The sequence below is a fragment of the Pseudonocardia ailaonensis genome (assembly GCF_039531635.1).
Classification (GTDB): Bacteria; Actinomycetota; Actinomycetes; order Mycobacteriales; family Pseudonocardiaceae; genus Pseudonocardia; species Pseudonocardia ailaonensis.
On record NZ_BAAAQK010000032.1, the window covers coordinates 1 to 85,179 of the forward strand.

Consider the following 85,179-nt stretch of genomic DNA (forward strand, 5'->3'; position numbering starts at 1 on the left):
CACCCGCGCCGCGGTCGGCGGGACCGGGACCGCGAAGTGCGGCGGGAACTACGCGGCGTCGCTGCTGCCGCAGGCCCAGGCGGCCGAGCACGGGTGCGCGCAGGTCGCCTATCTCGACGCGGCGGAGAAGAAGTGGATCGAGGAGATGGGGGGCATGAACATGTTCTTCGTCCTCGGTGGGACCGAGCTGCTCACCCCTGAGCTGTCCGGGAGCATCCTCGAGGGTGTCACCCGGCACTCGCTGCTGGTGCTGGGCAAGGAGATCGGCTGCCAGGTCAGTGAGCGCCGGATCTCCGCCGAGGAGTGGATCACCGGCTGCGCGGACGGCAGTATCACCGAGGTGTTCGCCTGCGGCACCGCGGCGGTGATCACCCCGATCGGCAGCGTGAAGTACGCCCACGGCGACACGGTCGAGCAGGTCCGGGTCGCCGACGGTGAGCCCGGCCCCATCACCACCCGCCTGCGTGAGCTGCTCACCGATATCCAACGCGGCACCGGCCACGACTCCCACGGCTGGATGACCACCCTCTGAGCACCGCCCGCCGGGCGGGCGTCAGGCCGCTGCCGCGAGCACCAGGAGCACCGCGGCCGTTCCCAGCTCGGACGCGGCGCCCAGGACGTCCCCGGACATCCCGCCGAACCGGCGGGCGGTGTGGGCGGACAGCCCGATCGTCAGCAGCGCGGCGAGGGCGACGGCGCCCGGACCCCACCAGCCGGCGAGTGCGTAGCCCGCGGCCGCCAGTACCACCCACCACAGCACCGGCACCCACGGCGGCTGCGACCCGGCGACCTGCGCGCCCAGCCCTCCCGGCCGGGCGGCGGGCACTCCGTGCCGGGCGACCCAGGTGAACCCCGCGCGCCCGGTGGCCGCCGCGACCGCCGCGGCGGCGACGGCGTGCCAGCCGCCCAGCGCTCCCAGCGAACCGGCCTGGACGCCGAGCACGACCAGCAGCGTCACCACCGCGAACGGCCCGGCGCCACCGTCCTTCATCACGGCGAGCGCCCGCTCCGGCGGGCCGTAGCAGCCCAGCCCGTCGGCCGTGTCGGCCAGCCCGTCGACGTGCATCCCGCGGGTTGCGAGGGCCAGGAACCCGACGGCGAGCAGGCCCGCGACCAGCGCCGGGACGCCCACCGTGCTCAGCCCCCACACCAGGAGCCCGGCGCCCGCCCCGAGGCCGGCGCCGACCGGCGGGGCCCAGCGCAGCGCCCCGGCGGCCTGCCCCTCGGCCGGGGCCCCGGCCCGGACCGGCAGCACGGTCAGCCAGCTCAGGGCCAGCGCCAGCGACCTCACCGACGGCCCCGCATCCCGACTGCCGCACACGTGCGGAACGGGGGTTCCCGACTCGCGGCGGACCCCACCCCGGCTCGCGACCCACACCGCGACTCGCGGGGAACCACGCCCCGACTCGCGGCGGGTCGGCTCCCGACTCGCGCGGGGCCACGCCCCGACTCGGGCGGCGGCTGGTTCGGGGGCCCGGCGCGGCGGGGCCTGCTCATCCCGTGACGGCGCGGATCGGGAGGATCCCGCTCGCCTCCGCGGTGGCGGTGTCCCCGAGCAGCCGGGCGGCGGACTGCAGCAGCGGCAGGACGGCGACGGCGCCGGTCCCGTCCCCGTGCCGGACCTGCAGGTCCAGCACCGGGACCAGCTGCAGGTGCTGCAGCACGAGGGTCATCGCGGGCTCGGGGGAGTGCTGCGCCGCGAGCCACCACTGGTGCGCGCCGGGGACCAGCTCGTCGGCGAGCAGCGCGGCGGCGCCGACCACCAGGCCGTCGAGCAGCACGGGGGTGCGGCGCAGCGCGGCCTGCAGCAGGAAGCCGGTGAGCACGGCGAGATCCGCGCCGCCGACGATCCGCAGCAGCGCCCGCGGGTCACGGCGGTCGTCGCGGGTCCGCCGCAGCGCGTCCCGGATCGCGGCGGCCTTGCGCATCCACGCGTCGTCCCCGATGCCCGATCCGCGGCCCACGACGGCGACCGGCTCGGCCCCCGTCACGGCCGCGACCAGCGTCGACGCCACCGTCGTCGCCCCGACCCCGAGCGAGGACGGCACCAGCAGGTCCGCGCCCGAGTCGACCTCCTCGTCCGCCAGCGCGCGCCCGATCCGCAGCCCGGCCTCGACCTCGGCCTCGGTGAGGGCGTCCTCGCGGTCGATCCGGCCGCTCCCGCGGCGCACCCGGAACCGTTCCTGACCGGGCAGGACGGACTCCCGGTCGAGCCCGGCGTCGACCACCCGGACCGAGGCCCCCGCGACGGTGGCCACGATCGCGACCGGCGCGGACTGCTCGAGCGTGGCGGCGACCTGCTTCGCCGTGACCTCCGCCGGGTAGGCGGAGACGCGGGCCGCGGCGATCCCGTGGTCGGCCGCGACCACGACGACCCGGGCCCGCGCGGGCGGGCGCGGCGGGCAGGCGCCCTGCACGGAGGCCAGCCAGAGCCCCAGGTCGGCCAGCACGCCGAGGCCGCCCGCGGGGACGGCGAGCGCGGCGTACCGGGCCACGGCCTCGCGCCGCGCCTCCAGGTCGGGCACGGGGACGGCGGGGAAGGCGGGGGTCTCGCTCACCCGCTCTTCCTACCGTCCGGCTGCTTCAGTACCAGCGGCAGGCCCGCCACCACCAGGACCACCTCGTCGCACACCGCGGCGAGGGCCGCGTTGAGGGCGCCGAGCTCGTCGCGGAACAGCCGGCCCGACCGCGACTCCGGGACGATCCCCAGCCCCACCTCGGCGGACACCAGCACGCACGACTCCGCGGCCGCGACCGCCGCGACCAGGGCGGCGACCGACGCGCCGACCGCGGGCGACGGCCCCTCCCACGCCCCGGCGTCGTCCATCACGCCGGTGAGCCAGGTGGCGAGGTCGTCGACCAGCAGCGGGCCGGGGCGGGCGAGCTCGGCGACCAGGTCGGGCTCCTCGACCGTCACCCAGGCCGGCGGGCGGCGGGCGACGTGCCGGGCGATCCGCGCGTCCCACTCGGTGTCACCCGGGTACCGACGGGCGGTGGCCGCGTACCGGACCGGCGCGGCGGCGGGCAGCAGGTCCTCCGCGTACGCGGACTTGCCGGAGCGGGTCCCGCCGAGGACCAGCCGTCTCGGGCCGTTCGGCGTGCTCAGACAGGGGCCCCGATCTGCACCTTCGGCTTGGGCACGCGCAGCTTCCGGATCTGGCTGGCCCGCGTGAACGTGTACCAGCCGAGGCCCAGCCCGCTGATCCGCTCCTCGGGGAACTTGGCGCGCGCCGCCCGGGTGGTCCGCATCCCGAGCAGCACACCCTCGCCGACCATCACCGCCAGCACGACGAGGCTGAACAGGCTCAGGTACTGCTGGATCGACGGGATCGGCAGCAGCACCGAGATCAGCACGATCACCGCGAGCGGCATGAACAGGCCCATGAGGTGCCGCTTGGAGTCCACGACGTCCCGCACGTAGGCCTTGACCGGCCCGCGGTCGCGGGGCAGCAGCACCCGGTCGTCGCCGGCGTCCATCCGGGCGCGGCGGTCGGCGGCCTGGGCGCGCCGCACGTCCTTGCTCGGCCGGTTCTCCTTGGCCAGGCGGGAGGCCTCGCGCTGGGTCTTCGGCGGGGGCGGCGCCGGGCCGCGGCGGACGGTCTGCGCGTCCCGCCGCTTGGGCGTCGGCTTGCCCTTGCCCTGCGTCCAGCGCGGATCGAGCGGCTTGCGCTCGTCCTGCTCCGACACAGCGGTGTCCTCTGGCGTGTTGTCGGCGCGGCGCAGGAACCTCACAGGTCGACAGCCTACGGGCGTTACCGTGCGCGGTGTGCGCGTGGTCATCGCTCCGGACTCCTTCGGCGGAACACTGAGTGCGACGGCGGCGGCCGACGCCATCGCGGAGGGCTGGCTGCGGGCCCGTCCGGACGCCGTGATCAGCCGCCTCCCGCTGGCCGACGGCGGCACCGGCTTCGTCGACGTCCTGCACGCCGGGCTGGGCGGGATCCTGCACGAACCGCAGGTCACGGGCCCGTTCGGCGAGCCGGTGCGGGCGCCGTGGCTGCAGGTGGGGGAGCGCGCCTACCTCGAGTCCGCCGCCGCGTGCGGGCTGCACCATGTGCCCCGCGCCCGGCGCACGCCGGACACCGCGCGCACCGTCACGACCCGCGGCGTCGGTGAACTGCTGCGCGCCGCCCGCGAGGCCGGCTGCACGGAGGCCGTGATCGGCCTCGGCGGCTCCGCGACCACGGACGGCGGCGCGGGCCTGCTCGCCGCGCTCGGCGCCGTCCCCGTCGACGCCACCGGCACCCCGTTGCCCGACGGCGGCGCGGCACTGGCCGGGTGCGCCCGGTTCGAGGGCGTCCCCGACGTGGGGATGGCGCTGGTCGCGGCCTCGGACGTCGACAACCCGCTGCTGGGCCCGCACGGGGCCGCCGCCGTCTTCGGGCCGCAGAAGGGCGCCGACCCGGCCACGGTCGAGGAGTTGGACGCCGCGCTGGCCGTGTTCGCGGACGTCCTCGCGACCCTCGGCCGCGACGTCCGCGACGAGGCCGCCGCGGGGGCCGCCGGGGGGCTCGGTGCGGCGCTGCTGGCGCTCGGTGCGCGGGTCGAGTCCGGTGCGGGGCTGGTCCGCGGCCTGCTCGGGCTCGACGCCGCGCTCGACGCGGCCGACGTCGCCGTCACCGGGGAGGGCAGCTTCGACTGGCAGTCCCTGCGCGGGAAGCTGATCACGGCGGTGGCGTCGGGGGCGGCCGAGCGGGGCGTCCCGTGCGTCGTGCTCGCCGGGCAGGTGACGGTCGGGCGGCGCGAGGCCGCGGCCGCCGGGGTCGACGCCGCCTACTCGGTCTCCGAGCACGCCGGGGGCGTCGAGGCCTCGATGGCCGATCCGGCGGGCACCCTCGCGGCGCTCGCCGCGGAGGTCGCGGGCCGGTGGGGTCGCTGATCGGTGGCGGGTGATCCGCCTCACCCGACCCGGCCACACCCGACCCGGACGCGGGAAGGGCCTACTATGGGTCGCGGAACCGGGAACAGTTCCGTCTCGTGCGCTGTTGGAGGAGTTCATGACCGTCGAGAACACCGTCGAGGCCGGCGTCTCCCAGGAGACCCACGGCGTCGAGCTGACCGACACCGCCGCCGTCAAGGCCCGCACCCTGCTCGAGCAGGAGGGTCGGGACGACATGCACCTGCGCATCGCCGTCCAGCCCGGTGGCTGCGCGGGCCTGCGCTACCAGCTCTTCTTCGACGACCGCTCGCTCGACGGCGACCTCTTCCGGGACTTCTCCGGCCTCAAGGTCGGCGTGGACCGGATGAGCGCGCCGTACCTGCAGGGCGCGGTGATCGACTTCGTCGACACCATCGAGAAGCAGGGGTTCACGATCGACAACCCCAACGCGGGCGGCTCCTGCGCCTGTGGTGACAGCTTCAACTGAGTCACACGCTGCGTCGTACGTCACGGAGGCCCTCGTTCACGCGAACGGGGGCTTTCGTCGTTCCTGACGTAAGGTCTCCCGACGTGCGCATCGCCGTGACCGGATCCATCGCCACCGACCACCTCATGCACTTCCCGGGGAAGTTCGCGGACCAGCTGGTCGCGGACCAGCTCGACCGGATCTCGCTGAGCTTCCTGGTCGACGAGCTGACCATCAAGCGCGGCGGGGTCGCGGGCAACGTGGCCTATGCGCTGGGCATGCTCGGCCAGGCCCCCGTGCTGGTGGGCGCGGTGGGCGCGGACTTCGCCGACTACCGCTCCTGGCTCGACCGCCACGGCGTGGACACCTCGGGCGTGCACGTCTGCGAGGACGTCCACACCGCCCGCTTCGTGTGCACCACGGACGACGACATGCGCCAGATCGCGTCGTTCTACACCGGCGCCATGGCCCGCGCCCGGGAGATCGAGCTGTCCCCGGTCGCCGAGCGCGTCGGCGGGCTGGACCTCGTGCTGATCGGTGCCAACGACCCCGAGGGCATGGTCCGCCACACCGAGGAGTGCCGGGCGCGGGGCTACGCCTTCGCTGCGGACCCGTCGCAGCAGCTGGCCCGCATGGAGGGCCCGGAGATCCGTTCGCTCGTCGAGGGCGCGGCGTACCTGTTCACGAACGACTACGAGTGGGAGCTGCTGCTCCGCAAGACCGGCTGGACGGCCGAGCAGGTCTCCGAGAAGGTCGAGATCCGGATCACCACCCTGGGCGAGAAGGGCGTGCAGATCGTCGGGCGGGACGGCATCGCGCTCGAGGTCGGCGTGGTGCCGGAGACCGCGAAGGTCGACCCGACGGGCGTCGGCGACGCCTTCCGCGCGGGCTTCCTCGCCGGCACCGCCCAGGGCCTGTCCCTGGAGCGCGCCGCACAGCTCGGCTCGCTCGTCGCGGTCCTCGTCCTGGAGACCGACGGCCCGCAGGAGTGGCGCTGGGACCGCGACACCGCCCTGACCCGCCTCGCGGGCGCCTACGGCCCCGAGGCCGCCGCGGAGATCGCCCCCGCCCTCCCCGCCTGACCCGACCTCGCCCCGCGAGTCGGCGCGCGGGCGGAGCCCGCCATCGGACAGAGCCGGTAGGCCGAGACACACGCTGACGACGCGTCGTCAGCGTGTGTCTCAGGCTCCCGAAAGTGCCGACTCGCGGGCGCCCGGGCGGACGCGCTCGCGAGCGTTGCTACAGGCGGACGGGGTAGGCCGGCTCGGGGATCTCCGGGGTGATCCGGCGCTCCACGAAGATGCCGTACCAGATCAGGAAGACCAGCAGCGTCCAGATCCGGCGGCTGTGGTCGACCGGACCGGAGCGGTGCGCGTCGAGCATCCGCTGGACGGCGGGCAGGTCGACCAGGTGCCCCGCGCCGGAGTCCCGGATGATCGCGCGCGCCCAGTCGTACATCTCGTCGCGCAGCCAGTGCCGGATCGGCACCGGGAAGCCGAGCTTGCGGCGGTTGAGCACGTGGGCCGGGACGATGTCGCGCAGCGCGCCGCGCAGCGCGTACTTCGTGGTCCCGTTCGAGCCGCTGGTGATCTTCTGGGCGAGCGGCAGCGCCGAGGCGATCCGGAAGACCTCCGGGTCGAGGAACGGCACCCGCAGCTCCAGCGAGTTGGCCATGGTCATCTTGTCGGCCTTGACCAGGATGTCGCCGCGCAGCCACGTGAACAGGTCCACGTGCTGCATCCGCGCCACCGGGTCCCACTTCTCGGACTCCGCGTAGTGCCCGGAGGTGACGTCCGTGTGCGAGACGCGGGGATCGTACTGCCGCAGGATCTCGTGCAGCTGGTCGTCCCGGAAGATGCGGGCGTTGCCGTAGTAGCGCTGCTCGAGCCCGAGCGAGCCGCGGCGCAGCAGGTCCTTGCCCCGCATGCCCTCGGGGAGCCGGCGGGAGGCCCGGCCGAGGAGCGGGCGCAGCGAGCCCGGCACCTTCTCGAACGGCGCCAGCGACAGCGGCTCGCGGTAGATCGTGTAGCCGCCGAACAGCTCGTCGGCCCCCTCGCCGGACAGCACGACCTTGACGTGCTGGCGGGCCTCGCGGGCGATGAACCACAGCGGGACGAGTGCGGGATCGGCCACCGGGTCGTCGAGGTACCAGACGATCAGGGGCAGGGCCTCCATCATCTCGTCCGGCTTCACCGTGCGGACGACGTGCCGCACGCCGATCGCCGCGGCGGACTCGGCCGCGACGTCGACCTCGGAGTAGCCCTCGCGCTCGAACCCGGTGGTGAAGGTGATCAGGTCCGGGTTGTGCTCCTTGGCCAGCGCCGCGATCGCCGTGGAGTCGATGCCGCCGGAGAGGAACGCGCCGACGGTGACGTCCGCGCGCATGTGCTTGGCCACGGAGTCCCGCAGCACCTCGGTGATCTCGCCGTGCACGATCCGCTCGGCCTCGGCGCTGGCCGGGGCGTGGCTGGGCAGCGACAGGAACTGCGGGGTGAAGTAGCGGTACGCGATCGGCTTCTCGCCCGGGCGGACCGTGACGTAGGTCCCCGACTCGATGCGCCCGATCGCGCGGTGCAGCGTCTGGGGCTCCGGGACGTACTGCAGGATCAGGTAGTGCTGCAGGGCGGCCGGGTCGAGCTCGTCCGAACCGGCGATGCCCAGCTCGGGGGCCAGCTCCAGCAGGCTCTTCTTCTCGCTGGCGAACGCCACGCCGGTCGGCCCGGTCGCGAGGAACATCGGCTTGATGCCGAACGGGTCCCGCGCGACGAAGAGCAGCCTCTCCTCGGCGTCCCAGATCGCGAAGGCGAACATGCCGCGCAGCCGGGAGACGGCGTCGGCGCCCCAGTGGTGGTACGCCGCGACGACGGCCTCGGTGTCGCCCTCGGTGGCGAACTCCGCGCCCAGCTCCGCGAGCTCCTCGCGCAGCTCGAGGTAGTTGTAGATCTCGCCGTTGAAGACGATCGTGTACCGCTCGCCCTGGTAGTGCAGCGGCTGGTGCGAGTTGTCGACGTCGATGATCGACAGCCGGTTGAAGCCCAGCACCACGTCGTCGTCGTTCCAGGTGCCGCTCTCGTCCGGCCCGCGGTGCCGCTGGCAGCGCAGGGCGGCCGCGATCGGCCCGGTCCGGTCGGCCGCGTCGGCCCCGGCGGTCAGCAGTCCCAGGAGTCCGCACACAGCGAGTCAGTATGCCGAGGCCGTGCGGGCAACCCCCGGACGGGTACGGGGAGTGTTCCGCGCGACCCCGGGGGCGCGACGGGCCGATCTGCTCGGCTAGTCTCTACACGTGGTCGAAGGTCCGTCCCGTCCCGAACGTGTGGACCGGGCACCCGAACCCGGGTCTTTCCCAGGAAAGACGCAGGTCAGAACGTGTGAACGGCGTGGCGACACCACCACGCGGACGAGGGGAAGGCGGCGGGCAGTGGGCCGATCGGAGCGCGCCGAAGGCGGAGCTCGCGTAGCCGACCGTGGAGACGGGGGCGGAGCTCGCGCGGCCGGCGCCGGACACGGCAGGACCGTGCAGGGCCGGTCCCGTCGCACCGGATACGTCCGGGCGGCCAAGGTCGCCGCGCTCGGGCTGCTGGCGATGCCGCTGCTCGCGGGTTGCTCGGTGCAGGAGGTCATCCGGTTCGGCTGGCCCGAGGGCGTCACGCCCGAGGCCACCCAGATGCGCCACCTGTGGACCTGGTCGGCCATCGCCGCCCTCGTCGTGGGCGTGATCACATGGGGCGCGATGTTCTGGGCGGTGGCCTTCCACCGCAAGAAGAAGGGCGACGACGAGTCCGTCCCGCGCCAGACGCAGTACAACCTGCCCGTCGAGATCGTCTTCACCGTGGTGCCGACGATCATCGTCGCGGTCCTCTTCGGCTTCACGGTCGCGGTGCAGCAGTACGTCGACAAGGACGTGCCGGCCGCGATGAAGGTCGACGTCACGGGCTTCCAGTGGAACTGGAAGTTCCAGTACCCGGACGACGTCGCGGCCAACGGCAAGCCCGTCGAGACGATCGGCACGTCCAACACGATCCCGCTGCTCGTGCTCCCCACGAACACGTCGATCCAGTTCACGATCTCGTCCAACGACGTGATCCACAGCTTCTACGTGCCGGAGTTCCTCTTCAAGCGGGACGTCTTCCCGATGCCGGAGAAGAACGACACGGACAACGTCTTCGTCATCGACCGCATCGAGTCCGAAGGCGCGTTCGTCGGGCGCTGCGCGGAGCTCTGCGGCACCTACCACGCGTCGATGAACTTCGAGGTCAGGGCCCTGAACCCGGACCTGTACAACCGGTACATGGCGCTGCGCAAGCAGAACAACCCCGCGACGGGTGTGCCGTACAGCGCCCAGGAGGCGCTGACCCAGCTCAACTGCGGTCAGTGGTGCGCCCCCGAGGCGGTCACGACGTACCCGTTCACCGACCGAGGCCAGCGCGCCGAGGCCGCCCAGACCGTCGACGCGGGCAATCCCGCCGTCGGGAACTGAGGGAGGAGCACCGATGAAGGTCGAGTCCCGGATCTTCGAGATCCTCACGGCGTTCTTCTTCGTCGCGGCGATCGCCTACACGTTCCTCACCCACGAGTCGGTGGGCATCGCCGCACTGTTCCTGGTCGGCGGCCTCTCGCTGATCATCGGCACGTACTTCCGGTTCGTGTCGCGGCGGCTCGAGGAGCGGCCCGAGGACAACCCGGACGCCGAGGTGTCCGACGGCGCGGGCGAGGTCGGCTTCTTCTCGCCCGGCTCCTACTGGCCGCTGGGCGTGGCGTTCTGCGCCGCGATCCTGGGCGTCGCCCTGGCCTTCTTCTTCTGGTGGCTGATCGTGATCGGCGGCGTGCTGCTGATCATCGCGATCGGCGGGCTGGTCTTCGAGTACCACATCCGCCCGGCCAGCCACTGACCCATGCGTTCCCGGAAGCCCGCGCCCTCAGGGCGCGGGCTTCCGCGCGTTTGGGCACGCTTTCGCCCTCGAACAGTGCGTTATGGCTCCATAACGCAGGTTCTGCACCCCGGAAATGTGCGTTATGGCTCCATAACGCAGGTTCTGCACCCCGGAAATGTGCGTTATGGCTCCATAACGCAGGTTCTGCACGCCGAAACGTGCGTTATGGCTCCATAGCGCACGTTTCGGGGTTCAGTCGCGGGCGGCCGGGCCCAGGGCGTCCCGGGCGACGATGACCTGCTGGATCTGGCTGGTGCCCTCGTAGATCCGGAAGAGCCGGACGTCCCGGTACAGCCGCTCGACGGTGACGCCGCGCATGTAGCCCGCGCCGCCGTGCACCTGGACCGCCCGGTCCGCCACCCGCCCGACCATCTCGGAGCAGAAGTACTTCGCGGCCGACGGCCCGGCGATCCGGTCGCTGCCGTCGTCGAACGACCGGGCGGCGTCGAGCACCATCGCCCGCCCGGCCCGGTACTCGGTGACGGAGTCCGCGACCAGGCCCTGGATCAGCTGGAACCGGGCGATCGGCCGCCCGCCCTGCTCCCGGGTCTTCGCGAACTCCACGGTCTCGTGCACGAGCCGGGCCGCGATCCCGACGCACAGCGCCGCGATGTGCAGCCGACCGTGCGCCAGGCACTTGGCCGCGATCCGGAAGCCCTGGTCCACGCCCTCCTCGCCGCCGATGACCGCATCCGCCGGGACCCGCACGCCGTCGAGCACCACGTCCGCGGTCCACGCGCCGTGCTGGCCCATCTTCTTGTCCTTCGGCCCGACCGACAGCCCGGGGGTGTCGCGGGGGACGAGGAAGGCGGAGATCCCACGGGAACCCGTCGCCGCCGGATCGGACCGGGCGAAGACCATGATCACGTCCGCGACCGGGGAGTTGGTGATGTAGCGCTTGGCGCCGTCGAGGACCCAGCCGTCGCCGTCCCGCCGCGCCGCGGTGCGCAGCGACGACGGGTCCGATCCCGCGTCCGCCTCGGTGAGCCCGAACGACGCCGTGACCTCCCCGGACGCCAGCCGCGGCAGCCAGGCCTTCTTCTGCTCCTCGGTGCCGCCCTCGAGCAGCACGTGCCCGGCGATCCCGTTGTTGGTGCCGAACAGCGAGCGCAGCGCCGGGCTGGTCCAGCCCAGCTCGATGGCCAGCTGCACCTCCTCGACCATGTCCAGGCCGAGGCCGCCGTACTGCTCGGGGATGGCGAAGCCGTAGAGCCCCATCGCCTTGCACTGCGCGACGACAGACTCCGGGATGGCGTCCTGCTCCTCGATCTGCTCCTCGAGCGGGACCACCTCGGCGCGCAGGAACTCCCGGACGGACTCCAGCACGTGCCTCAGGTCGTCGGCCTCCACCGCAGCTCCTCTCACCGTCCCGGGCCCGGACGCTAGCCGATCACCGGGCCGGACGCCCTCGCACCGCACCGACCCGTGCAGCCCGAACCCGTGCAGCCCGAACAGCGGGGCCACGCCGCTCGTCAGGCCACCCCCTCACCGCACCACCCCGATCAGGAACCCGTCGTACCCCTTGTGGCCCACCGTCTGCAGGGCCGTGGCGTCGAGCCGGTCCTCCTTCTCCAGCGCGGCGAACATCCGCCGGGTCCCCTCCACCCGCGGATCGTCCGAGGGCCGGGCCACCCGGCCGTCGCGGACCACGTTGTCCACCACGACGACCGTGCCGGGCCGCCCGAGCCGGATCGCGTGCTCGACGTAGGCCGCGTTGTTCTCCTTGTCCGCGTCGACGAAGACCAGGTCGAACGGGCCCTCCAGGGAGGGCAGCGTGTCCAGCGCGGCGCCGACCCGGATCTCGACGAGCCCCCCGACGCCCGCCCGGTCCACGTTCGCCCGCGCGACCTCGGCGTGCTTCGGCGAGTACTCGCAGGTCACCACACCGCTGTCCGCCACGCCGTCGTTCACACGGCCGCCGTTCACGCCGCCGTCGTCCACACTGCCGCCGGCCGGCAGCGCCCGGGCGAGGCAGATCGTGGAGTACCCGCCGAGGGTCCCGATCTCGAGGATCCGGCGGGCACCCGCGATCCGGGCGAGCAGCGTCAGGTAGCGGCCCAGGGTGGGGGAGACGTCGATCGGGGGCAGGCCGGCCTCCGCGTTCGCCGCCAGCACGGCGTCGAGCACGGGATCGGTGGGCAGCAGGGAGGCGGCCAGGTAGTCGTCGACCTCGGCCCAGGTGCTCTCGCTCATGCACCCAGCCTGCTCCCCGCCGGCCCCCGCCGCCACGGGGATGGTCAGCTGATGAGCGCCAACGGTTCCTGGGCCGGCCCGCGCCGCGGCGCCCGCCCCGGCGGTCCCGCGTCGGGAAGATCCGCCAGCTCGGGAAGCCGCCGCCCCGCCGCCCGGACCAGCACCGCCGTCCACGTCCGGTACGGCCGCCAGGCCTCCGCGATCTCCGCGAGCTGCCGGGGAGCGGCCGGCCCGCCCAGCCCGTAGGCGGCCCCGACCAGCGCCGCGAGCCGCGGTTCGCCGTCGACCAGCACGTCCTGCACCCCCGACGCCCGCAGGTGCACCAACCCCGCCGCGAACGCGCCGATCCCCGGGACCGTCCGCAGCCGCGCCTCGACCTCGGCGGGCTCGCCCTCCCGGATCGCGACGGGATCGAAGACCCCCTCGGTGGCCGCGCGGGCCACGGCCCGCAGCCGCTCCTGCTTGACCTCGGGCAGCCCCGACAGCCGCTCCGCGGCCAGCAACGCCTCCGGTGTGGGCGCCGCGGCGACCGGCTCGCCGTCCACCTCGATCACCCGGCCGAGCTCCCGCGCCAGGCGCTCCCGCGCGCGCAGGGCCTGCCCGCGCCCCCAGCGCTGGGAGATCACGCACCACAGCGCGCCCTCGTACGGGCTGTGGAAGAGCACGGGACGGAGCCCCGGTGCGGCCGCCTGCAGGCGGCCGACCAGCGGATCCCGCTCCCCGACGGCGGCGAACCCCTCGCCGTCGCCGTCGAGGGACAGGATCCGGGCCACCTGGTCGCGGACGGGGCCCACATCGGCCCCCGGATCGAGCCCGCTCACCTCGCCGTGGACCACCCCCCGGGCGTCCTGGGTGACGGCCACACCGGCCTGGCCCCGCAGGTCGTCGGTGCAGAACGCCAGCCGCAGCACCCCGCCGGTGAAGGCGTGGGCGCCCGGCCAGTCGCCCGAGGGCTCGGCCCCGTGCCCGAAGGACCCGGCCTCGGCCAGGGAGAAGGCGCCCGTCGGCGTGATCGAGAAGGAGGAGGTCGTGCGCTGATCGGTGGTCATGGGCGCAGCATGCCTTCCCCCACCGACAGTTTCCGGGCTATGAAGAGGGATGCCCGAATTCGACCTGGTCATCCGTGGCGGCACCGTCCACGACGGAACCGGCGCCCCACCCCGTACCGCGGACGTCGCCGTCATCGGGGACACGATCGCCGAGGTCGGGCGCGTGTCCGGCCGTGGCCGCCGGGAGATCACCGCGGACGGTGCGGTCGTCGCGCCCGGTTTCGTCGACATCCACACCCACTACGACGGCCAGGCGACCTGGACGTCCCGGCTGCAGCCGTCCTCCTGGCACGGGGTCACCACGGTGGTCGCGGGGAACTGCGGGGTGGGCTTCGCGCCGGCGCTCCCCGAGCACCGTGACCGGCTGATCGACCTGATGGAGGGGGTCGAGGACATTCCCGGCGTCGCCCTGCACGAGGGCCTTCCGTGGACCTGGCGGACGTTCCCCGAGTACCTCGACGTGCTCGACGCCCGGCCCTACGACGTCGACCTCGCGGTCCAGGTCCCGCACGCCGCGCTGCGCGTGCACGCGATGGGGGAGCGTGCCGCCGCCCACGAGGAGGCGACGGCCGACGAGATCGCCCAGATGGCGAAGCTCGTCGCGGAGGCGGTCCGGGCGGGTGCGCTGGGCTTCTCGACCTCCCGCACGCTGAACCACAAGTCGATCGACGGCGAGCTCACCCCGTCCTACGGCCTTGCGGCGGACGAGCTCGTGGCCATCGCCCGGGCCGTCGGGGAGACCGGGACCGGGGTGCTGCAGCTGGTCAGCGACTTCTCCGATCCCGAGCAGGAGTTCGGGCTGCTCCGCGAGATGGCGATCGCCTCGGGCCGTCCGCTCTCGTTCTCGCTCCTGCAGTTCCCGCCCTTCCCCGACCGGCACCGCACGCTGCTGCGGCTCCTCGAGCAGGCGTGTGCGGACGGTCTGGAGATCCGCGGCCAGGTCGCGGCCCGGGCCGTCGGGCTCATCCTGGGGCTGGGGAACACCCTCCACCCGTTCATGCGCAACCCCGTCTGGCGTCGCCTCGCGGACCTGACGCCGGCCGAGAAGGCGGCGCGGATGCGCGAGCCGGGGCTGCGCGCCGAGATCCTGGCCGCGCAGACCGAGGAGGCCGAGCTCGGCCGGCTCGGCGGCAAGCTGATCCACATGTACCACCTGATGTACGAGCTCACCGACCCCCCGCAGTACGAGCCGGCGCCCGAGACGTCGATCGTGAACCGCGCTGCCGCCGAGGGACGCGAGGCGGTGGAGCTCGCCTACGACATCCTCGCGGGGGGCGGGATGCTCTACGCCATCGTGACCAACTACACCGACGGCAACCTCGACGCGGTCGGCGAGATGCTGCGCCACCCGCACACGATCCCGGGCCTGTCGGACGGGGGCGCGCACGTCGGCTCGATCTGCGACGTCAGCTTCCCGACCACCCTGCTCGAGTACTGGACGCGTGACCGCGCGGGGGAGCGCCTCGACCTGGAGTACGTGATCCAGCAGCAGGCCAGGGACACCGCGCGGGCGGTCGGGCTGGGGGACCGGGGCGTCCTCGAACCGGGCTACCGGGCCGATCTCAACGTGATCGACATGGCCGCCTTGCGCCTGCGCCGCCCGGAGAACCACGCCGACCTGCCCGCCGGCGGCAGTCGGCTGCTGCAGCGGGCCGAGGGCTACCGGCACACGATCGTGGCCGGTCAGGAGACCTACGCCGACGGCGAGGCGACCGACGCCCTGCCCGGCCGCCTGGTCCGCGGCGCCCGGAAGGGCCCGGGTCGCCACGGTTCGTGAGGACGGTCGCCCTCGCGATGACCGACCCCCGGCGGTCGGGGTCGGCGTGACGGGGACGGAGGGTGTCGGGGACCGGTCGTGACGGTCGGCTCCGCCGAGGGGGCGGAGCCGACCCTCATCGAGCCAGGTCGCGGGCGACCTCGAGGGCGGCGGTGCGGCGTTCCTCGGGGGTGGCGACGAGCGGGTCCCCGTGGCTGCCGGCGAAGGCGCCCATGTGCAGGGCGACCAGGGCGAGGCGGCTGCGCAGCTGTTCGGCGACCGTCGCGTCCGGCGGGGTGAGCAGCCGGGACAGGGCGCCGAAGCGCTCCCGCATCTGCGCGCCCGCGGCCAGGTCCTTGAGCGAGGCCTGCCCCTCCTGCACGAACCGGATCAGGTTGTCCGCGGAACCCCCGGTGAGGAGCTCCTGGTAGCGGCCCAGGATCCGGGCCCGCAGGTCGGGGCCGGGATCCTGCGTGCCCGCCCACTCGATCAGCTCGTCGAGCCCCGCGACCAGCTCGTCGAAGAGCGTCGCGAGGATCTCTTCCTTGGTCTTGAAGTGGTAGTAGACCGCGGCCTTCGTGATGCCGAGGCGCTCGGCGATCTCCCGCAGCGAGGTCTTGTCGTACCCCTGCTCGGCGAACAGCTCGAGCGCGACCTGCCTGATCTGCCCGCGCGTGTCGGTGCGCCGCTCGTCGGTCCGGACATCACCTGCCGTCATGGCGTCACCTTCTCATCTCCCGGCCGGGACCCCCGGCGATCGTGACCCATCTTACTTGTCGACCGGCTAGCGAGTCGTGCTAGCCTGTCGGCAAGTAACTTACCAGCCGCCCGACTAGTGCGGGGGAAACGGAGACGGGGATGACGGAGACGACCGGACGGCACCGCGCAGCGGTGTCGACCACGACACCGATCACGCAGGGGGAGCAGGCGGTGCTCGACACGCTCGAGGAGCCGCGCCAGCGCACCCCCCGCGAGATCTACACGATCATGGGCGGGCTGATGCTCGCCATGCTGCTCGCGATGCTGGACAACCTGATCGTCGGCACCGCGATGCCGACGATCGTCGGCGAGCTCGGCGGCCTGGCCCATCTGTCCTGGGTGGTCACGGCCTACGCGCTGGCCACGGCGGTCGCCACGCCGATCTGGGCCAAGCTCGGTGACCTGTGGGGCCGCAAGGGCGTGTTCATGGCGTCCATCGTGATCTTCCTGATCGGCTCGGCGATGTCGGGGCTCGCGCAGAACATGGGTGAGCTGATCGGCTTCCGGGCCATCCAGGGCATCGGCGCCGGCGGCCTGATGGTCGGCGCCATGGCGATCATCGGCGACATCGTCCCGCCGCGCGACCGGGGCCGCTACCAGGGCCTCATGGCCGCGGTCATGCCGATCGCGTTCATCGGCGGCCCGCTGCTCGGCGGCTTCCTCACCGACAACCTGAGCTGGCGCTGGGCCTTCTACATCAACATCCCGCTGGGCATCCTGGCGCTCGTCGTCATCTGGTTCACGATGAAGCTCCCGGCCGTGCGCCGGCAGGCGAAGATCGACTGGCGGGGCGCGGGCCTGCTGGCCGTCGCGATCTCCTCGCTCACCCTGTTCACGAGCTGGGGCGGCACCGAGTACGCGTGGGCCTCGTGGCAGATCGTCGGGCTGGGCGTGCTGGCCGTCGTCGCGACCGTCCTGTTCATCCGGTCGCAGCGCACGGTGGCCGAGCCGATCCTCCCGCTGGGGCTGTTCCGCTCGCGGAACTTCACCGCGGCGATCGCGCTGACCTTCCTCACCGGCTTCGCGTTGTTCGGCGCCGTCACGTTCCTGCCGCAGTACCAGCAGATCGTGCAGGGCGCCTCGGCCACCAGCTCGGGCCTGCTGCTGCTCCCGCTGATGGGCGGCATGCTGGTCACCTCGTTGCTCGGCGGCCAGCTGGTGACGCGCACGGGCCGGTTCCGCGTGCTGCTGATCGTCGGCTCGTTCTTCATGGCGGCCGGGCTCGGCCTGCTCTCGACGATGGGCCTGGGCACCACCCAGCTGACCAGCGGCCTGTTCATGGTGGTCCTGGGCATCGGCATGGGCTTCCTGATGCAGACGACGATGCTGGTGGTCCAGAACAGCGTCGGGCGCAAGGACATGGGCGCGGCCAGCGGTGCCGCCACCCTGTTCCGGACGATCGGTGGCTCGCTCGGCGTCTCGCTGCTCGGCACGCTCTACACCGCCCGGCTGACCTCCTCGCTCACCGACCGGCTCGGTGCCACGGGCGGCGGCCAGGTGACCGGCGGTCAGCTCACCCCGGCCATGCTGTCGCAGCTGCCGGCGCCGGTCCGGGAGGCCTTCCAGGCCGCCGTGACGAGCGGTGTGCAGACCGCCTTCCTCTGGGCGGCCGTGGTCGCGGTGGTCGCGATCGTCGCGGCCTTCGTGATCCAGCAGGTCGCGCTGCGCAGCGCGGCCGACACCCCCAAGGAGCCCGTCGCCGCGTGATCTCCTGACCCCCCCGTCAGCGAGGGCGGAACCCGTTCGGGTTCCGCCCTCGTGGCGTCCGGGGGGTGGGGTGCGCCCTACCCTGAGGACGGGAGTGCGCAGGCTGGGGGGCCGCGCCGCGAGGGGCGAGGGTGGGGGACATGAGCGAGCAGACCGTCCCCGGGCCCGTCACCGTCCCCCGGGCGCGTGGAGTCCTGGGGGGCCTGCGCTACCTCGTCCTCGGCCTGCCGCTGTGCATCGTGGCCTTCGTGGTGGCGATCGCCGGGTTCGCCGCGGGCGTCTCCACCTTCGTCGTGTGGGTCGGGCTGCCGATCCTCACCTTCACGTTCGTGCTCTGCCGCAGGCTCGCCGACGTCGAGCGCCGCGCCACCGAGCGGGTCCTCGGCCGCCCGCTGCCGCCGCACCACTACCGCCCCCGGCGCGGGCGTGGCGCGATCGGGCTGCTCGGCCGGGTCGTCGACCCGCAGAGCTGGCGGGACCTGCTGCACGCCGTGATCGGGTTCCCGGTCCGGCTGACGGCCTTCATCGTCGGCGTCGTGTGGTCGGTCGGCGGACTCGGGGCCGCCCTGTACCCCCTGTGGGAGTGGTCGCTCCCGCACGACCAGGACTACAACGGCCTGTTCGACCTGATCACGGGCAGTGCGTCGCGGGTGGGCGACGTCGCGCTCAACACCGCGCTCGGCGTCGGGATGCTGCTGTCGCTGCCGTTCGTCGTCCGGACGTTGGTGGCGGTCCGCGCCGGCGTCGCCCGCGGGTTGCTGACGAACCGCAACGCGGCCCTGCGCGCCCGTGCCGAACAGCTCGCCGCCGGTCGCCGCGCCGCCGTCGCCGCCGAGGCCGCCACGCTGCGCCGGCTCGAACGCGACATCCACGACGGACCCCAGCAGCGGCTCGTCCGGCTCACGATGGACCTCGAAGCCGCAGGCCGGCGCCTCGACGACGATCCCGAACGGGCCCGCCCGCTGATCGCCGAGGCGCTCGCCCAGACCCACGAGGCCCTCGCCGAGCTGCGCGCGCTCTCCCGCGGGATCGCCCCGCCGATCCTTGCCGACCGGGGCCTCGGCGCCGCCCTGGCCGCGGCCGCCGCCCGCTCGACCGTGCCGGTGAGCGTCGACGTGACGCTGAGGGACCGGCCTGCCGCCGCCGTCGAGAACACGGCGTACTTCGTGGTCACCGAGGCGCTGACCAACGTGGCCAAGCACTCGGGCGCCACCCACGCGTCGGTCGAGGTCGGCCCGGAGCGCGACGAGCTCGTGGTCAGCGTGACGGACGACGGCGTCGGCGGCGCGCACCTCGGCAAGGGCCACGGACTGTCGGGGCTGTCGGAGAGACTGTCCGCCGTGGAGGGGCGGCTGGACGTGACGAGCCCCGAGGGCGGCCCGACGGTGGTCCGCGCGTGGATCCCGCTGGCCGGGTTGGAGGAGCTGTCGTGAGGGTGGTCGTGCTGTGAGGGTGGTCGTGCTGTGAGGGTGGTTGTGCTGTGCGGGCGGGCGCTGTGCGGCCGGGCGCTGTGAGTGCGGGCGCGGTACGGCCGGGTGCGGTGGGCCGGGGGACGGGGCCGTCGTGAGGGTGGTCCTGGCCGAGGACTCGCTGCTGCTCCGGGAGGGGCTGATCCGCCTGCTCGACGAGGCCGGGGCCGAGGTCGTCGCCGCGGTGGGGGACGGGGAGGCGCTGGTCGAGGCCGTGTCGGCGCACCGCCCGGAGGTCGCGGTGGTCGACGTACGGATGCCGCCGTCGTTCACCGACGAGGGGCTGCGGGCGGCGCTGGCGATCCGCGCGTCCTGGCCGGACACGGCGATCCTGGTGCTGTCCCAGTACGTCGAGGAGTCCTACGCGGCGGACCTGCTCGCGGCCGGCGGGGGCGTGGGCTACCTGCTCAAGGACCGGGTCTCGCGGCTCGACGAGCTGTCCGACGCGCTGTCGCGGGTGGTCGCGGGCGGCACCGTCCTGGATCCGGAGGTCGTGTCCGCCCTGCTCACCCACCGGCGCCGGCGGGACCCGGTCGAGGCGTTGACACCGCGGGAGCGCGAGGTGCTCGGCCTGATGGCGGAGGGGCGGACGAACACGGCGATCGGCCGCGAGCTGGTGATCACCCAGGGGGCGGTGGAGAAGCACATCTCGTCGATCTTCACCAAGCTCGGCCTGGCGCCGTCGGGGGACGACCACCGGCGCGTGATGGCGGTGCTGGCCTGGCTCCGAGCGTGATGCTCCTGGTGCCGGTGGGGCGCGTGTTCCCTCTTTCGTGACGCAGTGGTGCCCGGCTGTGTGATACCGGTAGCGGCGCGTGTCGGCGAGGCTCTTCCCCGGGAAGTCGTACGGCTGTTCGGGGGAGTACGTGATGGCGCTACGTGAGCGGGGATCGCGGACCGTGAGCGCGCGGGGGCGGCATCGCGCGGGGCACGGGGGAGCGGTCCCGGAGGTGCTCGTCCCGGCACAGCGGGGTGCGCACCGCTGGTCGGAAGCGCGCCCCGCCCGCCACGCCGATCCCTGTCCTCTCGACACCGCGCTCCTCGACACCGCGTTCCCCGACACCGCGCCCCCCGGCGGGGATCCGGCCGGCCCGCGGGACGGGGGTGGTGGCGCTGCGGAGCGCGGTGCCGGCACCGAGCACGGTGGCGCTGCGCCGGGCGTGGTCACCATGGGGTCCGGTGCGGGGGACGGCTCCCGGACCGGGGACGGTGGGTCGCCCGCCCTCGCCGTCGGGCCGGTTCGCCCGCGGCTGGGCGAGCCGGCTCGCCGGCGGCCTGCGGTCTCGCTGATCGAACGCGTCGAGAAGGTCCTGTCGGCGGAGGGAGGGTTCTGTGCACGGGCCGCCGGATGGCGTGCCCGTCGCCCGGAAGGCCTTGTCGACGTGGGCCGGCGCGTGTTCGCGGGCATCCGGCCGACCGCTCGTCCGCGGACGCACCCCGGTGTCGTCGACCAGCAGGCGCGTTCCGGACACACTGCCGTGCTCCCGGTCCGCTACCGCGGCATCCAGCGCTCCCGGCGGCCCCGACTGCTGGTGATCGCGGTGTGGCTCCTCTTCGTGGCCATGCTGGCGACGGCGGCTGCCCTCGTCCCGGTGATGCGGACCGTCGCGCCCACGGCGGAGTCGGTGCTGCCCTGGACGATCGAGAACATCGGCGGGCCCACCGATCCCGCGCCCCCGGTCGCACCCGCCCCGGCGGAGTTCACGACCGCCCTGCCGGACGCCCGCGCCCAGGCCGCCGTCGACGCCGCGCTGTCCCAGGTCGGCGTCCCCTATGAGTGGGGCGGCAACGGCCCCGCCGCCGGTGACCAGGGCTTCGACTGCTCCGGCCTCACCACCTACGCCTACGGCGCCGCCGGGATCACCCTCCCGCGCACGGCGCACGCCCAGTACGTCGCGGGCCCGCACGTCCCGGCCGACGCGCCGCTGCAGCCCGGTGACCTGGTCTTCTACGGCACCTCCGCCGCCGTGCACCACGTCGGCCTCTACCTGGGCGACGCCACCATGGTCAACGCACCCACCTTCGGCCAACCCGTCCAGACCTCCTACTACCGCTGGCGGGGCGACGACTACCTCGGCGCCACCCGCCCCGCCGCCTCCGGCCCCACGACCAGCGGTCTGCTGGAGTACCTCCCGACCCCGCTCACCACGAGCTCCGCCCCGCGGATCTTCGAGGCCCCGAAGGCGCCGCTGGGCCCGCGCACCAGGCCCGCCTCGACCCTCCCGGCGGAGCGGGTCACCGCCGCCGCGGCGATGGCGGCAGCCGACCACCAGGCCTCGACGACGTCCGGCACCCCGGCCGCCGCCCCGGCCCGGTCCGGCTCCTTCGGCTCCACCCTCCTCGCCGCCTGGTCGGCCGGCTCCGGCCAGGCCGCCGCCTCGCCCGCCCGGGCGTCGCTCACCCTGCCCGACCAGTACCCGACCGCCCTGCCCGCCACGGCCGCCCTGCCCGCCACGGAAGACCCGGCCGCGACCGCCCCCACGGCCATCGCCTCGCCCGCTCCCGCCCCCGCTGCCGCAGGTCTGCCCGCCACCCCGCCCGCCGCAGTTCTGCCCGCCACCCCGCCCGCCGCAGTTCTGCCCGCCGCCCCGCCCGCCGCAGGTCCGCAGGCCGCCCCGCCCGCCGTCCCCGCCGCCGCACTTCCGGCCGGTCTCGACGGGCCCGCCCCAGCCCCCGCAGGTCAGGCCGGCGGCGACCGACCCGAGGTCGCCCCCGCACCTGCGGCCCTCGCCGGTGCCGTCGCTCTGCCCGCACCTGCCGGGTCGGTCGCCGCGCAGGCGCCGTCCGGGGCCGTCCCGGCAGGCTCGGACCCGGCCGACCCGAGTGTCCAGGTCGGCACCCTCACCACACCGACCGGCACGATTCCCGTCGTCGCGGCCCGCCTCGACGCCTCCGGCCGCCCGGTCCTTCCCGCCCGGGGCACCGCGGCCCTGCTCGACGAGGGCGGCATCCAGCTCCTCGTCCTCGCCGACGGCACGATCCCCCAGGACCTCACCCTCACCCTCGACGGCGCCACCCCGAGGACCGTCCACCCGGCCACGACCACGACCGTCCCGGGCGACGCCCTCGCCGCCCGCGTCGCCACCCTGGACCCCGACACCCTGACCCTCGCCACCCCATCCCCCGACGGCGCCTGGACCCTCACCACCCTCACCTGACCGGTGATCACCGTCGTGGACCCCATCGGCGCCGAATAGGGCGTCGATGGGTCCGAAACGGCGATCACTGCCGAGCCGAGGCCCCCCGACCCAGCTGAGCCCCGGGCGGCGGGACGCCGGCGGCCCGGTCGCGGCGCGCCTCACCATGATCATCAACTTCTGTCTGGAAGGCGCCACATGTGGCGGTCCAGCGGACACAGGCCTCGATCACCGGATTCGAACTCGCCCTCCCGGCGAGGGGTGCAGCCTCAGGCTGCGAATCCCTGTCGCGAGTCGGTCACAGTGCCTCGGCGACGATCAGCAGTATCGGCACGGAGCGGAACCCTTGTCCCACAGCACCTCCGCCTCTCCATGATCAGCACTTGTGACCGAACCACGCCAGTTCTGGCGGCTCCTCGGTCACTGCGGCCGATCAGGCGCCACGACGATCACCGCCCGGGACCCATCGGCGCCGAATACGGCGTGGACGGGTCCGAAGCGGTGATCACCGGGCTCAGGAGTCGACGGCCCGCAGGTCCAGGACCAGCTCCGACGGCGCCCCCTCCACCACCCGCACGGGCACACCCCAGTCCTGCTGGTAGCGGTGGCAGGCCGCGAAGACCGCGTCGCCGAGGTCGCAGGCGGCCGCCGCGACGCTCACCGACAGCACCCCCTCGCCCGGCGCCAACGACAGTGATCGGGCCAGGCCGGGGGCGGTGCCGGAACCCGAGAGCAGCAGCGACGAGGGGGAGGCCTCGACGGTAAGGACGGTCGGGTCGCCGAAGCGGGTGTCGAGGTGCTGGCCCGTCGGCGGTGTGAAGTCGATCCGCAGGGACACCGGGCCGGGCGCGAGGTCCACAGGGGAGCGACGCACCGTGTGGGCGCCCGCGTCGACCTGCGCTCCCGCCGGGATCGGCAGCCGGACCAGCCGGTGCGCGGCCGACTCGACCACCACGAGGGTGTCGCCGTCGACCAGCACGTCGCTCGGCTCGGCGAGGTCGCGGGCCAGCGTCGTCACCCGGCCGTGGGCGATGCGGCGGATCGCGCCGTTGTACGTGTCCGCCACCGCGATCGAGCCGTCCGGCAGCACCGCGACGCCCAGCGGATGCTGCAGCAGTGCCGAGTCGGCAGGACCGTCGCGGAAGCCGAAGTCGAACAGTCCGAGCCCGACCGCTGTGCTGACCTGCGGCGTCGACGACAGCGACAGCGACCGCACGGCGGAGGTCTCGGAGTCCGCGATCCACAGTGTCCCGTCCGAGACCGCGAGCCCGGACGGCTGCGCGAAGAACGCATCGGAGACGGGTCCGTCGCGCAGCCCCTCGTTGGTGGTCCCGGCCAGCACCTCGACCTCCCCGGTCAGCGGGTCGAACGTCCAGATCTGGTGTGTCCCGGCCATCGCCACCGCGACCACCCCACGCAAACCCGCCCCCGCAGCGCCCGGCCCGGTAGCGCCGCTCGGCCCGGCAGCGCCGCTCGGCCCGGCAGTGCCGCTCGATCCGGCAGCGCCGCTCGGCCCGGCAGCGTCGTCCACCCCGCCCTCCCCGACAGCGGCGGCGGGCTCACCCCGCTCCCACCACACCACGTCCCACGGCGTGGAGAGCTCGACGGCGGCCGCCCCCGGCAGCACCCGTTCCCGCAGCGGCGTGCCCGTGCCGGCCACCCGTGTCACCATCCCGTCGGCGAGCCGCAGCCCCGCGAGCGAGTGGTTCACCGAGTCCGCGACGACCACGTCGTACCCGACCACCGAGGCGACCGACGGCGGCAGCACCGCCAGCCCCTGCGGCTCCGAGAACGGCTCCCCGCGTACCCCGCTCCCGTACCGCCGCAGCTCGGCGAAGGACGCATCGACGAGCACCACCTGGTGGTGCGCCGTGTCCGACACCAGGAACCCGCCGGGCGTGACGACGGACCCGGCTCCGCCGGGGAGGGCCACGACCTTCCCCGGGAACCGCAGCGAGGTCGACGGCGGAGGCGGTGGGACGTACGGCGAGTCCCCGCGGCGAAGGACGGTCGAGAAACGCGAGACCAGCGAGGACAGGAGCACCCGCAGCCCGTGCGCATGCCCCTCGCCCGCCATCTGCGCGACCACGTACCCCTCGGGGTCGATCACGGTCAGCGTCGGCCATGCCCTCGCCGCGAACGCGTCCCAGGTCGTCAGGGAGGGATCGTCGAGCACGGGATGGGTGACCCCGTACCGCTCCACCGCGGCCTCGACGGCGGCCGGATCGCCCTCGTGCGCGAACTTCGGTGAGTGCACCCCGACGACCACAAGGACGTCGCCGAACTCCTCCTCGAGGGGTCGCAGCTCGTCGAGGACGTGGAGGCAGTTCACGCAGCAGAAGGTCCAGAAGTCCAGCAGGACGATCTTGCCCCGCAGGTCCGGCGCGACCCCGCCGGTGTTGAGCCATCGACGTCCGCGCAGCTCAGGCGCCCGTACCCGCATCACGAACGGGATCAACGCGCGGTGCCCGCGCCCGTGTTCCAGACTGGACGCCGTGCCCGAGCTCCCCGAGGTCGAGACCGCCCGGAAGGTCCTGGAACTGGCCACCGACCGCGAGATCCGCTCCGTCGACGACAACGACGAGTGGGTGTGCCGTCCCCACCCGCCCGGCCAGATCGCGCGGGCCCTGGTCGGCGGGAAACTCACCGCCGCGCACCGGCGCGGGAAGACCATGTGGTGCGACACCGACACCGGCCACACCCTGGGCGTCCACCTCGGCATGGGCGGACGGGTGATCGTCACCGACTCCGACGGCGAGCGGATCGGCGGCGTGGGTGGGCGGGACGTGACACGGTCCGATCGCGCACCGCGCAAGCCCGAGTGGGACCGCTTCACGATCGTGTTCGCCGACGGCGGCCGGTTCCGTCTCTTCGACAAGCGCCGCCTCGGCCGCGTCCGGCTCGATCCCGGGATCGACCACCTGGGCCCCGACGCCGAGGACATCACGCTCGCCGAGTTCCGCACGCGGATCGCGAGGAGCCGTACGGCCGTCAAGGCGAGGCTGCTGGACCAGACCGTGCTCGCCGGCGTCGGCAACCTGCTCGCCGACGAGACCCTCTGGCGCGCGAAGATCAACCCCGCCACCCCGGCCGACGAGCTGGAACGCAAGGACCTCGACCGTCTCTACCGCAACCTCGAGAAGTCCCTGCAGGCGGCGATCGAGAACGGCGGCGTCCACACCGGCGAGGTCATCGAGCACCGCCATCCCGGCGGCCACTGCCCCCGCTGCGGCGCCGAGATGCGCCACGGCACCGTCGGCGGCCGTTCCACCTGGTGGTGCAGCAGCGAACAGCGCTAGCGACGGGTGCTCCGCGGTGTTCGACGAGGCACTAGCCGAGCGGAACTCCCCGCCCCAACCACGACTCGTGCTCCGACACCGACAGCTCCCCGGGCCGCACCGAATGTCCCAGTCGCTCGAGAGCGGCGCCCCACGCGTCGACCAGCTCGGCCGCCAGCCGCTCGGTGCCGCGCCGCCCCGGGTACAGCCGCTCGACCACGTTCTTCGACACCGCCAGCTTGCCCTTCCCGCGCAGCTGCGAGACCCCGCGTTCCCGGCTCACCAGGTACTCGACGGCCGGGTCCCCCTCCCCGAGCCGCACCGCGTGGAGCGCTTCGTGCAGCGCGCGGACCGGCAGCCGCACCCCGGTCGGGACGTCCTGCAGCTGCCAGGACACCCAGATCGGCACCCGCCGCACGGTGTTGTCCGCGACGACGGGCAGCGCCGGCCCGACCGCGATCTGGTAGTCCGTGGCCCGCCCGACCAGGTGTTCCTGCGGCTCGGGGGCCTCGTCGCGGTGGAGCAGCGGGACGAGGCGGCGCAGCACGTCCTCGGCCGCCGCCGACGTCCGGGACGCGTCGAGCTGCCCGTTCAGCGCGAACAGCCGCTGCCGCGAGGCCCCGTTCACCGCGAGCTGCAGCGTCAGGAACGCGAGCCCGCCCAGCGGCACCATCGTGCAGCCGACCACCCCGAGCTCGGGGAACTGCGCCAGGTACGACAGGACGGCGTGGGTGGAGCCGGAGCGCGCGGGCCCGACCAGGGTGACCGGCACGCAGCCCTCCGCGGCGTTGCCCGTCGACCGCTGCCGGTCCGCGGCCCGCCGGTAGCCGCGCCGGGCGCGCGGCCGGTCGTGGCGCAGCACCGAGAACCAGTTGCCCGCGCGGTACCCGGACCGCGTGTCGCGCAGCCAGAGCCCCAGCCCGCGGTCCGCACACCAGGAGGCGATCCGGTCCGCGACGTCGAGCCGCGCCTCCACCCCGGGCGAGGGCAGCGCCATCTCGAACCGCACCGCGAGCGACGACGACCGGGCCGCGTCCCCGGCGCGCCCTCCGGTCTCCCCGCCGTCGGCGTAGGTGTTGGTGGGCGGCAGCTGCGCCGGGCACTGCAGCACGAGCAGCGGCGCACCGCCCGCGCGCACCGCCGTACCCGCGACGTGCACCAGGGTGTCCAGCACCGCGAGCCCGTGCCGGAGCAGCATCTTCTTCGGCTCGTCCTCGACGACGATGATCCCCTCGACCCGGTCCGCGAACTCCTGGCGGAAGGCGAGATTGGGCCGGTCGGCACCCCGGAACGACGAGAGCGTCTGCCCGTCGTGCGCGGTCCGCTCCAGCCACGGGCCGTGGTGCGGGTCCCCGGCCCGATCGGCACTGCCGCCCGTGCGGGTCCCGGCGATCAACCCGATCCCGTGGCTGCCCGCGCACAGCAGCTCCGAGAACGTCACGCCCTCGGGCAGCCCGGCGAGGACCGCCGCGAGCCCGCCGGGCCGGTCCGCCCGATGGTGGATCTCCAGGTCGACCTGCATGGACGGCTCGTCGAGCACCCGGTACCCGGCCCGCGCGAGGTCCGCCAGCGTCCCCGATCCGATGGGCACACTTGCCGCTCTCGCTCGCTGCGCGAGCTCCGCGCTGCGCGTGGGCGCTGTGCCGGATCCTTCGCTCACCGCTCACCCCCCAACGGTGTGTAGAACCGGGCGTCGGCCGGAGAACGGTCCACCGCGCCCGCGTGCAGCCAGCGCGGCGCGCCGATCCGCACCAGCTCCCCGGTCTCGGGCAGCGGCGAGCGTCGGTAGAGCAGCAGCCCGGCCCCGGCGAGCGGCAGCACGATCATCGCCACGAACGCGATCTGGATCAGGACGCCCGGCAGCCCGGCGGCGATGGCGAGCGCCACCACCGCCACGATCCCGATGCACCCCGCCGCCACCAGCCGCGGCAGCGTCCGGAGATGCCCCGCGACCGTGTGCCGGTGCGCGATCGGCAGCCGCGTGTAGAGGAAACCGGGCACGAGCAGCAGCACCGAGACGACGGCGTCCGCGTCCTGGATCCGGGAGAGCGCGGCGGTCGAGCCCGGCCCGAAGGGCCACACGGAGTCCGCCAGGAAGGCGGCGAGCAGGTATCCCGCGGCGGCCACCGCGAGGGCGTAGCTCCGCACGCTGCGCGGGCCCGCGGAGGTGGTGTCCCGCATCTGCATCGAGGCCATGACCTGCACGGGAGCCCCGGCGGTCGGCCCGGCCGTGGTCGTCGGGCCCCGCCAGTGCGCGTGGGCGCGGCTGGTGCTCGGGTCGTTCTCCAGGGTGACGTCGTGCGCCATCTCCTCGGCGACGAGCTCGTCCGCGGCCTGGTCGAGCACCGCCGGCGTGAGCATCGGGTGCAGCAGGATCGAGCTGTCCACGGTGCCGCCGCGCGTGCGCACCCCCTCGCCCGCCACGGCCAGCCGGCCGAGCGTGGTGCACGCGATCATGCGCTCGTCCGGCGCGGGCAGCCCGGCCTGCGCGCACTCCCAGCGCCGCCGCCGGACCAGGTCGGCGAGGGTGCGCAGGGTGGTCTGGGTCTGCAGCTCGAGGATCTTGTTCTGGCCGCGGCCGCCGGGGGAGCGTCGCTCGTCGGCCAGCCGGCGGGCGAGCATCTGCAGGTCCGGGCGCAGCGTGGCGACGGTCCGGGCGTCCGCGTCCGTCGACAGGAACATCCGGGCGATGTCGACGCCCGGCTCGGTGTCGACGACCAGGTGGTACGCCGGGATGCCCGGCGAGATGTGGCTGCGGTACTCCAGCGAGTAGCCCTCCGAGGCCGAGCGCAGCAGCCGCCCCGCGCGCCGCCGCGGCGTCGCCTCCTCCGTGACGTGCAGCGGTGTCTCGTAGGTGAGCAGGTGCTCGTCCACCCCGCCGTCGAGCGCGACGATCAGCAGGTCGTTGTCCAGGGCGACGTCGAACAGCTCGAAGTAGTCCGCGAGCACGTCGGCGTACTTGTCGAGGACGCGCTGCGCGAGCGCGCGGTTCTGGGCACCGTGCCCCTCGACCACCCCCTCGGGTGCGGACCGCCGCCCGGGCAGGAGCGGCGTCCGTCGCTCGGTGAGCAGCCGCTGGATGGCCAGCTGCACCAGCCACTCCGCCTCGTGCGCCCGGGTCAGCAGGCGGCGCAGGTCCGTGTCGCCGGTCGCGTCCGGCAGGGTGTCGAGGATGCCCCTGAGCAGCCGGAACAGGCCCGCGGCCACCAGCTCGCCGGACTCGTGGCCGGTCAGTCGCGGCACCTTGGCGCCGGTGGCGTCCCGGATGTCGATCGGTGCGGCGGTCGACCGGGGGAGCAGCGCGACGGGGACCCAGATGGCGCCGTCGCCGTTCGCGCTCCGCCCTCGCAGCTGGCGGGAGAGGTCGGTGGCGCGCAGCTGCCCGTCGTCGAGCATCCGGAGGCTGACGTCGACCTGCGTGGCCCGGTGCGCCACCCGGTGGTCGACGACGGTCAGCCGCTCGGTGAGCCGGCGGACGTGGTTGAGGCGCAGGGCGGAGTCGAGAAAGGACAGCCCGACGGCCGCGCCGGCCTCGGTCATCCGCGGGGGAGCGCCGGGGACGGGGATGCTCACCAGGGCGTGCTGGAGCGCCGTCCTGCCGTCCACCAGGCCTCCCCGCGGTTGCGCTCCGTGGTGAGATTAGCCCGACAGCGTCACGATCGTGAAGATCGTGCCCGCAGCAGGAGCCCGGTGCACACGGCGAGCCACGCCGCACCCGTCGCCCAGCCGGCCAGCACGTCGCTCCACCAGTGCACCCCGAGATAGACCCGGGTGAGCCCGACGAGCACGACCCACACCACGGCGGCGACGGCCACGAGCACCCGCGAGCCGCCGGCGAGATGCGGCCAGGCCAGCACCACCAGGGCCCCGATCACCGCCACGGCCATGGTCGCGTGCCCCGAGGGCAGCGACTCGTTCCCGACGTCGAGCAGCCGCACGGCCGCCGGGGGCCGCGGCCGGTCCAGGAACCGCTTGACCAGCGTGAACACCGCGCTCGCGGTCAGCGCCGTCCCGACGAGCCAGATCCCCTCGAACCGCCGCCCCCGCCACACCAGCAACGCCCCGGCGACGAGCGCCACGACCCCCATCGACAGGGTGCTGCCCAGGTTCGTGACCACGACGGCCGCGGTGGTGAGCCCCCCGGACCGCACGTCGATCGCGGCCGACAGCGCGGCCGCGTCCTCGTCAGCCGGCCCGACCCCCGCAAAGGCCGCCCACACCAGTCCCGCCGCGGCCGCCACGAGCACGACGGCCAGCGCACTGGTGACCAGAACCGCCCGCCGCACCCCGCCACTCTGCCCGACGGATGAGCGAACGGCGCGTTCGCTCATACCTACTGAGCGAAAGTGCCGCTCGCTCAACCGGCTCCGCGGGGCGAGCCCTGCGCCCCGCTGCCCCGCCCCACCGCCGCCGATGAGCGAACGGCGCCCTCGTTCACACCTAGTGAGCGAGAGCGCCGTTCGCTCACTCAGGCTCAGCGGCCGCGGAGCTCCCGGTAGCGGGTGATCAGGGCCGTGGTGGAGGAGTCGAGCGCGCTCAGGTCGGGGTCCTTCTCGTACAGCGCCGGGCCGAACTGCCTCGCCATGACCTTCCCCAGCTCCACGCCCCACTGGTCGAAGCTGTCGATGCCCCAGATCGTGCCCTCGACGAAGGTCTGGTGCTCGTAGAACGCGATCAGCTGCCCCAGCACCGACGGCGTGAGCTTCGGCGCGAGGATCGTCGAGGTCGGGCGGTTGCCCGGCATCACCTTGTGCGGCACCACGTCCGCCGGGGTGCCCTCCGCGGAGATCTCGTCGGCCGTCTTCCCGAACGCCAGCGCCGCCGTCTGCGCGAACAGGTTGGACATGAACAGGTCGTGCATGTCCGCCCCACCCTCGCCGGGGAGCGAGTGGTTCGGCTCGGCGAACCCGATGAAGTCCGCCGGCACGAGCCGGGTCCCCTGGTGCAGCAGCTGGTAGAAGGCGTGCTGGCCGTTGGTGCCCGGCTCACCCCAGAAGATCTCGCCCGTCACCGTCGTCACCGGGGTGCCGTCGCCGCGCACGGACTTGCCGTTGGACTCCATGGTCAGCTGCTGCAGGTAGGCGGGCAGCCGGTGCAGGTACTGCGAGTAGGGCAGCACCGCGTGGGTCTCGACGCCGAAGAAGTTCGTGTACCAGACGTTGAGCAGCCCGGAGATCACCGGCAGGTTCTCCGCGAGCGGAGCGGAACGGAAGTGCTCGTCGACGGCGTGCATGCCCGAGAGGAACTCCGCGAAGCCCTCCTGCCCGATCGCGATCATGAGCGACAGCCCGATCGCGGAGTCCACGGAGTACCGGCCGCCGACCCAGTCCCAGAAGCCGAACATGTTCGCGGAGTCGATGCCGAACTCGCGGACCTTCTCTGCGTTCGTCGACACCGCGACGAAGTGCTTGGCGACCGCTGTGTCGTCATCGAGCCCATCGACGAGCCAGGTGCGGGCGTTGCGCGCGTTGGTGAGCGTCTCCAGCGTGGTGAACGTCTTGGAGGACACCACGAACAGCGTGGTCGCCGGGTCGAGGTCCCGGGTCTTCTCGTAGAGGTCCGTGGGGTCGATGTTGGACACGAAGCGGCACTCGAGGTCCCGGTCCGAGTAGTCCTTGAGGGCCTCGTAGGCCATGACCGGCCCGAGGTCCGAGCCCCCGATCCCGATGTTGACGACGGTCCGGATGGCCTGTCCCGTCGCGCCGGTCCACTCGCCGTCGCGGAGCCTCGTGCTGAACTCGCCCATCGCGCGCAGGACGGAGTGGACGTCCGAGACGACGTCCTGCCCGTCCACGGAGAGCGACGCGGTCGCCGGCAGCCGCAGCGCGGTGTGCAGCACCGCGCGGTCCTCGGAGGTGTTGATGTGCTCGCCCGAGAACATCGCGGTGATGCGCTCCGGCAGCCCCGCGGCCTCGGCCAGCGCGACCAGCAGCGGCAGCGTCTCGCCGGTGATCCGGTGCTTGGAGTAGTCGAGGAGCAGGTCGGCGCCCTGGACCGTCATCGCGGTGGCCCGGCCCGGGTCCTGGTAGAAGAGCGTCCGCAGGTGCCGCTCGCCGATGTCGGCGTGGTGCTCGGTCAGCGCGGTCCACTCGGCGGTCGCGGTGATGTCCCGGGGAATCGTCACGGCGGACATCATGCCCCGCCCGGGGTGTGGCCACCACGAACATCGGGTGTCGTGGCGGTGCCCTGTCCCGGGCCGCGCGTGGACGGTGTGCTGGAGGTCCACCGACGAGGAGGACCCCATGACCGTTCTGACCAGCCCCGCGTGGATCATCGGCGGCCTGCGCAACCGCCCCGGCTACCTGGCGACGGACGGCGTCCGCATCACCTTCACCGACGGGGAGACGACCTCCTTCGACGTGCCGCTCGCCGAGATCACGGACGTGACGTACCCCTGGTACTGGTTCGGCGGCGGTGTGAAGCTCCGCGCCGGAGGCGAACTGCAGAAGATCACGTTTGTCAAGCCCAACGGCATGCCCGCGCCCGATCCGTCCGTCGTGGACATCGCCTTCGGCGTGCTCGGCGTCGCGGGCGCGGCCGCCGGCATCAGCCACGCCGGCGGGCTGCGCGGACTGGCCGACATCGCGCCCGGGCGGGCGGCCACGAAGCGCTGGAGGGAAATTCTCCCCTCCTGACCTGGCAATCCTGACCGACCGTCGTGACCAGCCACGAACCGGTCGTCGCCCGGACGGGTGGTCGCCCGCGCGGGATCAGCGGAAGAGTCGATGAGGCGAACGGTGCGTAACCACTCGCGCCGTGAAGCGTTACCCCTGTGAGTGGCTCGCACGTGACGTTCATCGCGTGCGGACGACGAACCACCGCAACCACCGCTGTTCGGCCCAGCCTGTGCCGCACTTCGGTCTAGCGTCGTCACTCACCGCGGTTTGCCGACGACCCGCAGTCAGGAGAAGCCTCCGATGTTCATGTCCCGCACCATTCCGGAGCCACTGAAGCACGTTCTCGTGCTCGTGGCCCGCCTGACGATCTCGTTCGTCATGCTCGCCCACGTCTGGCTGACGTTCGTCCAGCAGGGCTTCGGCAACGCGACGGACCAGTTCACGAACTTCGGCATCCCCCTGGCGATCGTCGCCACCGCGTTCACCCTGGTCGTCGAGCTGGTGGGCTCGTTCCTGCTCGCCGCCGGCATCTTCGTGCCCTGGGCCGCCGCGGGCATCGCCTTCGTCATGTACGGCGCGATCTTCTTCGTGCACGGCGCCAACGGCGTGTTCGTGAAGAACAACGGCTTCGAGCTGGTCGCGATGATCGCGGGCATCTGCCTGGCCATCGCCGCGTTCGGGCCGGGCAAGTACAGCCTCGACCACCTCCTGTTCGACCGTCGGAAGGAGGAGGTGCCGGCGCCGGTGGACGTCGCCTCCGACCCGTCCGGCGTCCCGGTCTCGCCCGCGCCCCGCGCCTACGCCGGCCACCCCGCCCCGCGCTGGGACGAGCCGCAGTTCGGCATGGCCCGTCAGGACGAGGGCGCGTTCGGCCGCCCCGCCCCGTCGGTCGCGAACCGCTTCGCCGTCCAGAGCCGCCCGGCCGACGGCCAGGACCGCCACCAGCCGGTCCGCAGCAGCGCCTCCCTGAGCACCGCGTCGGTGGAGGGCACCGGTCACCACGGCGCGCTCCAGGGCCGGCAGCAGGCCCGCTCCGCCGTCCAGCTCGTGGAGCCGGCGTCGGTGCCGCTCCCGGCCCGGCCGAGCGACGCCTCGTACCGGCCCGCCACCCTGCAGAGCACCGCCGTGCAGAGCAGCACCGCCTCGCAGAGCAGCACCGCCCCGCAGGGCGGCACCGCCGCGCAGCCCGGCTACGGCCAGGGCGCGCCGGCCACCCCGCCGGCCGGTGAGCCCCGCCGCAGCGCCGTCCCGGCGGCCGTGCGCAGCGCCGCCGAGCAGCACGCCGCGGCCCAGCCCCGCTTCGAGTCCGCCCGCTCCGCCGCCCCCGCGGTGTCGCTGTGGGAGGAGGCCCCCCGCGAGGAGGAGCCCGCGCAGGCCCCGCAGTTCTCGGAGACCCCGCAGCCGCAGTACGCCCGCTACGCGGACCCGGCCTACGTCGCCCCGACCCCGCAGTCCCGCATCGCCGCCGCGTTCGTGCAGGCCTCCCGCAACTCCGAGCGGGCCCGCAGCGAGTCCCCGGCCTGGGACGAGCCGGAGACCGACGGCCGCGACAGCGGCGAGAGCGGGAGGAGCACCACCGCCTGAGACCCCAGCAGCACCCGCGACACCCCCGCCACCACGCGACCGTGGCGGGGGTGTCGCACGCTCTGTCGGGAGCGGTGGTGCCGCAGGGGATGATCGGTACCGGACCCACGTCGGAGGAGGACCGGTGCTGCGTCAGGTGACGGCCACGCGGTACGTCGCGCCGTTGCGGGAGGGCGGCTCGCTGCCCGGCCTGATGGAGGCGGACGACCTCGGCACGTACGTCGTGAAGTTCCACGGGGCGGGGCAGGGCCGCAGGGTGCTCGTCGCCGAGATCGTCAGCGGCGAGCTCGCCCGCGCCCTCGGCCTGCCGGTCCCGGAGCTGGTGACCGTCGAGCTCGATCCGGAGCTCGGGCTCGCGGAGCCGGACCAGGAGGTCCAGGACCTGCTGCGCCGCTCACCCGGGCTCAACCTGGGGCTCGACTACCTGCCCGGCGCGCTGGACTTCGATCCGCTCGCCTTCGATCCCGGCCCGGAGCTCGCGGGCCGCGTGCTCTGGTTCGACGCCCTCGTCGGCAACGTCGACCGCTCCTGGCGCAACGCGAACATGCTGCTCTGGCACCGCGCGCCGTACCTGATCGACCACGGCGCCACCCTCACCTTCCACCACGGGTGGTCCCGGACGGACTCGCCGGCGGGCGGGCTCGTCGATACGCCGGCGAGCCGGCTCGTCGAAACCACGGCGACCAGGGCGTTCGACGCCTCCGATCACGTCCTGCTCGGCTCCCACCCCGATCTCGACGCCGCCGACGCGGCCCTCGCCCCGCTCGTCACCACCGATCTCGTGCGGGCGGCCGCCGCCGCGGTGCCGGACGAGTGGCTGGCCGACGAGCCCGGGTTCGCCGGCCCGGACGACGTCCGGGCGGCCTACGCGCACATCCTCACCGCGCGGGTCGCGGCCCGGGTGGCCTGGCTGCCCGGCGTGCGCGAGGCCGCGGCGGCCGGCCGCCCCCGGCCGGTCACCCGCGAGGGCAAGGCGCCGGCCTGGCTGGCCGCGCGGCTCCCGAAGGCGGCGACGTGAGCCGGGTCGTCTACGAGTACGCCGTGATCCAGGTCGTCCCGCGCCCCGAGCGCGGCGAGACCATGAACGCGGGCGTGCTCGTCTACTGCCGGGCGAGGGACTTCCTGGGCGGTGCCGTCCATCTCGACCGGGACCGCCTGCGCGCCCTGGACCCCGGTGCCGACGCGGACGCCATCGAGGCCGCCCTCGCGGTCGCCGCGGACATCTGCGCCGTCCCCGCCGCCCCGCGGGCGGACCGCCGCACCGAGGGCGCGCTCGCCGCGTCCGGGCCCGGGGCGGGGGAGGACCTCGGCCGCCGCTTCCGCCGGCTCACCGCGGCGCGCAGCACCGTGATCCGCCCCGGCCCCGTCCACAGCGGTCTGACGGCGGATCCCGCGGCCGAACCGGCCCGTCTCCTCACCGCTCTCGTGCTGCCGGTAGGCAGGGGTGCCCCCGACGGGGTTTGATCGGGGGATGGACGACGGGATCGACACCGGGATCGACGCCGGGGACAGCGCTGGGGCCGACGCAGTGCCGGCGAAGGCGCTCACGGAGTGGTTGCGGGCCGAGGTCCCCGAGGTCGCGGTGGGAACGGCGGGGGACGGGCCCGTGACCGTGCAGCGGATCTCCGGCGGCCACTCGAACCTCACCTACCGGATCGTCGACGCGAACGGGGTGGCCTGGGCGCTGCGCCGTCCGCCGACCGGCGGGGTGCTCGCCACCGCGCACGACATGGGCCGCGAGTGGGGCTTCATCGCCGCGCTCGCGCCGACCGCGGTCCCGGTGCCCGTGCCGGTGGCGTTCTGCGCGGACCACGACGTGATCGGCGCGGACTTCTACCTCATGCGGTTCGTCGACGGTCAGGTCCTGGGGGACGCCGAGGCGGGCGCGGACATGCCCCTCGCGGTGCGGCACGCCGCCGGTCTGGCCTGCGCGGACACCCTCGCCGAGCTGCACGCCGTCGACCCGGACGCCGTCGGCCTCGGCAGGCTGCGCCGCCCCGGCAGCTACCTCGAGCGCCAGCTCCGCCGCTGGCACCGGCAGGCCCACGAGTCGTCGATCGAGGACCTCTCCGCGCTCGACACGGCCCACGACCTGCTCACCGCACGGCAGCCGGCGGACGAGGAGCAGGTCATCGCCCACGGCGACTACCGCCCCGGCAACCTCTCCTTCGACCGTGCCGGGCACGTCGCCGCGATCTTCGACTGGGAGCTGGCGACGATCGGGGAGCCGCTCGCCGACCTCGGCTACCTGCTGGCCTCGTGGGGGCGTCCCGGCGACACAGTGCCCGGGATCACCGCGGGCCCGACGGTGCTGGAGGGCTGGCCGGAGCGGGACGAGATCGTGGCCCGCTACGCCGAGAAGTCCGGCCGCGGCGAGCGGATCGCCGCGCAGAGCACGTACTTCGAGGCCTTCGCGCGCTGGCGGTTCGCCTGCATCGGCGCCGGCGTCTACACGCGCTACCAGGCCGGCCACATGGGGGAGCGGCCCGACGAGGAGGAGCTGCGGACCCGCCACGACGACGTCCAGATCCAGGCCCGCAGAGCGGTGGACATGCTCTCCTGACGCGGCCTAGCGTGACGCGGTGACCTGGAGCTCCTACGGCACCTACCTGGCGATCGCCGTCCTGCTCGTGCTGGCCCCCGGGCCGGACACGCTCGTCCTGCTGCGCAACGCCCTGTCCGGGGGCCGGCGCGGCGGGCTGATCGCCGGCGCGGGCATCGTCGCCGGGAACCTGCTGCAGGGCAGCGCCGCGGCCTTCGGGCTGGGCGTCCTGGTGGCGAGCTCCCGGCCGCTGTTCGAGACGTTGCGCTGGGCCGGCGTCGCGTACCTGCTGATCCTGGCGGTGCAGGCGCTGCGCGGGGCGTGGCGTGGGGACTACTCCGGCGTGGCGGAGCTGGTCGAGAAGCGCCGGGGCCAGGGCTTCCGGCGCTTCCGGGAGGGCTTCCTCTCGAACGTCACGAACCCCAAAGTGTTGATCATGTACCTGTCGGTGCTGCCGCAGTTCCTGGTGCCCGGCGTGACGACGACCTGGGACGCGCTGGTCCTCGCCTACACCGTCGCCGCGCTCGGCGCGGTGTGGCTGCTCGCGCTGATCGTCGTGGTGCACCGGGTGCGCGGCTGGCTGGCCAGCCGGCGGGTGCGGCGCGCGATCGACGCCGCGACCGGCACCGCGCTGCTCGGCTTCGGCGTCGCCCTCGCCACGGAGTAGCGCGCCGGTCGGCCCGCGACGGGTGGCGCGCCGGTCGGCAGGGTCGCGGACCAGGGCTACCGGGCAGGCGGCTTCTCGGTGCCGTGCGCGAAGCCCGCGGTCTCCGGCCCCCGCTGCGGCCCGGTCTGCCTCCCGAGCGTCTCGAGCGCCCGGCCCAGGTCGTCGAGGAGGAGCCCGGCGAGGTCGTGGCTGAACCCGTTGCGCACCACGATCCGCAGGGCCGCGATGTCCTCCCGGTTCTTCGGGAACGTGTAGGCGGGCACGAGCCAGCCCCGCTCCCGCAGCGCCGCGGACACGTCGAAGGCCGAGAACGGCTGGTCCGGCCGCACCGTGAACGCGAACACGGGCAGCTCCGACCCGTCGGTGAGCAGCGTGAACGGCCCGAGCGCGGCGATCTTCGCCGACAGCGAGGTCGCCACGTCCCGGCAGGTCTGCTGCACCCGCCGGTAGCCGCGCCGGCCCAGCCGCAGGAACTGGTAGTACTGGGCGATCACCTGGCCGCCGGGCCGCGAGAAGTTGAGCGCGAAGGTCGGCATCTCGCCGCCGAGGTAGTTGACCTTGAACACGAGGTCGTCCGGCAGGGCGTCGGCGTCTCGCCACAGCGCCCACCCCACACCGGGGTAGACCAGCCCGTACTTGTGCCCGGACGTGTTGATCGACGCCACCCGCGGCAACCGGAAGTCCCACACCAGGTCCGGATCGCAGAAGGGCGCGATCATCGCGCCGGACGCCCCGTCGACGTGCACCGGGATGTCGAGCCCGGTCCGCTGTTCGAGCGCGTCGAGCGCCGCGCAGATCTCCGCGACGGGCTCGTAGCTGCCGTCGAACGTGGACCCCAGCACCGCGACGACGCCGATCGTGTTCTCGTCGCACAGCGCGGCGGCCTCGGCGGCGCCCAGGTGCAGCCGGTGGCCGTCCATCGGCACCAGCCGCGGCTCGACGTCCCAGTAGTTGGCGAACTTGTCCCAGCAGATCTGCACGTTGATGCCCATGACGATGTTGGGCTTCTCGGTGGAGAGCCCCGCCGCGCGCCGCCGGTGCTGCCATCGTCGCTTGAGCGCGAGCCCGCCGAGCATGCAGGCCTCCGACGAGCCCGTCGTGGAACAGCCCAGTACAGCCGACGGGTCCGGCGCGTGCCAGAGGTCGCCGAGCATCCGGATGCACCGCTGCTCCAGGTCCGCGGTGCGCGGGTACTCGTCCTTGTCGATCATGTTCTTGTCGAAGGACTCCGCCATCAGCCGCCGTGCCAGCGGCTCCTCCCACGTGGTGACGAAGGTGGCGAGGTTGAGCCGCGCGTTCCCGTCGAGCATCAGCTCGTCGTGCACGATCTGGTACGCGACGGCGGGGTTCAGCCCGCCGTCGGACAGCTCGAACCGCGGCACGGTGATCGGCTCGTCCCCGAACACCGGATTGGCGGCGACAGGGGTGTCGGGATCCGACGGCTCCGTGGGCTGCATCCGCCCATCCTGTCCGGGCGCGCTCCGCGCGCACAGGGCCTGATCAGGGGAAGTCGGTGGTGTAGCCCTGGGCGGCGAGCCAGGGGAGGAGCTTCTCCAGCGCCTCCACCGTCTGCGAACGGGTGCCTCCGCCGTCGTGCAGCAGGATCACCGCGCCGGGCTTGACCTGCTTCTGCACCGCCGCGACGATCGCGTCCGTCCCCGGCCGCGACCAGTCCCGCGGGTCCACCGCCCAGCCGAGCGGCTGCATCGCGTGGGCCACCGAGACGTCGAGGATCTGCTTGTCCCAGTTGCCCCCGGGCGCGCGGAAGTACGTCACCGGCGTGCCCGGCACCCGGTTCCCGACGTCCGTGATCTCCGCCTCGATCGTCGCCGGGTCGCGCTTCGCGAGCTGCTCGTCGTGGGTGCGGGAGTGCGCGCAGATCCGCATCCCCGCGTTCACCACGACGGACACGACCTCGGGATTCTTCTCCATCTGCGACCCGACCATGCAGAAGGTTCCCTTGGCCCCGTACTTCACCAGGGCGTTCACCACCTGCGGGGTCCACTTCGGATCGGGGCCGTCGTCGAAGGTCAGCGCGATCCGCCGGTCCCCGGGTCCGGCGAGCGGGATGTCGGTGAGCACCACCGGCTTGGCCGACGACACCGGTGCCGGTTGCGCGGCCGGCGGCGCGTCCTGCGCCGCGGCGACCTCCTCGGCGGGGGTCACGGGATCGTGCGGCCCGACCGCCCCCAACGGCGCGACGAGCCCCAGCACCAGCGCCGCGAGCAGCGCCGGCACCCGCTCGGCGCCGACCCCACGGAACAACCCGTTCCGGGTCGCCACCGTCCGCCGGTCCGGTCCGGCCCGCGGACCCGACCGAAACGCCCGGAACGGCCCGCCCCGCCGCGCGGTGGTCCCGATCGGCGACGACGCGCCACCTCGGACCGGCCCGTCGCCGCGGACGACCCCGGGGCGCCCTGCCGGGACCGGCCCCCGACGCTGCCCCGGCACGAACGGCCGCGGCCGGGTCCGCCCGCGCAGCAGCACACCCATCGCGCCTCCCGGCAGTCGCCCCGGGTGCGAGTAGTACCCGATCGTGCGACTCAAGTTCGGCGGACACGCCGGTCAGGCCTCGTTCTCCTGCTCCTCGATCAGCACGTCGGTGGCGACGACGAAGTGACCGAACGCGTAGAGCCGGACCCGGACCAGCCCGGTCAGCCCGTCGCGGATCGGCATCCGGGCGGTGTGGAGGACCTGGACGTCCGGTCCGGACGGGCTGGTCCAGCGCTCCCGGAAGGGCGGCGCGGGATGGTCGGCGGGGGCGAACTCGACCATGAGCTCCGCGGTCTCGGCGACCTCGCCGTCGCCGGTGTCGAACGTCTGCGGCCCGCCGAGCGGGATGACGTCGTGCGCCGGCGTCCCGACGTGGACCTCCGCGACGACCGTGCCGCGCTCGAGTCGTCCGACGAGCAGGCCCCGGATCCTGATCGACGGGCCGTGGGGCACCACCGGTCCGGCGGACGCCGCGGCCTCCCGCAGCTCCTGCACGTCCGCCCCGATCCGTTCGAGGACCGATCCCGTGCCGGTGACGGCCTCGCCGACCCGGCCCACGCTCGCCACGACCCGGTCGACACCCGCGTCGATCCGGGCCCCGATCCCGCCGGCACCGACGGCGAGGGTGTCGACCGATCCGGCCATCGCCGACATCCTCGCCGAGGTGTCCGCGAACGCCGCGGCGAACGCCTGCGCCACCTGCTCGTTGCCGGCCTGTGCGGCCGCCGCGACCCGTCGCAGCTCGTGCTCCACCGACCCGCGGCCCCGGTCGACGGTCGCCTCCAGCCCGACCACCGACCGCTGCAGGTGCCCGAGCCCGCCGGCGAGGTCGCCCTGCTTGGCCGTTCCCGGGATCCGGCAGAGCAGCGCCGACAGCATCGGCAGCACGTCCGCGACCGTCACCGGGATCGTCAGCTCGGCCGGCCGTTTCTGCGAGGTCTCGGTGGACACCACGACCGGGGCGTCGTTCGTCGCGGAGATCTCCAGGTCGCAGGACACGAGCGGGGCCTTGCGCCCGAAGCCGAATCCCGGCACCTCCCGCGCCGCCAGCTCCCTGGCCGGCCGCGTCGAGGTGTGCAGGGCGATGATGTTGTCGAAGTGGTACTCGTGCGTGTCGACGTCCTTGCCCGAGCCCGCGGCCAGGTCCAGCACGAACGTCCGGATCGCCACGTAGTTCTGCGCCACGCAGATCACCGCGACCGAGTAGGCCGTGAACCGGCGGATCCCGTCGTCGAAGTCCGTGCGGTGCCGGGCGTCGGCCGACGGGCCGACCAGCACCAGCGGCATCCACCGCTCGGGGCGGACCGGCGTGGCGCCGGGCCGGACCTCGTCCGCGTGCAGGATCAGCTCCGCCGGCGCCAGTCCGAACCTCTCGAGCGTCTCGCGGGCGGCGCGGCGCAGGTCGGCGTCGAGCGTCCGGTCCAGCAGCCGGCCCGAGGGCTTGGCCTCGGCGAACTCGAAGCCGAAGTGGTAGCTGCGCCACATCGTGAACCCGGAGACCCAGAGGACCGCCGCCAGGATCCCCACCCCGGCCGCCCACGGCCAGCTGCCGAGCGGCCAGAGGACCAGCGCCAGTACCAGCAGGACCGTGCCGGCCTGCATCAGCCGGACGCCGCGGACCCAGTCCCACCGCGGCGGTGTCGGCCGGAAGTAGCGCCGCACCCACTCCTTGCGCTGGTTGCTACCGGGCGCACCGAGCGTCGGCGCGTCCCGGTCCGGCGCCGGCATCGGCGTCGGCGCCATCGCGTCGATCCTGCTCCGCCACACCTGCCGCAGCCATGTCCACCCGTTCCCCATCACTCGCCCCCCTCCGCCCGCGCTCGCGCACCGGCATGAGGAGGACTCGCCCGGCGGCCGTTCGGCGTTGCGAGCAGCTGGCCGTGATCACCCACACGGCCCAGGAGGGCGGTTCAGGTGGTCAGCGCCAGGCCCACCGTGCCGCCGGCACCTCGGAAGAGCCGGCTGGTGCCCACGGTGATACGCCCGAGCGGGCCGTACTTGCGCGCCACGGCCCTGCGCACCCGCTCGGTCCCGGCGGCGTCGAGGATCTCCGCGGTGCCGGCGACGGCCGGCCCGAGGGGCTTCCCGCGCCGGTCGCAGACGGCCACCTCGACCTGCGGCGACCGCCGGATCCGTTTCACCTTCCCGGAGTCCGCGACGGTCCAGACGCCGATCCGGCCGTCGTCGGTGGGGGCGACCCACACCGCGGTCGGGACGGGAGTGCCGTCCTTCCGGAACGTCGTCAGCAACAGGTACTGCTCTCCGGCCAGACCGCTCATCGCACTCGCACGCTCGCTCACGCGCGCACGGTAGCGGGGTGCAGCGCCACCGGCAGGTGCTCGTACCCCCGCAGCAGCTTCGTGCGCCGCCGCACCGGGTCGCCGGCCGGGCTCATGTCCGGGAAGCGCTCCACCAGCGCGCGCAGCGCCACCTCGCCCTCCATCCGGGCGAGGCTCGCGCCGAGGCAGAAGTGGATCCCGCTGGAGAAGGCGACGTGCTTGTGCGCCTCCGCCCGGGTGATGTCGAAGCGGTGCGGCTCCGGGAACACCGCCGGATCCCGGTTCGCCCCGCCGAGGTGGGTGATCACGAAGGTCCCGCGCTTCACCGGGATCCCGCCGAGCTCGAGGTCCTTCACGGCCACCCGCCCGGTCCGTTGCACGGGCGACTCGTAGCGCAGCATCTCGTCGATCGCGGTGCCCCAGTGCTCCGGCGAGGCGTGCAGCAGCGCGCGCTGCTCCGGGTGCTCGAGCAGCAGCGCCGCCCCGCTGCCGATCAGGTTCACGGTGGTCTCGAAACCCGCCGCGAGCAGCAGCATCGCGATGGACGACAGCTCGTCCTCGGTGAGTCGGCCGTCGTCGTCGTGCGCGGTGACCAGCGCGGAGAGGATGTCCTCCCCGGGATCGCGGCGGATCCGCTCGAAGTGCCCGAGCATCCAGGCGTGCAGGGCGTCGATGTCGCGCTCGGAGCGGCGGAAGTCCGACCAGGACAGTCCGGCGTCGAGCGACAGGGCCGCGCCCTCGCCCCAGGCGAGGAACTGGTCGCGCATCGCCGGCGGTGCGCCGAGCATCTCGGCGATCACCATGGCGGGCAGCAGCGCCGCGTAGTCGGTGACCAGGTCGGCCCGGGAACCCTTCTGCGCCATGGCGTCCAGCAGCTCGTCCGCGATCTGTTCGGCGCGGGTCCGCAGGGCCGCCACCTTCCTGGCGCTGAACGCGCGGGTGACCAGCTTGCGGTAGCGGGTGTGGTCCGGCGGGTCCGAGGCGAGCATGGACGGGGGCTGGGCCGGCCCGAGCGCCCAGCTCCCGCCGATCCGCAGGGCGAGCCGGATCGCGCCCGGGAGGTTCTCGGGCATCCGCCCGCCGACGACGAAGTCCGGGCTGCGCAGCACCGTCGTGGTGAGCTCGTGGTCCACGGTGGCGTGCAGCAGCCCGGTGTCGACGAGGCGCCCGCGCGAGCGCAGCTCGTCGTAGAAGGGATACGGATCGGCGATGACCACCGGATCCGTCATCAGCTTCGACCCGAGCTCCCCGGCCCGCTGCTGCCTGCGCAGCATCCGGCGCAGCAGCCCGTGTCGCAGCCCCCACCGGACCGCCCGCCGTACTCCCCGCGAACCCGCCATGGCCCCGAACTTACTCCCGGTAACTTCGGATGCCCAGGGTCTTTGGTAGATCTATGGGGTGTCCCGCCTGCTCGCCGTGAGCGACCTGCACGTCCGCTATCCCGAGAACCGCGCCGTCGCCGAGCGGCTGGCGGGGGAGCCGGAGGACTGGCTGATCGTGGCCGGCGACGTCGCCGAGCAGGTCGGCGACACGATCGCGACCCTGGAGGCGCTGGCCCGCCGCTTCGCGCAGGTGATCTGGGTCCCGGGCAACCACGAGCTGTGGACGCGCACGAAGGACCCCGTCGACCTGCGCGGCGAGCACCGCTACCGGCACCTCGTCGAGCGCTGCCGGGACATCGGCGTGCTCACCCCGGAGGACCCGTTCCCGGTCTTCGCCGGACACGTGGTCGCGCCGCTGTTCCTGTTGTACGACTACAGCTTCACCGCCGAGGGGCAGACGCCGCAGGAGGGCCTCGAGGCCGCCTACCGGGCCGGCGTGGTCTGTACCGACGAGCAACTGCTGCACCCGGACCCGTACCCGACCCGGCAGGCGTGGTGCGCGGCCCGGGTCGCGGAGTCGCGCCGCCGCCTCGACGCCCTGGACCCGGAGCTCCCCACCGTCCTGGTGAACCACTGGCCCATGACCCGCCTGCCCACGCGGGTCCTGCGCCATCCGGAGTTCGCCGTCTGGTGCGGGACGACCGCCACCGCGGACTGGCACGTCCGCTACCGCGCGGCGGCGGTCGTCTACGGCCACCTGCACATCCCCCGGGTCACCTACGAGGAGGGCACCCGCTTCCTCGAGGTCTCCCTGGGCTACCCCCGGGAGTGGAAGCCGCGCATCGACCGCCTCGGCGACCCGGAGGAGGTCCTCCCCCGAGTCGTCCTCCCCGCCCCCGACACGGACTACGGTATCCGCCCCTGACCCCCCCAACCCCGCGAGTCGGCCCTTTTCGGAGGCCGAATCACACATCTGCGACGTCAGCGCCGCTTCCCGTACCGCCGGTTGAACTTCTCGACCTGCCCCGCGGCGTCGAGAACCCGGGTCCCGCCCGTCCAGTAGGGGTGCGAGTAGCTCGTCATGTCGACCTTGAGGAGCGGGTAGGTCCTCCCGTCCGACCACTCGATCGTCTCCGACGAGGTGGCCGTGGAGCGGGTGAGGAACGCGTCCCCCGTGCTCCGGTCCTGGTAGACGACGGGTTCGTAGGTGGGGTGGATGTCGGTGCGCATCGGATCCTCCTGGGTCTCGGTCGCTCTCGTAGATGATAACGGTTGTCGTGTGCAGAAGATTCCGCCGCACAGCACGCGCACAGGGGACGAACAGGACGACGACAGAGCGGCTCCCGAAGCTAGGGGGAGACCAGCCCTCGTCCCCTCGGGAGACCCCATGACCACGCCCCCGCCCGGCCGGCGCGTCCGATGAGCACCGCGACCCCGGTCCGGCCGCCCGTCAGCAGGCCGCCGAGCCCCGATCCGCCCGCCCCGGGACGGTTGCGCACCGCCTGGCGCGGCCCGGCCGGGGATCCCCGCTGGGCCCGCCCGGCGCTGCTCGCCCTGCTGGCCGCGACCGCCGTCCTCTACCTGTGGGACCTGTCCGCATCGGGCTGGTCCAACGAGTTCTACGCCGCTGCCGTGCAGGCCGGCACGCAGTCGTGGAAGGCGTGGCTGTTCGGCTCGCTCGACTCCGGCAACGCGATCACCGTGGACAAGCCGCCCGCCGCGCTCTGGGTGATGGTGGCGTCGGCGCGGATCTTCGGCTTCTCCTCCTGGAGCGTGCTGGTGCCGCAGGCGCTGATGGGCGTCGCGTCGGTCGGGCTGCTGCACGCCACGGTCAAGCGGTGGGCCGGTCCGGCCGCCGGGCTGCTGGCCGGTGCCGCGCTCGCGCTGACCCCGGCCGCGGTCCTGATGTTCCGCTTCGACAACCCGGACGCCCTGCTGGTCCTGCTGCTGGTCGTCGGCGCCTGGACGGTGTCCCGCGCGATCGACGCCGCCACGGTCAGGTCCTCGACCTGGTGGCTGGTCGCCGCCGGCGCGGCGATCGGCTTCGGTTTCCTGACGAAGATGGGCCAGGCCCTGCTGGTCGTCCCGGCGCTCGGGCTGGTCTACCTGGTCGCGGGCGCCCCCCGGCTGCGGACGCGACTGCTGCAGCTCGGTGCCGCGCTCGCCGCGATGGTCGTGTCGGCGGGCTGGTTCATCGCGCTCGTCGAGATCTGGCCGGCCGACAGCCGTCCGTACATCGGCGGCTCCACCACCGACTCCCTGCTCGAGCTCGCCCTGGGCTACAACGGGATCGGCCGCCTGGTCGGCGGCAGCGGCGGGGGCGGTGGGGGCGGCGGCAACACCGGCTTCGGCGGCTCCGCGGGCATCACGCGGCTGTTCACCGGCGAGATCGCCTACGAGGTGTCCTGGCTGCTCGCGGCGGCGCTGATCCTGTTGGTCGGCGGCCTGTGGGCCACCCGGCGGGCGCCGCGCACCGACCGCACCCGCGCCGGCCTGCTCCTCTGGGGCGGCTGGACGGTCGTCACGGGCCTCGTGCTCAGCTTCATGAGCGGCACGATGCACCCGTACTACACGGTCGCCCTCGCCCCGGGCATCGCCGGCACGATCGCGGTCGGCGGCCGTGCACTGTGGACCCGCCGCTGCGCCCTCTGGGCCCGCCTCACCTTGTCCGCCACGGTTCTCGCGACCGGCGCCTGGTCGTTCGCGTTGCTCGCCGCCAGCTCCGAGAGCTTCACGTGGTTGCGCTGGCCCGTCGCCGCCCTGGCCCTGCTCGGTGCGGCCCTCGTAGCCGTGAGTGGCAATAGTCGCTCCGGCGACGATTCCCACTCACGAGGGTCCTGGGCGCGGCGGTTCGTCGTGGTGGCGGTCCTGTCCGGGCTGCTCGGCACCGGTGCGTACGCGGTGGCGACGGCGTCGGTCGCGCACACGGGCAGCATTCCCTCGGTCGGGACGACCTCCAGCTCCTTCGGCTCGGCGAGCGGGAGCGGGACGGGTGGGCCCGGCGGATTCGGCGACGGCCGCGGCGTCCCCGGCGGGTCCGGGATGCCGGACGGCTCGGGCACCGCTGACGGGAGCGGTGCCGCCGCCGGAAGCGACGCAGGCACCGCCGGTACCGAGGGCACGGCGTCCGGCACCGCGCCGACCGGCGCGCCCGACGGGGCCGGCGGGGGCGCCGGCGGCGGGATGGGTGGCCAGACCTCCTCCGCGCTCACCGCCCTCCTGACCTCGACCGACTCGACCTGGTCCGCCGCCGTCACCAGCTCCCAGACCGCGGCCTCCCTGGAGCTCGCCTCCGGCACCGCGGTGATGTCGACGGGCGGCTGGGGCGGCTCCGACTCCGCCGTAACCCTGGCGCAGTTCCAGCAGTACGTCGCCGAGGGCAGGATCCACTACTACGTCGGCGGCGGTCAGGGAGGCAGCCCCGGCGGCGGCTCCGACTCGACGAGCTCGCAGATCGCGGCGTGGGTCGCGGCGACCTTCACCGCGCAGACCGTGGGCGGCCAGACCGTCTACGACCTCACCACCTGATCGGCCGCCCGCCCGGAGGGCACCCTCGCGAGCGCGAGGGTGCCCTCGGCGGGTCCGGCCGCGAGCGCAATCCGCCATCCCGGGCACACCCGATCGCGCACGTCCCCTGTTCGCAGTATGGGCACCCGCGGGCCGACGACTCATCATCTGGATCGGTACACGAGCGAACCGGTACGGCGAGGGGAGCCCGTCCATGGTCGTCACCCGCGAGCGCGCCCACCCGCGCGCCGCCCGGCCCGGCCGGACCAGAGCGCTGGTCCGCGAGCTGCGGACCTGGCCGACCCTGCTGCTCCTGGCGATCTGCGTCCTCGCCGGCATCCCGCTCACCATCGCGCTGACCCCGGACCAGGACCTGCAGATCCTCGGCCAGCACATCGCCGTCGGCGCCCGCGCGCCCGACCTGTCGGTCGAGGGCCCCGCCCGGCTCGTGCAGATCGGCAACACCCAGCTCGACATCCCGCGCCTGCAGGTCGTGGGGCCGCTGCGCCCGCAGATCGTGATGGGTCCGGTCCAGCGCAACGACGCCGCCGCCAAGGCCCTCGATCCCGCCCGCTCCTCGGAGGCCACCGGCCAGGCCGTCGACCAGCTGCGCACCGGCTTCGTCAACTGGTACCTGCTCGGCACCCTCGGGGTGGTCGGGACGGCCCTCGCGGCGGCCGCACTCGTCGGCTGCCTGCGGGTCCTCGGCATCCTGCGCCGCGAGAAGGCCAGCGAGCACGTCACCGTCGCGGACGTCTGGCACCGCTGTTCGGGCACGATCGGCCGGATGGCCCTGCTCGCCGTCACGGTCTCGCTGGTCGCGTGGGGTGCGTGCGGCGCGCTCGCCTACACCGGCACGATGCGCGGCCTCGCGCAGGTCCGCTCGCTGTCGGACCTGGTGGGAGGCACCAAGGTCACGCCGGCGCCGGTGGGCCCCGCGGTCTTCGGCTTCGAGGGCGCGGTGATCGGGGACTCCCGCGCGGCCCGGGTCGGGGGCCCGCCCGTCGCGAACCCGCAGGGCGACGACGTCGCGTGCCAGCGCAGCGCCGACTCCCTCGCCGCCGAGCTCGCGACCATGGTGCCCGGCGCCGTCCGCAACCTCGCCTGCCCCAGCGCGACCATCGCGCAGGGCCTGCGCGGCCCCCAGCAGCGCGGCTCCGCCGACGACCCGGTCCAGGTCCCCGCCCAGGTCGCCCTGCTCAAGCAGATGCAGGGCCTGAAGTTCGTGGTGGTCGCGATCGGGCCCAACGACGTCGGCTGGTCGGACCTGATCCGCTACTGCTACGGCGTCCCCACCTGCGACGACAACCTCACGCGCGGCGAGTTCGACTACCGCATGGGCGCCTTCGACCAGGACTACGCGGCGCTGCTGGCCGATCTCGCGGAGCTGCCGGACAAGCCGCAGGTGATCGTCATGACCTCCTACGACGCCTTCCCGCCGAACACCGACCCGGCCTGCCCGGACGCCCGCGGCCCCGCCTACGCCGTCGGCCTCACCCAGGACAAGATCGACCTGCTGACCGACCGCAACGACCAGCTCAACGCCGTCCTGCGCACCGGCGCGCAGAAGTACGGCTTCACGGTGGCGGAGCCGCAGCTGCGCCTGCTCTGCAGCCCGGGGAGCGACGGCATGGGCCCGGACCTGCAGGGACTCGCCACCCCCTTCGCCTTCCACCCGACGGCGATCGGCTCGCTCCGCATGGCCGCGACCGTCGCGAGGGTGGTCGACCCCGAGGACGGCTGAGCCGGGGGGCCGGATGGCACCATGACGGCATGGTGTCGACGATCGACCTGTCCCCGGACGACGACACGCGCCCCGGCGCGGTCACGGACCCGCGTGAGATCCTCCGCCTCGGCGGTGCGGCGCTCCCGCTGACCGTGCCCGCGCGGATGTACGTCTGCGGCATCACCCCGTACGACGTCACCCACCTCGGCCACGCCGCCACCTTCGTCTGGGCGGACGTCGTGGCCCGCGTGATCCGGATGACCGGTGTGGACACCGTGGTCACCCGCAACGTCACGGACGTCGACGACGTCCTCACCAGGATCGCCGCGGAGCGCGGCCGCGCGTTCGACGAGTTCGGGCTGACCCAGGAGTACTACGTCGAGCGGGACATGGCGGCCCTGCACGTCCGGCCGCCGACGCACACCCCGCACGCCCGCCACCACGTCGCGCACGTGGTGCGGCTGGCGATCGCCCTGCTCGCGGCCGGCGCCGCCTACGAGCGGGAGGGCTTCGTCTACTTCCGGGGCGCTGGCCTGGCCCGCGAGGGTGGCCTGGAGCTGCTCGCCGCGAACGGCGACGACCCGTCGGACCCGCTGCGCGACGACCCGTACGACGTCCCGGTCTGGCGCCCCTCCGGCGAGGGCGACCCGGCGTGGCCGAGCCCGTGGGGCCCCGGCCGCCCGGGCTGGCACGCGGAGTGCGCGGCGATGGCGCTCGCGACCCTCGGCGGGGTGGTCGACGTCCTCGCCGGCGGCGCCGATCTCGCCTTCCCGCACCACGCCTACCAGGTCGCGATGGCCTCGGCCGCCACCGGTGCCGCCCCCTTCGCCCGCCGCGAGCTGCGCGCCGGGACGGTCGGGATCGCAGGGGAGAAGATGGCCAAGTCCGCCGGCAACCTGGTCCTCGTCGGCGACCTGCTCCGCGAGACCTCCGGCGCCGCCCTGCGCCTGATGCTCCTCGACCGTTCCTGGGCCGAGCCCTGGGAGTTCCACCCCGGCGCCGCCGACGAGGCCGCCGCCCTCCTCGAGCAGCTCTACGTCGCCGCCGGCCGCCGCGCCGACGCCCCCGCCGCGGTGGCCGAGGTCCGCGCCGCCCTCCTCGACGACCTCGACGTCCCCCGAGCCGTCCGCACCGCCATCGACGCAGGCGGCGACGCCGCCCGCCAGGCCCTCCGCACCCTCGCCCTCCAGTAGCCCCCACCCCAAGCCCGCGAGTCGGCACTTTCGGGAGCCCGAAACACACGTCCACGACGTCGCGCGTCCCCTCCCGAACCCGCGAGTCGGGCCTGGATCATGCCCTCCCGTGAGTCGGCAGCCCTCGTCTGCCGAACTACGCGCTGACGACGGGCCTGTGCCGCACCGGGAACGCCATCGACCGCGCGAGGAAGCACTCCCGACCCGCGACCCCGTGCAGCGCCTCCGCCTTCGCGACCGCCGCCCCGTCCGCCACCGTCACCGACGGCCGCAGCACCACCTCGGTGATGCGGCCGGTGTTGCCCGGCTCCTCCTCCATCGTCCCGCTCGCCTCGTCCGTGTACCCGGTGACGACGATCCCGTCGCGGGCACACAACGCCAGGTAGGTGAGCATGTGGCACTGGGCCAGCGCCGCGACCAGCAGCTCCTCCGGGTTCCACCGCGAGGCGTCGCCGCCGAACGCCGGGTCCGCGCTGCCCACCAGCACCGGCTTGCCCGGGGCCGTGACCTCGTTCCCGCGCGAGTAGCTCCGGTAGTCCGCCGTGCGGTCGCCCGTCCAGCGGAGCGCGATCTCGTACCCGTGCGTGCGTCCCATGGGCCGAGCGTAGGAACCGAACGCGCCGACGGCCATCGACTTGCCGCCCACGCGCGGTCGCACCGGCCCGGTGGCGGCGGCCGGGAGTGTCCGCTCCGGACACGCGAAAGGCGGGAGTTCCCTCCCGCCGTACTCAACGTATAGCGCCCGGGGGGCCTTGCCACAAGACCCCCGTGAGGGCGCACCATCTCCCGCCGTGGGTATCGACGTGATCATCGCGGGTGGCGGTCCGACCGGAATGATGCTGGCCGCGGAGCTCCGGCTCCACGGCGTGTCGGTGGTGGTGCTGGAGAGGGAGCTCGAGCGTGCGCCCTACGTCCGCTCGCTCGGCCTGCACGTCCGCAGCATCGAGATCCTGGACCAGCGTGGCCTGCTGGAGCGTTTCCTGGAGCACGGCACCAGGTCCACGGGGGCCGGGTCCTTCGCCGGCATCCCCACGCCCTGGCCGCGGCTCGACACCGCGCACGCCTACATCCTCGGCATCCCGCAGACGATCACGGACCGGCTGCTGGAGGAGCACGCGGCCGAGCTCGGTGCCGAGATCCGCCGGGGCACAGAGCTCGTCGGCCTGACCCAGGACGACGAGGGTGTGACGGTCGGGCTCGCCGGCGGCACCACCCTGCGTGCCCGGTACCTGGTCGGCTGCGACGGCGGTCGCAGCACCGTCCGTGGCCTGCTCGGCGTCGGGTTCCCGGGCGAGCCCGCCACGACGGAGACGCTGCTGGGCGAGATGGAGGTGACCGCGTCGCCGGAGACCGTGGCCGAGGTGACCACGCGGGTCCGGGAGACCCAGAAGCGCTTCGGCGTCGGGCCCGTCGGCGACGGCCGGTACCGCGTGGTCGTCCCGGCCGCCGGGATCGCGGAGGACCGGGAGGTCCCGCCGACCCTCGACGAGTTCCGGACCCAGCTCACCGCCCACGCGGGCACCGACCTCGGCATCCACTCGCCCCGCTGGCTCTCCCGCTTCGGCGACGCCACACGCCAGGCCGAGCGCTACCGGGTCGGCCGCGCCTTCCTCGCGGGCGACGCCGCGCACGTCCATCCGCCGATGGGCGGGCAGGGGCTCAACCTGGGTGTCCAGGACGCGTTCAACCTCGGCTGGAAGCTGGCCGCGGCCGTCGCGGGCTGGGCACCGACCGACCTGTTGGACAGCTACGGGACCGAGCGCCACCCCGTCGCCGCCGACGTGCTGGAGACGACCCGCGCCCAGGCCGTCCTGATCGACACGGCCCCCGGCCCCCGGGCCCTCCGCGGCCTGCTGGCCCAGCTGACCGGGTTCGAGGACGTCAACCGGTTCCTCGTCGAGAAGATCACGGCCATCGGGATCCGGTACGACGTCGGGGAGGGCCCCGCCCCGCTCGGCCGGCGGATGCCGGACGTCCCCCTGGAGAGGGGCCGCCTCTACGACCGGATGCACGACGGCCGCGGCGTCCTGCTCGACCCGACCGGCCGGCTGACGGCGACCGGCCGGGCCGATCGCGTCGACCACGTCGTGGACGGCTCCCCGGAGTTGCCGGCCGCGCTGCTCCGCCCGGACGGCCACATCGTCTGGCTGGGGGAACGCCAGGAGGACCTGGACGTCGCGCTGCTGCGGTGGTTCGGGAACCCCTCGGAGCGCGCCGAGGAGTTCGGGCCTGCGGCCGGAGCCTCTTCAGCGCCTTCCTAGAAGACGGACCAGCAGATGTCGTTGCGCCGCTGCTGGTCCTCGAGCACCAGCTCGCGCACCGCCGAGGGCAGCCGCTCACGCTGCCAGTCCCGCTCGCGGATCCCCGCGTCCTCGCCCGAGGCCGCCCGCACCGCCTTGATCGCGTAGGCGGCGGCGCCGAGATCGTGTTCGGCGACGTGGGCGACGACCCCGGCCTGGCCCGCGGCGTAGGCGGCGTGCCGGGCCGACCCGCGCAGCTCGCGCGCGGCCCCCATGGCGTGCCCGCCGGCCGTCCGGGACTCCCACATGGTGATCTCCCCGCGCGTCCAGGCCCGGATCGCGGCGATCGCCTCCCGGGGCCGGGGATCGTCCGGCCGGGCGGACTCGAACAGCGGCAGGACGTGCTCGGCGCACTCCGCCGCCCACCGGGCGAGGAGATGGTGGTCGGCGTCGGTGAGCGTGCCGCCGCGCCGGATCGTGACGAGGCGGGGGTCCCGCACCTTCGGGAGGATCACCGGCTCACCTTCCGGGCAACGCGAAAGGGCCCCCAGGAGTCTGGGGGCCCTTCTCGGGTGGTGGGCGATACTGGGATTGAACCAGTGACCTCTTCCGTGTCAAGGAAGCGCTCTCCCACTGAGCTAATCGCCCGAGGCGGAGGCGGGAATCGAACCCGCGTACAGGGCTTTGCAGGCCCTTGCCTAAACCACTCGGCCACTCCGCCCGATGGTCCCGGATGGCATCGCGGGAGTCGGAACCTGGAGGTCCAGGCAGTGAATACGAGGTTTCCTCCGAGCGGACGACGGGATTCGAACCCGCGACCCTCACCTTGGCAAGGTGATGCGCTACCAGCTGCGCTACGTCCGCATGCACGCGGTTTCCCGGTGCTCGCCGGGCTGTTCGCTCCGACGTGAAGAACATTAGCCTAGGGCTGCGGGGGGCCGAACACCACCCCCCGGTTTCCCGGCCCCGGACCCGTGACCTGCGACGACGGCCCGTTCACGGGCCGTGACGATTCAGTCGCGGGCGGTCAGCAGGTCGGCCAGGGCGTCGTCGAAGTCCAGCCACGAGTACTCGGTCGCGGGCGGAACCTCCTCGAAGGTGCGGTCGAGGAAGGCGGCCAGCGTCGTGGCGCACGTGGTGAACACCGCGTGTCCGGACGGGGAGGCCAGCTCCACCTCGATGCGGCCCGGATCGTGCGCCAGCGGCTGCACCCGGACGTCTCCGGTGCCGGCCGGGCCGAGCAGGCCGTCGGCGAGCAGGTCGCGGGCGAACACCCAGTCGACCGGGCTGCCCTGCCCCGTCCGGAACGACGCCTGCACGGCGTACGGGTCCCGGTTGGAGTACGAGAGCTCGACCCGGACCGGAACGGGCGGGGAGTCCGGCGTGATGAGCTCGAACGTGGCCGGCTCCCGGATGATCGTGGGCTCGTCGCGCATCCTTGGTCCTCTTTCTCCGTGCCGCATGGTCCGTCGTGCGGAAAAACGAGCGTGTCGCCAAGATGTGACGGGTCGGGCGACGTTCTCCCCGGGGCATTCGGGTGCACTTCACACGGACGGGTGGTGATCGTTCCCGTGTCGGGTGTGCCCGACCTGCGAGGACGGGTGATCGCCCGGTCGGCTGTGACGCAGCTTGCAGGGGCGATACTGGTGAACCGATCGTTGGTCGGGGCCCGAAGAACAGAACGTGAGGATCCCGCTGGTGGCAGAGGTCGCCGACGAGGCCGAGAGCCCGCAGGACGGGCGGCCCCCCGGTCGTGACGACGACGGGCTGGTCGCGCGCGTCGTCGTGGGGGAGCAGGCCGCGCTCGGGCAGCTCTACGACCGCTACGGCCGCCGCGCCTACTCCCTGGCCCGCCGGATCTGTGCGGACGACGGCCTGGCCGAGGACGTCGTCCAGGAGGTGTTCCTCGTCTTCTGGCGCGAGCCCCGCCGCTTCGACGCGCAGCGCGGGTCCTTCTCGACCTGGTTGCTGACGCTCGTCCACCACAAGGCGGTCGACGCCGTCCGCAAGGAGAGCGCGATCCGCCGCCGCACCGTCGCCGCCGAGGAGCCGGACGCCGCCGGTCCCGGTGCGGACCACGCGGCGCTCGGCGCCGTCGTCGCCGGCCAGGTGCGAGACGCCCTGGGCGGCCTCCCGGCCGAGCAGCGGCAGGCGCTCGCGCTCGCGTACTACGGCGGCTACACCCAGCGCGAGGTCGCCGCACTGACCGGGGTGCCGCTCGGCACCGTCAAGTCCCGCATGTTCACCGGCCTGCAGCGGCTGCGTGGCCAGCTCGGCTCCCTCCTCTCGGACGGAGGCGCCCGATGACCCCCGCCCATTCCCGCGACTGCCCGATGGCGGAGCAGTCCGTCGGCTGGGTCCTCCACGCGCTCGAGCCGGAGGAGGAGTTCGAGGTGGAGGGCCACCTCGTCGGCTGCCCCGTGTGCCGGACGATCGTCCGCGAGACCGAGGAGACGCTCGGCCTGCTCGGGAGCTCGGCCGAGCAGGCGGAACCGCCGCCCGGCCTGCGCGCACGGATCCTCGGGGCCGCCGCGACCACCCCGCAGGTGCAGCCGCCGGTCCCGCCCGCGCCCCCGGTGCCGGTCGTGGTCGAGCCGCCCCGTCGCCCCGCCGCCCCGTCGGCGGGGTCGAGGAGGAGCCCCTGGACCCGGGTCGGTGTGCTCGTCGCCGCGGCGGTCGCGGTCGCCGCGATCGCCGGGCTGGGCGTGGTCAACGCCCAGCTCCGCACCCAGCGGGACGCCGAGGCTGCCCGTGCCCAGAGCGTCGTCGCGATGGTCCAGCAGATGAGCAGGCCCGGTGCGCAGCACGCGTTCCTGGCGTCCGCGGCGAGCGGGCAGACCATCGCCGCTGTGGTCAGCGACGGCGGGGTGCGGACCGTCCTCCCCGTCGACCTGCCCGCGAACGGCGAGGACCGCGTCTACGTCCTGTGGGGCCTGCCCGGCACGGGGAGCCCCGCGCCGCTCGGCACGTTCGACGTGGCCGGCGGCGCCGCGTCGGCCGTGTCGGTAGGCTCGACGTCGGGCGGTGCCGGTTTTGCGCAGTATGCGATCTCGATCGAACCCGGTCGGGTCGCCCCGGCCACGCCGACCGATGTGGTGGCGAGCGGGCGGGCGGAGATCTGAGCGCAGACACGGACACGGAGAAGAGCTGGTTCGCGCGGCAGCGCGACCGGCTGAGCGACTTCCGGGAGCGGATCGAGGAACGCCCCCGGGCGCGCCGCACCTACCGCATCGGCGTCGGGGTGCTGGGCACCCTCGTCCTGATCGCCGGGATCATCGCCATCCCGTACCCCGGGCCGGGCTGGGCCATCGTGTTCGTCGGCCTGGCCATTCTCGCCTCGGAGTTCGCCTGGGCGAAGAAGGTCCTGCACTTCGCCAAGGGCAAGTACGACGCCTGGACGGACTGGCTCGGCCGCCAGAACCTGGTCGTGAAGCTGCTCGTCCTCGTGGTCACGGGCGCCGTCGTCCTCGCGACCCTCTGGCTCCTCAACGCCCTCTGGCTCGTCGCGGGCTGGGTCGGGCTGCAGGAGTGGACCTGGTTGCAGAGCCCGATCCTGGGGTGAGGTAGTGTTCTCCACGGCAGCGGGCGATTAGCTCAGGGGGAGAGCGCTTCGTTCACACCGAAGAGGTCACTGGTTCGATCCCAGTATCGCCCACTCGCGCCGAAGGGCCCCTGACCAGCAGGTCTAAGGGCCCTTCGCCGTTTCTGAGGCTCGTCAAGAAGCCCCTTAAAGAGCCGTCGGTAGCCGGATCGGTAGCCAACAGCGTTGCGCTACTCGTCCGGGTCGAAGAAGAGGTCCGTGACGGTCTCCGCGGCGGCGTGGTGGAGATCGGGAACGTCGGCGGTGTAGGTGTCCAGGGTGAAGGCGACGGTCGCGTGTCCGAGCCGGGCACTGACGATCTTCGGGTTGACCCCGGCACGGAGAGACATGGTCGCGTGCGTGTGTCGGACGTCGTGCAGAGTGATGTGGGGGAGGCCGGCCGCGTCGACGAGACGGTTGAACTGCTCGGTGATGGTGTCCGGATGGAGCGCCTTTCCGCCAGGCCAGCAGAACAGCAGACCGGAGTCCGTGTAGCCGTCGCCGAAAGCCTCCTTCTCCCGCTCGACTTCCGCGATGCGCTGGATCAGCGCTTCGAGGGTTCGCCTGTCGAGGGCAAGTTGCCGGCGTGACCCTTCCGACTTGCCGTCCGAGCGCACCGCCTTGCCTGAGGCGACGACGCGGGTCTCGATGACGGTGATGACCTTCCGCCCGACGTCGACCGCCTCCGGCGTGGCCCCCGCGGCTTCGGAACGTCTCGTCCCGGTCGTCGCGAACAGCAGCCACATCGCGTAGAGACGGTCGGTACGGGCAGACCGCACGAATCGCTTCAGCTCGTCAGGTGTCCACGTGCGGTGGTTGCGGTACGGCTGGCGCACCCGGCCGGCCGTCCTGACCGGATTGGTGTCGATGTACTTCAGCTCGACGGCGTCGTTGAACGCAGCGTTGAGCATGATGTGCACGCTCCGCACGCTGCTGGGGCTGAGGCCTGTCGACGGCTCGCCCGGAACCCGTCCCGCCCGATAGCGTTGAGCCGCCCGTACGGCGGCCGAGTAGCTGACGCCGGCTGCTTCCGCGAGTTCCCGCGGCTTCGCTTCGCGTCCGCTCGCCTCGGCTCGCTTCCACTCGGCGAACATCATGAGATTGGTCGAGTCCTGGCGCCGCCGACCGTTCTCCAGGAGATGGGCGTACAGCATGGTGATCGTCTCACTCTCGACGTCCTGGAGCTTTCGGTCGCCGAGTTTCGGGAGCACGTAGTTCTCGATGTACTGCTTGTAGTTGCCGTAGGTCGTCGGCTTCAGCGCCATCTTCTGTGCGACGAGCCATTCCGTGAAGAACTGGCGCACGGTCCGCGGAGCGTTCCGCACGTACGAGTTGGCTTTCAGCTTGGCGTTGGCGTCGGCGAGGGCGTCCCAGGCCTCGTCCTCGGTGAGGTAGCCACTGCGGGAGTCGCGGCGTCGCTCGAGGGTGAGCGGATCCGGGCCCAGATCGACGACGTAGGCCCACTTGTGGCCTCTCCGGTAGACGGAGCCGTCGACGCCTCTACGGCCCTTCCGTCTGCGCTGCTTCGCGGTCATGCTGGGCGACCTCCTTCTCTGTGTGCTCCAGCAACGCGCGGAGCAGGTCTCGAACGACGTAGATCCGACCGCCGAGGCGGCGCACCGGAAGATCACCGCACTCGGCGTAGCGGTACGCCGAGGCGCGGCTGATGCCGAGAATCTCGGCGGCTGCGGGAACAGGGATGAGGACGGGGAGACCGTCGAAGTCGTGCATCTGCGCCTCCTGGTGAGTTCCGGTCTCACCAGGCTGCAAACGGACTGTTTCCTTGCAGGTGCGGTGCTGTGGTCTCCCTCGTCATCGCCCGGGCCGCGGCGTCAGGATGCGCACTGGCGCGACAGTCCTTCCAGCCCGATTTCGGGATCTGTGGATAACTCTTTTGTTGGGCCGCTGACGCCGTCCCTCGCTGACGCGTTCCTCGATGCGGGTCACCCGTCTTGATCTTGGAGCTGACCTGTGCACTCCTGTGCTTCCGGCGGAGCAAGATATGGCGACGGGGGCCGTCGCCCGCGCCGCGAGGGCGGCTGGTGGTTCGGAACGGGGGCGTTCCGAAGGCGCGTGCGGCCCACTGGGTGGGAAGCGTCGCGACTTGTCCACAGATCGGCCAAGCGACTGTTGTGGCAGGCGAGGTGGCTTGTTGTCGTCGGCGTGAGGTTCGCGTGTGCGGGCCCTCGCGAGACGCCCCCGGCGGGCGGTGCAGCGCCGGCCGGGGCCTGACCGGCACCCGGTGCACCATGAGACGGCTGTGACTGACCCTTCCATGCCCACACCAGCTGAGCATTCGTCTAGCAAGCGGCGGTCAGGCCATCGTCGGCGGCACGCGGCCCGCCGCGGAAATTCGTGGCTTCCGGCCGCTCCGCGGCGGCGCAGGTGGCGGCCTATGGTGTGGACGGCGTTCGTGGTCATCGCGGCCGGGCTGCTGGTGCTCATGGCGGTGATCCGGTGAGCGTTGACGCTCTCGTTCTCTGACGGCCCGGGAGGCTCTTTTGGCCGTGGGAGCCTCCATGCGCGTCGTCGTCCTCAGTCCGGCGCGGCCGTCCGGAGTGAGTCGGCCAAGGTGCGGATCGCGCCGGCCGAGCCCGCGGCGATCCGCAAGGCGGCCGCGGCCGATCGGGAGCGGCCGGCTTCCTGGGATCGGGGGCCGTCGTCGTCGCCGAGCCGCCTGATCAGTCGGGTGGTCGTCCGGAGGATCCTGCGCCGTTGGGGAGGTTGATGGAGCTGAGGGCTGCGGTGGCGGAGCTGGCGGCCCGTTTGCCGGTGTCGGATCGGCCGGACCCAGCGGCGTTGTCGGCTCTGCCGGACGCGGTGGAGGCGTGCCGGCGGATCACTGAGGCGACGTCACTGCTGATCGCTGAGCTTGGGGGCGCGGGCCCGGTCGTGATCACGAAGGTGGCGGCCGGGTGGCTTGTTGGCCTATCTGTTCGGGCCCGGGATCTCCGAGCAGCATCACCGGCCTCGGGTGGTTACGAGCTGGGATGGTCTGGACGTGGAGTGGCAGCCAGCGGCAATCGGGCCGGGGGAGTTCGACCTGGCGCTGGGGCCGTTGATCGATGCGTTGCATCAGCCGTCGCTTGTGGCGGGGTCTGCCACTGCGGGCGCCGGCCGAGGGTGGGCGTGAGTATGTGTGCACTGCTCGGTGCGTGTCGCCGCGGTCGACCGGCTGCTCGACGATGGGCAGTGGGGGAGATCGCCCGCGAGCTGGTGCACGAGGAGGGAATGGCGGATTGTGCGGACGGTGCGGATGATCTCGACGGATTCGTCGCGGCGCTGGAGGCGGCGGAGTTGAAGGTGAAGTTGCGCCGTGGCCCCTTCCGGGGACGTTCTCGGCTACGCGGTCGCGCAGCCGGCGGATCTCCTGGCCCCGGGGGAGCCGGTCCTGCTCGGCCCCGGACTTGTCCCTGCCTCGGCTGCAGCAGTGGTGGGCCGCGGGTTCGTCCGACGGTGGGACCGGTCGCGGCGCCCGCGGGCGCCGGGCGCTCACCGAGGCCCGCAAGGAATTCACCGACGGTGATGCCGATGCGGACGAGATCGCTACGCGTGTCGCGGATCTGACCTCGGCGCTGCAGGCGCTCGTGCGTCCCGGGGACCGGACGGACTGGCAACAGCTCAGCGATCTCGTGCACCGCGGTCCCGCAGCGGGCACCGTGGGCCGCTCGTCGCGGTCGCGTCAGCTTCGTGGCCTGGCGCGTGCGCTGCTGCGCCATCACGGTTTCACGACCCGTGACGAGATTGGGGCGGCGGTCTCGCCGTCGCCCTGGCTCAGCTGCTCCTCAAGCTGACGGAGACCTGTCGACGACGCGGGGACCGGCCTCACGCCGCAGTCGCCGGCCCGGACGGCCGCCGAGCACTTGCGAGCACTGCCCCCGCCGACCAGAGCGGACGTACGGACGCCGTCGCGGCCGCGGGTGCGGCACCGTGCGCCACGGACTGCGACACGGTCGGTCTGAGGGTGGAGGCGACGTGCTTGCCGACATTCGTGGTGGAGGACGCCGTGATGCCCGACCGCTGCAGCCGCTCATGAGCTGGGGTCGCCCTGATCAGGCCATCGCCGCGACTGTCCGGTTGGTTGGGGTCCAGGACATCGCGGTGGAGTCCGGGTTCCCGGTCGGTACGGACGGGGTCGTCATCCTGCGCATCGGCAAGTCCCTGCTCCCTACCTCCACGATCGGGTCGCTGTCAAGCGCGTCGTGCGGGTCTGGGGCGAGGCCGCTGACGTGATCAGCGCGCTGCCGGTGACCTCCCCGAAGGGAATCGTCGCGCGGATGCCGGGCATGCCTGAACTCGGCGTCGTGGCCCACGCGGTCGGCCGCCAGGGGTGCGGGATCACCGTGGCCAAGGAAGAGGGGTGCGAAGTTCCTCGCCCTCGCGGCAGTCCCTAGCGCTGCCCGTCCGATCGGAACCACTGCGGTCCTCGATCGAGCGGCTCCGCTCCGGACATCCTGGACAGCGGTTCCCGCCGCCGACCGTACGCTCGTTCGGGCTCGCCGCCGACCGCGCCGTCGGCATACCGCGGGGCTCTTTGCCACCGGGATCTCGGGAGCCTCCACCGCGGGTGCGGCGTTGCGGACCGCCCCGATCACCATCGCGCCGGTGACGAGGCGGGCTGGGTCGACCGGGTCCTCGGCGACGTCGCGATGCGTGTCACCTCGGCGCGGTCCGGGGACATCTTGTCGGGGTGGGCCGATCAGGTGAGCCGCTACCTCGACGGTGTGCACAAGGGGTCTGGACGGGCACGCCCGGGGGCGTCCGCCAGCTCGGCGGCACACCCACCGCACTCCCGCCGGCCGACCACACATTCTGGGCCAGCCCGGCTGGCGGGTCCGCGACATGGACGCCGACACCGGGGTGTGGACGGCGGTGAGGATGAACGCCGACGTTGCGTCACCGGTCGACGCCGACATACAGGTCGCCGCGCAGCAGCCGGTTCTGGCGCCGCGGCTGCGGCCCCCGCGGTACGCCGTGCACGTGGTCCGGGAGCACCCGGTCGAGGCGCTGGTGTCCCGGACGCTTCCCGCCCGGCTCCTGGTCGTCGGGCCGGCTGATCGTCGTCGGCACGTGCTGGGGTCGGTGGCCCGCGGCGCGATCCGCCTGGGCCATTGCCCGGTGATGGTCGCGGTGATGACGTCCACCGGGGCGGAGCCGGCGTTCTCGGTCCGTGATCGCGCCGAGTTGTGATGACGGGGAGGGCTGTGGTGACGAGGAGAGGACCGGACATGCGCGTGCGCGTCGGAGTGGACGGAATGGGCCGCCTCGGGCGGCACCTCTTGCGGACGGTGGTCGACCGGGACGATCCCGACGTCGAGATCGTCGCGGTGCGGGACGCGGCGCCGGCAGCCGAGCTGGCCGCCCTGTTGCGGCACGACTCTACTCACGGCTCGTGGTCGCGGCGCCTCGAGGTGGTAGACGAGCACCTCGGCATCGGCGAGGTGACGGTCCGGGTGCTCCACGACGCGCCTGCGCGCTGGGCGGCGGCGGACGTCGAGGTCCTCGTGAGCACGGAGGCGACCGTGGAACCCGAGGTTCTGCTCGGGTAGGGCGTCAAGGCGGTCGTTCTCGCCGGTTCCGGGGCGGCTCCGGCCGTGGTGGTCGGTCTGAACGAGAGCGAGTACGACGCCGCCCGGCACCGGGTCGTCGCCGTCCCGTCGGCCGCCGGGGTGGCGTCGGCGGTGGTGTTCGGTCCGCTCGACCGGGCCTTCGGGGTCGTCGGGATCCGGCGGCGTCGCCGGTCGCGGGGGAGCTCGACGCGCTCCTTCCGGAGCTGCAGGGCCGGGTGGCCGCCTCGGGTCTCCGGATCCCGGTGGTGGACACAGCCCTGGTCGAGGTCACGGCGTGCCTCGCAGCACCCGTCACGGCGGCCATGGTCGGCCGTGTCCTGCGCTCCGCCGGGGACGGGCCGGCGAAGGGCCTGCTGACCTGCACGACCGAGCCGACGGTGTCCGGGGACGTCCTCGGACTCCCGGAGGCCTGCCGCGTCGACCTGGCCCGGACCCGGGTCAGTGGCGAGCTGGTCACCGTCCTCGGCTGGTTCGATCCCGAGAGCGCTCACGCCCACCGGGTCGCGGACGTGACGGGTTTGGTGGCCCGGCTGCTCCCACGCGGGTGACCGCCCTCGCCCGGACCGGGCGCTCTCAGGGCCGGGTCACGACGACCGGGCAGGACGCGTGCCGCATCAGGGTGCGGCCGGTCGACCCGAGCAGCGCCCGGGCGACGGCAGCGCGCCCGAGCGACCCGACCACGACCGATCGCGCGGCGCGGGAGCGGTCCAGGAGCACCCGGGCCGCTCCGCCCCGGACCAGCTCCGGGGACACCCGGACACCGGGGTACTTCTCCGCCCAGCCCGCGAGGCGCTCGGCGAGGACCTCCCGTTCCTCGGCGGCTCGTTCCGTGAAGTAGTGGAAGGGAATCCCCGATTCCTCGGCCCTGTCCGGCCAGGCGTGGACCGCGACGAGCGGTGCGGCGCAGGCGTCGGCCTCGGCGAAGGCGAACGCCACTGCGGCCTCGCTCGCCGGCGATCCGTCGATCCCGACGACCACGGGCCGCGTCCCGCCGTTCCCGCGCAGCTCCTCGTCGGTCCCGATGTGGCCACGCACGACCGCGACGGGGCATCGCGCCTCACGGGTGAGCGCCTCGCCGACCGAGCCGGCCAGCAGCGCCGGCACCCCGCCCACGCCGCGGGCGCCGACGGCGAGCGTCTGCGCCCGGCCCGATTCGGCGAGCAGGACGTCGAACGGATCGCCCTCCTCATCCAGCTGCTCGACGACGAGTCCGGGGTGCACCGCGTGGGCAGCGCGTGCCGCCGCCCACAGCTGCCGGCGTGCGAGCTCCCGCAGCCGGTCCCGGCCGGCGGCCGCCGACGGGGGCAGCCGGTAGGCGCGGACCAGGCGGACCGCGAGGTGGTGCCGGGCCGCGTGCGCGGCCGCCCATCGCGCGGCGTCGGCCGCCGGATCCGACCCGTCGACCCCGACGACGACCGCGGCCGGGCCGGTCACTGCCGGCCCTCGGGCCGCACGACGGCGACGGGGCAGGCGGCGTGGTGGAGCACGGCCTGGCTGACCGAGCCGAGCAACGGACCTCCGAGGACGCCGTGGCCCCGGGACCCGACGACCAGCAGGCCGGCGGTCCGGGAGCGTTCCACCAGCTCGCTCGCGGCCCCGTCGACGACGGCGACGGTCCGGACGCTCACGCCGGGGTACTTGTCCTGCCAGCCCGCGAGCCGTCCGTCGAGATCCTGTTCCGCGCGGGTGCGCTCGCCTTCCCAGTCGATCAGGGGGACGAGGAAGGGGTCGATCTTCGCCTGGGACACGGCGTGCACCGCGGTGAGAGGCACCCGGTGGCGGGCCGCCTCCTCGAAGGCGAAGGCGAGCGCGGTGGCGTCGACCCCGCCGTCCAGCGTGTCGTCCAGTGTGTCCTCGCCCAGCCCGACCACGACCGGGCTCTCCGGTGCGCCCGGATCCGGTGTCCCGCGGACCACGACGACCGGGCAGGCCGCGCGGGCGACGGCCTCGACCGCCACCGATCCGAGCAGGAGCGAGGCGAAGCCCCCACGTCCGCGGGAGCCCAGGACGACGAGTGCCGCGCGCTCGGACTCCTGGCTGAGCACCAGGGGAGCCTCACCGCCGCTCACCTCCTGCTCGATCGTCACGTCCGCCTCGGTCGCGCGGGCGGCCGCCGCCGCGGCGTCGAGGTGCTCGACGGCCTGGCGCTCCAGCACCGAACGGTGGTGCTCCTGGCCCAGCGCGGGCACCCCGATCGGCCGGAACGTCGTCCAGGCGACCGCGGCCACGAGCCGGAGCGGGGCCCCGCGGCGTACCGCTTCCGTTGCCGCCCAGCGGGTTGCGTCCAGCGCCGAGTCCGAGCCGTCCACCCCGACGACCACCGCTCCGGTTCGCGTCTGCGTCATCGTTCCTCCCAGGTCGTGATCCCGGGCCGGGTCCCCGGCCCCTCACCACGGTCGTCCCCGGCGACGGTCGCCGGCACCGGCTCTCCGGTCCGATCGGGAGGGCCGAAAGGCCCGGTTCCGGTGCGTCAGGACGTACCGGAACCGGGCGACGACGGGGTGAGGACGACCGGGCATGGCGCGAAGCCGGCCAGCCCGCGGCTGGTCGAGCCGAGCAGCATCCCGTCCGACGGCCGAGGACTCGCGGCACGGGGCGCGACCACGACCAGGATCGCCGAGAGGGCGTGCTGCAAGAACGATTGGCGCACGGCCGACGCAGCCGACGCGGCGGGCCCACCGTGCCGCCTCACCGGCCGACCGCGACGCGTCGACCCCGACGACCACCCGGCGCTGTTCTGCGGTCGCGTCGTCCACCTCGTGCTGTTGCTGTCCGATCATGGTGATCTCCTCCCGTCGACGCCCCGCCGCTCCGGTACGGCTCGACCCGTTCCCACTCGCGCTCCCACGCCGCGGCCCTGATGCGGAGGAGGAATCTGCGGCCGCGGGCCGCCTCAGCCGACGCGGGTCGCCACCGCGTGCACGAGATCCGTCGCGGTCACGATCCCCAGCAGGCTGCCGGCCTCCACGACCACGAGGACGTCGGTGTTCTCCGCCTCCATCCGCCGGGCGGCATCCGCGAGCGGCAGTGAAGGAGCCACGGCCGACACCGGCCGCATGACGTCCCGGACGAGGAGGGGCGCGGAGCCGAACGGGCCCCGTCCGGCGACCATGCCGCTGAGGAGGTCGACGTCGGCGACGACCCCGACGCACCGGCCGTCGCCGACCACGGGGAGATGGCGGACGGCGCCGGCCGTCATGAGTCGCAGCGCGGTCCGCAGCGGGGCGGCCGGGTCGATGGCCACCAGCTGCCGGGACATGACCGCGCGAACCGGCGGATGGTCGTCGAGCGTCTCGGGCGGCGCCGGCCGGGGAGGTGCCTCCGTGCCGTTGTCGATCATGTCGTCGGCTGCTGTTGCGGAGCCCGCTCGGCCTCGGCGTAGGCGCGGCCGATCAGGCGGTTGCTCAGGTCGTTGAGGGCCCGCGCCGCCGCCATCTCGTCCCCGATCTCGGGCAGGTCGCGGTCCTGAGGCCCGATCCACGAGCGGCCGATCCCGAAGAGGTGATCAGGGCTCCGGTCGTGGAGCCGCGCGGTGGCGCACGACTCGCCGTTGACCTCCTCGATGTCGACCACCACGTTCCAGCGAACAGTGCGCATGGTCCTCGTCCTCCTTTCCGCCGGTGTGCCCGGCGCAGTGGTGAGCTCTGTCGTCAGTCGGTCGTGACGGGTTCGCTCCTGAGCAGGTCCTCGGTCGGCCGGCGCGGGGTGCCCGCCACCGGCAGGCCGTAGCCGATCCGCATCACGACCTGGGGCGGCCGCGCGCCCTGCAGCAGCCGGCGCAGCGTCTCGCGGACCTCGGCGACCTCGACCAGCTGGGACAGGAACGAGGCCGAGAGACCGTGGTCGGTTGCGGTGAGCAGCACGCGCTGCATGGCCACGCCGGCCCGGATCTCCTCGCGTGGCCCGTCGGAGTGCACCGTGAGCACCGCGATGAGCGGCTCGGACTCGTAGCCGGTCTGGCCGCCGCCCGCTCCCCGGGTGTAGTCCCGCAGGACCCAGGTGGCGTTCGGCCACGGCAGCGGGCCGCCGGCGGCCGCCGGCACGCCGTCGTGGCGGGCCTCGCCGTGACCGGTCCAGTGCTGGAGCTCGTCGGCGAAGGCCGGATCGGCCATCTGACGTTCGTGGGCCGTCCGCGCCAGGCCGCTCGTCTCGACGCGTTGCCCGGGCTCGGTCACCAGGTGGAGCCAGGCACCCTCCTCGAGGGCGGCCCGGCGCAGCGCGTAGCGGGCGGTCGTCGGGACGGGGGTCTCGGTGAAGGGGCGCCGGTTGGTGTGCCGGCGGGGAACGGCGTCGAGCAACCGCCGTTGCTCCGGGCCGGCGCGGCGGCTGCCGCCGTGCCGGACCGTCGCGACGAGGTCGGGGCGAGCCGGGTCCGGCAGCACCGACACCACCGGCTTGATCCCTTGACCGAGGAGCGCGAGACGGAGGTTCAGGAGTGCGGCGCCGCAGGCGATCCGCTCCTCCCGCCCCGCCGGGTCCGCCACCCACAGCCTGCGGGTGGGGTCGGAGTACAGCTCGATGCGATCGGCCGCCGTCCGGAACAGCCACGGTTGGGTGTTGTGCAAGGAGGGTGCGCGGCCGGCCGTCTCCAGCACCAGCCGGAGCTGGTCGTCGGACAGGCCCAGGGGTCGCGCACTTGTCTCGATCATCACGCTCGCCGTCCCACCTCGGTGGTCCCGGGTCGACCGGGCTCGTTCCAGGCTGCCGCCGGGGCGCGGGTCGTCACTACTGTCGAAAGTCCCTGGCCGTCAGGGGATTGGGCCCGCACGATCCGTGGCGCCCGGGTGTTGGATGTCGGACGTCGCGATGTCACCGTGGGACGCGACCGGGGCACGCCGCCCCGTGCCGGTCGAGGAGGCAGCGGGATGTCAGGCGATCCGGGATCATCCGTGTCGGGCATGTTGTCCGGGTTGCGCCTCGACGAGCTGCTCGGCGAGGTGCAGGAACGCCTCGGTCGGATCGTCGCCACCCGCGACCGCACCCAGAGCCTGCTCGACTCGGTGCTCGCCGTCGCGTCGGGCCTGGAGCTGGAGACGACCCTACGACGCATCGTCCAGTCCGCTGTGGACCTCGTGGACGCCCGGTACGGGGCTTTGGGCGTGCTCGCCCCGGACGGCTCGATCTCGCGCTTCATCGACATCGGACTCGAGCCGGGCGTGCGGGAGACCCTGGGCCCGCCGCCGACGGGCAAGGGGCTACTCGGCCAGCTGATCATCGACCCGGAGCCGCTCCGGCTCGCGGACCTGGCCCGGCATCCGTCCTCGGTCGGGTTCCCGCCGAACCACCCCCCGATGCGCAGCTTCCTCGGCGTTCCGGTCCGGGTGCGCGAGTCGGTGTACGGCAACCTGTACATGACGGAGAAGCTGGGCGGTGGTGAGTTCACCGCGGACGACGAGGTCGTGCTCCAGGCGCTCGCCGCGGCCGCGGGAATCGCGGTGCAGAACGCCGACCTCTTCGAGCAGAGCCGTCAGCGCGGCCAGTGGCTCGAGGCGCTGGGGGAGGTCCGGGCCGACGTGCTCGGTGGGGCTGACGAGCCCGAGGTCCTGCAACTGGTCGCCGTGCGCACCCTGGAGCTCTCCCGATCGGTCGCGTCGCTGATCCTGCTCGGCCCGGACGAGGACGGCCGGTACGAGGTGGGGGCCAGCGCGGGCGCGCCGCTGGACCTTCCGGACGGCGGCATCGCCGCGGGCAGCGCGCTCGTCGAGCTGGCTGAGAGCCGCAACCCCGTCCTCGCCACCACGCCGTCCAGCCTGATCGACCACAGCTGGACGACCCGGGGGCTCGGTCCGGTGGTGGCGGTGCCGATGCGCGCGGCGGAGCGGGTGATCGGGGTGCTCGTGGCCTTCCGGGGGGAGAGCGAGGACCAGTACCAGCCGACCGAGGTGCCCCTCGTGACCTCCTTCGCCCAGCAGGCGTCGCTGGCCCTGGAGGTGGCGGGCAAGAACCGCGCGCAGCGCCAGCTCGACGTGCTCGCCGACCGGGACCGGATCGCCCGCGACCTGCACGACCTGGTCATCCAGCGGCTCTTCGCGACCGGCCTGAAGCTGCAGAGCACGCTGCGCCGGACGAGCGAGCCGGAGGTCCGGGAGCGCATCGGGCAGGCCGTGGAGGAGCTCGACCAGACGGTGCGGGAGATCCGGACCTCGATCTTCGACCTGCACACCGCCGACCAGGGCGACGGAGGCCTGCGTCGGTCGTTGCTCGACACCGTGCACGAGTCCACCGCGGACTCCGGGCTGTCGGTGTCGGTGCGGACGTCCGGGGCCGTGGACACCCTCGTCCCGCCGGAGCTGTTGCCGCACGTCGTCGCCGCGGCACGCGAGGGGGTGAGCAACGCCGTGCGGCACTCGGGTGGGCGGACGATCACCGTGACGCTCGAGGCGGGCAGCGAGCTCGTGCTGCAGATCGCGGACGACGGGGCCGGGATCCCGGACGACGTGGCCCGCAGCGGCCTGCGCAACCTCGCGGACCGTGCCGAGGAGCTCGGCGGCGGCCTGGAGGTGCACCGGCGACCGGGCGGGGGCACCCGCCTGTCGTGGCGGGTGCCCTTGCCCCGATGAGGATTCAGCGGGCCCGTCGGCGCTCGGTGGCGTAGACGGCCGCCTCGGTCCGTCGCGCGAAGCCGAGCTTGTGCAGCAGCGAGGACACGTAGTTCTTGACCGTCTTCTCGGCGAGGTAGAGCTCGGCGCCGATCTGCCGGTTGGTGAGGCCGTCCGCGATGAGGTCGAGGATCCGGCGCTCCTGCGGCGACAGGGCCTCGTAGCGCGGGTCCTCGGGCTCGGCACCGTGGCGCAGCCTCTCGAGCACGAGCGCGGTCGCCTTGGGGTCGAGCAGCGAGCCCCCGGCCGCGACCGTGCGGACGGCCCCGACCAGGTCCGTGCCGGCGACCTGTTTGAGCAGGTAGCCCGCGGCCCCGGCCATGATCGCCCCGAAGAGCGCCTCGTCGTCGGAGAACGAGGTGAGCATCAGGCACGCCGGGGGAGGGGTCGTGGAGGAGCGGACGTCGCGGCAGACCGAGACACCCTCGCCGTCGGGCAGGCGGACGTCGAGGATCGCGACGTCGGGCCGGGCCGCCGGGATGCGGGCGATCGCCTGCGCCGCGGTCCCGGCCTCACCCACGATCTCGATGTCGGGCTCGGACTCCAGCAGCTGCGCGATCCCGCGGCGGACGATCTCGTGGTCGTCCAGCAGGAACACCGAGATGGTCACGGGGGCCTCCTCGTCGGCTCGTCTGTGACGACCGTAGCCGCCCCGGGAACGGGCAGGTCATGATCGGAGGTCCCGGCCCGGTAGGGCCGAAGGTCCCGCTACCGCAGCAGGACCGAGCGCAGCGGGCGCCGCGGCGTGTCCGGCACCGGCGACGCACCGGCGAGCGGGGTTCCGATCCTGAGGACGAGCTGCGGGTCCTCGGCGGTACCCAGCGCCTTCCGGAGTCGCTCGCGGGACGTCGACAGCTCCACGGCCTGGCTCAGGACGGCGGTCGCGAGACCGGCACGGGTGGACGTGAGCAGGACATCGCTGGCGGCCTCGCCGGCGACCAGGCGGTCGACGGTGAGATCGCCCGGGGTCACCAGGACCAGGAGGGTGCCCCCGTCCGGGCCGTCGGTGGCCCGTCCCGGCAGCGAACCCGAGGGGAACCGCAGCAGGTGCCTCTCGCCGGGGCGTGTCGCGCTGCTCGGTACCGCACCAACCGGCACCCCGTCGCGGCCGTCGGCGTAGCGGTGTGTCCACTGCAGCAGTTCGGCCAGGTATCCGGGCTCGTGGCGCTGCTCGTCGGCCGCGGCGGCGAGGACCTCCGCCACACCGGCGAGGACCCGGGGTTCGACGACCGGCAACGCCGAGACGCCGTGGGCCCGGGCCCGCCGCACCAGGGCGGCGAGCCGAGCGGGAGGGATCGGCTCGTCGGTGAAGCTCCGCCGGTCGGTGTGGCGCCGGCCGAGCTGGCCGAAGAGCACGGCGGCGGTCCGGTCCAGGGGACCGTCGACGAACCGGACCGTGGCGAGGTGCCGGCTGTCCTCGGGATCCGGCATCCGCTCGATGCGGATCGCCGAGCCCAGCCCGGCCGCGGCGACGGCGAGGTGGTGCAGAACGGCGCCGCAGCTGAGCAGCAGGTCGCGACGGTCCGGGTCGGTACCCGGGAGATGCCTCCCGGGGTCGGCGTAGAGCTGCACCTCGCCGGATCCGATCCGGAAGATCCACGGCTGGCTGTTGTGGACGGACGGGGCCCGCAGCGCGAGCTCGACCGCCCGCTCGGGCAGGCGGCTGTCCACGTCAGACAGCCCGGCCGACCGGGCCGGCATGCGCTCCGCCGGGTCGAGAACCGGTCCGGGTGAGGGTCCGGGCCCAGGACCGGATGCGGTCGGGGTCGCGGTAGTCCCCGGCGAGCTCTCCGCGGGCCATCGCGCGGGCGAGGAACCCGTGTGCCGTCGCCGGGTCCAGGACACCGCCGAACGTGATCGGTGGCTCGGCCTCGACATCCTCCCGCAATCGGCGGACCGCGGCGGGCTCGTGCGCCCCGCGTTCCGAATCGGCCCGGGCCTGGGGCCCGCACGGCCCGGACTGGAACAGCCACACCCGGCGGCCCCGCAACATCACGGCGTGCCGGCGCAGGAAGTGCAGCGCGTCCTTCTCCCAATGGCCCCGGTAGAGCGCACTGCCGAGCACGACGGTCCCGTACCCGGCCAGCGTCATGGTGTCGCCCGAGGCGTCGTGCGCGGACATGACGTCCACGGTGAGCCCGTTCGCCCGCAGCTCGTCGGCGATGGTGTCGGCGATGCCCGCGGTCCCGCCGTTGCGGGACGCGTACACCACCAGCACCTCGGGATGGCCTGTCCGTGTCGTGGTCATGATCGGCTCCTCTCGGTCGGCAGGGTCAGCGGACGGGGCGGCCGGTCCGGGCTCCGGGCGATGGACGTCCGGACGACGACCACGGGGCACGGCGCGCGCCGGACGGCGACCCGGGCGGGGGCGTCGTAGTGCGCGAACCCGGTGGGCAGGCCGACCACCAGGGCCTGTGTTCCCTCGGCCCGGTCCAGCAGGTGCTCGAGGCCGGACGACGAACCGTCGGTGATCTCGACGTCGGGGAAGTCGCGGCGGGCTGCGGCGAGGGAGGCATCGGTCGACCTCGATCCGGCCGGCAGCGAGTCGACCACCAGGGGCGTCCCGGTGCTCCGGGCGAGGAGAGCACCTTCGGCGACGACGTCGTCGTCGCCGATCCCGTCGACGAGGGCGACGACGAGCGCCCGATGGCGGCGATGTCCCGCCCGCACCACGGTGAGGGGGCAGTCGACGTCGCGGGCGAGGAGGTCGAGCGCGACCGAGCGCGCTGCCGACTCCGGCGGGTCGTTCTTGCCCGCCATCCCGACGACCAGCAGGCAGGCGTCGGCGGCCGCGACGGCGAGAACCGCGGCGCGGTCCCAGGCCGCGAGCTCGCTGCGGACGTCGAGGGCCGGTGCGGTCTGCTCGGCGACCGACCGGGCCCGGGCGAGGACCCGATCGCGCTGCTCAGCCGGCTCGCCGTCACCCACGGCGTGGACGAGGACCAGGGATCGGCGCCGGGCGGACGCCTGCGCCGCGGCGAAACGCACCGCCTCCAGGGCCGCGGCGCTGCCGTCGATACCGACGACGACGGGGGACGTATCGCTCACCGCTCCTCCTTCCGGTACGGGCCGGCCGCCACCGGAGCGGGCAAGCGGTCCGGATCGACGATCAGCACGGGACAGGCCGCGGCTCGCAGCAGCCCGGACACCGGGCCCCCGGCGCCCCGTCCGCGATGGCAGCCCACGACGACCAGCTGGGCCGCGTCCGCCAGGTCGAGCAGCGCCCGCCCGGGCCCGCCGCCGATCAGCCGGGCGCTCGCGACCATCTCCGGATGGGCGGCCTCGACGGCCTCGGAAACCTCCGCCAGGACCGCTGCGGCGCCGGACCCGGGGCGGTGGCTCCACCGGCCACCGGGTTCGACGTGCGCGATCGTCAGACTCGCCCCGCGAAGGGCGGCGACCCGGGCGGCGTGCTCGATGAGAGCGGCGCTGCCGGGACGGCCGTCGACCGCGACGACGACGGCCCGCCCCCGGTCCGGCAACGCCCGGCCCGGCGCCGCGCGCACCACGGCCAGGGCGGCCGGATGGCGGCGGGCGAGGCGGGCGACGGTGTTTCCGAAGCCCGGTCGGACCCGGCCGCCGCCGTGCTGCCCGACGACCAGCAGCTCGGCATCGAGGCCGAAGCGCTCGAGCACGTCCGCCGGGTCGCCGGCGCAGGTCCGCACCTCCGGCGTGCGGTCCGGGGCCGCGATCCGGGCGACCGCCGCGCAGCGGTCGAGGACCGTCCCGGGATCGCTCGGCCCACCCGGTCCGGCCACGCAGATCACCAGCAGCGGTGCGTCGCGCAGGTCGGCCTCCTGGGCCGCCCAGGCCGCCGCCCGGCGGGCCGCTCCCGACCCGTCGACACCGACGACGACGGGCCGGGCACCGGTGGCGGTAGAGGTCATGTCCCGACACTGCACGCTCCACACCGGGTGCACGAGGTGCCTTTCGGCCCGATCCGCCCGGCCCAACAGCCCCTCCGGCCGCGGCCGCGTCCCGGTTCCGACGACCGGCCCGGCGTCGGAATCGATCCGCGAGCTCCCGGCGCTGATGCGCAGCGCCGGCATCCGGTATGTCACCGGAGAGCCGGCTGTGCCGCGGCGCGGGCCCGGAGCTCGAGGCACTCCAGTCCGGGGGTCTGCTCGGGACGGTGGGTGACGATCAGCGCGTACGGTCGGCCGTGACCTCGAGGATCTCGCGCGCGAGGGCCTCGGCGGTGGGGTCGTCCAGGTGGGCCGTCGGCTCGTCGAGCACCAGGATCGGGCGGTCCGCGAGGAGCGCCCGCGCGATCCCGAGCCGTTGCCGCTCACCGCCCGACACCGCGCCGCCGTGCCGGCCGACCGGGGTGTCGAGACCGGCCGGCAGGCCCGCGAACCACTCACCCAGCCGGGCCCGCCGCAGCGCGTCCACGAGCCGGTCGTCGTCGGCGTGCTCTCCCGGATCGGCGAGTGCCAGGTTGGCGCGCAAGGTGCTGTCGAAGAGATGGCTGAACGGCCCGCACCAGGCGATCCCCGCGCGGATCCGGTCGGAGTCGAGTGTGCGGACGTCGGCGCCGTCGGCGAGCAGCTCGCCGCCGGACGGCGCGAGGGTGCGCAGCAACGCGGCGACCGCGGTCGACTTGCCGCACCCCGACGGCCCGGTGAGGGCGATCCGCCGCCCCGCGTCGAGGCGCAGGTCCAGGTCGTGCACCGCGTCCGCCCCGGCGCCGGGCCAGCGCACGTCGAGCGACCGCGCCTCCAGGGCGGTCGGCACCCCGGCCGCCGGCGACTCCACGGGATCGATGACCCCCGGCTCCGTCCGCTCCAGCTCCTGCAGCCGGGCCGTCGCGGCGAGGAACGCGGGTAGCCGGACGGCGGCGTCGGGCAGCGCCGCGACGACCTCGGCGAGGGCGAGCGGGGTCAGGGCGAGAACGGCGACCGCGGGTCCGGCCAGCAGGCTCTGGGCGTGGGCCGCCAGGCCGAGGGCGGTGCAGGCGACCGACGTCCCGCCGAGCGCGAGAACGGTCAGCCCGGTGCCCAGGCCCGTCGCCGAGGCCGCGCGCCGCCGGACCGCGCCGAGCCGGGCATCGGTGGCGTCGAGGGCATGCCGGTAGCGGTCGGCCGCGCCGTGGACAAGCAGGTCCGCCGCCGCGTCGAGCAGCTCGACGGTGCGGCACGCGACCTCGGCACGCAGGGCCGCGGTCCGGCGGCCGGTGCGGCGCGCCGCCCACGCGGCGACCGCGGGGGCGCCGAGACCGGCGACGGCGAGCCCGAGGGCCAGGACCAGCCCGGCCGCCGGGAGCAGCAGGCCGATGCCGACGACCGCGGCCGCGCCCACGAGGATCGCCGACAGCGCTGGGAGCAGCACCCGCACGACCAGGTCCTGCGGGGCGTCGGTGTCGCTGACGAGCCGGGTGAGCAGGTCGCCGCGGCGCAGCCGCCCCGTGACCGCGGGCCCGATCCGCACCAGCTCGGACCAGACCCGCACCCGCAGCGTGCTCCCGACCCGCAGGGCCGCATCGTGCGACACCAGGCGCTCCGCGTACCGCAGCACCCCCTTGCCCAGGCCGAACGCCCGGACGGCGACGATCGCCACCATCAGCGTGAGCACCGGCGGCTGCAGCGCGGCGGCGCTGATCAGCCACGCCGACGTCGCGGTGAGCGCCACCCCGGAGCCGAGGGCCCCCGCGGCGAGCAGCACGGCGAGGGCAGCGCGACCGCGTTGGGCGCGCACCGCGGCGAGCGCCCAGCGCAGGGCGTCCCACCGGCGGAGCGGGCCCGGCTGCGGCGGTCGGGGGGGCCGGAGGGGCCGCAGCCGGGTGTTCGGGGGACGGAGGTTCGGGAGAGACGGGGTGACCGGACGCGCGACCCACCGACGCGTTCCGGTCACCCCGGGTCCGGGACGGGGGCTCCGGTCCCGTCCCGGACGGCTCGGGCAGGGCCGTCCCGGGGCGTCCTGCCACGGCACCGGTGCTGCGGGAGACGGCGATGACCCGGTCGCACCGGGCGAGCAGGTCCGGCCGGTGGCTCACGAGGACGACCGTCCGACCTGCCGCGATCTCGGGCAGGGCCGCGCCGATGGCGGCCTCGGTCGCGGTGTCGACGCCCTCGGTCGGCTCGTCGAGCAGCAGGAGCGGGCGGTCGGCCAGCAGAGCTCGGGCGAGGGCCACGCGGCGGCGCTGCCCGGTGGACAGCCCGGTGCCGCCCTCGCCGAAGGGGGTGTCGAGCGGAAGGTCGAGCGCGGCGAGCCGGGCGGCCCGCGCCACGGCGTCCGCGGAAGCGTCCGGATGGGCGAGCACGATGTTGCTGCGCACCGTGCCGGCGAGCAGCACCGGGCGCTGCGGAACCCACGCGACGCGGCGCCACCACCAGGCCGGCTCGATCCCCGCGAGGCCGGCACCGCCCACCGTCACCGTCCCGGCGTCCGGCCGGCGCAGCCCGGCCAGCAGGTCGAGGAGCGTGGACTTGCCGCAGCCGCTCGGCCCGGTGACGCCGAGGACCTCCCGCGGTGAGACCACGAGGTCCGGCTCGTCCAGGATCGTGCCGCCGCGACCCTCGACCCGCACGTCCCGCAGCCGGACGGCGGCCGCGGCGGGATCGGGCGCCCCCACCGGCCCGGAGGCGGGAACGGGCAGCTCGAGGAGGTCGAGCGCCGCGGTGGCGGCTGCCGTGCCCGCGGCCGCGTCGTGGAAGCGTGCGCCGACTACCCGCGCGCGGACCAGAAGACCGCGGTCGCGTTCCTCGACCACGTGCTGTCCCGGCTGCCGTTCAAGGTCGACGTCATCCAAACCGACAACGGCGCGGAATTCCAGTCCGCGTTCCACTGGCACGCCCTCGACCAGGGCCTGCAGCACGTCTGCATCAGGCCCCGCACCCAGGCTCAACGGGAAGGTGGAGCGCTCGCACCGCATCGACGCCGAGGAGTTCTACCGGCTCCTCGAGGGCGTCGTCATCGACGGCACAACGTCTTTCGACGACAAGCTGCGCGAGTGGGAGGACTACTACAACTACCACCGCCCACACGGCGGGCTCGGCGGTCAAACCCCCTATGAGAGGCTCCTTCAGAAGACCACCAAGCCCACCGCCCAGGCGTAATCAGCCTCTGTCAGTCGCACACTCGATCTGTCGTGTCCGCAGCGGCAGGGCCGCGACTGATTCTGCGGATGATCGTCGTTGGCAGCGCTGGAGCCGTCCTGTGGAGCTGATCGTTGTGCCGGGATCCGGACCGGGGCCCGGACTGTGGAGGGGTTGACATCATGAAGCGTGGTGCGCCGGGCCGACGTGCTGTCGCTGGTTCCGTCGTCGTCGTATCCGTCCATTACCGCCCCCGATCACCGGAATGCGTGACCGACGCGCCTCTGCCATGGCGCAGTTATGACGTTTAGTCATCGCTTCTAGTCCATACAGGCGTGTCAGAACCACCGGATGGCCGCAGTGTCGCCGCCGAAAGCCGCTCTGGTATGGCCTCGGTGTCGGGGCTGGTGGGGCTTGGACGCCTGCCCGAAGGTCTCCCGGCTCCCCGAGGCAAGGCGTCCCTGCTCCCTTACCCATGCATGGGCTCCTCGACGCGTGGCGGCGGTACCGGCTGGCTTGCCTGCCTGAGGTGAGATGGGTCTCATCCGGGTGAGGGTTGCGGGCTGGGGCGGGTCTATCGGAAGTGGTGTTCCGTCGACAAGAGATGGGATGGTCGTAAGGCTGCGGTTCTTGCTGTTCGTCATCGGAGGTTGTTTCTGCGACTGCGCCCGGTGGTCGGGCTCTCCCTCTGGGTATCGGTGATGTGTGAGCCGGTTCGGCTACCGGTACGAGGGCTGTTGATCAATCGTTGTTGCGTAGTCCGCTGGTGGCGGCATCCGGGTTGGACGGTTGGTCGTCGGTTCGGGTGGAGGGTGTGTGCTGGGTTCGTTCGGCCAGTAGGGCGGCGTAGATCGGGGTGAGGGTGGTGTCGACGCCGTGGCAGCTCTCGGTCTTCTCGCCGGGGCTCGTCGTTGGTGCTGTCGTCGCGGAGGGCGGTTCGGATGCTGTCATGAGTGGTGTCCTGTCAGTGGCCGGCGGGCGGGATCGGGGGCGCGGTGGTGTGGGTTATCACGTCGGCGAGTTGGTGGGCGAGTCGCTCGGCCAGGTCTCGTATTGCGGCGTGGCCGTAGATCCCGGAAAGCCACACTGTGACGTTTCGTGCGATGCGCTGTGCGGTTGTTCGGTCCGGTGCGTCGCGGTAGGCGGCGACGATGTCGCGGGAGGCGAGCTCGATCGCCAGGTCGTAGCTCGTCGATCCTGCAGGGCCAGTCGACTTGGGGCCCGGCGATTCCGGGGTGCGTGCGGTGGAGGTGCCTGCGGCTGGTGTGGTGCGGGCGGAGCTCGGGGTGCGCCCGCGAGCTGGGTGAGTGCGATCGACGAAACGGGAATCGGTCATGTCCTGGGGGTCTCCTGCTCTCCACGATGGCCGGTCGGGCATTTGATGGTGCGACTACGACGGGGTGCGATCATCATGCGCATGGCATGTGAGCCCAGTCACTCCGGCTGCGGCGTGGTCGCGTGTCGTAGCGGGGCTGTCCTGGAACCCACGTGGGTGCGTCTGCGGGGGCAGTCTCGGCCTCCGACCGCGCAGAGGCGTGTGGTCAACCGGCCAACGGACCAGGAGCGGGGGGCTCGGGGGTGTGGCCGAACCGTGCCCGCCGTGTCGTCAGAACAGGTTCACGGAACGTGATGGTGTTGCCGGACTTGGGCTGGTCGGTCATGTCGTGGCGTGCTGGTGTCTGAATGGACGGGTTAGATACGGCGGCGGACGACTGGCTGGTCGCCAAGGCCAAGGCGGGGTCGCTAGACGCGTGGGAAGAGCTGGTGCGCAGGCACCGTGGGCGGATCTACCGGATCGCGCTGCGGATGGTCGGTGATCCCGATGATGCTGAGGACATTTCACAGGATGTGGTGCTGCAGCTGTGGACGGCGTTGGCGAGTTTCGCGGGGAACAGCCTGTTCACAACGTGGCTCTACCGGGTCGTGGTCAATCGCTGCCTCACCCACATCGGTCGCCGGCAGCGCCATGACGTTCTTGACGAACGTCTCACACCGCCGTTGCCGGGTGCTGACGCGCAGGCTGTCGCCCGTGGCCGGCTGCGGGCGACGCTGGCAGCGATTACGTCGCTGCCTCCAGATTTGCGTGCCCCGGTCGTGCTCGTTGATGTGGAGAAGCTGCGCTATCAGGACGTGGCGGTGATCCTGGGGGTCTCCGAGGCGACCGTCCGTGGCCGGCTCGCCAGGGGGCGACGTCGTCTGCTCGACGAGCTGCGGGAGTGGGCATGACCAGACGGTGGCAGTCCGGTGGTGATCGCCTCGCCTGCGGTCGCGCGGTGGACGAGCTGATCGAGCAGGTCACTCAGGGTGAGGACGGGCTGGGTGAACACCGGAATCGGCATCAGCAGGGGTGCGTGCACTGCCAGGCCGCTTTGGCCGACTACCGTCGATTGTGGGCGCCGATGGCCGAGCTGGCGGCCGAGCCGGTGCCGTTGCCCAAGCAGCGCTTCGATGTTGTGTTGCGGCAGTTGCGGGAGCGGCTCGAGCGGCCGGACTACGCCCTGCTCGCCGGTCCTGACGGTGTCGTGCGGATCGCAGCACGAGTGGTCACGGCCACGGCGCGCAGGACCGCCCAGCAGATTCCTGGAGTTCGCGTGGCGCTCACCCGGCGGACCGGTCACCCCCTCGAGGGAGGAGGCCACGACCCCGGCCCGCGAGCCGAGGCAGGGGTCGCCGGCGCGCACACCGCTCTGGAAGTCATCATTGCTGCGGACTACGGGACCGACCTGCACGATCTGGCCGGGCGAGTCCGCAGCGCCATCACCGAGACGGTTACCGCCATCACTGGGCTGACTGTCGCCGAGGTCGCGGTCATCATTGACGACGTCCTCCCACCGCCCCCGGGCCCGCGCGGGACCATCTCATAATCCCTGCCTGATAGGCATGGTGTCCGCGCCGGGCCGGCGGCAGCGAGGGATGAGCGACGCTCTGAGGGCTGGCCGATAGAACGAGGGACCCGGCCGGGTGGCCGGGTCCGCGTTCGTCGTCCTGTCATTGATCCAGATGTTCGGGCGCTGTTCTGATAGACCACCATCCCGTTGTCTCGACTCGTCGCCGTCCCTGTGGCGTTCACGACGTTGTAACGTCCTCGGTGTAGTACTCCCACCGCGTGGTGTCAATATCGAGCTGGTGCGGGATGGCCGTCGGTCGATGTGTCGGGCGCCGAGTCGGTACTCGACACCGACTTCGAGGACGCCGTCCTTTCTCGCCTCTGATGGCTGCCTGCGCTGACCCGGGAGGAGTAAGCCCGTTAGGCAGAGCGTGATCTCGATGAGCCCGACGTGTGTCCCTGTCACAACAGAGGCGGCAGAGCCTCGGAATGTCAGGCTCTGCCGCGTCTCACCCTGTGCGCGACGTCGACAGTAGACTGTCGCCCCCTCGGGCTAGCCACCAGCAGCTTCGGCCGACGTCGTATCGGACCAACGACGCGAACCTGCCCTGGGCTAGGGACACCAACGGTCGTTCCTGCCCGAGCCCCCGCGGAGATCGAGGGCTTCGAGCTGGCGTCGCGGTACGTGGCGGGTGATCGCCGAGGCATCGTAGGCGGTGACTGGTACGACACCGTGCGGTTGCCGTCCGGAGCGTTGTTGCTCGTCGTCGGCGATGTGCTGGGCCGTGGGCTCGGAGCGGCGCAGACGACGATCCAGGTGCGGACAGCTCTGCGGGCCTACGCCCTGGAGACCGACGATCCGGCGGATCTGCTGGCCCGCTGGACCGTCACGTCCGTACCTTTCATCCCGGGCAGCTCGTCACCCTCTGGTGCGGAGTGCTCGATCCTGCCGACGGTCGGGTGCGGATGTCCTCGGCCGGGCACCCGCCACCGGTCCTCACCCGCCCAGGTGCCGGTACGGACCTCGTGGACCTGGCGCCCGGTGTCCCGGTCGGGGTCGCGTCGTCCGCGTGTCGTCCCGCGTCGGAGGTCACCGTCGAGCCCGGTGGTGTGCGGTGTGCCTACACCGATGGTTTGGTCGAGCGGCGCGGGTCCAGTCCGGGCGTAGGGCTTGAGCGACTCGTCGAGGTCGTCTCCACTGGTGCGGACACCGCGGACGGGTTGTGTGCACGGATCATGGCCGGGCTGGTCGGGGGCCGCCCGGCCGACGACGACGTCGCACTGCCGGTGATCCGCCGGGATCCGGTCGTCGCCTGACCCGCTCACGACTTTTGTTCGCGGTCTTCCTGCGATTCGTCGGCGACGGTGTCCGCGGCGGTCGCTCGGCGCTCGCCCAGCGGAACCGGTTCGCCCCGGGTGGTGTCGCGTTCGGTCTGGCGCTCGCTCTCGGCGTTGATCTCGGCGCCCAGTAGGACGATGTAGCTGGTCAGGTAGAGCCACAGCATGAGGACGATGACACCGGCGAGGGCGCCGTAGGTTTTGTTGTAGCTGCCGAAGTTGTCGACGTAGAGGCTGAACACGACGCTGCCGAGCATCCAGAGCAGGGTCGCTGTCACGGCGCCGACGCTGACCCACCGGAACCTGGGTGCATCGCGGTCGGGTGCCACCCGGTAGATCACCGCGAGGGCCGCCACGACCAGCGCGAGCAGCACGGCCCAGCGTACGACCTGGGCGGCGACGAGGCCGACGCCACCGAGTCCCAGCGCGTCGAGCAGCGCCGGCACGATGGCGACGAGGGCGACGGCGAGCAGCACGAACACGACCGCGCCGAGGGTGAGCAGCAGTGCGGTGCCCCGGAGCCGGAGGAAGCCCCGCGACTCGTCCTCGTCGTAGGCGAGATTGGTCGCCCTGATCAGATTCATCGTCCCGCCCGAGGCGCTCCACAGCGCCGCGAGCACGGAGACGACCAGGCCGACGCCCAGAGCGCCGGACCCGCTTGCGGTGACGGCGGTGAGCTGGTCGGTGATGATCGGGCGGGCCGTCTCCGGCAGCGCGGACGCGAGACCTTCGATCTGACCGGCGACCTGGGCGGGATCGGCGAGCAGTCCGTAGAGGGTCAGCGCGGCGATCAGGGCGGGGAACAGGGCGAGGAACGCGGCGAAGGCGACGCCGCCGGCCAGGATCGGCACGTTGTCGGTCTTGGCCTCGGCCCAGGCCCGGCGCAGGACCTGCCACCATCCCCGGGCGGGGATCGCGGTGGGGCTCTCCGCCTCCCGCCCGGGATGGGCTGCCGCTGTCGGTGCGTCTCGGTCGGTCACGGTTCGCCTCAGGCCGCGAGGCCCAGGGCCTTGGCCGGCCGGGCGAGCCGGCCGACGAGCTGCTGGACGGGGCGCTGCTGCTCACCGTGCACGGCGTTGAGCACGCCGAGGGCGCCGGTCAGTGCGGGGATCGTCCACTGCAGCAGGGCCAGCTGCCGCTGGGCAGAGGCCGCCGCGTCATCGGGGGCGTCGGATGCGGGTTCGGTGACGCCCCGGGTCGGCCGGCCCTCGGCCTGCTCGACCTTCTTGCCGAGCACCCTGCTGTAGGCCGTGACGCCCAGCGCGGCCGCGGTCAGGACCGATTTGGCGACAGTGGAGGCCAGGACGCCCTTCTGGGTCGCGACCCGGCTCTTGTTCGCGTAGCCGATTCCGATCGCGCCGACGAGGTGGACCCCGATGGAGGCGAGGTTGACTGGCGCCCACCTGGCCCAGCCGGCGTCGGCGACGCGGAGCCGCTCGGCGGGGTCGGACGCCTGGGCGGCGGCGCCGTTGAGGGCGATGGCGTTGGACAGGGTGCCGCCGAACCAGGCGGCCAGACCCAGGTCGTTCATGCTGCGGAGAAGCGTGTTTCGGGTGGTCACGAGAATGCTCCAGACGATCGGGGGAGGGTGGGCGTCACCGCCGGGGGACGGCTCAGCCGGAGGTGCTGCGACGGACCGTCTCGGCGGAGTCGGTTGCCTGGCCCCTGACCTGCTCGGCCGCGCTCCGACCCTGGTCGGCGACCGCCTGTCCGGCGTCCTGCGCCGTGGACCGAACGGCGTCGACGGCCTGGTGGACCGGCTCGGTCATGGTGTCCTTGATCTCCTCGGCGGCCTGCTTGGCAGCGTCGGCGAGCGGCTGGCCGAGCTCGCTCGCGTGCTCCTTGGCCTTCTCGGCGAGCACCTGCTCGCGGCGCGAGGCCGGGAGCAGCGACGAGACGAGCCAGCCGGCGCCGAAGGCGATCAGCCCGGCCGCGACCGGGTTGCCCCGGGCCTGCTGCCGCGCCTTCTGCGGGGCGTCCTGCACCGCCTGCGCCGCGCCGGAGGCGGAGTCGGACACGGTGCCCGCCAGACCGCCCGCGGCGTCGTGGGCGGTGCCTGCCGGGTCGCTACCCAGTACCGCATCCCGGACGCGGCCGGCCGTGGCCTTGGCGCGGTCGACCCGGCGTTCGACGACGCGGGCGGGGCTGACCTTGTCGGTGACGGCGTTGACGTCGGTGCTGAGCCGCGCCTGGGTCTGCTCGATCTCGCGGCGGAGGCGGTCGGGATCGTCGGGGGTGGTCATCGCGTGTCTCCTCGGTGGCCCCTGAGGGCGTCGGGTACCTGGCCGAGCGTGTCGACCGTGCGTTCGGGCTTGGGATGGACCTTGCGGAACGTGGAGCGACCACTCATGAACAGGACGGCGGCGACGATCGCCCAGAGGGCGCCGACGATCAGCGCGGCCCAGCCGGGATCCATCAGGTTCGACAACCCGGCCCAGAGGGCCAGGGAGAGGAACAGCACCACGAACCAGGCGGCGAAACCGGCGCCGCCGAAAGCGCCGGCGGCCTTGCCGGTCTTGGACGCCTCCTGCTTGATCTCCGCGCGGGCCAGCGCGAGCTCCTGCCGCATCAGGGTGGACAGGTTGCGCGTGACGTTGCCGACCAGGTCGCCGACCGACGCGGTGTCGGGCTCGCGGTCCGCCGCGTGGCGGGCGGTATCGACCGGATGCGCCCCGGACGGCGGTGGTGGGACCGTCATCGCGGGTCACCGGGGTACGGCTGCGTGCCACGGTGTTCCAGCTCGTCGACGTACTCGCCCACGGTGGTCGCTCCGGGGCGCGGGGCGTGAGCGGGGGTGCGTCCGGGATCGGTCCACTGTGTACCCGGGTCGGCCGGGCTCGGCGAGATCGGCGGAGGCCCGCCGGACGGCGCGGACGTGGGCGGGGTGCCCGACGGCACGGTGGTGGGGATGGGCGGCGCCGGGGGCGCGGCGTCCCGATTCGCGTCGATCGCTCCGCGGGTGAGCCGGCCTACCAACAGCCCGGCTGCCGCGGCGCCGATGAGGAACGAGCCGGGGCGGCGGCGGGCGAGCCCCCGGAACTCGTCGAGCAGGTCACCGGGTTCGCGGTCGCCGAGCCAACGCGAGGCGCCCTCGAGGCGCTCGGCGGCCTGCGCGGCCAGGTCGGCCGCGGGCCCGGAGCCGCCGCCGGCCATCTCCTGCAGTTCGGCGGCGAGAGCCTGCAGGCTCTCGCCGGCCCGCTGCTGGCCGGTGCGCGCCTGCTCGACGGCCTGGTCTCGGACCTGGGAGTAGAGGTCCTTCGCCTGCCGGCGTGCCTCCTGGCCCACCTGCGCCGCCTGGTCAGCAGCGGCATCGGCGACCTGTCGGCCCGCGTCGGCGGTGACCCTGCCGACGGCGGTCGCCTCGCCCCGGGTGGACTCGGGCACGGACAGGTCGGAACGGCCTTCGGCCGGGGGACTCACGGGGTCCGGTGCGGGCGGGGGCGAGTGGGTGGGTGACGTCATCGACGGCGCTCCTCGATCATTTAGGGGTGTGCGATCTCGACGGCATTACCCGGGTGGCGGGCGGTCAACCTGTTTCCGGGGCGTCAGGGCACGAAATTCGGCTGAATGGCAGAACGTGGGCCGGGAAGCGTGAGGAAGAGAACGAGTCCGAAAAGATCTCGGTGTGATCAGGTGTGAGCACCCGGATACGGGCTACTCGTGTTGCCGGCGCAAGCCGGGGGGCGGACCTGCAAAAATCTTGAGGCGCGACGTGTGAAGCCCCCCTCGGGCCGGCTACCTCTGTCGGGCACGAGCTGTTCCGGCTCGTCGCCCGAGAACTGGGGAATTCATGGCTGTGACGATTAGTGACCCTTCCGAGCTCCACGGAATGACCGTGATCGGTCAGGACGGTAAGAGGCTCGGAAAGGTCGACGGTGTTTATCTGGACAACGAGACCCAGCGGCCGGCATGGGCCGCGGTGAAGAGCGGCATGTTCGGCTCGCACGTCTCGCTGGTCCCGTTGGCCGCGGCCGACACTGCGGATGGAGACCTGAAGGTCCCCTTCGACGAGAACGCCCTGTCGTCGGCGCCGCACCACGATCCAGACCGCGAGCTCAGCGCCCAGGACGAGGTCGAGCTCTTCCGGCACTATGGCGTTCCCTACGGCGGCGAGGGCGTAACCGCGCCGGACGCGACCGATCGGCGCGCTGCCGGTACGGACCGCGGCCGGGTGGACACGGCGGTGGGGCACGACACGTCGGGCCCGACGACCGACGACGCGATGACGCGTTCCGAGGAGCATCTGCGGGTCGGGACCGAGACCACCGAGGTCGGCAGGGCTCGGCTGCGCAAGTACGTGGTGACCGAGAACGTGACGCAGACCGTGCCGGTCTCCCACGAGGAGGTGCGCATCGAGCGTGAGCCCGTCACCGGGGCCGACCTCGGCGACGCGGTCGACGGACCGTCGATCTCCGAGGAGGAGCACGAGGTCACGCTGCACGCCGAGCGTCCCGTCACCGAGGTCGAAGCGGTACCGGTCGAACGGATTCGGCTGGGTAAGGAGACCGTGACCGAGGACGAGCAGGTCTCCGGCGAGGTACGCAAGGAGCAGATCGAGACCTCCGGTGTCCAGGAGTCCGACCGCGACCGCTGACGATCCCCGGTGGGCGCGCCAGGCTCCGGGCCTCTCTAGGGAGTCACCACATTCGTGATCTTTGCCGTGGTGTCCGGGTCGGCCTTGAACTGGGCGAGTACTTGCGCGATCTTCTCGGCGCCGGCCTGGCCGGGCGGGTAGGGCGTGAACTGGAGCAGGATCTGGGACCAGTTCTCCGGGCCGCTGACGTCGTTGGCCCGCAGGGCTGCGGAGAGATCCGGCGCGGACGAGCTGTTCAGCGACTTGCGATCTACCTGGCCGGCGGGTCCCGGCGCGGCGCTCGAGACGCCCTGCGTCCCGGGCTGGTCACTGCCGCTGCGCGAACCACCGGCGCACCCGGCCAGCATCAACGCTGTGCACAAGCCGCAAAATCCCCTCACGAGACGACCGCTGTGACGGTTCATCGTTGGGTGCTCGGGTCGGGCCGGGATCCGGCCGCCGGCATCGGATCGACGCCGGTGGGGTTGAGTCGTTCGACGAGGAGACCTGGTGATGACAGTGAAGGTCAGCCCGGGATGGCGGAGAGCGCCAAAGGGGAGGAGGCCGGTCGCCGGTTCGGCGAAGAGGATGCCGGTCGGTAGGACGGGCCGATCCCGACGGCCGAGCGGAGGGATCATCGGACGCACGACTTCGTTCCCTGCCGGATCACGAGGGCGTGGGGAGGGAGGGACACGGCTACTCCAAGGACCGGCGCCCGACGATCGGAGACGGCGGTGCGATGCGGTGGATCGGGCTGGGCACGGGTGGTTCGCAGGAGGGCAGGATTCTGAGCCCACGGGCAAGGGCCGGACCCGTTCTCCGACCGTAGCCAGGTCATCGTCAACCCGCGCGGTGAACCGAGACGAGGCAGCAGGGGTTCCTATGATCCGAAGCGACTTCCTCGTCGCACAGTGCAGGACCAGGGTCGTGGTCATCCCGGGTCGGTGGTGAGGTGGCGGCGGGGATCGCTGTTCGCACGGGGCTCGGCGTCGAGCCAGCGGCGGAAGCCGCTCGGGTCTCGGCGTTCGATCTCGTCGAGCAGACTCTGCCGGACCGCTGCCACCTCGCAACGCCGGTCGGCCGGCAGATCCTGGAGCACCCAGTAGCTGCGTTGCCAGGCGAGGCAGAGCGCCGCGGTGCTGATCGGTCGCCGCGGGGCGCTGCTCCCGGGCGACGACAGCGATGTGGGAACTTGCCGCTCGGCCGCTCCGGACCGCTCCTCACCGGGTCGACGACGTTCGAGGTCGACCCTGGGGGTGACGAGCAGGGTGTACCAGCGGCGGTAGGTGTCGGTGCGCCGCCGAGCCAGGAGCCCCGCCACGATCAGCGCCGCGGTGATCACCGGCAACGCCGCAGGGCCCAGCAGCACGATCACCCCTGCGGTGACACCGCTGAGCGCGACCACGCTCGCGATCGTCGCGATCGTCGCGACGCGCAGGGCGAGACGGTCCTGCGGGCGGGCGGTGTGTACGAGCGCCGCGACGACGGGACCGACCAGCAGCAGCGCCAATATCCACAGTGTCAGTACGACCACCGGTGCTCCCAGGAGACCGATCCCGGTGAGTGCGAGGGCGATCATCGCGGCCGCACCTCGCGACGCCCGGGCGGCTGAGTGTCGGTCGAACACTCTGGGCTCCCTGGTCGGATCCATCTCTCGGGTGCCGACCGGGGTCACGGGACGTGTTTCGAGGATAAGCCGTGTCACCGGCTTCGGCCTCGTGAGATCGGTGCAGGACGCCGTGTCGCTCCGGGCTCACGCTTCCAGCTCGGGTTCGCGGTCGATCCCGGGCTCGGGTGGTCCGGGTCTGCTCGGGCTCGCTGGTGTGGACGTCGCCGGGTTCGGTGTGGGCGTCGGCCTCGCTGC

Annotated in this window: 79 protein-coding genes, 4 tRNA genes and 3 pseudogenes; 37 read left to right on the forward strand and 49 right to left on the reverse strand. The window is 73.4% G+C overall.

Annotation, left to right across the window (positions count from 1 at the left end):
• On the forward strand, nt 1-532 hold a 532-nt coding region (locus ABD324_RS35820; RefSeq protein ID WP_344423739.1), incomplete at its 5' end, for an aminotransferase class IV.
• Nucleotides 533-553: 21 nt separating this feature from the next.
• Here the strand turns inward: ABD324_RS35820 and ABD324_RS35825 are convergent.
• The 4 genes from ABD324_RS35825 to ABD324_RS35840 all read right to left on the reverse strand — a co-directional run bounded on the left by ABD324_RS35825 (nt 554) and on the right by ABD324_RS35840 (nt 3,687).
• Complete coding sequence (locus ABD324_RS35825) at nt 554-1,291, reverse strand: adenosylcobinamide-GDP ribazoletransferase (protein ID WP_344427928.1); 738 nt, start codon at nt 1,289-1,291, stop codon at nt 554-556.
• A 202-nt stretch (nt 1,292-1,493) separates the two neighbouring features.
• Nucleotides 1,494-2,558 (reverse strand): nicotinate-nucleotide--dimethylbenzimidazole phosphoribosyltransferase, encoded by a 1,065-nt coding sequence (locus tag ABD324_RS35830; RefSeq protein WP_344427933.1) that lies wholly within the window; start codon nt 2,556-2,558, stop codon nt 1,494-1,496.
• Nucleotides 2,555-3,184 carry a bifunctional adenosylcobinamide kinase/adenosylcobinamide-phosphate guanylyltransferase gene (locus ABD324_RS35835; protein WP_344428116.1) on the reverse strand — a complete coding sequence of 210 codons (630 nt, stop codon included), beginning with the start codon at nt 3,182-3,184 and terminating at the stop codon, nt 2,555-2,557. Before ABD324_RS35835 ends, ABD324_RS35830 begins: the two co-directional genes overlap by 4 nt.
• Nucleotides 3,103-3,687: a DUF3043 domain-containing protein gene (locus ABD324_RS35840; protein WP_344427936.1), complete on the reverse strand. Its 585-nt coding sequence runs from the start codon at nt 3,685-3,687 to the stop codon at nt 3,103-3,105. The genes ABD324_RS35835 and ABD324_RS35840 overlap by 82 nt, the downstream gene beginning before the upstream one ends.
• A gap of 79 nt (nt 3,688-3,766) precedes the next feature.
• On the opposite strand from ABD324_RS35840, the gene ABD324_RS35845 reads away from it, so the two are divergent.
• The 3 genes from ABD324_RS35845 to ABD324_RS35855 all read left to right on the forward strand — a co-directional run bounded on the left by ABD324_RS35845 (nt 3,767) and on the right by ABD324_RS35855 (nt 6,427).
• Complete coding sequence (locus ABD324_RS35845) at nt 3,767-4,879, forward strand: glycerate kinase family protein (RefSeq protein WP_344427938.1); 1,113 nt, start codon at nt 3,767-3,769, stop codon at nt 4,877-4,879.
• Nucleotides 4,880-4,997: 118 nt separating this feature from the next.
• Nucleotides 4,998-5,366: a HesB/IscA family protein gene (locus ABD324_RS35850; protein WP_344427940.1), complete on the forward strand. Its 369-nt coding sequence runs from the start codon at nt 4,998-5,000 to the stop codon at nt 5,364-5,366.
• A gap of 125 nt (nt 5,367-5,491) precedes the next feature.
• Nucleotides 5,492-6,427, forward strand: a complete 936-nt coding sequence (locus ABD324_RS35855) for a carbohydrate kinase family protein (protein ID WP_344428119.1) — start codon at nt 5,492-5,494, stop codon at nt 6,425-6,427.
• 157 nt (nt 6,428-6,584) lie between these two features.
• Here the strand turns inward: ABD324_RS35855 and asnB are convergent, their stop codons facing one another.
• Nucleotides 6,585-8,519: an asparagine synthase (glutamine-hydrolyzing) gene (gene asnB, locus ABD324_RS35860; protein ID WP_344427942.1), complete on the reverse strand. Its 1,935-nt coding sequence runs from the start codon at nt 8,517-8,519 to the stop codon at nt 6,585-6,587.
• Between the two features lie 340 nt (nt 8,520-8,859).
• Between asnB and ctaC the strand changes: the two genes are divergently transcribed.
• Nucleotides 8,860-9,822 (forward strand): aa3-type cytochrome oxidase subunit II, encoded by a 963-nt coding sequence (gene ctaC / locus ABD324_RS35865; RefSeq protein WP_425565979.1) that lies wholly within the window; start codon nt 8,860-8,862, stop codon nt 9,820-9,822.
• 13 nt (nt 9,823-9,835) lie between these two features.
• On the forward strand, nt 9,836-10,234 hold the full coding sequence (locus ABD324_RS35870; protein ID WP_344427944.1) for a cytochrome c oxidase subunit 4: 399 nt from the start codon (nt 9,836-9,838) through the stop codon (nt 10,232-10,234).
• Nucleotides 10,235-10,468: 234 nt separating this feature from the next.
• Here the strand turns inward: ABD324_RS35870 and ABD324_RS35875 are convergent, their stop codons facing one another.
• From ABD324_RS35875 to ABD324_RS35885, 3 genes are all read right to left on the reverse strand, one after another.
• A complete protein-coding gene (locus tag ABD324_RS35875) occupies nt 10,469-11,626 on the reverse strand; it encodes an acyl-CoA dehydrogenase family protein (protein ID WP_344427947.1) in 1,158 nt (385 codons plus the stop codon).
• Nucleotides 11,627-11,761: 135 nt separating this feature from the next.
• Nucleotides 11,762-12,469 carry an O-methyltransferase gene (locus tag ABD324_RS35880; RefSeq protein WP_344427950.1) on the reverse strand — a complete coding sequence of 236 codons (708 nt, stop codon included), beginning with the start codon at nt 12,467-12,469 and terminating at the stop codon, nt 11,762-11,764.
• Nucleotides 12,470-12,513: 44 nt separating this feature from the next.
• Nucleotides 12,514-13,518, reverse strand: coding sequence for a DNA-3-methyladenine glycosylase family protein (locus ABD324_RS35885; protein ID WP_344427953.1), 1,005 nt, complete (start codon nt 13,516-13,518; stop codon nt 12,514-12,516).
• Between the two features lie 49 nt (nt 13,519-13,567).
• Between ABD324_RS35885 and ABD324_RS35890 the strand changes: the two genes are divergently transcribed.
• Nucleotides 13,568-15,295 (forward strand): N-acyl-D-amino-acid deacylase family protein, encoded by a 1,728-nt coding sequence (locus ABD324_RS35890; protein ID WP_344427956.1) that lies wholly within the window; start codon nt 13,568-13,570, stop codon nt 15,293-15,295.
• 115 nt (nt 15,296-15,410) lie between these two features.
• Here the strand turns inward: ABD324_RS35890 and ABD324_RS35895 are convergent, their stop codons facing one another.
• Nucleotides 15,411-15,992 carry a TetR/AcrR family transcriptional regulator gene (locus tag ABD324_RS35895; RefSeq protein ID WP_344427959.1) on the reverse strand — a complete coding sequence of 194 codons (582 nt, stop codon included), beginning with the start codon at nt 15,990-15,992 and terminating at the stop codon, nt 15,411-15,413.
• A gap of 140 nt (nt 15,993-16,132) precedes the next feature.
• On the opposite strand from ABD324_RS35895, the gene ABD324_RS35900 reads away from it, so the two are divergent.
• The 4 genes and pseudogenes from ABD324_RS35900 to ABD324_RS37450 all read left to right on the forward strand — a co-directional run.
• Nucleotides 16,133-17,740 carry an MDR family MFS transporter gene (locus ABD324_RS35900; protein WP_344427962.1) on the forward strand — a complete coding sequence of 536 codons (1,608 nt, stop codon included), beginning with the start codon at nt 16,133-16,135 and terminating at the stop codon, nt 17,738-17,740.
• Nucleotides 17,741-17,880: 140 nt separating this feature from the next.
• The gene (locus tag ABD324_RS35905) at nt 17,881-19,173 is read left to right on the forward strand and encodes a sensor histidine kinase (protein WP_344427965.1); all 1,293 of its coding nucleotides are present in this window, start codon (nt 17,881-17,883) and stop codon (nt 19,171-19,173) included.
• Nucleotides 19,174-19,303: 130 nt separating this feature from the next.
• On the forward strand, nt 19,304-19,945 hold the full coding sequence (locus tag ABD324_RS35910) for a response regulator (protein ID WP_344427968.1): 642 nt from the start codon (nt 19,304-19,306) through the stop codon (nt 19,943-19,945).
• Nucleotides 19,946-20,918: 973 nt separating this feature from the next.
• Nucleotides 20,919-21,302 (forward strand): annotated as a pseudogene (locus tag ABD324_RS37450) (C40 family peptidase); the annotation flags it as partial.
• Nucleotides 21,303-22,860: 1,558 nt separating this feature from the next.
• Here ABD324_RS37450 and ABD324_RS35920 read toward each other — a convergent pair.
• Nucleotides 22,861-24,789, reverse strand: a complete 1,929-nt coding sequence (locus ABD324_RS35920) for a thioredoxin-like domain-containing protein (RefSeq protein WP_425565982.1) — start codon at nt 24,787-24,789, stop codon at nt 22,861-22,863.
• 52 nt (nt 24,790-24,841) lie between these two features.
• On the opposite strand from ABD324_RS35920, the gene ABD324_RS35925 reads away from it, so the two are divergent.
• Nucleotides 24,842-25,645 (forward strand): Fpg/Nei family DNA glycosylase, encoded by an 804-nt coding sequence (locus tag ABD324_RS35925; protein ID WP_344427977.1) that lies wholly within the window; start codon nt 24,842-24,844, stop codon nt 25,643-25,645.
• Between the two features lie 31 nt (nt 25,646-25,676).
• On the opposite strand, the gene ABD324_RS35930 is transcribed toward ABD324_RS35925, so the two are convergent.
• The 4 genes from ABD324_RS35930 to pgi all read right to left on the reverse strand — a co-directional run bounded on the left by ABD324_RS35930 (nt 25,677) and on the right by pgi (nt 31,757).
• Nucleotides 25,677-27,215, reverse strand: coding sequence for a hypothetical protein (locus ABD324_RS35930; RefSeq protein ID WP_344427980.1), 1,539 nt, complete (start codon nt 27,213-27,215; stop codon nt 25,677-25,679).
• A 65-nt stretch (nt 27,216-27,280) separates the two neighbouring features.
• On the reverse strand, nt 27,281-29,230 hold the full coding sequence (locus ABD324_RS35935; protein WP_344427982.1) for a hypothetical protein: 1,950 nt from the start codon (nt 29,228-29,230) through the stop codon (nt 27,281-27,283).
• A 47-nt stretch (nt 29,231-29,277) separates the two neighbouring features.
• Nucleotides 29,278-29,910: a phosphatase PAP2 family protein gene (locus ABD324_RS35940; protein WP_344427988.1), complete on the reverse strand. Its 633-nt coding sequence runs from the start codon at nt 29,908-29,910 to the stop codon at nt 29,278-29,280.
• Nucleotides 29,911-30,098: 188 nt separating this feature from the next.
• Nucleotides 30,099-31,757 (reverse strand): glucose-6-phosphate isomerase, encoded by a 1,659-nt coding sequence (gene pgi, locus ABD324_RS35945; RefSeq protein ID WP_344428125.1) that lies wholly within the window; start codon nt 31,755-31,757, stop codon nt 30,099-30,101.
• A gap of 109 nt (nt 31,758-31,866) precedes the next feature.
• Between pgi and ABD324_RS35950 the strand changes: the two genes are divergently transcribed.
• The 6 genes from ABD324_RS35950 to ABD324_RS35975 all read left to right on the forward strand — a co-directional run bounded on the left by ABD324_RS35950 (nt 31,867) and on the right by ABD324_RS35975 (nt 37,034).
• Nucleotides 31,867-32,259, forward strand: coding sequence for a hypothetical protein (locus tag ABD324_RS35950; protein WP_344427991.1), 393 nt, complete (start codon nt 31,867-31,869; stop codon nt 32,257-32,259).
• A gap of 288 nt (nt 32,260-32,547) precedes the next feature.
• A complete protein-coding gene (locus tag ABD324_RS35955) occupies nt 32,548-33,825 on the forward strand; it encodes a DoxX family membrane protein (protein ID WP_344427994.1) in 1,278 nt (425 codons plus the stop codon).
• Between the two features lie 124 nt (nt 33,826-33,949).
• Nucleotides 33,950-34,843, forward strand: a complete 894-nt coding sequence (locus ABD324_RS35960) for a HipA family kinase (protein ID WP_344427997.1) — start codon at nt 33,950-33,952, stop codon at nt 34,841-34,843.
• The gene (locus tag ABD324_RS35965; RefSeq protein WP_344428000.1) at nt 34,840-35,289 is read left to right on the forward strand and encodes a DUF3037 domain-containing protein; all 450 of its coding nucleotides are present in this window, start codon (nt 34,840-34,842) and stop codon (nt 35,287-35,289) included. Before ABD324_RS35960 ends, ABD324_RS35965 begins: the two co-directional genes overlap by 4 nt.
• Nucleotides 35,290-35,296: 7 nt before the next feature.
• Nucleotides 35,297-36,388, forward strand: coding sequence for a phosphotransferase family protein (locus ABD324_RS35970; RefSeq protein ID WP_344428003.1), 1,092 nt, complete (start codon nt 35,297-35,299; stop codon nt 36,386-36,388).
• A gap of 19 nt (nt 36,389-36,407) precedes the next feature.
• Nucleotides 36,408-37,034 carry a LysE family translocator gene (locus ABD324_RS35975; RefSeq protein WP_344428006.1) on the forward strand — a complete coding sequence of 209 codons (627 nt, stop codon included), beginning with the start codon at nt 36,408-36,410 and terminating at the stop codon, nt 37,032-37,034.
• Nucleotides 37,035-37,090: 56 nt separating this feature from the next.
• Here the strand turns inward: ABD324_RS35975 and gad are convergent, their stop codons facing one another.
• The 5 genes from gad to ABD324_RS36000 form a co-directional block, all read right to left on the reverse strand.
• Nucleotides 37,091-38,491 carry a glutamate decarboxylase gene (gene gad / locus ABD324_RS35980; RefSeq protein WP_344428009.1) on the reverse strand — a complete coding sequence of 467 codons (1,401 nt, stop codon included), beginning with the start codon at nt 38,489-38,491 and terminating at the stop codon, nt 37,091-37,093.
• A 43-nt stretch (nt 38,492-38,534) separates the two neighbouring features.
• Entirely contained in the window at nt 38,535-39,317 is a 783-nt protein-coding gene (locus ABD324_RS35985) for a polysaccharide deacetylase family protein (protein WP_344428011.1), read from the reverse strand.
• Between the two features lie 282 nt (nt 39,318-39,599).
• Nucleotides 39,600-41,270, reverse strand: a complete 1,671-nt coding sequence (locus ABD324_RS35990) for a hypothetical protein (RefSeq protein WP_344428013.1) — start codon at nt 41,268-41,270, stop codon at nt 39,600-39,602.
• Nucleotides 41,271-41,437: 167 nt separating this feature from the next.
• A complete protein-coding gene (locus tag ABD324_RS35995) occupies nt 41,438-41,806 on the reverse strand; it encodes a PPOX class F420-dependent oxidoreductase (protein WP_344428128.1) in 369 nt (122 codons plus the stop codon).
• A 17-nt stretch (nt 41,807-41,823) separates the two neighbouring features.
• On the reverse strand, nt 41,824-43,146 hold the full coding sequence (locus tag ABD324_RS36000) for a cytochrome P450 (protein WP_344428016.1): 1,323 nt from the start codon (nt 43,144-43,146) through the stop codon (nt 41,824-41,826).
• 58 nt (nt 43,147-43,204) lie between these two features.
• Between ABD324_RS36000 and ABD324_RS36005 the strand changes: the two genes are divergently transcribed.
• On the forward strand, nt 43,205-44,053 hold the full coding sequence (locus ABD324_RS36005; RefSeq protein ID WP_344428019.1) for a metallophosphoesterase family protein: 849 nt from the start codon (nt 43,205-43,207) through the stop codon (nt 44,051-44,053).
• Between the two features lie 56 nt (nt 44,054-44,109).
• Here the strand turns inward: ABD324_RS36005 and ABD324_RS36010 are convergent, their stop codons facing one another.
• Nucleotides 44,110-44,358 (reverse strand): type B 50S ribosomal protein L31, encoded by a 249-nt coding sequence (locus tag ABD324_RS36010; protein WP_344428021.1) that lies wholly within the window; start codon nt 44,356-44,358, stop codon nt 44,110-44,112.
• Nucleotides 44,359-44,547: 189 nt separating this feature from the next.
• Here ABD324_RS36010 and ABD324_RS36015 point away from each other — a divergent pair, with 189 nt between their 5' ends.
• From ABD324_RS36015 to ABD324_RS36025, 3 genes are all read left to right on the forward strand, one after another.
• The gene (locus ABD324_RS36015; protein WP_344428023.1) at nt 44,548-46,656 is read left to right on the forward strand and encodes a glycosyltransferase family 39 protein; all 2,109 of its coding nucleotides are present in this window, start codon (nt 44,548-44,550) and stop codon (nt 46,654-46,656) included.
• 193 nt (nt 46,657-46,849) lie between these two features.
• Nucleotides 46,850-48,379 (forward strand): GDSL-type esterase/lipase family protein, encoded by a 1,530-nt coding sequence (locus ABD324_RS36020; protein WP_344428025.1) that lies wholly within the window; start codon nt 46,850-46,852, stop codon nt 48,377-48,379.
• Between the two features lie 29 nt (nt 48,380-48,408).
• On the forward strand, nt 48,409-49,554 hold the full coding sequence (locus ABD324_RS36025) for a cysteine--tRNA ligase (RefSeq protein ID WP_344428027.1): 1,146 nt from the start codon (nt 48,409-48,411) through the stop codon (nt 49,552-49,554).
• A gap of 136 nt (nt 49,555-49,690) precedes the next feature.
• Here the strand turns inward: ABD324_RS36025 and ABD324_RS36030 are convergent, their stop codons facing one another.
• Nucleotides 49,691-50,149, reverse strand: a complete 459-nt coding sequence (locus tag ABD324_RS36030; protein ID WP_344428029.1) for an OsmC family protein — start codon at nt 50,147-50,149, stop codon at nt 49,691-49,693.
• A 196-nt stretch (nt 50,150-50,345) separates the two neighbouring features.
• On the opposite strand from ABD324_RS36030, the gene rox reads away from it, so the two are divergent.
• Nucleotides 50,346-51,815 (forward strand): rifampin monooxygenase, encoded by a 1,470-nt coding sequence (gene rox / locus ABD324_RS36035; protein ID WP_344428031.1) that lies wholly within the window; start codon nt 50,346-50,348, stop codon nt 51,813-51,815.
• Here the strand turns inward: rox and ABD324_RS36040 are convergent.
• The 5 genes from ABD324_RS36040 to ABD324_RS36060 all read right to left on the reverse strand — a co-directional run bounded on the left by ABD324_RS36040 (nt 51,812) and on the right by ABD324_RS36060 (nt 53,230).
• Nucleotides 51,812-52,309: a putative immunity protein gene (locus ABD324_RS36040; RefSeq protein WP_344428032.1), complete on the reverse strand. Its 498-nt coding sequence runs from the start codon at nt 52,307-52,309 to the stop codon at nt 51,812-51,814. The two genes, rox and ABD324_RS36040, sit on opposite strands and share 4 nt — an antisense overlap.
• Before the next feature lie 58 nt (nt 52,310-52,367).
• Nucleotides 52,368-52,442: transfer RNA gene (locus ABD324_RS36045), tRNA-Val, on the reverse strand.
• Nucleotide 52,443: 1 nt separating this feature from the next.
• A tRNA-Cys gene (locus tag ABD324_RS36050) sits at nt 52,444-52,515 on the reverse strand.
• 70 nt (nt 52,516-52,585) lie between these two features.
• Nucleotides 52,586-52,658: transfer RNA gene (locus ABD324_RS36055), tRNA-Gly, on the reverse strand.
• 149 nt (nt 52,659-52,807) lie between these two features.
• Complete coding sequence (locus tag ABD324_RS36060; protein ID WP_344428033.1) at nt 52,808-53,230, reverse strand: SsgA family sporulation/cell division regulator; 423 nt, start codon at nt 53,228-53,230, stop codon at nt 52,808-52,810.
• Nucleotides 53,231-53,492: 262 nt separating this feature from the next.
• Between ABD324_RS36060 and ABD324_RS36065 the strand changes: the two genes are divergently transcribed.
• From ABD324_RS36065 to ABD324_RS36080, 4 genes are all read left to right on the forward strand, one after another.
• The gene (locus ABD324_RS36065) at nt 53,493-54,101 is read left to right on the forward strand and encodes a sigma-70 family RNA polymerase sigma factor (protein WP_344428034.1); all 609 of its coding nucleotides are present in this window, start codon (nt 53,493-53,495) and stop codon (nt 54,099-54,101) included.
• Nucleotides 54,098-54,916, forward strand: a complete 819-nt coding sequence (locus tag ABD324_RS36070) for an anti-sigma factor (RefSeq protein ID WP_344428035.1) — start codon at nt 54,098-54,100, stop codon at nt 54,914-54,916. Before ABD324_RS36065 ends, ABD324_RS36070 begins: the two co-directional genes overlap by 4 nt.
• Before the next feature lie 50 nt (nt 54,917-54,966).
• Nucleotides 54,967-55,356 carry a TIGR02611 family protein gene (locus ABD324_RS36075; RefSeq protein ID WP_344428131.1) on the forward strand — a complete coding sequence of 130 codons (390 nt, stop codon included), beginning with the start codon at nt 54,967-54,969 and terminating at the stop codon, nt 55,354-55,356.
• A gap of 21 nt (nt 55,357-55,377) precedes the next feature.
• Nucleotides 55,378-55,449 (forward strand) — tRNA-Val (locus tag ABD324_RS36080).
• A gap of 116 nt (nt 55,450-55,565) precedes the next feature.
• On the opposite strand, the gene ABD324_RS36085 is transcribed toward ABD324_RS36080, so the two are convergent.
• Together ABD324_RS36085 and ABD324_RS36090 are read right to left on the reverse strand one after the other, a co-directional pair.
• Entirely contained in the window at nt 55,566-56,909 is a 1,344-nt protein-coding gene (locus ABD324_RS36085; protein ID WP_344428036.1) for a tyrosine-type recombinase/integrase, read from the reverse strand.
• A complete protein-coding gene (locus tag ABD324_RS36090) occupies nt 56,875-57,105 on the reverse strand; it encodes a helix-turn-helix domain-containing protein (protein WP_344428039.1) in 231 nt (76 codons plus the stop codon). The genes ABD324_RS36085 and ABD324_RS36090 overlap by 35 nt, the downstream gene beginning before the upstream one ends.
• Nucleotides 57,106-58,781: 1,676 nt before the next feature.
• Here ABD324_RS36090 and ABD324_RS36095 point away from each other — a divergent pair.
• The 4 genes from ABD324_RS36095 to ABD324_RS36110 all read left to right on the forward strand — a co-directional run bounded on the left by ABD324_RS36095 (nt 58,782) and on the right by ABD324_RS36110 (nt 61,492).
• Complete coding sequence (locus ABD324_RS36095; protein ID WP_344428042.1) at nt 58,782-59,168, forward strand: hypothetical protein; 387 nt, start codon at nt 58,782-58,784, stop codon at nt 59,166-59,168.
• A 1,048-nt stretch (nt 59,169-60,216) separates the two neighbouring features.
• Nucleotides 60,217-60,564 (forward strand): adenine nucleotide alpha hydrolase family protein, encoded by a 348-nt coding sequence (locus ABD324_RS36100; RefSeq protein ID WP_344428044.1) that lies wholly within the window; start codon nt 60,217-60,219, stop codon nt 60,562-60,564.
• A 38-nt stretch (nt 60,565-60,602) separates the two neighbouring features.
• The gene (locus ABD324_RS36105) at nt 60,603-60,923 is read left to right on the forward strand and encodes a glyceraldehyde 3-phosphate dehydrogenase NAD-binding domain-containing protein (RefSeq protein ID WP_344428047.1); all 321 of its coding nucleotides are present in this window, start codon (nt 60,603-60,605) and stop codon (nt 60,921-60,923) included.
• Nucleotides 60,851-61,492 carry a hypothetical protein gene (locus tag ABD324_RS36110; protein WP_344428134.1) on the forward strand — a complete coding sequence of 214 codons (642 nt, stop codon included), beginning with the start codon at nt 60,851-60,853 and terminating at the stop codon, nt 61,490-61,492. Before ABD324_RS36105 ends, ABD324_RS36110 begins: the two co-directional genes overlap by 73 nt.
• Before the next feature lie 25 nt (nt 61,493-61,517).
• On the opposite strand, the gene ABD324_RS36115 is transcribed toward ABD324_RS36110, so the two are convergent.
• The 5 genes from ABD324_RS36115 to ABD324_RS36135 all read right to left on the reverse strand — a co-directional run bounded on the left by ABD324_RS36115 (nt 61,518) and on the right by ABD324_RS36135 (nt 65,593).
• Nucleotides 61,518-62,378, reverse strand: coding sequence for a universal stress protein (locus ABD324_RS36115; protein ID WP_344428050.1), 861 nt, complete (start codon nt 62,376-62,378; stop codon nt 61,518-61,520).
• Complete coding sequence (locus ABD324_RS36120; RefSeq protein WP_344428053.1) at nt 62,375-63,289, reverse strand: universal stress protein; 915 nt, start codon at nt 63,287-63,289, stop codon at nt 62,375-62,377. Before ABD324_RS36120 ends, ABD324_RS36115 begins: the two co-directional genes overlap by 4 nt.
• A 548-nt stretch (nt 63,290-63,837) precedes the next feature.
• Nucleotides 63,838-64,284, reverse strand: coding sequence for a CBS domain-containing protein (locus tag ABD324_RS36125; RefSeq protein WP_344428056.1), 447 nt, complete (start codon nt 64,282-64,284; stop codon nt 63,838-63,840).
• On the reverse strand, nt 64,281-64,541 hold the full coding sequence (locus ABD324_RS36130) for a dsRBD fold-containing protein (RefSeq protein WP_344428059.1): 261 nt from the start codon (nt 64,539-64,541) through the stop codon (nt 64,281-64,283). Before ABD324_RS36130 ends, ABD324_RS36125 begins: the two co-directional genes overlap by 4 nt.
• A gap of 53 nt (nt 64,542-64,594) precedes the next feature.
• Entirely contained in the window at nt 64,595-65,593 is a 999-nt protein-coding gene (locus ABD324_RS36135; RefSeq protein WP_344428062.1) for an Acg family FMN-binding oxidoreductase, read from the reverse strand.
• 249 nt (nt 65,594-65,842) lie between these two features.
• Between ABD324_RS36135 and ABD324_RS36140 the strand changes: the two genes are divergently transcribed.
• Complete coding sequence (locus ABD324_RS36140; RefSeq protein WP_344428137.1) at nt 65,843-67,504, forward strand: sensor histidine kinase; 1,662 nt, start codon at nt 65,843-65,845, stop codon at nt 67,502-67,504.
• A gap of 4 nt (nt 67,505-67,508) precedes the next feature.
• Here the strand turns inward: ABD324_RS36140 and ABD324_RS36145 are convergent, their stop codons facing one another.
• From ABD324_RS36145 to ABD324_RS36175, 7 genes and pseudogenes are all read right to left on the reverse strand, one after another.
• On the reverse strand, nt 67,509-68,153 hold the full coding sequence (locus tag ABD324_RS36145; protein ID WP_344428064.1) for a response regulator: 645 nt from the start codon (nt 68,151-68,153) through the stop codon (nt 67,509-67,511).
• A 98-nt stretch (nt 68,154-68,251) separates the two neighbouring features.
• Entirely contained in the window at nt 68,252-69,214 is a 963-nt protein-coding gene (locus ABD324_RS36150; RefSeq protein WP_344428067.1) for an Acg family FMN-binding oxidoreductase, read from the reverse strand.
• A gap of 1 nt (nt 69,215) precedes the next feature.
• Nucleotides 69,216-69,791 (reverse strand): flavodoxin domain-containing protein, encoded by a 576-nt coding sequence (locus ABD324_RS36155; protein WP_344428069.1) that lies wholly within the window; start codon nt 69,789-69,791, stop codon nt 69,216-69,218.
• Entirely contained in the window at nt 69,788-70,591 is an 804-nt protein-coding gene (locus ABD324_RS36160) for a universal stress protein (RefSeq protein ID WP_344428072.1), read from the reverse strand. Before ABD324_RS36160 ends, ABD324_RS36155 begins: the two co-directional genes overlap by 4 nt.
• Nucleotides 70,588-71,430 (reverse strand): universal stress protein, encoded by an 843-nt coding sequence (locus tag ABD324_RS36165; RefSeq protein WP_344428075.1) that lies wholly within the window; start codon nt 71,428-71,430, stop codon nt 70,588-70,590. Before ABD324_RS36165 ends, ABD324_RS36160 begins: the two co-directional genes overlap by 4 nt.
• A 256-nt stretch (nt 71,431-71,686) precedes the next feature.
• A complete protein-coding gene (cydC, locus tag ABD324_RS36170; protein WP_425565981.1) occupies nt 71,687-73,237 on the reverse strand; it encodes a thiol reductant ABC exporter subunit CydC in 1,551 nt (516 codons plus the stop codon).
• A gap of 436 nt (nt 73,238-73,673) precedes the next feature.
• Nucleotides 73,674-74,252 (reverse strand): annotated as a pseudogene (locus ABD324_RS36175) (ATP-binding cassette domain-containing protein); the annotation flags it as partial.
• Here ABD324_RS36175 and ABD324_RS36180 point away from each other — a divergent pair.
• Nucleotides 74,173-74,598: an integrase core domain-containing protein gene (locus tag ABD324_RS36180; protein ID WP_344428140.1), complete on the forward strand. Its 426-nt coding sequence runs from the start codon at nt 74,173-74,175 to the stop codon at nt 74,596-74,598. The pseudogene ABD324_RS36175 and the gene ABD324_RS36180 sit on opposite strands and share 80 nt — an antisense overlap.
• 720 nt (nt 74,599-75,318) lie before the next feature.
• Here ABD324_RS36180 and ABD324_RS36185 read toward each other — a convergent pair.
• Together ABD324_RS36185 and ABD324_RS36190 are read right to left on the reverse strand one after the other, a co-directional pair.
• Entirely contained in the window at nt 75,319-75,528 is a 210-nt protein-coding gene (locus ABD324_RS36185; protein WP_344428081.1) for a hypothetical protein, read from the reverse strand.
• A 13-nt stretch (nt 75,529-75,541) separates the two neighbouring features.
• The gene (locus tag ABD324_RS36190) at nt 75,542-75,913 is read right to left on the reverse strand and encodes a hypothetical protein (protein WP_344428084.1); all 372 of its coding nucleotides are present in this window, start codon (nt 75,911-75,913) and stop codon (nt 75,542-75,544) included.
• 347 nt (nt 75,914-76,260) lie between these two features.
• On the opposite strand from ABD324_RS36190, the gene ABD324_RS36195 reads away from it, so the two are divergent.
• The 3 genes and pseudogenes from ABD324_RS36195 (at nt 76,261) to ABD324_RS36205 (ending at nt 78,721) form a co-directional block, all read left to right on the forward strand.
• Nucleotides 76,261-76,803 carry an RNA polymerase sigma factor gene (locus ABD324_RS36195; RefSeq protein WP_344428086.1) on the forward strand — a complete coding sequence of 181 codons (543 nt, stop codon included), beginning with the start codon at nt 76,261-76,263 and terminating at the stop codon, nt 76,801-76,803.
• 47 nt (nt 76,804-76,850) lie between these two features.
• Nucleotides 76,851-77,441: an Asp23/Gls24 family envelope stress response protein gene (locus ABD324_RS36200; protein ID WP_344428089.1), complete on the forward strand. Its 591-nt coding sequence runs from the start codon at nt 76,851-76,853 to the stop codon at nt 77,439-77,441.
• Between the two features lie 738 nt (nt 77,442-78,179).
• Nucleotides 78,180-78,721, forward strand: a pseudogene (locus ABD324_RS36205) (PP2C family protein-serine/threonine phosphatase).
• 5 nt (nt 78,722-78,726) lie between these two features.
• On the opposite strand, the gene ABD324_RS36210 reads toward ABD324_RS36205, so the two are convergent.
• The 5 genes from ABD324_RS36210 to ABD324_RS36230 all read right to left on the reverse strand — a co-directional run bounded on the left by ABD324_RS36210 (nt 78,727) and on the right by ABD324_RS36230 (nt 82,204).
• Nucleotides 78,727-79,722 (reverse strand): YihY/virulence factor BrkB family protein, encoded by a 996-nt coding sequence (locus tag ABD324_RS36210; RefSeq protein ID WP_344428092.1) that lies wholly within the window; start codon nt 79,720-79,722, stop codon nt 78,727-78,729.
• Nucleotides 79,723-79,730: 8 nt separating this feature from the next.
• The gene (locus ABD324_RS36215; RefSeq protein WP_344428095.1) at nt 79,731-80,273 is read right to left on the reverse strand and encodes a hypothetical protein; all 543 of its coding nucleotides are present in this window, start codon (nt 80,271-80,273) and stop codon (nt 79,731-79,733) included.
• Nucleotides 80,274-80,355: 82 nt separating this feature from the next.
• Nucleotides 80,356-80,985, reverse strand: a complete 630-nt coding sequence (locus tag ABD324_RS36220; RefSeq protein WP_344428098.1) for a DUF3618 domain-containing protein — start codon at nt 80,983-80,985, stop codon at nt 80,356-80,358.
• Nucleotides 80,982-81,440 carry a phage holin family protein gene (locus ABD324_RS36225; RefSeq protein WP_344428101.1) on the reverse strand — a complete coding sequence of 153 codons (459 nt, stop codon included), beginning with the start codon at nt 81,438-81,440 and terminating at the stop codon, nt 80,982-80,984. The genes ABD324_RS36220 and ABD324_RS36225 overlap by 4 nt, the downstream gene beginning before the upstream one ends.
• Nucleotides 81,437-82,204, reverse strand: coding sequence for a hypothetical protein (locus ABD324_RS36230; RefSeq protein ID WP_344428104.1), 768 nt, complete (start codon nt 82,202-82,204; stop codon nt 81,437-81,439). Before ABD324_RS36230 ends, ABD324_RS36225 begins: the two co-directional genes overlap by 4 nt.
• Nucleotides 82,205-82,532: 328 nt before the next feature.
• Here ABD324_RS36230 and ABD324_RS36235 point away from each other — a divergent pair, with 328 nt between their 5' ends.
• The gene (locus ABD324_RS36235) at nt 82,533-83,336 is read left to right on the forward strand and encodes a DUF2382 domain-containing protein (RefSeq protein ID WP_344428107.1); all 804 of its coding nucleotides are present in this window, start codon (nt 82,533-82,535) and stop codon (nt 83,334-83,336) included.
• A gap of 35 nt (nt 83,337-83,371) precedes the next feature.
• Here ABD324_RS36235 and ABD324_RS36240 read toward each other — a convergent pair whose 3' ends face one another.
• Together ABD324_RS36240 and ABD324_RS36245 are read right to left on the reverse strand one after the other, a co-directional pair.
• Nucleotides 83,372-83,698, reverse strand: a complete 327-nt coding sequence (locus ABD324_RS36240) for a hypothetical protein (protein WP_344428110.1) — start codon at nt 83,696-83,698, stop codon at nt 83,372-83,374.
• Between the two features lie 548 nt (nt 83,699-84,246).
• Complete coding sequence (locus ABD324_RS36245; protein ID WP_344428113.1) at nt 84,247-84,894, reverse strand: hypothetical protein; 648 nt, start codon at nt 84,892-84,894, stop codon at nt 84,247-84,249.
• Nucleotides 84,895-85,179: the final 285 nt, after the last annotated feature.

Excerpts from the sequence above, each read along its gene's own strand:
- ABD324_RS35970 (WP_344428003.1), top strand. The coding sequence starts at position 35,297 with ATGGACGACGGGATCGACACCGGGATCGACGCCGGGGACAGCGCTGGG.
- ABD324_RS36225 (WP_344428101.1), bottom strand. The coding sequence starts at position 81,440 with ATGACGGTCCCACCACCGCCGTCCGGGGCGCATCCGGTCGATACCGCC.
- ABD324_RS36000 (WP_344428016.1), bottom strand. The coding sequence starts at position 43,146 with ATGGCGGGTTCGCGGGGAGTACGGCGGGCGGTCCGGTGGGGGCTGCGA.
- ABD324_RS36085 (WP_344428036.1), bottom strand. The coding sequence starts at position 56,909 with ATGACCGCGAAGCAGCGCAGACGGAAGGGCCGTAGAGGCGTCGACGGC.
- ABD324_RS35905 (WP_344427965.1), top strand. The coding sequence starts at position 17,881 with ATGAGCGAGCAGACCGTCCCCGGGCCCGTCACCGTCCCCCGGGCGCGT.
- ABD324_RS36090 (WP_344428039.1), bottom strand. The coding sequence starts at position 57,105 with ATGCACGACTTCGACGGTCTCCCCGTCCTCATCCCTGTTCCCGCAGCC.
- ABD324_RS35900 (WP_344427962.1), top strand. The coding sequence starts at position 16,133 with ATGACGGAGACGACCGGACGGCACCGCGCAGCGGTGTCGACCACGACA.
- ABD324_RS36120 (WP_344428053.1), bottom strand. The coding sequence starts at position 63,289 with ATGACGCAGACGCGAACCGGAGCGGTGGTCGTCGGGGTGGACGGCTCG.
- ABD324_RS35850 (WP_344427940.1), top strand. The coding sequence starts at position 4,998 with ATGACCGTCGAGAACACCGTCGAGGCCGGCGTCTCCCAGGAGACCCAC.
- ABD324_RS36125 (WP_344428056.1), bottom strand. The coding sequence starts at position 64,284 with ATGATCGACAACGGCACGGAGGCACCTCCCCGGCCGGCGCCGCCCGAG.
- ABD324_RS36130 (WP_344428059.1), bottom strand. The coding sequence starts at position 64,541 with ATGCGCACTGTTCGCTGGAACGTGGTGGTCGACATCGAGGAGGTCAAC.
- ABD324_RS36105 (WP_344428047.1), top strand. The coding sequence starts at position 60,603 with ATGCGCGTGCGCGTCGGAGTGGACGGAATGGGCCGCCTCGGGCGGCAC.
- ABD324_RS35950 (WP_344427991.1), top strand. The coding sequence starts at position 31,867 with ATGACCGTTCTGACCAGCCCCGCGTGGATCATCGGCGGCCTGCGCAAC.
- gad (WP_344428009.1), bottom strand. The coding sequence starts at position 38,491 with ATGCAGCCCACGGAGCCGTCGGATCCCGACACCCCTGTCGCCGCCAAT.
- ABD324_RS36195 (WP_344428086.1), top strand. The coding sequence starts at position 76,261 with ATGGACGGGTTAGATACGGCGGCGGACGACTGGCTGGTCGCCAAGGCC.
- ABD324_RS36025 (WP_344428027.1), top strand. The coding sequence starts at position 48,409 with ATGGTGTCGACGATCGACCTGTCCCCGGACGACGACACGCGCCCCGGC.
- ABD324_RS36135 (WP_344428062.1), bottom strand. The coding sequence starts at position 65,593 with ATGATCGAGACAAGTGCGCGACCCCTGGGCCTGTCCGACGACCAGCTC.
- ABD324_RS36100 (WP_344428044.1), top strand. The coding sequence starts at position 60,217 with ATGGACGCCGACACCGGGGTGTGGACGGCGGTGAGGATGAACGCCGAC.
- ABD324_RS35855 (WP_344428119.1), top strand. The coding sequence starts at position 5,492 with ATGCACTTCCCGGGGAAGTTCGCGGACCAGCTGGTCGCGGACCAGCTC.
- ABD324_RS35890 (WP_344427956.1), top strand. The coding sequence starts at position 13,568 with ATGCCCGAATTCGACCTGGTCATCCGTGGCGGCACCGTCCACGACGGA.
- ABD324_RS36245 (WP_344428113.1), bottom strand. The coding sequence starts at position 84,894 with ATGATCGCCCTCGCACTCACCGGGATCGGTCTCCTGGGAGCACCGGTG.
- ABD324_RS36230 (WP_344428104.1), bottom strand. The coding sequence starts at position 82,204 with ATGACGTCACCCACCCACTCGCCCCCGCCCGCACCGGACCCCGTGAGT.
- ABD324_RS36140 (WP_344428137.1), top strand. The coding sequence starts at position 65,843 with ATGTTGTCCGGGTTGCGCCTCGACGAGCTGCTCGGCGAGGTGCAGGAA.
- ABD324_RS35920 (WP_425565982.1), bottom strand. The coding sequence starts at position 24,789 with ATGCGGGTACGGGCGCCTGAGCTGCGCGGACGTCGATGGCTCAACACC.
- ABD324_RS36010 (WP_344428021.1), bottom strand. The coding sequence starts at position 44,358 with ATGCGCACCGACATCCACCCCACCTACGAACCCGTCGTCTACCAGGAC.
- ABD324_RS36070 (WP_344428035.1), top strand. The coding sequence starts at position 54,098 with ATGACCCCCGCCCATTCCCGCGACTGCCCGATGGCGGAGCAGTCCGTC.
- ABD324_RS35895 (WP_344427959.1), bottom strand. The coding sequence starts at position 15,992 with ATGACGGCAGGTGATGTCCGGACCGACGAGCGGCGCACCGACACGCGC.
- ABD324_RS36215 (WP_344428095.1), bottom strand. The coding sequence starts at position 80,273 with ATGAACGACCTGGGTCTGGCCGCCTGGTTCGGCGGCACCCTGTCCAAC.
- ABD324_RS35870 (WP_344427944.1), top strand. The coding sequence starts at position 9,836 with ATGAAGGTCGAGTCCCGGATCTTCGAGATCCTCACGGCGTTCTTCTTC.
- ABD324_RS36155 (WP_344428069.1), bottom strand. The coding sequence starts at position 69,791 with ATGACCACGACACGGACAGGCCATCCCGAGGTGCTGGTGGTGTACGCG.
- ABD324_RS36235 (WP_344428107.1), top strand. The coding sequence starts at position 82,533 with ATGGCTGTGACGATTAGTGACCCTTCCGAGCTCCACGGAATGACCGTG.
- ABD324_RS36220 (WP_344428098.1), bottom strand. The coding sequence starts at position 80,985 with ATGACCACCCCCGACGATCCCGACCGCCTCCGCCGCGAGATCGAGCAG.
- ABD324_RS35885 (WP_344427953.1), bottom strand. The coding sequence starts at position 13,518 with ATGACCACCGATCAGCGCACGACCTCCTCCTTCTCGATCACGCCGACG.
- ABD324_RS36015 (WP_344428023.1), top strand. The coding sequence starts at position 44,548 with ATGAGCACCGCGACCCCGGTCCGGCCGCCCGTCAGCAGGCCGCCGAGC.
- ABD324_RS36030 (WP_344428029.1), bottom strand. The coding sequence starts at position 50,149 with ATGGGACGCACGCACGGGTACGAGATCGCGCTCCGCTGGACGGGCGAC.
- ABD324_RS35995 (WP_344428128.1), bottom strand. The coding sequence starts at position 41,806 with ATGAGCGGTCTGGCCGGAGAGCAGTACCTGTTGCTGACGACGTTCCGG.
- ABD324_RS36060 (WP_344428033.1), bottom strand. The coding sequence starts at position 53,230 with ATGCGCGACGAGCCCACGATCATCCGGGAGCCGGCCACGTTCGAGCTC.
- ABD324_RS35955 (WP_344427994.1), top strand. The coding sequence starts at position 32,548 with ATGTCCCGCACCATTCCGGAGCCACTGAAGCACGTTCTCGTGCTCGTG.
- ABD324_RS36165 (WP_344428075.1), bottom strand. The coding sequence starts at position 71,430 with ATGACCTCTACCGCCACCGGTGCCCGGCCCGTCGTCGTCGGTGTCGAC.
- ABD324_RS35880 (WP_344427950.1), bottom strand. The coding sequence starts at position 12,469 with ATGAGCGAGAGCACCTGGGCCGAGGTCGACGACTACCTGGCCGCCTCC.
- ABD324_RS36020 (WP_344428025.1), top strand. The coding sequence starts at position 46,850 with ATGGTCGTCACCCGCGAGCGCGCCCACCCGCGCGCCGCCCGGCCCGGC.
- pgi (WP_344428125.1), bottom strand. The coding sequence starts at position 31,757 with ATGTCCGCCGTGACGATTCCCCGGGACATCACCGCGACCGCCGAGTGG.
- ABD324_RS36190 (WP_344428084.1), bottom strand. The coding sequence starts at position 75,913 with ATGACCGATTCCCGTTTCGTCGATCGCACTCACCCAGCTCGCGGGCGC.
- ABD324_RS35990 (WP_344428013.1), bottom strand. The coding sequence starts at position 41,270 with ATGGCGCCGACGCCGATGCCGGCGCCGGACCGGGACGCGCCGACGCTC.
- ABD324_RS36185 (WP_344428081.1), bottom strand. The coding sequence starts at position 75,528 with ATGACAGCATCCGAACCGCCCTCCGCGACGACAGCACCAACGACGAGC.